Raw genomic sequence first — 113,284 nt, forward strand, 5'->3', positions numbered from 1 at the left:
GGTTTCCCTATCCCCGTCCGCCTGCTCACGGCGGCTTACCCGTCTACGGGCAGAGGGCTACGTAACGGGAACCATGGCATTGCTGGACAGGAAAAAGGTCAACCTTCCAACAACGGTTTTCCTGTTGGTCAGAACCGGGTTGCATGGGGAAGACTGGCTCGAGCGATTCCATGCTGCCGTCAGCACCATCCCCGAGATCGTGGAGGTGCACAGGCTGACCGGGAATTTCGATTACATTCTCAAACTGGTTTTGCCGAACGTCGAATATTACGACACGATCTACAAGCAGATCATCCGTCGCGTCGAACTTTACGACATGTCCGCCTATATCTCGATGGAGACGGTCAAGCTATCGACGGCTTTGCCGACAATTCATATCTGACCGCAAGATTTTCTCGCGGTCATCTCATCGATGCCCGGCCTCGAAGCGAAAACCGAACTTGAAACTGCGTGTCTGGCCCGGCTGCAGGGTGATCGCTTCGGTGAGTTCCGGCAGGTTGAATGCATTGGTGGGGACTTCCACCGGCTCCAGGGCGATGGATTTTCTGCGGTCGCGTGCAAGCGTGTCGCCCGTGAAGACGTGCATCAGTCCACGCTCCTGCCATACCGTGAGGCTGGATCCGCTCTGCCGATCATCGAGCCTCGTTTCATAACGGCCATTCGCCGAGGCCCGCAGGTCGGTAAAGCACTGGTCCAGTACATGGTTTTCCAACATGGCTGCGGTCAGAAACGACGGGTCGTCGCGTTTGACGATATGCCCGTCGGAGTTCTGCAAAGGAATAAGCCGTTCATCGGTCGCCACAACCGTTCGCGACGGGATCGTCAGTTCGAGCGTATCGATTGAGGTCACACCCGGCAGGCAGAAATATGGATGCCAGCCTGCCGCGAAGGGCAGCGGGGCCGGGCCGTTGTTGATGCCCCGGACGTCGATATCGACATGGTACCGATGCAAGCGATACTCGACCTCGATTGTGAGGGCGTAGGGGTATCCGGCGAAATCGGTCGGCGAGATATCTGCCCGCAGCATCAGCACACTGGCCTTGTCTTCGGTAGATGACCGGATCAGCGTGAAAGGTAAAGCTCGGGCAAAGCCGTGAAACACGAGCGCCTCATGGTCGAGTACGGGCCTGATCGAATGATGCCGATGCGTGAACTCAAAACGGCCTTCCGGGATGCGGTTGGTGAAGGGTGCGAGGATGCCATTTCTGACGCCGTTTTGCGATTGCAGTTCTTCCGGCGTCGCATAACCATCGACAATACTTTGCAGCGCCGTGCCATCCGGCATTACGGGCTGCCAGTTCAGCAGCGTTGCTCCCTGCAAGGCGATTTCCGCCCGAAAACCGTCTCCCGAAACATGCAGGCCGGGGATCTTCGCGTTTTCTGTAGCGGCATTCATTCGGGTGTCTTCCTTCGACTGCAGGCGATCCGATGACAGACATTTCCGGCAACGGAATCGCTGGAAGCCGCTGACACATCGGAACGTGAGTTTTGCTTTAGTCAGCCGCCAACGGCAAGCCTTTCCGCAGCGGGTGATCCTAGCTTTGTGACGGCCCAGACTGAAGCTCTGCGACATCTGCACTATCTTGCGCGGGTCGTGGTAGCGGCGTTAAGCAGGAGAGGCCAGATGGAGGAGAAGGCATGACAATCAATCCGTTCGAATTTCGGACTGTACCGGCGATGGAACTCGCGTGGGGTGGAGCGCAACGGCTCGGCGAACTGATGTCCAGCCATTTCCGGCAGCGGAAGGTGTTGCTCGTCACGGATGCCGGACTGGTGAAAGCTGGGTTGATCGCTCCCATCGTCGAAAACCTGAAAAGAACCGGCTTCGAGGTTGCGATATTCGACAAGGTGGTTGCCGATCCACCTGAGCATATCGTCTACGGCTGTGTGGAGGAGGCGCGGCAGGCCGGTGTCGATATCGTCATCGGGCTTGGCGGCGGATCGTCGCTCGATATCGCGAAACTGGTGGCCGTGCTTCTGGTCGCCAGCCAGCCGCTCACGGAGATGTACGGTATCGGCAAGGTTCAGGGCGAGCGTCTGCCGTTGGTTCTTGTGCCGACAACAGCCGGAACGGGCTCCGAGGTCACGAACATCTCGATCATCACCACCGGTGAAACCACCAAAATGGGCGTCGTGTCGCGCCAGCTCTACGCCGATTTCGTTCTTCTGGATGCGGAGCTGACAGTCGGGCTGCCGGCGGTACATACTGCCGCCACGGGAATTGATGCGATGGTTCACGCCATCGAAGCCTACACCAGCAGGCACCGGAAAAATCCTCTTTCCGATGCGTTGGCGCGTGAGGCTCTCCGGCTTCTGGGCGCTCATCTCGTCACGGCCTGCAAGGACGGGCAGAACCGTGCCGCCCGTGAAAACATGCTGCTTGGTGCGACATTGGCAGGCCAGGCATTTTCCAACGCTCCTGTCGCCGCCGTGCATGCGCTCGCTTATCCGCTTGGCGGTCACTACCATGTTCCGCACGGCCTCTCCAACGCGCTGATGCTCGGGCCGGTGCTGCGTTTCAACGCGAAGACGGCAGCCCCGCTTTATGCCGAGCTTGCCGAAGTCCTTGGTGTCGCGGGCGACGGGGATGCGACGACGCGCGCGGATCGTTTCGTTGCGCACATGCAGTGGTTGATGGACGAGAGCGGTGCACCGCGTCGCCTGCGCGACGTCGGCGTGACGGACAATAGCCTTGCCATGCTTGCTGCCGAGGCGATGAAACAGACCCGCCTGCTGGTGAACAACCCGGTCGATGTCAGTGAGGAGGATGCGTTGGCTCTTTACCGGGAAGCGTTCTGAGCCGAGCGATGACCTGAATGGATTACTGCGGAAACTGCCGTTTTGCGCCGCTGAAAAATTCCATCAGTGCTGCCTGATCCTCGCCGCCCAGACCGGCTGCCGTCAGCATGCGGTGCACTTCCGCGCAAACCGCCGTTAGCGGCATGGCCGTGTTCGTGCGTCTTGCAAGATCCTGTGCGCCGTTCAGGTCCTTGACCATGTTGTCGATCCGTCCGGTGCGGCGATAATCCTTCGTGACGAAGCGCGTCATGTATTCCTGAAGAATGGCACTATCGGCGCGGCCGCCTTTCAGTGCCTTTGGGATTTTGCCTGCATCGACACCAGCGTCGAGCGCGAGTTGTGTCGCCTCCGCCACGGCAAGGAAGTTCAGTCCGCACAGGACTTGATTGATAAGCTTTGTCGTCTGGCCTGCACCGCTCGGACCCATGTGGGTGTAGTTGCTTGCGACGTGCTGCAAGACGCGATGGGCATCGGCAACGTCGGTTTCAGTGCCGCCAGCCATCAAGGTGAGCTGGCCGGTCAGCGCTTTCGGTGCGCCGCCGGAAAGTGGGCTGTCCACCCATCGAAGCCCTCTGGTCGCGGCCTCGGCAGCCAGCTCCTTCGTTGCTTCCGGGTCTATGGAAGACATGTCGATGATAAGCGTACCGGGCTTTGCACCTGCTGCGACACCGTTCTCGCCAAACACCGCGATGCGAACGATTTTTGGCGAATTGAGGCTGAGAATGACGCAATCCGCGGCGGCGGCTGCATCTGCTGCCGTTCGTGCCGCGTGCGCGCCAAGCGCCGTTAGGGCTGCAACCTTTTCAATATCAAGATCGAAGACCGTCAGGTGATTGCCGGTTTCCACCAGTCGTGTACCGATGGCTCCGCCCATGGCACCCGCGCCGATCAGGGCAACCTTGCTGGTTTCTGTCGTCATCGCGATGGCCTCCTCCCAAAAGCATCATGATTGATGTGTTGCCGCACGGTGCTGGATCAGCGTGCGCGATGGAGATATCCGGTTTCAGAGCGAAATGCTGATGCCACCGTCCACGAACAGGATATGTCCGTTGACGAATGTCGATGCATCCGAGGACAGGAAGATGCAGGCGCCGACAAGTTCGTCGACCTTGCCCCAGCGTCCTGCTGGTGTGCGCTTTTCAAGCCAGCCGGTGAAGGCCGGGTCTGCCACCAGCGCGGCATTGAGCGGCGTGTCGAAGTAACCCGGCGCGATGGCATTACACTGCAGGCCGTATTTCGCCCAATCGGTTGCCATGCCCTTTGTCAGGTTGCCGACTGCACCCTTTGTCGCGGTGTAAGGGGCGATGCCGGGACGCGCCAGGGCAGTCTGAACGCTGGCGATATTGATGATCTTGCCATGTCCGCGGCTGATCATATGGCGTGCGGCGGCCTGACCCGCGTGGAAAACCGATGCGATGTTGGTTTGCAGCAGGCGTTCGAAGGCATCTGCGGGAAAGTCTTCAAGCGGCGTACGGTGCTGCATGCCGGCATTGTTGACGAGAATGTCGATCGGGCCGACTTCGGCTTCGAAGCGGTCGATCGCTTCCCTAACAGCCACGTGGTCAGTGGCGTCGAAGGCCAACGTCTTTGCGCCTTTGATGGTATCGGCAGCAGCTTGGAGCTTTGTTTCGTCACGGCCGTTGAGAACCACTTCGGCACCTGCGTCCGCCAGTCCCTTCGCCAAGGCAAGGCCGATACCCTGCGACGAGCCCGTAATCAGGGCGCGACGGCCCGACAGGTCGAACAATTTAAGGCTCACGATTTCCTCCGCATATTCCACTACTTGTTATCGGTAACATTCATCTGCATGCGAGGTATTTGTCAAGGTCAAAGCCCAGATTTTTCGTCGTTAAATGTCCATGTGGGTAGGTTTGCGGACATTTCAGCAATGCTATCGTCGGTCTACGGGTTTGGACAATGTGTTGCTGCATGGGCTCGGCCGACAGCGCTCATTGGGTGAGAAAACCAATAATGATATCGGTATCATTATTGGTTTCTCAGAGTTTGCGTGCAAGTGTTTTGCGCAATTGTTGGCGCGCCGAGGGCTGTGCCAATCTTCTTTTATCGGGCTGGCACCTTTTGACGCAGTTCAAAAAGGTGATTTGATGCGAGTTGATTTTTGTAATACCGAAATTTCAGAAATTACTGAAAGTTCGGGAATTGCCGCGTGTCCGTAAACCTCTCACCTATCGTCCAGTCATTTGTCCTGCATTTCGGCGAAATGGGCAGTCGCTGGGGCATAAACCGAACTGTCGGTCAGGTTTATGCGCTCCTTTACCTTTCGCCGGAGCCGCTTTGTGCAGATGATATCGTCGAAGCGCTCGGTATTTCCCGATCGAATGTCTCGATGAGCCTCAAAGAGTTGCAGGGATGGAACCTGGCAATTCTCAAGCATCTGCCGGGCGACCGGCGCGATTTCTTCACAACGCCCGAAGACGTCTGGCACATCCTTCGTATACTTGCCGAAGAGCGCAAGAAGCGTGAAATTGATCCCACGCTTAGCGTCTTGCGCGAAATTCTCATGACGACGCCGGAAAGCGAGAACGAACGGCACGTGCAAAAGCGTATCGACGACATGAAGGTTCTGATCGAGCAGCTTACAGGCTGGTACGACGATGTGAAGAAGCTGGAGACGGAGAGGCTGGCATCCCTGCTGGCATTGGGGGCGAAGGTCACCAAACTGCTGGAGACCAAGGACAGGATCGTTTCGCTGGCGAAACCGCGCGGCAAGAAGGACAAAGGAACGAAATGACGATTTCCACGCCTGTGTCGCCGTCAGCCATTATGGGTGATGCCAAGCCTCTTGGACGGGATGCCGCAAGCGCCTCGCACGAGTTTCAGGAAACGTTGGCAGCAGCCAGTGCCGGTGTACCGGCCGACACCGGGCGGAAAAGGAAACCCGCGCGCGGCGCGGACAGGTCAATTGCCCTTCTGCACGCTGGGGCTGCCCTGATCTGGTTGCCGCAGGCAGGCCTGCTGGCATTTTCCGTTGGCATGATTGCCGATGGCGCGTCGATGAGAGCGATATTGCCAGCTGCCCTCACCGTTCTGTTTCTCGGGGTGCTCAGGGCATGGTTGGAAAAGGTCGCCTCGCGCCTGTCGTTTCGCGCCGCTCGCCGTGAGCTGTCCAGACAGCGGGCGGAAGCGCTGGAAGCAATGGCGCAGGTATCGCCCCTCGACGCATCCCGTACCGCCTCCGGTGAGGCGGCGAGTGTGATTGCCGAAAGTGCCGAGGCGTTGGTGCCTTATCTGTCGCGATATCTTCCGGCGCGGATGAAGGCAACGGTGGTGCCGCTCGTCTTCTTTGTTGCGATCCTGCCATTCTCGTGGATTGCCGCACTGGTTCTGCTGCTTGCGATGCCAACGATCCCGCTTTTCATGGCGCTGATCGGCTGGCAGGCCAAGGCGGCAAGCGAAAAGCAGCTGGCGGAAACCGGCAACATGAATGCCTTTCTGCTGGACCGCCTGCGCGGATTGCAGACGATCCGCGCGCTTGGCGCCGTCGACCTGACTGCACGGCGGCTGCGTGACGATGCGGAAAACCTCAAGAAGCGGACGATGGCCGTACTGAGGATCGCGTTTCTCTCCTCGGCGGTGCTTGAGCTCTTCGCTGCGCTTGGCGTTGCTATGACGGCGGTCTATGTGGGTTTCCACCTGCTCGGATTTCTGGAGTTCGGAGCGTGGGGGCAGCGCCTGACGCTTTCGGAAGGTCTTTTCATCCTGCTTCTTGCGCCTGCTTTCTTCGAACCGATGCGTGAGCTTTCCGGCGTGTGGCACGACCGCGCCGCGGGTGAGGCAGCAATGGATGCGCTGCGCCAACTCAAGGGCGATGCGGTTGTCATCGTCGGTAGCGGCACGGACGTTCCCTCAAGATCCGTGCCTTCTGGTTTTATGCTGGAGATTGATGGGCTCTCTTTCGCCTATCCGGACGCGTCGCAGGTTATTCGAAGTTTCAGCCTGTCCGTTCGTGAAGGTGAAACAATAGCGTTGCTGGGGCCATCCGGCTGTGGGAAATCGACCTTGCTTTCCCTGATTGCCGGTTTCGCCGCTGCTGATGCGGGCAGCATAAAAATCGGCGGCGTCGCGCTGGATGCCGAAACAGCCAGTACGTTGCGTAGCACGATTGGCTGGATCAGCCAGAAGCCGTTTTTCCTTGCAGGTTCCTTGAAAGCCAATGTCCGTTTCGGCCGCTCCGACATCGGCCAAAGCGAAGTCGAGGGTGCCTTGTTCGAAACCGGGCTGGCTGATCTGGCGGATGCGCGACAGCACTGTTCCGTCGGGGACGGTGGATATGGCATTTCAGGCGGCGAAGCTGTCAGGCTCGCCATAGCGCGGGCCGTCGCAAACCCGGCGACGAAGGTACTGTTGGCGGATGAGCCTACTGCGCATCTGGATCGGCGGACGGCCGAAAGCATCACGGAAAATCTTCTCAGACTTGCAAAAGGCAGGACGGTGATCGTTGCGACGCATGATCCGGTTCTGGCCGCTCGCATGGACCGGGTAGTCGATCTGGCCGCCATAACGCAAGGGGAGAAACCCTGATGATCTCGCGTCTTGGCGTATTGAAACCTGTATCCGCGTTGTTCTGGTCGTCGCGCCGGACGATGCTGTGTGCGGGTGCAGCTCTCGCCGCAACGACTGTTATGGCGGGCATCGGGCTGCTCGGTGTATCCGGCTGGTTTATCACTGCCACGGCGATTGCCGGTCTCGCGCCTGTCACGGCCTATGCCTTCGATGTGTTCGCGCCATCCGCCGCGATCCGCCTGCTCGCACTTTCCCGCACCGCTGCGCGATACGGCGAGCGCATGACGACACATGATGCGACGCTCTCGGTTCTGGCGGCGCTCAGGGAAAAACTGTTTCGCGGCTGGGCCATGCCGCTGGCGGCAAGAAGCCTTGAGGCACGGCCGGTTCGTCTGTTGAACCGCCTGACGGCCGACATCGATGCACTGGATTCTCTGTATCTGCGTGTTCTGGTTCCCGGCGTCGTGGCAATTCTGGCTGCCTTGGCGACGGGGTTAGGAATGAGCCTGCTGCATCCGCTCGCCGGGCTGGGCGCGGGGGTATTTCTGCTGCTCGTGGGGTTGGGTATACCGCTTGGAGCCGCGTTGAAGGCGGAAAAAACCGCGCGTCGCCGGGCGCATGGTCTTGAGGCTCTGCGGGCGCGAACCGCCGATCTCGTCAATGGGCAGGCGGAGTTTCTCACCACGGGACGTCTGCCGGCGCAGATCGTCGCCGCGCGTAAGGCAGACGATTATCTGAACACCTGTGATGACCGGTTGAACCGCATTGAAACCGCTGCCGGTTTTTCATTCGGGATCAGCTCTGCCTTTCTGCTGGCGGCAACGCTTCTGGGCATGGCCTGGCTTGCTGAACATGGCGTCATCGATGCCCCTGCCGCCGCCCTGGGACTGCTGGTCTGTTTCGCGGCGCTTGAGCCTTTTGCCGCGCTGCGGCGCGGCGCGATGGAGTTGGGCAGGACGCTGTTTGCCGCCCGGCGCGTTGCGCCACGCCTGTCTGACGCCGATGCTGCATCCCGTCCCGCGAAACCGGCACCCGGAATGGCGGTTGAGCTTCATGATGTGCGGCTGACACGCGGCGGAAATCAGCGCCCTGTGCTGGATGGCATCGATCTGAGAGTCCGGGTCGGTGAAAAGATCGCTATTGTCGGACCGAGTGGCGCCGGAAAAACCAGCCTTCTCAACCTACTTGCCGGGGAACTGGCGCCAGAGACTGGCAGCGTCGGCGCGCTTCCCTCCTGCCTTCTGACGCAGCGGAACGAACTGTTCCGCGATAGCCTTCGCGACAATCTACGCCTTGCCAAACCGGATGCAACCGACGCGGAACTGTGGAGCGTGCTCGAAGCCGCGGGCCTCGCAACGCATGTCAGGAGTTTGCCCGAGGGACTGGACACCCGGCTGGGTGAGGGGGGGCAGGGATTGTCCGGCGGTCAGTCCCGCAGGGTGGTGCTTGCCCGGTTTCTGCTCCGGGAAAAGCCCCTCTGGCTTCTGGACGAGGTGACGGAAGGGCTGGATGGCGAGATGGCGCGTGATGTGCTGGATCGGCTGTTTGCGCAGGCGGTTGGGAAAACCGTCGTCATGGTAACGCACAATCGCCGCGAGGCCGAATTTGCCGATCGTATCCTGATGCTGAAAGAGGGGAGGTCATTTGATGAATGTCAAAGCGGCACCCCGCAGTACGACGTAACATTGCAGACGTTGCGGCCGGACTGAGCGATTTTTTCAGGGTCGGTGCTGTTTTCTGAAACAGGAGGCTGACCTTTTTTGAAGAAAAAGGTGGGGTAAAAATATGGAACTCGACATCGTGGCGCTGTCGCGCCTGCAATTCGCAGTTACTGCCTTATATCATTTCTTGTTCGTTCCCCTGACGCTTGGTCTGTCGGTGGTGATTGCCATCATGGAGACGGTCTATGTCATGACCGGCCGGGTGATCTGGCGGCAGATGACCAAGTTCTGGGGAACGCTGTTCGGCATCAATTTCGTGCTTGGCGTTTCCACGGGTATCGTGATGGAATTCCAGTTCGGCATGAACTGGAGTTACTATAGCCACTACGTGGGTGACATTTTCGGCGCGCCGCTAGCCATCGAAGGCATGATGGCGTTCTTTCTGGAAGCCACGTTCGTCGGCCTCTTCTTTTTCGGCTGGGACAAGCTTTCCAAGGTCGGTCATCTGGTCGCGACATGGTGTGTGGCGCTCGGGTCCAATTTCTCCGCGCTCTGGATCCTGATTGCCAATGGCTGGATGCAGAACCCGGTCGGGTCGGCCTTCAATCCACAGACCATGCGGATGCAAGTGACGGACTTCTTCGAGGTTCTGTTCAATCCGGTCGCACAGGCAAAGTTCGTTCATACCGTTTCGGCGGGCTACGTCACCGCTGCGATCTTCGTTCTCGGCGTTTCCGCCTGGTATGTGCTGAAGGGCCGCCATGTCGATCTCGCCAAGCGTTCGATGACTGTTGCGGCTTCTTTCGGTCTTGCTTCCGCGTTATCTGTCGTCGTGCTGGGTGACGAAAGCGGTTATCTTTCCACCGAGCACCAGAAGATGAAGCTCGCGTCAATCGAAGCGATGTGGGAAACCGAACCGGCACCTGCTCCCTTCACCGCTATCGGCTTTCCCGATCAGGAAGCACGCGAAACCCATTATGCCGTTCACATTCCCTGGGTCATGGGGCTTATCGGCACACGCTCGCTTGATACGGAAATTCCCGGTATCAACGATCTCGTCAAGCAGGCCGAAACCCGCATTCGCGATGGTATCAAGGCTTACGATGCATTGATGCAGATCCGCACCGCCGGTAATGGGGCGCAGTTGCCGGATGAAGTGCGTGGCACCTTCTCGGAACTGGGGCATGAGCTTGGTTACGCGCTGCTCCTGAAGCGTTATGTCGACGATCCACGGCAGGCGACCGAAGAGCAGATTGCCAAGGCGGCAGCCGACACCATCCCGCACGTCCCGACGTTGTTCTGGTCGTTTCGCATCATGGTCGGCCTCGGCATCTTCTTCATTCTCCTGACGGCAACGTTCTTCTATCTCTCTGCGCGTCGTAGGCTGGATCACTATCCTATCCTGCTCAAGGTCGCCGTATTCGCCATTCCCCTGCCATGGGTGGCGGCGGAAATGGGCTGGATCGTCGCGGAATTCGGCCGCCAGCCGTGGATCATCGAAGGTGTGCTGCCCACGGCTGCGGCTGTTTCCAGCCTCAGCGCCACGACGGTTCTGATTACGCTTCTGTGTTTCATCGCCATCTACACGGTTCTGTTCATCGTGGAGATGGGACTGATGCTGAAGGCGATCCGCAAGGGCCCCGATCCGGACAGGGAGCCGGAAGCGCCGCTCGTTCCCGAAAAACTCGCCGCTGCGGAGTAAACGACCATGATCCTGCACGAACTCATCGATTATGAAATTCTTCGTCTCATCTGGTGGTTGCTGCTTGGCGTGTTGCTGATCGGCTTCGCCGTTACCGGTGGTTTCGATCTCGGGGCGGGAGCGCTGCTGCCCTTCGTCGCGAAAACCGATATCGAACGTCGCGTCGTCATCAACTCCATAGGCCCGACCTGGGAGGGCAATCAGGTGTGGCTGATCCTCGGCGGTGGGGCGATCTTTGCCGCATGGCCACCGCTCTATGCCGTTTCCTTCTCGGGCTTTTATCTGGCGATGTTTGCAATTCTGTTTGCGCTCATCCTGCGGCCGGTGGGTTTCAAATATCGCTCCAAGCGCGAGAGCACGACTTGGCGGGCCAGCTGGGATTGGGCGCTGTTTGTCGGCGGTTTCGTTCCGGCGCTGATCTTCGGTGTTGCAGTCGGCAACGTGCTTCAGGGCGTGCCATTCCACTTCAACGATGATCTACGGATCTTCTACGATGGCACGACCCTGTTCGAGCTTCTGAACCCTTACGCCATTCTGTGCGGCCTTGTTTCCGTTGCCATGCTTCTTATGCACGGCGCGGCGTGGCTGATGCTCAAGACGGAAGGCGTCATTGCCGAGCGCGCCCGTGGCATCGGTAGTGTTGCGGCACTTGCAACGACGGTGCTTTTCGCGCTGGGCGGTGTCTTCCTCTGGTTCGGTGTCGACGGTTATCGCTTCACGTCTGAAATCGTCACCAGCGGTCCTTCCAATCCGCTTGGCAAGACGGTCGAAGTGGCAAGCGGCGTGTGGTTCCAGAACTATGCCAACTATCCCTGGATGATGATCGCACCGGCGCTTGGCCTTGTCCTGCCTCTGATTGCTTTTGTCTTCATTCGCCTGCAGAAGTCGGTTCTGGCCCTCCTTGGTAGTTCGCTCGCGATATTCGGCATCATTTCCACCGTCGGTCTGTCGATGTTTCCCTTCATCCTGCCGTCGTCGGTTGATCCGAAGTCGAGCCTCACTGTCTGGGACGCGTCGTCCAGCCATATGACGCTGTTCATCATGCTGGTGGTCGCGGTGATCTTCGTTCCGATGATCGTTGCCTACACCACCTGGGTCTACCGCGTTCTGTGGGGCAAGGTGGATGAAAAGGCGATCCGCGACGAAAGCGGCCACGCGTACTGAGCGATTCTGGAAATGTGTGCAGCGCTTTTTTCGTCCGGAATAGCGCCAGCCAATAATGATCAAACAAGGAGATCGAACATGTGGTATTTCGCCTGGCTGCTCGGCCTGCCTCTCGCCGCCATCTTCGCCGTCATGAACGCCATGTGGTATGAACTGATGGAGGAAAATGCCGCAAAGGCTAAGGATGGCCTGCAAAAATAACGGTGTTTTCGAAAGTAAAACAGAGGCGGCTTCCGATATCGGAGCCGCCTTTTTTACGTCGGTTATCCGGAGATGGAATTGCCGAACGCGTGGTTCATGGTGCCGGCATCGGCGCCCGTGGCCAGAAGTGCGGCGAGCAGAATGCGCGCCTGGCCGGGCCGCAGAGTGCGGGAATGAATGGCACCCGCTACGGCCAGATCGTGTCCGCCGCCGCCGCCCCCATAACTCGGGGAAAGCGCGCCATCGGGTACGCGGCTGGAAATGATGACCGGCAGGTCTTTGGCCGTGCATTCCCGAACTGCGGCGACGATCGTGCTGTTCGCGTTGCCCGATCCCAGCGCCTGAAGCACAATGCCGCGTGCGCCCGCTTTTACGCTTGCCTCGATCTGCATCGCATCACAGCCCGGATAGAGCGCGATCATATCAACTCTCACAGCGTCGATCCGGCCGGGCAGGTTGAGGCTTGCTCCGGTTGTTTCCGTCCTTGAATTGCGGAATGCATCGGCCTTGTCGCTGCTGAACTTGTATGCGCCCCACACCGGTACGGTCCTGCCGCCAAACGCGATCAAAACCCCGATCGTCGCATTGCTCGCATCCGCTGCAAGGGTAATCGCGTGGTGGAGGTTAGCCGGGCCATCCGTTTCCGCGTGATCGGCGGCGAACTGCGCGCCGGTGAAAATCACCGGCTTGCCGATATGGTTCTGTAACTGAACGAGAAGTGCGCTCTCTTCCATCGTGTCTGTGCCGTGCATCACCACGATGCCCGCTACATCGGCATTGCCGAGCTCCGTCTTCACCGCATCACTGATCGCCTGCATGTCGGTAAAGGTCAGGCTGGAAGAGTCTTTTGACATGAGATTGATGGTGCGGAGACGCGCATTGACGTCAGGCAGAACGGAAAGAAGATCGTCACCCGTCAACGCGGGTTTGAATGCTCCATCTTCGCCGCGTTTGCTTGCAATGGTGCCGCCGGTGGCAATCACGCTCACGAGCGGTCTTGAATGCGTCTCGGTCACTAAAAACCTCATCTTGTTGAACTATGGCGCTTATAGCACGTTCACAAGATGGTCCACTACCCGGGGTAGTGTTATCCTCAGTGGATGGAGATACCGCGCCTGTCGGCTTCTTCTTTGATGATGTCTTCGACGACTGCCCGTTTCAGATGAGGATTTCCCAAGAGGTAGTCGTCGGCTATCTCAAAGATCGATTTCGGATTTTCGGTCTTGTGAAGGGTGTCGAGATCGCTGCCGATCTGTTCGCGCAGTCTTGAATAGTCGTCCATCTGTGTTCTCCTTGAGGGACATGGCCGCGCCTGCAGGCCATGTGAAAAGGCCAGGGTTTTACTCCTGGCCTCCGATATCTCAATCAAGCAAGTCGGCAGGAAGCTTGCCGCCGTTTTCAGACAGTTTTTTGATGACGGCCTTGTGCAGCCAGATGTTCATCGCGGCGGAATCCGAGGTGTCACCCGTGTAACCGAGTTCGGCCGCCAGCTCCTTGCGGGCGGTGAGGCTGCTATCGAGGTCGAGCGCCTTCAGGAGGTCGACGATGGAGTGCTTCCAGTCGAGCTTCTGACCGTTTTCCTTCACGGCTGCGTCCAGAATGGCACCGACGTCGACGGTACCCGCCGGGGCAGCAGGCGCTGCGGGTGTAGCAGGAGCCGCAGGCGCGGGAGCGGCAGACGTAGAGGCAGAAGGTGCTGGTGAGGACACCGGAGCAGCCGTTTCCGTGGCGGCTTCGGCCTTTCCAAATATCGCATTTTTGATTTTGTCGAAAAAGCTCATTTCAATCTCCCCATTAGCGGCGAACTGCGCGCCCGACAGCAATCAGTATGCATGCCCCGATGAAACCGGCGACAAGGTATCCGAGCCACCCGCCAAGCGAGACGCCCACCAGTCCGAGCAGAAAATTCGCGACAATCGCACCGACGATGCCGAGAATGATGTTCATGAATACACCCATGTTGCTTTTCATGAACTGTTCGGCAAGCCATCCCGCGACGCCGCCGATGATGATGGCTGCAATCCAGCCAACCTGTGCATCTTCCATAAAAGCCTCTCCTGTTTTGACGCGATCCGTTGAGCTGGACAGGTTTTTTGTACGCAAGCCTTCCCCCGCCTTGAAGAACGGACCCCATGGCAAAGCGATAACGGACGTGTGAGCAGTTTGTTCCGAGTGTCTGGCGGTTAAGTTTCACTAACGAAATCCAGACCGATATCGAGCACCGGAGCGCTGTGTGTCAGCCAGCCGACCGATATAAGATCGACCCCCGTTGCAGCGATGTCGGCTGCCGTCTGCGGATTGATGCGGCCGGATGCTTCGGTAATGGCGCGGCTATCGACAATGGCGACGGCCTGACGCAGCATATCCAGCGTCATGTTGTCCAGCAGCACCGCGTCCACGCCCTCACGCATCGCTTCGTTTAGCTGCTCCAGCGTATCGACCTCAACCTCGATCTTGACCAGATGGCCGACGCCTGCTTTGGCGCGGCGAATGGCCTCTGAAACGCTGCCTGCGACAGCGATGTGATTGTCCTTGATGAGAACCGCATCATAAAGCGCGAAACGGTGGTTCATGCCACCACCGGCGCGCACCGCGTATTTTTCGAGCGCACGCAGGCCGGGCGTGGTTTTGCGCGTGCAGGCGACCGAGGTTTTCGTTCCGGCGATGGCTGTTACGATGCCAGCCGTGACAGAGGCGATACCGGAAAGGTGCCCAAGAAAATTCAGCGCGGTGCGCTCGCCCGTCAGCAGACCGCGCGATGGGCCTTGAATGGTCGCGATCACATCGCCAGGGCGTACTGCAGAACCGTCTTCCACATTGCGTTTCATGCTGATGGATGGATCGACGAGCTGAAAGGCGAGTTCGGCGGCGTCAAGTCCGGCAATGACACCGGGTTCGCGGGCTGCCATGACAACGGTGGAACGATGCCCTGCGGGAATAACTGCTGCGGAGGTGATGTCACCCGCAAGCCCCAGATCTTCCATCAATGCAGTGCGGACGGGTGCCTCGATGACGAGGCGCGGCAAAGGTGCGAGCTGGCGGGTAACGGGCATGTCAGGCGCTCCGGGCAAGGCTGCTGGATGAAAACTCGTGGGCAAGGGCGGTGATTTCGTCCAGGCGAAGCCTGCGCCTTTCCGCTGTCGCTTCCTTCAGGGGGAAGTCGTCGCGGAAATGTGCGCCGCGGGATTCCTGACGCATCGCAGCGAAAACGGCGATTGCCAGGCCGACGATGGCGGGATCGGAGGCCGTACCGTTCTGCTCGACAAGCTGGAGCAGACCCGCGATGGCGGTTTTCAACCCACCGGCGCTACGGGTGATGCCCAGATGACGCGAGACAAGCGGACGAACGATGCGCGGATCGGCGGTGACGGGGATCGCTGTCGGTTTTGCAGGGAAGCGTGTTGGGGCCGGGATATCGGATGCGTCCCGCGCTGCCCGCATGCCCATAACGGCAGCTTCCAGCAGGGAGTTGCTGGCAAGCCTGTTGGCGCCATGCAGGCCCGTACATGCGGTTTCACCGGCAACCCAAAGACCGGATATGGAGCTGCGGCCATGCTGATCCGTGGCAACGCCGCCCATATGGTAGTGCACGGCAGGCCGAACCGGAATAAGGTCGCGGGACGGATCGATGCCCGCCTCCATGCATAGCTGATTGATCGAAGGGAAACGTTTGCCGAAACTGGAGCCGAGCACCGTGCGGGCATCCAGAAAAACCCGACCGCCACGGGCGATCTCCCGTTCGATGGCGCGGGCGACGATATCACGCGCGGCGAGTTCCTGGCCCGGCATATGGGCCATGAAGCGTTCGCCCTTTTCATTCAGCAGAATGGCGCCTTCGCCGCGCACGGCCTCGCTGACCAGCGCCAGGGGGTGTCGAGGCGAGGCAAGCGCCGTCGGGTGAAACTGCACGAACTCCATATCGGCAAGGGCTGCACCCGCGCGGGCCGCCAGCATAATGCCCTGGCCGAAGTTGCCTGTCGGATTGGTCGTGGCTTCGTAAAGCCCGCCAAGCCCGCCGGTGGCGAGAATGACCTTGCCTGTCGGGAGCAGGAAAGTGTCCTTCTCTGTGGCGCACAGCACGCCACGCACAACGCCATCTTCAGTAATTAGACGACGTACGTCCACACCGGACAGAACCGTGATTGACGGCGTGTTAAGAACAGCCGTCGCCAACGCTTTGACGATCGCGGCACCCGAACCGTCGCCTTGCGCATGAATGATCCGTCTGCGGCAATGGGCGGCTTCCAGCCCGAAAAGCAGTCCGCCGTCTGCATCGCGGTCGAAACGCGCACCGGCAAGCTCGAGTGCAGCGATGACCGATGGCGCTGCGGCCAGAATGTCTGCGGCAACTTCCCGGTCGCAGAGCCCGTCACCCGCCGCCAATGTGTCGGCAAGGTGAAGTGCGGCATCGTCATCCGGGCCGAGGCTGGCGGCGATGCCGCCCTGCGCCCAGGCGCTGGAAGTTTCAGCGCCAAGTGTGCTGCGTGTCAGCAGTACGACTGGTTCGGGTGCCAGCGTCAGAGCCGCCATCAGTCCCGCAATGCCGCTGCCGACGATGACGGTTTTGCCTGCATGTTGCAGGAGCGTGTCCGTCATACCGCCAGCATCCTCTCGACAGCACGTCTTGCCGCGACGGCGATGTCTGGATCGACGGTGACTTCATGTCTGTTTTCCTCAAGGGCCGTACGGATGTTCTTGAGGGTAATGCGCTTCATGTGCGGGCAGAGATTGCAGGGGCGGATGAACTCCACATCGGGGTGGTGTACGGCCACGTTGTCGCTCATCGAGCATTCGGTCAGAAGCACGACGCGGGCGGGGTTTTCGTTCCCGACATAATCCGACATGACGGCGGTAGAACCTGAAAAATCGGCGGCCTCGACGACATCCGGAGGACATTCCGGATGTGCCAGTACCGTGACGCCAGGATAGCTTTCGCGCAGTTCGCGGATGTCGTCTGCGGTGAAAAGTTCATGCACTTCGCAGTGGCCGCGCCATGCGATGAGCTCGACATTCGTCTCCCGCGCGACATTCTTCGCGAGATATTCGTCCGGCAGCATCAAAACGCGGGGAACGCCGAGCGATTCCACGACCTGCTTTGCATTGCCGGAGGTGCAGCAGATATCCGAGGCCGCTTTCACCGCTGCCGATGTATTGACGTAGGTCACGACAGGAACACCGGGATACGCCTGGCGCAAGAGGGCGATGTCCTCCGGCGTGATGGAATCCGCCAGAGAACAGCCAGCTGCCATATCGGGGATCAGCACGGTTTTGCCGGGGTTCAGCAGTTTTGCCGTTTCAGCCATGAAGTGCACACCGGCCAGCACGATCACGTCAGCCTCGACCTCCATCGCCTTGCGGGCCAGCGCTAGGCTGTCTCCGACGATATCGGCAACACCATGGAAGATTTCCAGGGTCTGGTAGTTGTGCGCCAAAATGACGGCATTGCGTCTGCGTTTCAGTTCGAGGATTGCCTCCACGTCATCCTGAAACCCCATCCATTCCGCTTTCGGGATGACGCGACTGACGCGATCATAGAGGGCGGCGGTGGAAATCCGTTCATTCATGGCTCTCTCCCACTATATACTCATTTTGAGTATATAGTGGGTAAAGACATATTCTCAATTAGAGCATATGTCAATTCCGGGAGAGAGGCAGCTTTGTTCCCGAGAGGGCGCGTTCATCGAGTACGGTCTGGCGGAAGCGGAACAGCTTTGCCGGCCGACCGCCTGTCTCGCTCGTCATGTCGCCGGTTTCCTCGACCAGTTGCTGCTGTTCGATCAGGCGGCGAAAATTCTGCTTGTGCAGGGTCAGTCCTGCCAGTGCCTCTATCGTCCGCTGAAGCTGCAGCAGCGTGAAGGCGTCCGGCATCAGTTCAAAAACGACCGGGCGATATTTTATCTTGGCGCGCAGCCGCGCGATGCCGGTCGCCAGGATGCGACGATGGTCGGCAAACATGGCCTTGCCGAAATTGACCGGCGGCTCTGCCTGGGCTTCCGTGACCAGCCCTGCTTCGTAAAGCAGTTCATAACGTTGCAAGGTCAGATCCTCGTTCCAGCCTCCGCCATCCAGTCCGAAGGTGAAGTCGGCGCGCAGATGGCGCTGACCTTGGCGGGTGGGGTCGGAGTCTGCCCATGCGCGCAGCCTGTCGATGATATCATCGAGTATGGCGGGGCGCCCCAGCCGGTGATCTTCCCATGGAAAATAATCGTACCACCCGCGCCATGAGGGCCGTTTTGCATCGCCTGTTTCCTGCTCCCGTACCAGTCCGAGGTAACCGATGGAAATCGTCCGGCCTCCAGGGATATCGTTGTTCCGGTCGCGGTCGGCGAAGGTATAGAGTTGCTCGAGATAGCCGACAGGGTAGTGGGTCTGCTCGTGGATCCACTCACGCAGTCCACTTTGCAGCGTCCTGTGCCCGAATTCGAAGGGACCGGATGGCAGCGCTTCGCCCGTTTTGACGGTCATGACACGCGGTTCTTCTCCCGTAACCGCGGTGACGACGGCGATGAGTTCGGCATGGGCGAGCCCGATGGTCACGGCTATTCCTTACATGAATTCACGAGTTTGCTGGTGAATCATCTTTTGGCACAGGAATGCTCCATCGCCAACTCCGGCGGAATGTCGCGCAAGGGCGGCCGCTGCAATTTCCGGTTTCGCGTCATCTCCAGCCGCAGCTTTTCGTTCAAGAGGTGGGATATCCGGGCGATGCTCTGATCAGGAGTTCTTCATACAAAAAGCCCGCCGGATGGCGGGCTATTCGTTTAATGTCGGATTGTCGGGATCAGACGCCGCTCTGGCCGTCGGAGCCGATATAGGCGATGCGGACCATGTTGGTCGCGCCCGGCGTGCCGAGCGGTACGCCTGCCGAGATGATGATGCGTTCGCCTGGTTTGCCGAACCCTTCGGAAACGACAATGCGACATGCACGGTTCACCATGTCGTCCAGATCGCTTGCGTCGCCTGTAACCACGCAGTGCAGACCCCATACGACGGAAAGACGGCGGGCGGTCTGGATGATCGGCGAAAGTGCGATGATCGGAACTTGCGGACGCTCGCGCGAGGCGCGCAGGCCGGTCGTGCCGGACGAGGTGTAGGTAACGATTGCCGCGAGCTTCAGCGTTTCGGCAATCTGGCGGGCAGCGAGTGAAATCGCATCAGCACCGGTCGCTTCCGGCTGGGCGCGCTGCGCATAGATGATGTTGGAATAGTGCGGATCCTGTTCCACGGTGCTGGCGATGGACGCCATGGTGGAAACGGCCTCGACCGGATAGTCGCCCGATGCGGATTCTGCCGAAAGCATGATGGCATCGGCGCCTTCGAACACGGCGGTTGCCACGTCGGAAACCTCGGCGCGGGTCGGAACCGGAGCGGAGATCATCGATTCCAGCATCTGCGTTGCAACGACCACCGGCTTGCCGGCGCGGCGGCAGGCGCGGGTCAGCTGCTTCTGGATGCCCGGAACGGCTTCCAGCGGCATTTCCACGCCAAGGTCGCCACGTGCAACCATCAGGGCGTCGGAAAGCTCGATGATTTCCTCGATGCGTTCGATGGCCTGTGGCTTTTCGATCTTCGACATCAGGCCGACGCGGCCACGGGCGATCTTGCGAACTTCCGCCAGATCTTCCGGGCGCTGCACGAAGGAAAGGGCGACCCAGTCGACTTCACCGGTCGCGAGAACTGCATCGAGGTCGACGCGGTCCTTGTCGGTCAGAACGCCGACACCAAGCAGCGTATCGGGCAGGCTGATGCCTTTGCGGTCGGAAATCTTCGTGCCGGAAACGACGGTGGTCACGATGCTCTTGCCGTCGCTCTTTTCAGCGCGCAGGTGCAGCTTGCCGTCGTCGATCAGCAGACGGTGGCCCGGCTTGACGGCCTCGAGAATTTCAGGGTGCGGCAGGAACACGCGGGTGTTGTCGCCGGGGGTGTCATTGTTGTCCAGCGTAAAGGTCTGGCCAGGTACGAGGTCGACCTTGCCTTCCGCGAATTTTCCGACGCGCAGCTTGGGACCCTGCAGGTCGGCCAGAATGCCGATAGGACGACCGTTGCGGCTTTCAACCGAGCGGATGCGCTGGATCAGTGTCCGCATCACGTCGTGGCTCGCATGGCTCATGTTGATACGAAAGAGATCAGCGCCGGCAAGATGCAGCTTCTCGATCATCGCCTCCTCCGAGGAGGCGGGACCAAGGGTAGCAAGAATTTTGACTTTGCGATTACGCTTCATCAGTTTTGACTTTCCTGTGTGCCTGGCGTGTCGGAAAGCTGGACCATCCAGCTTCCCTGTCTGCCCGTGTCGTATTCCTTGAAACCCATTCTCTGGAAGCTGCGTGCATAGCAGTCATCGACACCGTTGATCTTGAACTCGTTTTCCGCCACGCACATGTTGACGTCACCGGTCCAGCGGCCGCCGCGGGCGGCATCCTCGGCGTAGAGATAATAATATCGGGACTGCAATTCGCCCTCGATCAGTGTCGCGCAGGTGGAGGCGGGAACCTGCCACCAGCCTTCGCTGACCCATCCTTCCTGCGCCCGGTAACCGATTGCAACACCGACGAGGTTCTGCGTGCTGTTGCACACACGGAAGTCCGCGAGGGCGGGTTGGGCAACGAAGAACGGGGCTGCAAACAGCGCGGTTGCGGAAAAAAGACGAGCAAGATTCCGATACTTGCGGGGAAGGGCGAATAATGACTGAGTCACGGCTTCCATCCGGATTCCATGGTTATAATGAACACACTTCTTGGCGTGGTCGCCCAAGAAAGTCAACGCGATTTTAATCGATTATATTGGTTGTCGGATCGTGAGTGCGATAAGGTAAACGGCGCTTCTTTCGCCTAAACTTGCGCGCGGCCTCAAGCCATGCCATCAAGTTTCTCTCCTCAATCCAGTCCCAGAAATCATCGATGAACGACTTCATACCCTATGAAATCATAGAAGGCGAATATGACAAAGGCATGGTTCTTTTGGCGGACCATGCAATGAACCTTCTGCCGCCACAGTACGGTAAACTTGGTCTTCCGCAAGCTGCTTTTGAGCGACATATCGCATTTGACATCGGGATAGAAGGCCTGACGCGATCGCTGGCGGCCCGGCTTGGCGTTCCCGCAGTCATGGGACGCTTCTCCCGTTTGCTGATCGATCCGAATCGTGGCGAGGACGATCCGACGCTCATCATGAAGATTTCCGATGGTGCGATCGTTCCCGGCAATCATCCCATCTCGGATGAGGAGTGGCAGGGTCGTATCAAGACGTATCATCGCCCCTATCATAATGCCGTGGGTCGCGTGATCGACAGAACGGCTGAGGCTGCAGGGAAGGCGCCACTGGTGCTTTCGCTGCATTCCTACACGCCCTTCTGGAAGGAAACGCCACGCCCCTGGCACGCCGCCGTGCTCTGGGACACGGATCATCGCGCCGTACATCCGCTTCTGGATGGCCTGCGGGCCGGTGGCGACATCCTCGTTGGCGACAACGAGCCTTATGATGGTGCGCTGAAAGGCGATACCATGTACCGCCACTGCATGATGAAGGGTATTCCCCATGCGCTTCTGGAGGTGCGTCAGGATCTGATCGGCAATGAGGCGGGTATCGCCGCCTGGGCGGATCGGCTTGCTCCCATTTTTGCCGCATTGAACGACGATCCCGCTTTGCACGAATATCAGCTCTTCGCTTCGCGGACTGGTCCTTACTGACGATTTCGGAGTTTCGCCATGACGACAGAAAACGACAATCAACAGATGGAGTTCGAGGCTGCGGCTTTCCGTCGTCTCGTCCAGCATCTTCGTGATCGTCACGATGTCCAGAACATCGATCTGATGAACCTCGCAGGCTTCTGCCGCAACTGCCTTTCCAACTGGTACAGGGAAGCGGCGGAAGAAGCGGGCGTCGAGATGACCAAGGATCAATCCCGCGAGATCGTCTACGGAATGTCGTACGATGAGTGGAAGGATCGGTATCAAGGGGACGCGAGTGCTGTCCAGAAAGCAGCATTCGAACAGAACAAGCCAAAGGAATAGGGCTGTTTTCCCAAAACGACTTGACGCGAAGCCCGTCAGTGGGCAGTTCACAAGCCGGAAATTTTTGCTGCCTGAACGGGCGGCGGGCGATGATGTCGCCGTGATACGAACAAGGCTCAGACATTGAGAGCCACACCATGAAGGAACGAATGATGGACGAAACAGCGACCACCGAAACCGTAGCTGCAGCCGAACTGCGCCAGTTCATCGAGCGCGTCGAGCGTCTCGAAGAGGAAAAGGCAGCCATCCAGGGCGACATCAAGGACGTGATGGGTGAAGCCAAGGGCCGTGGTTACGATACCAAGGCCATCCGCACCATCATCCGTCTGCGCAAGAAGGACGCCAACGAGCGGATCGAGGAAGAAACGATCCTGCAGACCTACATGGCTGCGCTCGGAATGGAATGATCCGCTTGCATTGCAGGTCAGTGAAAATCAAATCGCCGCGTAAGCGGCGATTTTTTGTTTTCAGCTCCGCGTCCCCGCCAGTTTCTCCGTCAGATCGCTGGCTTCCTTCCGGGCTTCCTTGTCAGCCGGGTAGACGGCCAGATAACGTTCCCACGCCTTCAGGGCGAGTTCGTCGCGACCGGATGCTTCAAGAATGTTGGCCAGGCTTGCCATGGCAGGAAAGTGCCTGGGCTCCTGTTCCAGCGTCAGGTTGATATCGGCCATGGCTTTACGGGTGTCGCCATCGCCGAAGTGCACCATTGCACGGCGGTAGGGCGCCTGTGCGTAATCCGGATCGAGAAGGATGATCTGGTCGAGGAAGTCGTAAGCCGCGGCACTACGCTTCTCGTCGGACGCTTCGGAGGCCCACTGCATCAGCAGATTGATCGTGGCGCTGCCGGAATCGTTCCACTCGGAGACGATCTGGTTCGCTAGATTGCGTGCCTTTACGGCGTCGCGTTCTTTTCTGAGGGATTCGAACAGGCTGTCTATCGTCTGGATCGGCGGGTGTGCCGATTCGGTGATGGCAGGCGGAGGAGGCGAAGGAGCCTCTTGCGCCAGCGCATGGCCGCTGAACGGCCCTCCCGCTGGCAGGAAACTCTGAACGAAAACGACAGTCGTGCAAAAACGATTTGGGCGCATTCGGATAGATTAATCCGCTCGCGCCCAATATCAAATGCAAACTTTATGTCTGTCAACAATGTGATCCGTGAACATGCCGCGGATCGCAGAGACGTCAATCAGCCCTGACGAGCCTTGAAGCGCGGGTTCTGCTTGTTGATGATGTAGACGCGGCCCTTGCGGCGAACCAGACGGTTATCGCGATGACGGGCCTTAAGCGCTTTAAGCGAATTCTTGATCTTCATTTTACTGGTCCGCAGTTTGGCACGGCTTCCACCGCACTTATTCAAAACAATCAAAAGCGCGCAACGGGGCGCGCTCTTTTCGGTTGGCAGGCAGATACCAGTGCGGCCCCTGCCTGTCAACTCATCAGAGCGGTTTTGCCTGAAAAGACTCAGGATTTCCCGCATTCCTGAGTTGCGTGACGTGGCCCATTTTGCGGCCGGGCCGTGCTTCGGTCTTGCCGTATAGATGCACGAGGCAATCCTTGTCCGACAGCCAGCGAGGCACGTCGTTCATATCGTCGCCGATCAAATTGGTCATCACGCAGTCGGAATGGCGGGCTGTGCTGCCGGGCGCAAGGCCCGCCACGGCGCGAATATGTTGCTCAAACTGTGAAATAACGCAGGCGGCTTCCGTCCAGTGGCCGGTATTGTGGACGCGAGGCGCGATTTCGTTCGCGACCAGCGAGCCATCGCCCAGGACAAAGAACTCGATGCCGATGACGCCAACATAGTCGAGGGCTGCCAGAAGCTTTTCGGCAGACCGTACCGCGACCGCTTTCGCAGAATCGGCAAGATTTGCCGGTATCGTCGACGTATGAAGAATACCGTTCAGATGAACGTTTTCGGCCGGATCGTAGCAGGTCACGGTGCCGTCCTTGAAGCGCGCTGCGATGATCGATACTTCACGCTCGAAAACGACGAAGCTTTCGAGAATCAGCGGCACGCCGCCCAGTGCATCGAATGCACCGGTCAGATCCTCGCCGCCCTTGAAAACGCGCTGGCCCTTGCCGTCATATCCCATCCGGCGGGTTTTCAGCACGCCTTTGCCGCTGAATTCCGCCAAGGCTGCTTCCAGCTCCTGCTCGCTATCGACCGGCCGGAAACCGGCGGTTGGTATGCCGCATCCATTGAGGAAGGTTTTTTCCGTGAGACGATCCTGTGACGCGCTGAGCGCCTGCGGTGGCGGATAGACCGGTACAGATGCCGCCAGTTTTTCAGCCGCGGCAACGGGAACATTCTCGAATTCGTAGGTCACGACGTCGCAGAGGCTGGCAAGCTCGGCCAGCGCCGTTTGGTCGTCGTAGGCGGCAACGATCTGACTGTTGCAGACCTGAGCGGCAGGGCAATCGGCCTGTGGCTCCAGAACGACGGTGCGGAAATTGAGGCGTGCGGCTGCCATCGCCAGCATCCGGCCAAGCTGGCCGCCGCCGATGATGCCGATGGTAAGGTTGTTCATGTTGCCCGTCACTGCGGATTGTCCATGGGATATTCTGCGACCGCGGCGGACTGCCGTGCGCGCCATGCGTCCAGCCGGTCGGCCAGATCCTCGTCGCCAAGCGCCAGAACGGCGGCAGCGAGAAGAGCGGCATTGATGGCGCCTGCCTTGCCTATGGCAAGCGTTCCGACGGGGATGCCTGCGGGCATCTGAACGATGGAATAGAGGCTGTCCTGACCCGACATGGTTTTGGACTGGACGGGAACGCCGAAGACCGGCAGTGGTGTCATCGCGGCAGTCATGCCTGGCAGATGGGCTGCGCCACCGGCGCCGGCGATAACGACCTTGAATCCTTCATCCTTCGCGCCTGTTGCGAAATCGTACAGACGATCCGGGGTGCGGTGGGCGGAAATGATGCGCGCCTCGTATTCGATGTCGAGCGCATCCAGCGTATCGGCGGCGTTCTTCATGGTTTCCCAGTCGGACTGGCTGCCCATGATGATGGCGACGGGCGGTGTTTCTGCTGTCACTTGGCTTCTCCGGGCTCAGGCGATGATATCGGGTACGACCTGGTCTTCGAGCTGGGACATCTTGTCCTTCACGGCCAGTTTCTTCTTCTTCATGCGCTGTACGCGCAATGCATCGCAGTTGGTCTGGATCATTGCGTTTATCGCTGCATCATAGTCCTCATGCTCCTGGCGCAACCGCGCCAGCGCGAGCCTGATGTCCGCCTGGTCCTGATCGGGCATCCTGTCATCCCCATTTATGCCGGCCGGATTGTCTCCGGCGCGTATGTGATCGGTTCTGGAGCCTCTATCACCAAAACGCGATAACGGGAAGTTTCCCGAGCGACCAAATTGCCCAGATATTGTCACGATTTCGCCTTCGACAAGATTGTTAATCCGTGTCACAGTGCTGTCGCAAACCTGAAACTCCAGTGATGGAGAGCTGGAGGTAGGTTCAACAAGGAAGGACGTGCCGCATGACCATTCAGGCTCATATAGCATCGCTCGAAAAGAAACACGGCGCTCTGGAGGAAGAGCTCGAAAGTATTCTTGCTTCCCCGTCTTCGGATGACACGGAGATCGCCGATATCAAACGTCGAAAACTGCGCCTGAAGGATGAATTGCAAAGGCTCAAGGCCTCAACGAGGCACTAATTGACGCTCTTCCGCAGCCTTCGATGACTGGAGGGCTGGCGTGTAGAAATTTCCGGCTCCGGCTGCACCGAAGTGCGGTCGGAGCTTTTTGATTTTCTCAATTATTTCAAGTCTTTTGGCGTGTCAGACCGGCAAGCCGTCCCACAAAAGCTTCAAGGCTGCAAGCAGCGCCATCGTATACATCAGCGGATAAAACACGGCCGGTTTCAGGTATTTTACCACTTTCGCCCCGGCAATCGTTGCCAGCATCGCGACCGGCAGCAGGGTTGCGGAGATTTTCATGTTGCTTGCGTCCAGTGCCCCGAGTGCAAAATACGGGATCAGCTTGATCGCGTTCATGATCGCGAAAAAGCGCACGCTCATGCCGGTGTAGGTCTTGGGATCGAGTTTCAGTGGCAGGACATAGATCTGGAAAGGTGGCCCGCCCGCATGCGCCACGAAGCTGGCATAGCCCGAAAGGCTCGACCAGCCCGTCGCAGCCACAGGGCGTTGAGGTTTGGCGGGTATTTCATTGCCGTTCCTGCTCCGAAAGCGTTCATAAAAATAACGCAACACGAAGAGGATCGTCACCGTCGCCACGACGAGCCGCATGGCATCGGCTGAGATCAGGCTGGATGTTGCCCAGCCGATGGCGATACCCGCGATTGCGCCCGGCAGCATGATGAGCAGGGTTTCGCGGTGATTGTGGTGGCGCCACGCCCAGAGCGCCACGAGGTCCATGACGATAAGGATCGGCAGGAAGATTGCTGCCGCCTGCACCGGTGGAACGGCGAGCGCCATCAGAGGAACGCCCATCAGGGCGAGCGCCCCGCCAAGACCGCCCTTTGACAGGCCGACAAGCACGACTGCGGGAATGGCGACGAGAAAAAAATGAAAATCGGTCAGCATGGATGGACAGTTGATCCTTTCGCCTGTCCGGTTTATCGGATTTATCACATCAAAACGAGTGCAGATGGTGCCGAAAGCGTCGTCTGCCTGAAATGGACGAACCGATGACCACAACTGAAGACCGTTGCCGCCTTGTCCTGATCGTGCCGCAGGCGGACGATGCGCAGAAGCAGGCCACATCCGTCGAGGAAGCACTGCGTGGTGGCGATGTGGCCTCGGTCATCATCCCGCAATACGGGCTGGATGATGGCGCTTTCCAGAAGATGGCGGAAATGATTGTTCCCATCGTTCAGAAATCGGGTGCAGCCGCAATCGTCGCCGGTGACAGCCGCGTGGCGGGTCGCGTCAAGGCCGATGGCTTGCACGTGACCGGTGGCGTCGAGCCGCTGGCCGAAGCCGTCGAGAAATTCACGCCGAAGCTGATCGTCGGTGGCGGTAACGCCGATGACCGGCACAAGGCGCTGGAACAGGGTGAGACCAATCCGGATTATATGTTCTTCGGCAAGCTCGAAGGCGATATCAAGCCGGAAGCGCACCCGAAAAATCTGGCGCTCGGTGAATGGTGGGCCTCCATGATCGAAATTCCCGCCATCGTCATGGGTGGCTCGGATGTTGCTTCCGTGGTCGCCGTTGCGGAGACGGGTGTGGAGTTCGTGGCGGTGCGCGGTGCGGTGTTCGACCACGCATCCGGGCCAGCTCAGGCCGTTTCTGAAATCAACGCGCTGCTTGACGAAAAAGCGCCACGGTTTGGCGGTTGATACAGGCGATGTTCATACGCGCTGCTCGTCCTAACCTTGCCGTTTCGCTTCTGGCTCTCTCCTTGAGTGCCGCGGCGTTGCCGGTCTTTGCGCAGTCTGGTCCCGCGACGGAGAGAAACCCACTCGCCCGCCAGCTGGAGGATGAAGCGCAACCCTCCCGTCAGGGTAGGGTGCAATCCGAAGAGCAGAAGGATTTGCAGCCGTCCCAGGGCGTGAATGTCTACCAGCGAATGGGGGCGGAGCTTCCAGCCCTGCCGCCGGAGAAGGAATTCACAGGCAAGGTTGACGAGGCGTACGGGCATTATCAGCGCGGGGAGTACGTTCAGGCGCTGGACAAGGCGCTGAGCCGCGCGCAGACCGGTGATGCGTCTGCCCAGACACTCGTGGCGGAAATGATGTCCCGCGGCTTCGGTATCGCGCGCGATGAAAAGACAGCAGCCTTCTGGTACCAGCAGGCTGCCGAAGGCGGCGATGCCGTTGCCATGTTCAAGTTTGCGCTGATCCTCATGGAAGGCAAGTTCGTCACGCGCGACAAGGCGAAGGCGGACGACTTCATGCGCAGGGCAGCGGAAGCGGGCAATGCATCCGCGCAGTTCAACTGGGGGCAGATCCTCGTTTCTGAGAATCCTGGCCCTAAGGGGCTGATGCTGGCTCTGCCCTTCTATGAAAAATCCGCTGAACAGGGCATTGCCGATGCGCAATATGCCGTTTCGCAGATCTACTGGTCGATGAAGGATGTCCCTGCCGAAAAGAAGGCCAAGGCGCGTGACTGGCTCATGCGTGCGGCCAAGGCGGGTTATGACACGGCGCAGGTCGATCTTGGCATCTGGCTGGTCAACGGTTTTGGTGGCGAACGCAATCTGGACGAGGGGTTTCGCTGGCTTTACGGGGCAGCGCAACGCGGCAATGTGGTTGCGCAGAACAAGGTCGCGCACCTTTACATTCAGGCGTTGGGCACCCGGCCGGACCCGATCGAGGCGGCCAAATGGTATGTCCTGTCGCGCCGTGCCGGTCTGAAAGATCCTTCGCTGGAGGATTTTTATCTCGGCATCACCGACGAACAACAGAAAAAGGCAATCGAGGCCGCAAACCGTTTCAGACCGATGTAGTCCTTAACGGACAAAGCCTGCCTACGCGCTTTCGGGCTTTTGGCCTTGAATTTCGGCGCGTTTTGTGGTCTTGAACCGCAAACTCTCAATTCAAGAATAATAATAGCCTTTCCTGCCCGTACAGCTTTCGGGTGGTCCGGCAGCTTTCCAGGAAACGAACTCGATGGCCCGTTCAGCCCTTCTCAATGTCATGGTTCAGGCCGCCCTCAAGGCGGGTAAGTCTTTGGCGCGTGACTTCGGTGAAGTGCAGAATCTTCAGGTTTCGGTGAAGGGTCCAAGCGACTTCGTATCGCAGGCCGATCTCAAGGCTGAGAAGATCGTTCGCGACGAGCTGATGAAGGCTCGCCCGACCTATGATTTCGTTGGTGAAGAGGGTGGCGAGGAAAAAGGTACGGACGGCGCACATCGCTGGATCGTCGACCCGCTCGATGGCACCACGAACTTCCTGCACGGCATTCCGCATTTTGCCGTTTCGATCGCGCTGGAGCGCAATGGCGAAATCGTTGCTGGCGTTATCTTCAACCCGGCGACCGATGAACTTTACACCGCCGAGCGCGGTGGCGGCGCGTTTCTCAACGACCGGCGTATCCGCGTTGCGGCCCGCAAGGTTTTGTCAGATTGCGTCATCGGTTGCGGTGTTCCGCATCTGGGGCGTGGCAATCACGGCAAGTTTCTTGTTGAGCTTCGTCACGTCATGGGTGAAGCGGCCGGTATCCGTCGCATGGGTGCCGCTTCGCTCGATCTCGCTTATGTCGCGGCCGGTCGCCTCGATGGCTTTTGGGAAGCGGACCTCTCGCCGTGGGATATGGCGGCAGGTCTCGTCCTGATTCGTGAGGCTGGCGGTTTTGCCAGCGATGCGAAGGGTGGCGCGGCCATCTTTGATACCGGCAGTGTCGCGGCCGGTAACGAATATATCCACAAGGCGCTCGTAGACGTTGCCAACCGCCCGGTTCCGGGCCGTTAACCGGTATTCTCCGGAAATCCTACGGTTTCTGGAAGGTTTTAGGGCGCCCGGCGGTTCTTCGCCGGGCGCTTTTCGTTCGTGTTGCTGGTATGCAGGCCCGGAGACTGAAAAAGCATATGATTTAACTCCTGCTTTTCACTTCAATTCGTCGCATTTTTCAAATAGCTTCCGCTGAACAAGTGACCATAGGGAACGCGAACGTCATGGCGGATTCGGAGTTGCTCGATCTTGGTGTCGAGAAGCCGGTGACAACTCGGCAATACAGCCACAAGCTGTCCAGCCCCACACCATTTCTCTGGACGATGGTCCTGTTTCTGATCCTTGTGGGCTTCCTGGCGTCGATTCTGTACCGGCAGGCGCATACCGCCTTCATGACCAATCCGGGTTTGAACGGCTTCATTCTCGGCGTCCTCGTCATCGGCATCATTCTGATCTTCACGCAGACCATGAGCCTGCGTTCGGAAGTCCGCTGGTTCAACGCTTTCCGGGCTGCAGGCAGCGCCGACAAGGCCGGTCGTGCGCCGAAGCTTCTCGCGCCCATGAGCGCGCTGATCGGCAAGCGCGGAGAGGTGCGTCTCTCAACCGTCACACAGCGCACGATCCTCGATTCGATTGCGACCCGTCTTGACGAAGCGCGCGACACCTCGCGTTATCTCGTTGGGCTTCTGGTGTTCCTCGGCCTTCTCGGGACATTCTGGGGGCTGATCGGCACCATCGGCGCAATAAGCGAAGTCATTCAGTCGCTTGATCCGAGCGCCGGCGACAGCACCGATATTCTGGGGTCGCTGAAAACGGGCCTTACTGCGCCGCTTTCCGGAATGGGCACGGCGTTTTCCTCGTCGCTGCTTGGTCTTTCCGGTTCGCTCATTCTCGGTTTTCTCGACCTTCAGGCGGGTAGAGCGCAGAACCGCTTCTACACCCAGCTTGAAAACTGGCTGTCTTCCGTGACGGATACGGCAACGGATTTGGTTCGTGCGGACGGCAAGGTGGAGCCTGGCACGGTCGTCAGCACCGAACGCTCACTGGCAGCCATGACCAGCCTTGCGGAAGGCATTCAGGGGCTTGTGAAGAACATGCGCAGCGAGCAGCAGATGCTGCGCGACTGGATCGAGGCGCAGCAGGAAGAATCGAAATCGCTCCGCCGAACGCTCGAACGTCTGTCGGCGCGGGTGGAGGAGGATGCGAAGCCGTCTTCCGGCCGCACCCGCCACGATAACGGGAGCGAGTAACCATGGCGCTTGCGCGCAACCGTCGTCGCGACAAGGGGGTCGACTACTGGCCGGGGTTCGTCGATGCGCTCGCGACGCTGCTGATGGCCATCATGTTCCTGCTCACGGTTTTCGTTCTGGCGCAGTTCGTGCTGTCTCGGGAGATCACCGGCAAGGATGAGGTGCTGACGCGTCTCAACAGCCAGATTGCCGAATTGACCGAGCTGCTTGCAATGGAGAAAGGCAGCAAACAGGATATCGAGGACACGCTGGCGAACCTGCAATCAACGCTTGCTGCATCCGAAAACGAGCGGTCTCGGCTGCAGACGCTTCTTGATGCGGGCAGCGGGGCGGGTGCGGCCGCTAACGCCCGTATAGGCAGCCTCACCAACGAACTTGATGACGAGAAGCAGGCAAATTCCCGCGCCTCGGCACAGATTGAACTGCTGAACCAGCAGATCGCCGCCCTGCGTGCGCAGATCGCTTCGGTCGAGGCAGCATTGCAGGCATCGGAGGCAAAGGATGCCAATTCGCAGGTCCGGATCGCCGATCTTGGCCGCAGGCTGAATGTCGCGCTGGCGCAGCGCGTGCAGGAGTTGAACCGCTACCGTTCCGATTTCTTTGGTCGGTTGCGCGAGATTTTGTCAGACCGCGAAAATATCCGCATCGTCGGCGACCGTTTTGTGTTCCAGTCCGAAGTGCTGTTTCCCTCTGGTGGCAGCGATCTGAACCCTGAAGGGCAGGTGGAGATGGAGAAGCTTGCCGCTGCACTTCTCGATCTTGCCAAGGAAATTCCCGCCGAGATCAACTGGGTTCTGCGTGTGGATGGGCATACGGACAACGTGCAGCTCTCCGGCTCCGGTCGCTATCGTGACAACTGGGAGCTTTCTTCGGCGCGCGCCACCTCGGTTGTCAAATTCCTGATTTCGAAGGGCGTGCCAGCAAACCGTCTGGTTGCAGCGGGGTTTGGTGAATACCAGCCGATTGCCGAGGGCGACAGCCCGGAGACGCGCCAGCAGAACCGGCGCATCGAACTCAAGCTTACCGAGCGCTGACAACCACGACGGCACTTCCGCGATTGCGGTGTCGGCTCGTTGAAGCTAACGTCTTTTCAAACGACCGTTCCGGAACGTGGGTCTGTTTTTATACCGCGTTACCGTGCCGAAGTTCCTGACCTGTACGTTTACGCTTATGCGCGTAGTTCGTAAGGGCTGGTCTGGAACTGCAACTGGGCGAGCCGCGCATAAAGGCCGTTCTGGCGGATGAGGCTCTGGTGCGTGCCTTCTTCGATGACGCGGCCCTCATCCATCACCAGAATGCGGTCGGCCTTGAGCACCGTGGCAAGACGGTGGGCGATGACGATGGTGGTGCGGGTTTTCATCAGCTCGTCCAGCGCTTTCTGCACGAGCGTTTCGCTTTCGGCATCGAGTGCGGAGGTCGCTTCGTCGAGCAGCAGGATCGGTGCATTGCGGAGGATGGCACGGGCGATGGCGATGCGCTGGCGCTGGCCTCCTGAAAGGGTCACGCCTCGCTCACCGACTTGCGTGTCATATCCTCTTTCCAGCTTTTCAATGAAGCCGTCCGCCTGTGCCGCAATGGCGGCGGCCCGGACCTGATCGCGTGTTGCGTCAGGACAGCCAAAGGCGATGTTGTCGTGGATCGAGGATGCAAAGATCGCCACGTCCTGCGGCACGATCGAGAGACGGGAGCGAAGGTCGGCGATGCTGGCGCTGCGGATATCGGTGCCATCGACGGTGATGTTGCCCTTCTGCGGATCATAGAATCGCATCAGCAGGGAAAAGACAGTGCTTTTACCGGCGCCTGACGGGCCGACGATGGCGACGGTTTCTCCCGCCGCAACCTTGAATGACAGACCGGAAATGATCGGTCGGCCCGTCGCCTGCGGATAGACGAAATCGACATCGCTGAATTCAGCCTCGCCGCGCGGCGGCTGTGGCATCGCAACGGGTGCGGGAGGCTCTGCAACGGCGGAGCGTTCATTCAGCAGCTCGGAAAGCCGCTCGGCCGCGCCACCTGCCTGCGCCAGTTCACCCCAGACTTCCGAAAGCTGGCCAAGGCCACTGGCGGCGATGACCGAATAAAGCACGAACTGGCCAAGCGTACCGGCCGACATGCCGCCGCTCAGGACGTTCTGGGCGCCATACCAGAGAATGCCGACAACGCTTCCGAATACAAGGGTGATTGCCACCGCGGTCAGGATCGCACGCGCACCGATGGCCGCCCTCGCGCCCTGATAGGCGGCTTCGACGGAATCAGCGTAGCGGGCATTGGCCAGGGATTCGGCGTTGAACGACTGGATCGTCCGGCTGGCGGAGATCGTCTCGGACGCATAGGAGGCCGACTCGGCCAGGGTGTCCTGCGTCGTGCGCGAACGGGCGCGCACGGATCGGCCGAAGGCGATCAGCGGAAAGACGATGAAGGGGATGGCCAGCAGTGCCAGGCCCGAAAGGCCGGGGCTGGTATAGATCATCATCACCACGGCACCGAAGCACATGATGATGTTGCGCAGCGCCACGGAGGCCGACGAGCCGAAGGCGGAGCGAATCTGCACCGTATCGGCCGTCAGGCGCGAAGTCAGTTCGCCGGATCGGTTGGCATCGAAGAACTGCTGCGAAAGGGAGGTGAGATGTGCAAACACATCGCGCCGGATATCCGCAACAACGCGTTCACCGATGCTCATCACGTAATAATAGCGCATGGCGCTGGCCAGCGCGAGAACGACAGCGATGGCCAGAAGCATCGCGAAATAGCTGTTGATCATGCCGCCGTCGGACACCTGAAATCCGTGATCGATGATACGGCGCACGGCAAGGGGCAGGGCAAGCGTGGTGGCCGAGGAAAGTACGAGTGCAAACAGAGCCGTCGCCATCAGGCCGCGATATCGCGTAAGGTACGGAAAGAGGCTGAGAAGCGGCCTGATGCTTTTTCGGTTCGCCGCTTTCTGCTCCTGTATGTCTGCCACTTGCTCTCTTCTCCCTAATCGGCGCCGGTCTGCCATGCCCGGCTGCGCCGGAAGTCCATCTTGCCAAAGCGACTATCTCCGTTCACAAGGAAACAGCAGGCTCTTGTTATCTCGGCGACCTTCATGTATAGGCTCCGCATCAAATTGGGAAGCCATAGCCCATCTGGACTATGGCTTCATTTATTGAATTGGCTCAGTTGACGCGATTGCGGCAAATGGACCGCAAGTCACTTAACCAGGAAGATTGTCATGAAGGCTGATATCCATCCCGATTATCACACGATCAAGGTGGTCATGACCGATGGCACCGAATACGAAACCCGCTCGACCTGGGGTTCGGAAGGCGCAGTCATGAACCTCGAAATCGACCCCAAGTCCCATCCGGCATGGACGGGCGGCAACCAGCAGCTGATGGACCGTGGTGGTCGCGTTTCCAAGTTCAACAAGCGTTTCGGTGGCCTCGGCCTCTGATCCCTTGTGGACGGATCATTTTAAAAAAGCCCGGTTTTGCCGGGCTTTTTTATTGCCTTCACGAACCTGATGAACAGGCTTGCGCGAATAAAAAAAGCAGGCTCGAAGCCTGCTTTTTGAATTTTCAATTGGCCGTTTTTTCTCAGTTGATCGAAAAAGCCGTGCGAAGAAGGTTGAGCTGGGCCTGAACGCTGTTTTCGTTGTCCGGCACCTTTGCCGCTTCTGCGGGACGGTAGATTTCGCGGTCGAGCAGGGCAACGCGGTTCTGAAGGCGCAGCGAGCGCTCGATGAGATCGCGGAAGGATTCCGGCAGGTCGTTCCAGCCTGGGGCATTACGGTCGACATTGAAGCTGTCGAGGCGGACCTTGTTCTTCTCGCTAAGAACCTGATCTCTGCTCATCTCGCCATTGTTGACGGCGCGCTGCAAAAGCAGCCACGATGCCATCTGCATCAGGCGGGTGGTGAGGCGCATCGATTCTGCTGCGTAAAGCACCGAGGCCATGCGCGGAAGAACCTTGGAGGCAACGCGGCCTGCACCATCGAGATAGCTGGCCGTTTCCTCTACCAGGGTCATTCCCTCGGTATAGAGGGTCTTGAACTGGTTGGAAGCTGCTGCGCGCCCAGCAAAGCTAATCGTATTCAAAACCTGTTCGGACATTTCTTTAATCCCTGCTCACGCACCACACTGTCAGGCAACGATGGTCCGGATAATTTGTTCCGGCCTTTAGTGTTTTCAGGATGGTATCTTTACCTGAAATGCGCAAGGCAATTATTAAAGAAGGGTTAATACCCACAGTTTTGCAAAAATGCGGAGCATTGAAAAAAAGAGCCGCAAAAGCGGCTCTCAAGGTAAAACAGGGAGAAAAATCAGACCAATTCGCCGAATGGAGAAGATGCCTGAAATCCAGAAGAACTGGATAGGTATAGTAATCTCTCAGAAAGCTTAATTTTGCGTTAATGGTAAACGAAAGACTGCCCCGGAATTTTAATCAACGTCGGTCTGGAGCGGATCACCTTCTCGGTTTTTACCCCGCAGCTTCCTTGGTGTACAATTCCTTCGCCGGTCCATGCGGCTCAGGATCGGAACAGATTTTCCGCGGCCTGCCTGCCGGCGGATTTTGTCGTGCGTGCCTCGTCGAGTCGCTGGATCTCGGCGCGGAGCAGCTCGATACGTGCGGTGAGTTCATCCACGGAAAGAAGGCTGAGGTCGCTGCCGATCTCGTGCGCCTGCGGCTTTTTCGGCCTGTCGTCTTCAAAGAGGCTCATATGCCCGCTCCTTTTTCAACATGCTCGTCGTCCTGAGGATATTGCGGCGCGCGCGGGTCGAGCGCAATACTTTCCGGCGTGACGAGGGGAGACGGCGTCGTTGGCATCATGGTCGAGAAGTTGTCCTTCTCGTCCGTCGTGAGCGTGGCGCGCTGACGGCTTCTCATGATCGCATAGGCGGTTATCAGGATGTGGGCGATGGCGGTTACGAAAAACAGGGCATACGGCCCCCAGTAGGTCATCACGGCGCCGCCGAGTGTCGGGCCGATGATCGTTCCGATGCCATAGAGAAGCAGCAACCCGCCGGACACCTTGACGAAATCTTCCGAAGCCGCGAAGTCGTTGGCGTGTGCAACGGCGATGGGGTATAGTGCGTTGGCCGCAGCACCATAGACAGCCACCATCGAAATCAGCAGATAGACGTCCTGCGGCCGAATGGCGGCGACGGCGAGGCCCGCCACAGCGCCAAGACCTGCAAGCCCCGCCAGCACATAGCGGCGGTCGATGCGGTCGGACAGACGCCCTGCCGGGAACTGCGCCAGAGCGCCGACGAAGATGGTCACGGAAACCATGATGGCGATCATCGTCGGATCAAGCCCGGCGCGTGAGCCGAAGACGGCACCGAGCGTACCATAGGCACCGTTGGCGATGCCGATCATCAATATGCCGACAAAGGACACCGGTGAATTGCGATAGAGCGCCGGTAAGTCCAGCTTCACCTTTTGCAAGGGTTGCGGACTTGCGGCTTTCGAGAGCGTGGCCGGCAGAATTGCGATGCAATAGATGATGCCGCAGATCATGAACAACGACGTGTTGCTGATATCGCCCATCGGTACGATCATCTGGCCCGCCACGACGCCAAGCAGCGTAATGGCGATATAAAGCGAGAAGATCATGCCGCGGCTTTCATTCGTGGCGCGCTCGTTCAGCCAGCTTTCGATGATCATCGAGGTTCCAGCGGTGCAGAAGCCCGTGAGGGCACGCAGGCCGATCCACCAGCCGTCATCGATGATGAGACCCGTCATCAGCACGGTCAGGCAGACGAGTGCCACGAAGGAACCGAAGGCGCGCACGTGGCCCGCGCGGCGAACGATGGCAGGCGCAACGAAGCAGCCGATGACGAAACCCGCCGCCCACGATGTGCCGAGAAAACCGAGAACTTCGTTTGAGTACCCTTCGGCGGAACCTCGTACAGGGAGGACAAGTCCCTGCAGGCCGTTACCCAGAAAAAGAAACAGAGTGCTGGATAAAAGAGCGAATACAGGTAGAAGGTTTCTGCTCATGAAGACACTCTCATGCGTTCGGACGTGCGGATCGGGCGTTCTCACGGATGCCACCCCAATGGGTTGCACTCTTCTGGTGAACGTTAAAAATGTCCAGCCTGTGACGATGTGGAAATAAAGAAAAGGCTGAACAAATGGCAAAGGCGATCGGGCTTTTTCTATTGCTGGCGATGATCGTCCAGATCATCCGGCCCATTGGCGTGCCTGGACTGCGAAAACGCGGCGATTGCTGGAAGATTGCCGTCGCGGCATTTGTCATATGGTCGGCGACGCTGCTTCTTCGCCCCTGATGCCTGCGTTATCAGAACATGAAAAAAGCCGCCTCGAAAGGCGGCTTTGATCTTTGTCCGGAGCTTGAGCGTGGCTCACGCCGCCTTTTCGAGTTCCTGCTTCCAGGTGCCCTTGGCTGCGAGCGTGTTCATCGCAGCGCGGTGCGTGAAGGCACGCTGGCCAGCAGCGACGTTCTCCTGCTTGCCGCCCCATACCTTGAGGGCCGTATCCTGCAGCGCACGGCCGTAGGAATAGGTCAGCGCCCAAGGAAGGTCGAAACCGGAGTTCATGGCGGAAAGGTGGGCGGTTGCCTCCTCGGAGGACTGGCCGCCGGAGAGGAATGCGATGCCCGGAACAGCCGACGGTACAGTCGCCTTCAGAACCTTGACGGTCTTTTCAGCCACCTCATCGACCGAAGCCTTGCGGGCCTTCTTGCCGTCGATGACCATGTTCGGCTTGAGGATCATGCCTTCGAGATTGACGCGGGCGTCGAACAGATCAGCAAATACCGTCTGGAGAACCCACTGCGTGACTTCCGCGCAACGATCGATGTCGTGCGTACCCGGCTCGCCGTCCATCAGGACTTCAGGCTCGACGATCGGCACGATATCAGCCTGCTGGCAGAGAGCGGCGTAACGGGCAAGAGACTGGGAGTTGGCCTTGATGGAGCCCCAGCTCGGACGCTGTTCGCCAATGGTGATGACGCCGCGCCATTTGGCGAAGCGTGCGCCCGCCTCGTGGTACTTGCGCAGACGCTCGTACAGGCCATCGAGACCTTCGGTGATGAATTCATGCGGGTGGAAAGCCATCGGCTTGGCACCGATATCCACCTTGATGCCGGGAAGGCTGCCTGCTGCCTTGATGATGTCGACGAAGGGGGTGCCGTCGGCGGCCTTCTGGAAAAGAGTTTCCTCATAGAGGATGACGCCGGAGATACACTTCTTCATGGCGTCGTCGGAACGGAACAACATCTCGCGATAGTCGCGGCGGGTGGTTTCGGTGGACTCCAGATTGATGCTGTCGAAACGCTTTTTGATCGTTCCTGTGGACTCGTCGGCCGCAAGGAGACCCTTGCCGTCGGCGACCATTTTGATTGCGATGTCTTCGAGACGTTCGGTCATTTGCTATACTCCCAAGGCACAATACAATTCCGGATAACAGAAGATCCATGGCAGGGAAATGGCATGCTAACTCATTGAAACGATTGAAATGATTTCAATCGTTTGAAACTTTTCCTCCCATCTGTACCTGCCAAAAAACAAGCCGGGCAAGCAGTGCTTGTCCGGCTTTCTCGTCAGGCAAGGTGTCGAAGTTTACTTGGCGCCGGAAAGGATGGCAACGCCCGGCAATTCCTTGCCTTCCATCCATTCGAGGAACGCGCCGCCAGCCGTCGAGACATAGCTGAAATCGTCTGCGACGCCGGCATGGTTGAGGGCCGCCACCGTATCGCCGCCGCCTGCGACCGACACGAGCTTGCCTGCCTTGGTGCACTCTGCGGCATGCTTTGCAGCGGCAACGGTCGCTGCGTCGAAGGGTTCGATTTCGAAGGCGCCGAGCGGACCGTTCCAGACCAGGGTTTCGGCGCGGGAAATCCATGCCTTGATGCTTTCGACCGATTTCGCGCCGACATCGAGAACCATGGCATCGGCGGGAATGGCGCTGATTTCGACGGTTTCGTTGGCCGCACCGGCCTTGAATTCGCGGGCCACCACGCCGTCTTCCGGAAGAACGATGGCGCAGCCGGAGGAAGCTGCCTCGATCATGATCTGCTTGGCCGTATCGGCCAGATCGTGCTCGCAGAGCGACTTGCCGACATTCGTGCCACGTGCGGCAAGGAAGGTGTTGGCCATACCACCGCCGATGACGAGCGCGTCAACCTTCTTCACGAGGTTCATCAGAAGATCGATTTTAGACGAAACCTTCGCGCCACCGACGATGGCGACGACCGGACGGACCGGTTCGCCAAGTCCCTTTTCGAGCGCTTCAAGTTCGGCCTGCATGGTGCGGCCCGCGTAAGCCGGCAGATGACGTGCGAGACCTTCCGTCGAGGCGTGGGCGCGGTGAGCCGCCGAAAAGGCGTCGTTTACGTAGATGTCGCCATTGGCGGCCAGCGCTTCAACGAAGGCCGGGTCGTTCTTTTCCTCGCCCTTGTGGAAACGGGTGTTTTCCAGAAGCAGGATATCGCCGTCATTCAGCTTCGCGATGGCGTCGGCTGCGGGCGCGCCGATGCAATCGGAGGCGAAGGAAACGGCATGGTCGAGAACTTCTTCCACAGCGGGTACGATCAGACCCAGCGACATGTCGGCTACAGGTTCACCCTTCGGGCGGCCGAAATGCGCAAGCAGGATAACCTTTGCGCCCTTTTCGGAAAGTTCCAGAATGGTCGGTGCAACGCGTTCGATGCGTGTCGTGTCCGTTACTTTCCCATCTGCGACCGGTACGTTGAGATCGACGCGTACGAGCACGCGCTTTCCGGCAATGTCTTTAAGATCGTCGAGGGTTTTGAAGGCGGGCATGTATCGATCCTGATTTTGTTAAGACGGGTTAAGGTTGGCTGGAACATACAATGCCTGAAAGCCGACGCAAGCCGCTTATGCTTCATTTTCTCGCACATCGGTTGAAGGTGTCGATGCCGGCAGGCTGTTGGCTTCCGCACTTCCGGCGCGCGGGTCACGCCGTTGCGCCAGATATGCGCGGACGCGATGGATGATTTCATTGAGGCTGATGAATATCGGCAGGCTGGTTGCCGGTTCGACAGGTTCGAGCGAGATGCCGACGCCCGAGATTGCGCCATGTTCATCCAGCGCGCGGACGATCAGCACGATGGAGCCGAGGCGTACGCGATCGGCATAATCTGCCTTTCCGCTGAGGCGCGCTTCGATCAGTTCCGCGATGGTCATCGCCTGTTCTGCCGTTGAAAGGAGGCCAGGACCGTAGGCCGCCTCCAGCTCCTTCCCGGGACGGGAGGGGGAAATCGCGAAGGTGCCGAAGAAGTCCGCATCGTCTTCCGTAACAGGCAGGGCGCTGGCGAACAGCCGGTCGATCAGGCGCGAATATCCGGGGGCGATGAAAAGGTAGACAAGATCGTCCTCCCGCAGCCGTCCGGCATATTGGTAACGTATCGACTTGCCGTCACGCACGACGAGAGAGGGCATGGCCCAGCGCGGGATGCGCTCACCCTGCAGAACGGCGCTGCCGCTGGCGACACGGTAGGAGATCAGTTCGTGATTGGCCGTGCCGGGAAGGTCTACTTCCAGCTTGTCGACCTCGCCCATGCGCGGCGGCACGATCAGGCCAAGCCGCGTGGCGACGGGCTTGATCGTCCAGCCCTGCACCAAAAGCGATACCAGCACGATGATGAAGGCGGCGTTGAAGTAAACCTGCGCGTCATCCAGTCCACCGAGAATGGGCATGATGGCAAGCAGGATCGACACGGCTCCACGCAGGCCCACCCACGCGACGAAGGAAGTTTCCTGCTGTGTATAGTTGAAGGGCATCAGGCTCAGCCACACCGCCAGCGGGCGTGCCACGAAGATGAGGAACAGGGCGAGCAGCACGGCGGGAATGGCAATCGCTGGAAATTGCGATGGCGTGGCAAGCAGCCCCAGCATCAGGAACATGATGATCTGCGACAGCCATGTCAGACCCTCGTGGAACCGGCGGATGGTGTCCTTGGCAAAGATCTTCCGGTTACCCGCGACGATGCCAGCGACGTAGACGGCGAGGAAGCCGCTGCCGCCGATGGTGCCGGTGAAGGAGAAGACGAGGAGCGCAAGCGCCAGAACGAAGATCGGCGCAAGCCCTCTGTCGGCAGCAAAACGGTTGACGACGGTGACGATCATAAGCCCGCCGAGGAGGCCGAAGATCAGCCCCAGCCCCATCTGCTCCAGGAAGAGAATGAGGAAGCTGCGGTCGAAACCGGCAAGCCCCTGTCCTTTCGCGATGACCTCTACAAGCGCGATGGTCAGGAAGATAGCCATCGGGTCATTGGTGCCGGATTCGACTTCGAGCGTGGAGCGCACCTGATCGCGGATATGGATGCCGCCGATGCGAAGCAGGAAGAATACGGCGGCTGCATCGGTCGAGGCGACGATGGCGCCGAGGAGCAGTCCCTGAAGCCAGGAAAGACCGAGCAGCAGGGCGGCCGCGCCGGCAAAAAAGATGGAGGTCAGGATCACACCGCCGGTCGCAAGCGCGATGGCGGGTGCTGCGGAAATCCTGAAGGATTGTATCGACGTACCGAAACCGGAATCGAACAGGATGACCGCAAGTAGGAGCGATCCCAGCATGTAGGCGAGCGGATTGTTGGTGAACTCTATGCCGAGGCCGTCAACCCCTGCCGCAAGACCGATCATCAGGAACAAGAGCAGCAGCGGTGCACCGAAGCGAAATGCGATCAAACTGGAAAACGCTGCGACCAAAACAAGTATCGTTGCTACCAGCAGCAAAAAATAAAATGATTCCATGTCGGTCGCCTCGCTCGAAACGGCTCCGGTCCGTGGCCTGCGCACTCTGGACGTTTGCAGTCAATGCGCCACGGTTGCGGGCCTTCAGCGCTATTGCGGAGTGGCGTTGAATGGCAAGGCAAGGCGGGGTGTATCGAACGACACGGCAGGGAGGCAGTGCATTGCGCACGACCGAATCTCTGCCTCGATTTTTCTGTGCCAAAATAGACAGCAGCAAGGCGGGAAATGGGAAAGTTGGCGGCAATCCGCCAAAAAACAAAACCCGGCAGGATTGCTCCGGCCGGGTTCTTTTTGGGCAAATCCGTTTTGGATCAGATGGTCTTTGCGAAAGCCACGGCTGTGTCGGACATACGGTTGGAGAAGCCCCACTCGTTGTCGTACCAGGACAGGACACGGACGAAATTGCCTTCCATGACTTTCGTCTGGTCGTTTGCGAAGATCGAGGAGTGGCTGTCGTGGTTGAAGTCACGCGAAACCAGCGGCTCGTCGGTGTAGCCGAGGATGCCTTTCAGCTTGCCATCGGCAGCGGCCTTGATCGCTTCGTTGATTTCCGCAACGGTCGTGTCGCGCTTGGCAATGAACTTGAAGTCCACGACCGAAACGTTCGGGGTCGGAACGCGGATCGACGTGCCGTCCAGCTTACCCTTGAGATGCGGCAGAACGAGGCCGACGGCCTTCGCGGCACCTGTCGAGGTCGGGATCATGGAAAGCGCTGCGGCGCGGGCGCGGTACAGATCCTTGTGCATGGTGTCCAGCGTCGGCTGGTCGCCCGTGTAGGAGTGGATCGTGGTCATGAAGCCATGATCGATGCCAACAACGTCATCGAGAACCTTCACAACCGGCACGAGGCAGTTGGTGGTGCAGGACGCGTTGGAGATGACGAGGTGATCCTTCGTCAGCTGGTCGTGGTTGACGCCGAAGACGACCGTCAGGTCGGCATTGTCGGCAGGAGCCGAAACGATAACGCGCTTTGCGCCAGCCGTGAGGTGCGCTGCAGCCTTGTCACGCGAGGTGAAGATGCCGGTGCACTCGAGCGCGATATCGACGCCGAGTTCCTTGTGCGGCAGGGTTGCCGGGTCGCGGACGGCCGTTACCTTGATCGGCTTGCCGCCGCCAACGGTGATGGTGTCGCCTTCGACCTTGACCTCTGCCGGGAACTTGCCGTGGATCGAGTCGTAGCGCAGCAGATGCGCGTTGGTTTCAACCGGGCCGAGGTCGTTGATGGCAACGACTTCAATGTCGGTGCGGCCGGATTCCACGATGGCGCGAAGGACGTTGCGGCCGATACGGCCAAAGCCGTTGATGGCAACTTTTACAGTCATTTACAGTCTCCCGATGAAGAATTGTACGTGTCTTGCGAAATGGTGAGGGCTTGGGGCCCTCACGAAAGCTTTTCCTCTACGGCGGCAACGACGGCTTCTGCGTTGATGCCGAAGTGCTTGAAGAGATCCTTTGCCGGAGCGGAAGCGCCGAAGGAGTTCATGCCGACGAAAGCACCGTCATTGCCGATGAAGTAGTCCCAGCCCTGACGAACAGCGGCTTCGACAGCAACCTTGACTGGCGAGTTGCCGATGATTGCCTTGCGGTAGGTTTCCGGCTGCTCCTTGAAGAGTTCGAAGCAGGGAACAGAAACCACGCGGGCGGAAACGCCCTTGTCCTTCAGCGTAGCAGCCGCCTTCAGGGCGACTTCGACTTCGGAGCCGGATGCGAAGATCGAAACCTTGGCGTCGCTTGCCGAAACCAGTTCGTAAGCGCCGTAAGCGGAAAGGTTCTTCTCTTCATAGTCCTTGCGCGAAGGCGTCAGGTTCTGGCGGGTAAGCGCCAGAGCGGACGGGCGATGCTTCTGCTCGAGAGCAATCTGCCAGCACTCAGCCGTTTCGGTTTCGTCTGCCGGGCGGAAGACCAGAAGGTTCGGAATGGCGCGCAGCGAGGAAACCTGCTCGACCGGCTGGTGGGTCGGGCCGTCTTCGCCAACGCCGATGCTGTCGTGCGTGAGGACGTGGACGACGCGGATGCCCATCAGGGCGGCAAGGCGGATCGACGGACGGCAATAATCCGAGAAGATCATGAAGCCGCCAGCGTAAGGAATAAGACCGCCGTGCAGCGCGATACCGTTCATGGCCGCAGCCATCCCGTGTTCGCGGATGCCATAGTGGAGGTAGCGGCCGGAGAAGTCCGAAGGCGTGATGGACTTCATCTGGCTGGTCTTGGTGTTGTTCGAAGGCGTCAGGTCAGCCGAGCCGCCAATCGTTTCCGGCAGGATGCCGTTGATGACTTCGAGCGCGTCTTCGGAAGCCTTGCGGGTCGCGACGGTCGGGTTGTTCTCGATGATCTTCTTCTTGAAGGCATCGATGCTGCTATCGAAGTTGCCGGGCAGCTCGCCTGCGAAACGGCGCTTGAACTCCGCCTTCTTGCCAGCTTCAGACGCTTCGAGACGGGCTTCCCAGTCCTGACGCGTCTTGGTGGAGCGCAGACCTGCGAGGCGCCATGCATCGAGCACATCTTCCGGAACGGTGAAAGCTTCCGCTTCCCAGTTCAGGTGCTTGCGCGCAGCGGCAATTTCTTCCGCGCCCAGCGGGTTGCCGTGAACCTTGTGGGTACCCTGCTTGTTGGGAGCGCCGAAACCGATCACGGTCTTGCAGGCGATGAAGGTCGGACGGTCCGACTTCTGCGCGGCTTCGATGGCAGCGGCGATCGCGTCCGGATCGTGGCCATCGACGCGGATGGTGTTCCAGTGAACGGCCTGGAAGCGGGCGATCTGGTCTGTGCTGTCGGAGAGGCCAACTTCACCATCGATGGTGATGTTGTTGTCATCCCAGAACAGAACGAGCTTGTTCAGCTTCAGGTGACCAGCAAGCGCGATGGCTTCGTGGCTGATACCTTCCATGAGGCAGCCGTCGCCGCACAGAACATAGGTAAAGTGGCTCTGAAGGTCGGAGCCGAATTCTTCTTCCAGCTTGCGCTCGGCAATCGCCATGCCGACAGCGTTGGCAATGCCCTGTCCGAGCGGACCCGTGGTCGTCTCGATGCCGGTTGCATGGCCGTATTCCGGGTGGCCGGCCGTCTTCGAGCCGAACTGACGGAAGCGCTTGATCTCATCGATCGTCATGTCCTCGTAGCCGGTCAGATAGAGCAGCGAATAGAGGAGCATCGAACCGTGGCCCGCAGACAGCACGAAGCGATCACGGTCGGCCCAGAGCGGGCTCTTCGGATCGAACTTCAGGTAGCGGGTGAAGAGAACGGTGGCGACATCTGCTGCGCCCATAGGCAGGCCAGGGTGGCCGGAATTGGCCTTCTCAACTGCGTCCATGGCAAGAAAGCGGATCGCGTTGGCCATCCGGTTGTGTTTGTCGCGAGAAATCATGGCTTTTCCGTCTGTTTCCGGGTGAAAGGAGATAGTTTTATGCAACTATCCAAAAAGCGGGTTGATCCATAGCAGGTGAAGCAGGCAAGTCAACAAATCCGCAGCCATTTGCGGTTCGGTCGCCGATAAAAATCGTTTTGAAAACCGGGTATCTTTTCATGGACCGCGAGTGCTGAATGAGCGCCTGACTTTATTCATCCACAGAGCAAAACGCTCCAATGCACTGGTTTGATTGACGGGATGGTAAATCGGGTAATAACCTCGTGATTACTAGAAAGAGCCCAAAGGCCGAATGATTCGGCCAGTTGCGTGCGAGTTGGAAAAAACGATGTCGGCTGACAAGACCGTACAATCTGCGCTGATGGAGCTGAGTACTGCCATCACGAGCCTCGAAAACGCCATCGATATGCGTATCGAGCGTGAGCGGGAGGCTGGCGACATCGACAACGAGGTCAAGCGGGTCCATATCGACAGGGCAAGGCTCGCCAACGAACTGGATCAGGCCGAGTTTCGCGCCAACCGTCTGGAAGAAGTCAATCGCGAGGTTTCCCGCCGTCTTGTGACGGCGATGGAGACGATACGCGCAGTGCTGGATCGATAGGAGCGGCCAATGGCTCAGGTTACCGTTATGATCGACGGCAAGGCTTATCGTATGGCCTGCGAAGCGGGGCAGGAACAGCATCTGACCGATCTTGCCACCCGTTTCGACCAATATGTCGGGCATCTCAAGGGACAGTTCGGCGAGATTGGCGATCTTCGCCTGACCGTCATGGCTGGCATCATGGTTATGGACGAGCTTTCTGAACTCAACCGCAAGCTGGAAAAGCTGGAGAGCCAGGTCGCCTCATTGACGCAGAACCGGGATGGTATGGCCGAGCAGAAAGCCAGGTCGGACGAAATGGTCGCGATCGCCATCAGCGATCTTGCTGCGCGTCTCAACGGCGTTACCGAAAAGCTGCTGGCGCGGCCCAAGCCCGCAGCGCATTGATCGACGTGTATCGACTTGAAAGCGCGCCGCCTTTCAAAAACGAGCGATGTTTGGGGTGATGACGCTTCAAAACGTAAAATTCCCTTCGTCCCCCTCTGGCGGATTTCACGGATCCGTCCTATATCTTGGTAGCGTTCTGCGCTTCCCGACAGGAACCACAATCCCTGGGGCCATACTCGATCCAAAGGGAGCTGTCCCTGGCCAGTCCCGTGGGGCTGGACACACGGTGCCCACCTACTTTTGTAGGCACCCAGGATCGTAAATCTCCATCGGTCGCCGCGGATCGCACTTCAGATTTTCATCTGAAGTTTCCTTCATGACGCCGACAGTCGGTTTCATTGCTGCCTCGCCCAGATTTTTCACCCGCTATCATTGCATTGGCGGAACAATTCCTTATTATCCGGATTGGTATGTCTGTTATGCCCTGTAAAAGAGGGCGCTGCGGTCAAAACCGCGACGTGCCGTTCAACAGCCCAAAGAGCTAAACTTGTTTACTGAAATCTTGATCGTGGTCCTGCTCACCGTCGTGAACGGTGTGCTTGCCATGTCCGAGCTTGCCGTGGTTTCCTCGAGACCGGCAAGGCTCAAAGTGCTGGCCGCACAAGGCAGCAGGGGCGCGACCATCGCGCTTAATCTTTCCGAAAATCCGGGACGTTTTCTGTCCACCGTGCAGATCGGCATTACGCTGGTCGGCATTCTCTCCGGTGCCTTTTCTGGTGCCACGCTCGGCACGCGGTTTACCGCGTGGCTTATGGAACAGGGTGTTCCCGACCGCGCAGCCGACGCCCTCGGTGTCGGTATCGTCGTTGTCGCGATTACCTATCTTTCGCTTATTGTCGGTGAACTGGTTCCCAAACAGATCGCACTTCGCGACCCTGAAAAGGTTGCGGCCCGTGTCGCCCCGGCAATGGCAATGCTTTCCAAGATCGGCGCACCGCTGGTGTGGTTGCTCGACAAGTCCGGCAGGACCGTTCTTGCGCTTCTGGGGCATAGCGGTGAATCGAGCGCGTCTGTCACGGATGACGAAATCCGCACTGTTCTTGCTGAGGCTCACAGCGCAGGTGTGATCGAAACCGAGGAATCGGCGATGATCACGAGCGTCATGCGCCTTGCCGACCGCAACGCCCGTGGCCTTATGACGCCGCGCCGCGATGTGGAGGTCGTTGATATCGAAGACAGCGCCGAAGAAATCCGCGAGCAGCTTCGCGCGACGCAGCGTTCGCGCCTGCCGGTCCGCAACGGTGCATCCGACGAAATCCTCGGTGTGCTTTTCGCCAAGGACGCCTTCGATGCGCTGGCGTCAGGCAAGGAGTTGAACATACGCGAGCTTCTGCGCGAGGTTCCGGTCGTATCCGACCTGACGAGTGCGGTGGACGTCATTCAGTCGCTTCGCCGTTCGACCGTGCATATGGTTCTCGTCTATGACGAGTACGGCCATTTCGAAGGTATCATCAGCTCAGGTGACATTCTGGAGGCCATTACCGGCGCTTTCCAGGAGGATAACGATGAGGAGCCGGCAATCGTCGAGCGCGATGACGGCTCGTTCCTCGTGGCGGGCTGGATGCCGGCGGACGAATTCGCCGATCGCATGGGCTTCCAGATCGATGAGGATGCGGAGTTTGAAACGGTTGCGGGCCTGGTCCTGGATGAGTTCCGTCGCCTACCGGAACTCGGTGAACACGTCACCCGGAATGGCTGGCGTTTCGAAGTCATCGATCTCGACGGTCATCGGATCGACAAGGTGCTCGTGAGCCGGGCTGCCTGATGCCGTCTGGCTTAGGGGAAAAGGCAAGACTGCGCGGCGAAAGGCTCGCCGCGCGGGATGCCCTCACACAGGGTGAGCGGTATACGAAGAGCCTGGCAATGTCCGTTTGCGGGGCCGCCAGAATAGATTTCAAGCCGGGCGCGGTTATCTCCGGATTCATGCCGATCCGATCCGAGGCTGATGTCCGGCCTCTTATGGAAGCGCTGCGCCGCAAGGGTGCCGGGCTTGCGTTGCCTGTCGTTCTCAGTCGCGAAACCATTGTCTTCAGAGCCTTCGAGGCGGATGCACCGTTGGTGAATACCGGGTTCGGAACAACCGGACCGGGCGACGATGCGCAGGTTCTTGATCCGGATATCCTTCTCGTTCCACTCGCTGCCTTCGACAGGCAGGGGCATCGCATCGGTTATGGAGCGGGGCATTATGACCGCGCCGTCGCACGGCTGCGCGAGAAGGGCCGCGACCCCGTTCTCATCGGCGTTGCGTTTGACTGCCAGGAAGTCGTATCGGTTCCGGCGGAGCCGCATGATGTGCCGCTGCACGCCATACTGACAGAGAGCGGTCTGAGACGCGTTTCTCCACCGCCCGTGACGTCCGATGGTGGGCAAACGGCGATTTAGCCTTTTTAAACGGCGCGTTTCCCGCTAGACGGAACGAAATCTAACAAACATGTGCCAGCGGGGCGGGTGAATGAGGCTTCTTTTTCTCGGAGATATGGTCGGTAAGACCGGACGGACGGCGGTTTGGGAAAAACTGCCGGGACTGATCTCCGATCTGAAACTGGATTTCGTTATCGTCAACGGTGAAAACGCCGCAGGTGGCTTCGGCATCACCGAGGACATCTACCTCGAAACGATCAATGCCGGCGCGGACGTCGTGACGACCGGAAACCACGTATGGGACCAGAAGGAAGCCGTATCGTTCTGCGAGCGGCACGATCAGTTTCTGCGACCTGCCAACTATCCCAAGGGGACGCCCGGAAAAGGCTCCGGCCTCTTCTATGCGCGAAACGGTGCGCGGATCCTCGTCGCCAACATCATGGGCCGCGTTTTCATGCATCCGGAACTCGACGATCCGTTCAGTTCGGCTGAATCCATTCTCGCAGCCTGCCCGCTGAAAGAGCAGGCCGACGCGATCATTTTCGATTTCCACGCTGAAGCAACCAGCGAAAAGCAGTGTTTCGGCCACTTCGTCGACGGTCGCGCCAGCTTCGTGGTGGGAACGCACACCCATGTGCCGACCGCAGATGCGCAGATCCTCAATGGCGGCACCGCCTACATGTCGGACGCTGGCATGTGCGGCGACTATGATTCCTCGCTCGGCATGGACAAAGAAGAGCCGATCAACCGCTTCATCTCCAAGATGCCGAAGGGCCGTTTTGAGGCCGCGAGCGGTCCGGCGACGCTTTGTGGCGTTGGTGTGGAGATTTCCGACAGTACCGGACTTGCCGAAAAAATCGAGCCGTTACGTATCGGACCGAGACTGGCGGAAACCGTGCCGTCCTTCTGGGCCTGACGCCGCCGATCTTGATGCAATGACGATATTGTGAGCGTCCTGCCTTTCGTGGCAACTGGACGCTTGCCCATGCTTGGCCCATTCTCCGGTATCGCAAGTTCAGGGGAATGGCGTCATGATGCGCATGCTATTGCTTGCAATATCCGGACTGGTTGCCTTGTCGACAGCCGCGCATGCTCAAGCACCTGCCCGTCCACCTGTCAGCCAATGTCAGGCAATCGCTCAAACCATTCCGGACGTCACCTTCGCCTCCTTCAAGCCGCCGGGCATACAGCTTGCCCAGGCCAGCACGAAGGAAGAGGTGAAAATACAATATATCGGCCACTCGACCTACATGATCGTGTCGCCCGGCGGGGTGGTGATCGCCACCGATTATAATGGCGTCTATCGCCCGCCCGTCACCCCGACCATCGTGACGATGAACAAGGCGCATGCGACGCATTACACTCTCAGCCCCGATCCGGCGATCCAGCACGTTCTGCATGGATGGAGTGACGTGCCCGACGAGAAAGCGGACCATAAACTGCTGGTGGATGACGTTTATATCCGAAATGTCACATCGGATATCCGCAATCGCTGGGGCGGCGGCGGACTTCTCGAAAAGGATGGAAACTCCATCTTCATCTTCGAGATTGCGGGCCTCTGCATAGGGCATCTTGGCCACCTGCATTATGAACTTACCGAAACGCAATACGCGGAAATCGGCCGTCTCGATGTTCTGATGGTGCCCGTGGATGGTGGACTGACGATGGGGGCAGACAGCATGAGCCGGATTGTGAAGCGACTGAGGTCAGCTCTCATCCTGCCCATGCATCAGCCGAGCGGTCTGAGCCAGTTTCTCACCATGTTCGAAGGGCAGTTCCAGATCGCCTACGCCAGCGACCAGGTTATCAGCATATCCATGAGGAACCTTCCCCGCCAGCCGCAGATACTCGTGCCCCAGGGCATGTAGTAAAGCAACCGTCGGGGAAGGCGGGGGAGCCTGACTGCTTAGGCAAATGCCAGATGCTGGCGAACACCGACATCCGGTGTCTTGTCGTCGGACAGGTTTGCCTTGGCGATTTCCCAGCCGAATTTCAGTGTGCTGTCCGTCGAAGCCCAGATATCCGCATCATCGACGTGGAGCGCCAGCAACGTCAGCTGCGGGTCGTTCTTGCCATGTTCGTACCAGGCTGCAGTCACCGAGTTCCAGTATTCGTCTACCTTGGCCCGGTCGTCACGTACTTCCAGCTTGCCTGAAAGGCAGGCGTGATAGTCGTGATCCTTGCCAACAACGCAGAAATGCGCGCGCGAGCCGGACTTCACCGACTGGACCAGATCGGTATCCTTCTTCGTGAAAAACCAGATGGTGTTGGTCTTGGGATCGGCGTGGGGCGCCATTGGCTGCATGTGGCTATGCAGGCCTTCAAGGCCGAGCATGCCGGCATGAACTGAATTGATCTCGTCCCAAAGCTGGCGGGCAGGGGCTTCTTTTGCTTCCGTCAGACTGACCATTGATGTCTCCTTCCAGTTGGTTGCCTGGGCGACGACGGGGCAGGGCGCTCCGCTCACCGCGCTCATGGCAAAAACGGCGTGTGGATCGATCGGTTCCTTATCTTCTTCAGAATGCAAAACGCTTGCGGGCTTGAACGGCGGGCGTATCGCACTTATAAGGCCCGCAATCTGCAAGTTAAGACAATCGGGTTTCCTATGGCTGGTCATTCACAGTTCAAGAACATCATGCATCGCAAGGGTAAACAGGACGGTATCCGTTCCAAGATGTTTTCCAAGCTTGCACGCGAAATCACCGTTGCCGCCAAGGCGGGCTTGCCTGACCCGAGCATGAATGCCGCTCTGCGTCTGGCAGTCCAGAACGCCAAGGCGCAGTCGATGCCGAAAGACAACATCGATCGCGCGATCAAGAAGGCATCCGGCGCCGATGCTGAAAACTATGATTATGTACGTTACGAAGGTTACGGTCCGGGCGGCACAGCGGTCATCGTCGAAGCGCTGACCGATAACCGCAACCGCACCGCCTCGAACGTCCGTTCCATCTTCACCAAAGCCGGTGGCGCGCTTGGCGAAACCGGCTCGGTTTCCTTCTCCTTCGACCGCGTTGGCGAAATCACTTACAAGGCTTCCGTTGGCGATGCCGACAAGGTGATGGAAGCGGCAATTGAAGCCGGTGCCGATGACGTGGAAACCAACGAGGAAGGCCACACGATCATCTGCGGTTTCGAAGCGATGGGTGAAGTCTCCAAGGCGCTGGAAGGCGTGCTCGGCGAAGCCGAAAGCGTAAAGGCAATCTGGAAGCCCCAGAACACCGTTCCGGTCGATGAGGAAAAGGCGCAGTCGCTGATGAAGCTTATCAACAACCTCGAAGACGACGACGACGTACAGAACGTCTATTCGAACTTCGAAGTCTCCGAAGAAATCCTCGCGAAGCTTTCCGCCTGATTTTCCGGTCATTGAATAAAAAAGCCCCGGCAGCGATTGCTCCGGGGCTTTTTGTTTGTGCTTTATGCCGCCTCGCGGATGGATGTCCGGACATCCGCGAATATCTCTACGGAACGAAGCCGTTTTTCGATATCGTGGATCGGCATGGAGACGATCAGTTCGTCCGCCTGTGTTTCCGCAAGGAAACCATCCAGATGGCTCTTGATTGTTGCAGGTGAACCGACCGCGGCAAAGCGCAGGGTGTGCTCCACCGAGAAACGCTCCATATCATTCCAGTAACCGTCCATGCTTTCGACCGGTCTTGGGAACGGGGTGCGAACGTTGCGGCGCAGATTGACGAACTGCTGCTGCGAGGAGGTGAAGAGATATTGCGCCTCCTCATCCGTATCCGCACCCACGCCCATGACGCCCACCATGACATATGGTTTGTCCAGCACGGCAGAGGGTTGGAAACGCTCGCGATAGATATGGATCGCTTCCATCAGCATGTCTGGAGCGAAATGCGATGCGAAGGAGTATGGCAAACCGAGCGCAGCCGCTAGGTGAGCGCTGTAGGTGCTGGAGCCGAGCAACCAGATCGGCACGTTGGAATTCATGCCGGGAACGGCAAGGATCGTCTGATCCTCTTCCGGCGGGCCAAAATAGCGTTGAAGCTCGATGATGTCGTGGGGGAAGTTTTCCGCACCGGCATCGAGATTGCGGCGCAACGCCCGGGCCGTGCGCATGTCTGTACCCGGTGCGCGGCCAAGGCCCAGATCGACGCGACCGGGCAGAAGGGCCGCCAGCGTGCCGAATTGCTCGGCGATGACCAGCGGCGAGTGGTTGGGCAGCATAATGCCACCCGAACCGACCCGGATGTGTTTGGTGGCCGCACCCACATGGGCGATGACGAGGGATGTGGCAGCGCTTGCGATGCCAGGCATACCATGATGTTCGGCCAGCCAGATGCGGTTATAACCGTGCTCTTCCGCCTTGATGGCCATGCGGCGAGAGTTTTCAAGCGCGTTGCCGACGGTCTCGCCTTCGCCGATCGGTGAGAGGTCGAGAATGGAAAAAGGGATCATCCGTCGCTCCTGGAAAAAAAGTCCTGTTTCCGACCCGATGTAAGTTGCTCGCCAGCCTTTACCATAGCTATCGCGCAGAATTGATGAAGCGTTCAAAAAAATTGGGGCTCACGAGGAGCCCCATCTGCCTTTCAGCTTGCCTGACGGTATCGTGTCGGATCGGGATAAGCGGCACGACCGTTGCCGTCCGCAAGAACGAACTGCCCCAGCCTGCCGTCCATCTCGCCCGCTTCCGTTGCAAGATTGTGGATGGCCGCGGTTGTTTCCTCGACCATGGCGGCATTCTGCTGCGTCATGGCGTCAAGGCCGCTCACCGTGCTGTTGATTTCCGCCAGTGTGTGCGCCTCTTCTCGGGTTGATTCCATGATTTCCTCGATGCGGGCGCTGATTGTCTGGACGTGCTGGCCAATGCCCGCCAGCGATACTCCGGCCTTTTCGACCAGTGCCACACCGGTTGAAACCTCGTCGGTGGAGCGTTTCAGCAGGGTGGTGATCTCCTTTGCCGCCGCTGCCGAACGCTGCGCCAGTTCGCGCACCTCCTGGGCGACGACCGCAAAACCTTTGCCTGCTTCCCCGGCGCGGGCCGCTTCAACGCCTGCGTTCAGGGCAAGAAGATTGGTCTGGAAGGCGATCTCGTCGATCACGCCGATGATCTGGTTGATCTGCCGCGAGGAGGTCTGGATCGCTTCCATGGCAGAAATGGTCTGCTCCATCACGTTGCTGGAGACGGTCGCCTCCTTGCTCGCGTCGCGGGCAATCCGGGTTGCCTGTTCGGCACGGTCGATCTGATCGCGAACCGCTTCGGTGATGGCCTTGATGGCGCTTGCGGTTTCCGTGATGGAGGCCGCCTGTCGCTCGGTGCGTTCGGCAAGCTGGTCGGCGCCAACGCGCATTTCTTCCGAACCTCCGCGCACAGCCGCGGAATTGCCGCCGATCGCCTGCATGGTGTCGCTGAGGCGCGCCAGCGCCGTATTGAAATTGTGGCGCAGGCTTTCGAGATCCGCGGGAAACACGGTTTCGATGCGATAGGCGAGATTGCCGTTCGCCAGCCGGTCCAGTCCTTCATCCAGCGAATGGACGACCATCTGCAAGGTGTTGGCCTCCGCTTCGCGCTCGGCCATATGTGCCTGACGCGCCGTTTCCGCTTCCTTGCGGGTGCGTGAGGACGTCGCTTCAAGTTCCCGCTGCTGGATGAGCTTTTCGCGGAAGCTGCCAAGCGCGCGCGCCATCAGGCCGATTTCGTCTTTCCTGTCCTGATTGCCGATTTCGGCATTAAGGTTACCGGCTGCGACATCACCGGTGAGAGTGGCGAGCTTCTGCAACGGCGCGAAAAGTCGACGGGCAAAGAATGCGGTCGCGGCCCCGATAACTGCCAGAACGCAAAGGCCGATCGTCGCCAGTGTGCCAGCGATGGATATGGAGCCTGCATTGAGTTCACTCTGGAGAATGCTTTCAACGGCAAGATATCTCTCACCAGCAAATGAAAACGGGCGAGCATAGGCGTTGGCCTCGCCATCGGCACGGACGATTTTTGCTTCCGTCATGCCCGCTGCATTAAGGGCGGTCGTGTAGAAGCCGTAAGGTGCGGCATCAACACCGGCGAGCCTGTTGCCATCCAGTCCAATCACCTTGCCGTCCGCTGAGATGATGGCGGGTTGTTCGGAGCTTTCCTTGGCGATGCCCTTTGCAAGGATCTGGGCAAAGACCTCTTCTTTGACCTTGAAGAGAACGATCCCCTTGAAGGATTCGAATTTGACGACCGGAATGCCGAAATAGATGCCGGCTTCCTTCGTCGCAGGATCTATCCGCAGCCCGGAAAAGCTTGTCTGCGCCGCATCGTTCACAGCTTTTTTGGCGTTGTCCGCGCCGCGGGAAAAGGCCGCGCCAAGGCCGCTATCCGCCCATGCGCCGCCACTGACTGTTTCACCGAATGCAGGTCCTTTGAGGTAGGAGTAATAGACCGTCCCGGCAGGGTCGACAAACAGGACGTCGCTGAACGGCGTGCCTTGCAGGAAACCGGCGATATCTGTCTGGGTTTTTTCGTGTGTCGAATAATAAAAGCCGCTCGGGTTCTCCGGTTTGATGAGCTTTTCTCGCTGGCTGAAGGGGTTGTCCTTGACGAAAACACGCTGGAGTTCGGCTTTTGCGTCGCCGGAGTTTTTCTGCACGGTGCCCCAGCCGCTGCGCATCGAAACCACCGCCATCTGCAGGGATTCGATTTTCGCGATGGAATCCGCCTGCGTTTCAAGCTGTTCCAGACGTTCCTGAAGCATGTCGCCGCGGAAGACGAGAATGCTTTCCATGGATTTCGAGGCCTGTTCCTGAAGAACGCTGCTGCTGCTCTGATAACCGAGAAGGGTCAGCGCGGCGGTCGAGGTGGCCATCAATGCAAGGAAAATGACCAGAACTTTGGTCGATATGGAATGAAAACGGTTGAGCATGGCTGCTGCAGCCCCCATACCAGTTCGGCAGCCCCGCCCTTGTTCGTGGCGGCACCGGCTGATCGATTGGCGTATTGTTTTGCCGCGGCGCATCATGTCCGCAGCTCCCCTTTTGTCATTTTGACCGAAACAATGCGGTACGGGGTTTAAACAGAGGTAAATGCTGCACCGCAAATTTAGCGGATGTTGTCGTTTTGTTCACATATCGCTGGCAGGTTCGCGGCTGGAAAGATAGGGTGGCTTATGCAGAACACGATTCGAATCATCGGGATCGATCCCGGTTTGCGGCGTACCGGCTGGGGCATCATCGAAAGCCTCGGCAACAGCCTGCGTTTTGTCGCCTCCGGGACGGTCACGTCGGATGGCAATATGGATCTGGCGTCGCGTCTCTGCCAGCTCCATGACGGGCTCGCAGAAATCGTGCACAGCTATCAGCCGGATGAGGCGGCTGTGGAGCAGACCTTCGTGAACAAGGATGCCGTGGCGACGCTGAAATTGGGGCAGGCACGCGGCATCGCCATGCTGGTCCCGGCGCGGGCTGGATTGCCGGTTTCCGAATACGCACCGAACGCCGTCAAGAAGGCGGTCATCGGTGTTGGTCACGGTGAAAAGCAGCAGATTCACATGATGCTGAAAATCCTGATGCCCAAGGCGGAGTTCAAGGGCAACGATGCGGCGGATGCGCTGGCGATTGCGATCTGCCATGCACACAATCGCGGCGGCGACAGGATGCGGCGCGTTCTGGCGGCGGGCTAAATTTTTGATGGTTTTATTTCTGCGGGCGGCGTCATGATTGGAAAACTCAAAGGGACTATCGACGAAATCGGTGCTGATTACGTGCTGGTCGATGTGCATGGCGTCTGTTACGTCGCCCATTGTTCGGCGCGGACCCTATCCAAGATCGGCTCTGTCGGGGAAGCGGTCGTGCTTTTCATAGAGACTTATGTGCGCGAAGATCAGCTGAAGCTGTTCGGTTTTCTTTCTGCTCTTGAACGCGAATGGTTCAATCTGCTGCAAAGCGTGCAAGGCGTCGGATCCAAAGTCGCTCTGGCGGTGCTGTCCACGCTTACGCCCTCGGAGCTGGCAAACGCCATTGCGCTTCAGGACAAGACGGTCGTTTCGCGTGCGCCGGGTGTTGGCCCGAAGGTGGCGGTGCGCATCGTCACCGAACTCCGCAACAAGGCACCTGCCTTTGCCGGTGAGGCATCCGCCTCCATCGGCCTCAAGCAGGAACTGGGCGAGGGGGCCGCGCCTGCGCCGGTGGCGGATGCCGTTTCGGCGCTGACCAACCTCGGTTATTCCCGCGATCAGGCGGCGAACGCCGTTGCGTCCGCGCTCAAGAATGGCGGCGAAGGCGGCGACAGCGCCAAGCTCATCCGGCTTGGGCTGAAGGAGCTGTCGCGATAAGGCGATGCCAGTGTTATGGCGGCATGGTATAGGGGGTGGTGCGTGCTACCCCATGAATTGGCGATAAAGACGGAATACCCCTGATGAGCGATGCGGCAAGACTGATCTCGGCGGACAAGCGTGGTGAAGATATCGACACCACCATGCGTCCGCAGTCGCTGGACGATTTTACCGGACAGGCGGAAGCGCGCGCCAACCTCAAGGTCTTTATCGAGGCTGCCAAGAACCGTGGCGAAGCGCTGGATCACGTCCTGTTCGTCGGCCCGCCCGGCCTCGGCAAGACGACGCTGGCGCAGATCATGGCCAAGGAGCTTGGCGTCAACTTCAAGTCCACCTCCGGGCCTGTCATCGCCAAGGCCGGTGATCTCGCTGCACTCCTGACCAATCTCGAAGAGCGGGATGTGTTGTTCATTGACGAAATTCACCGTCTTAATCCGGCGGTTGAGGAAATTCTCTACCCGGCGATGGAAGATTTCCAGCTCGATCTGATTATCGGTGAGGGACCGGCGGCGCGCTCGGTGAAGATCGATCTGTCGAAGTTCACGCTGGTGGCGGCGACGACACGTCTCGGCTTGCTGACGACGCCTCTGCGGGACCGTTTCGGTATTCCGGTGAGACTTTCCTTCTATACGGTCGATGAACTGGAATCGATCGTGCGCCGTGGTGCCCGCCTGATGGGGCTCAACATGACCGACGAGGGTGCGCGCGAGGTTGCCAGACGTGCGCGCGGAACGCCGCGTATTGCCGGACGTCTCCTGCGTCGCGTTCGCGACTTTGCCGAAGTGGCGCGGGCGGAAGCCGTGACGAAGGAGATTGCCGACGAAGCGCTGACCCGTCTTCTCGTCGACAATATGGGCCTCGACCAGCTCGACATGCGTTATCTCAGCATGATCGCCGTCAATTTCGGTGGTGGCCCGGTGGGGATCGAAACCATCGCTGCCGGTCTTTCCGAACCGCGTGACGCCATCGAGGACATCATCGAGCCTTACATGATCCAGCAGGGGTTCATCCAGCGTACGCCGCGTGGACGCGTGCTCACGGCAACCGCATGGAAACATCTCGGCATGCAGCCGCCGAAAGATCTTGAGGCCGCGCAGTTCCGGCTGACACTCGACGAGGACTGACAAACGAAGGAGGCGATTGATGCCGGAATACGATGCCGCCCGCGTGTTTCGCAAACTGGCGCGCAACAATCGCCTCGCCAATGTCCGTCTCCACAATGCCTGTCTGCAGCTGTCGCACGACGAGCTTGTCGCGCCTCGAACGAGCTTTTTTCCGACAATCCGGGCGACGCTCAACCACATTTACATTATCGACCGTTTTTACATCGATGCGCTGAAGGGCGGGTCACTTGGTCCTGCCGCCTGGGAAAACGAGGAGCCTTGCTCCACGATGGCAGAGCTGCGGGATGCGCAGGCCTTGCTTGATGATGATCTGATCGAGCTTGTCGACAGGCTCGACGAACGCGGCCTGTCAACGACGGTCAATGTGCATCGCGGGGCGCGCATTCAGCACGATCGCTGCGACGATGTCCTCAGTCATCTTTTCCAGCATCAGACACATCATCGCGGGCAAGTGCATGCCATGCTGGCGGGTACTCCGGTCAAGCCGCCGCAACTCGACGAATTCATTGTCGGCGATGATGCTATGGCGAGAAAAATCGAGATGGATGCGTTAGAATGGCGGGAAGATGATTTGATGTTTCCGGTTCGCAGGCCTGCACGATGACACACGACACACGCATCCGAATGAAGTTCAAGCCGAAGCGCATTTTCCAGATGCGTATTGCCGGCCTCGCGTTCAGAGACGGACATGTGCTTGTCCACCGGGCGACACACGAGAAATTCTGGACCTTCCCAGGCGGTCGGGCCGAAATGGGAGAGCGCTCGGAAGAAACGCTCGAGCGCGAGATGATGGAAGAGCTTGGCGTAGAAGCAAAGGTCGGGCGGCTTCTGTGGGTGGTCGAAAACTTCTTCCACTACGAGGGCAAGGACTGGCACGAGCTCGGCTTCTATTATCTCATGGACCTGCCCGAGAGTTTTCCGTTTCACCCACCCGGTGTCATCCATCGCGTTCAGGATGGCGACAACGAATTGGAATTCCGCTGGGTCGCGGCGACCCGTCAGGCATTGACGGAGCTGGATATTCCACCCTATTTCATCGCCGACGAAATAGAGCACCTGCCGCAAACAACCAGACACCTCGTCTGGTATGATGGCGATCTGGACGATAAATGACCTTTGCCACTGAACGCCATATGATCCGGCTGGACCGCAAGCCGCAGCTTTTCAGCATGCGCGTGGCGGCTCTGATATTCCAGAACGGGCATATACTCGTCCAGCGCGGTGTGAAGGACGACTACTGGGCGTTGCCGGGCGGGCGGGCCGAAATCGGTGAAAGTTCAGAAGAAACGATTGTCCGGGAAATTCGTGAGGAACTTGACCGCGGTGCCGTGGTCGAACGTCTTGTCTGGTCGGCCGAGAATTTCTTTTCATACGAGGACTATGCCGCCCATGAGCTGGCATTCTATTATCTGATTTCACTCGATCAGCCGATGCCCTTCCACGACCGCGAGATCGTTCATCGGGTGCAGGATGGTGTCGAGGTCGAGTTTCGCTGGCTGCCCGCCAGCTCTTCCGCACTGATTGCACACGATCTGAAGCCTGCCTTCATAGCGGAGCGTATAGAAGCCCTGCCGCGGCGGCATGACCATCTGATCGTTCGCGAAAGCCTTCATGGTGGGGCGGGACTTATCAAGGAGATACAATGACTTTATCCGTCCCCCTGTCCGGCGAACTCATCGAACACGGTCACCGTTTGATGCAGCGTGTCTATTACGAAGACACCGATTTCTCCGGTCTGGTCTATCACGCCCGCTATCTCCATTTTTTGGAGCGTGGCCGCACCGATTATCTGCGCTGCCTTGGCTGCGAGCAGAGTGCCTTGTTGACGGCGGACGAGGAGGGGCTGGTCTTCGTTGTTCATCGCATGGAGATCGACTTCAAGAGTCCTGCGCGCATGGATGACGTGCTGACGATCACCACTGTCACCGAAAAAGCAGGCGGCGCGAAAATGGTCCTCAATCAGGAAATCCGGCGCGGCGAAACATTACTTGTTGCCGCAAAAGTCATCATCGCTGTCATCAATGCGAACGGCAGACCGAGGCGTCTGCCGGAAACCGTCGCGGAAAAATTCCTCAAGTAAGACAGCCGCCACCACAGTAAATCCTGCAATGGTGCCCTTAAAGTAACACTCTCTTAACCATAATGGTGTCTTACTTTAGCATCTGGTATTTGTGCGGTGCACGCCTTCCTTTCACCAAATTTATTGGCAAGGAAGGCATATTGGCAAGTACCGGGGCATGGCGACAGGGGTAAGCGACGTTGGTCGCGTAACTTCGAGTGCTTATGCGCGTTTGAATCGCCCGGTCCAGTGCCGGGCGTTTGGATTCGGGGATTGGATATTTATGGAACAGGCAGGTTTGGCAGCGGCGACGCACGACGTAAGTCTCTGGGCTCTGTTTATGCAGGCGGGCTTTATCGTAAAGCTCGTCATGATCGGACTTCTGGCCGCCTCGGTCTGGACGTGGGCGATCGTCATCGACAAATATATGAGCTTCAACAAGGCGAAACGCCAGTTCGACCAGTTCGAACAGGTCTTCTGGTCCGGTCAGTCGCTTGAAGAGCTGTACCGCACGCTGGCGGATCGCCAGAACGGCGGTCTGGCGGCGATTTTCGTTTCGGCGATGCGGGAATGGAAAAAATCCTTCGAGCGCGGTGCCCGTTCGCCCATCGGTCTGCAGATGCGCATCGACCGGGCAATGGACGTGACCATGGCGCGTGAAGGCGAACAGTATGAGGCGCGCCTCGGTTCGCTGGCGACCATCGGTTCCGCCGGTCCGTTCATCGGCCTGTTCGGTACGGTCGTAGGTATCATGACCTCGTTCCAGGCGATTGCCGGCTCGAAGTCCACCAACCTTGCGGTTGTGGCACCCGGTATTGCCGAAGCGCTTCTTGCAACGGCCATCGGTCTGGTCGCTGCTATTCCGGCGGTTATCGCCTACAACAAGTTCACGGCTGACGCGCACAAGCTTTCCGCTCGCATGGAAGGTTTTGCCGATGAGTTCTCCGCGATCCTTTCGCGTCAGATCGATGAAAAGCTTCAGACGCGCCAGGCGGCGCAGTAAGCCAACCGCGCGGTAAGTTGCCGGAAGGCAAAATGGAGTAGACGTTATGGGTATGTCAGCAGGTGGCAACGGCGGCGGTTCCGGCGGACGCCGCGGACGCGGTGGCCGTCGCAGAGGCGGCGCGATCAGCGAAATCAACGTGACGCCGCTGGTCGACGTCATGCTGGTGCTGCTTATCATTTTCATGGTGGCGGCGCCGATGATGACGGTGGGCGTTCCGATCGACCTGCCGCAGACATCCGCCAATGCGTTGAATTCCGACACGCAGCCGATCACGATTTCCGTGAACGCCAGCGGTCAGATCCATCTTCAGGAAACGGAGATCCAGGCCGAAGAAGTTGCTGCCAAGCTGCAGGCGATTGCGACGACCGGTTACAATGAGCGCATCTTCGTTCGTGCGGACTCTGTTGCGGCTTACGGCATGGTCGCGGACGTGATGGCGCGCATTCAGGCCGCAGGCTTCAAGAACATCGGCCTCGTTACCCAGCAGAAACAGGACAATTGACGTAAGAGCGATGAAGGGCAGCATCACCACATCCGCGATTGTGCATGCGTCGCTTCTGGCTTTCGCCCTCGTATCCCTGGGCTCGCCGGAGCCTCTCGATGTGTCGCAAGCAGAGGCGCTGCCGGTGGAGCTGGTGCCTGTCGAAGAACTGAGCCAGATCCAGCAGGGTGACAAGAACGCGCCCAAGGCGGAAAAGTCTGCTCCTGTTCCGACAACCCGCCCGGATATCGTCGAGAACGCCCAGAACGCCGGCAACAACACCACGGATATTCAGGCTCCGCCTACCCCCACGGAAAAGCCGAACAACAATGAAAGTGCGGCAGCACCGCCCAAGGCGGAAAATCCTCTGCCGGTTGTCGATACCAAGCCGAACGAGGTGAAGGATATCGTCAAGGAGGAGACCTCCGCGCCGAAGCCGCAGGAAATGGCGGCCCTCCCGCAGACAAAACCTGAAGTCGCACCGCAGCCGAAGCCGGAACCCACCCCGCCGCAGGAAACGAAGGCAGAGGAACCGCCGCCGCAAAATCAGGAACCGGCGGAAATTCCGGTTCCGCAGAACGTGCCGCGCCCTAATTCACGTCCAGAACCGCCGAAGCCTGAAGAGCCGAAGCAGGCCGAGACAAAACCCGCTGAACAGAAGCCGACTGAAAAGCCTGCCGAGAAGAAGCCGGATCAGGCCAAATCGAACGATAAACCGTCTGACAAGAAGCCTGCCGATAAAAAGCAGGAAACTGCCAAGTCCGCTGCTTCGCAGGCCAGCGAGTTCAATGCCGACGAAATCTCGGCCCTCCTGAACAAGCAGGCGCCTTCGGGCGGCGGTGCAAAGCGTTCGACCGAAACGGCCTCTCTGGGTGGCAAGAAGACGCTCGGCACGGGCCTCAGCGCCAGCGAGATCGATAACGTCAAGGGCCAGATCCAGAACAACTGGTCGATGGTTTCAGGCCTGACTGGCGTTGCCGAGGTGCGCGTGGTCATCAAGATCGAGCTGGATCAGTCCGGCAACATCGTCGGGCAGCCGGAGGTCAGTGCATCTGGTGGTCCGGAAGGCACGCGCCGGGCAGTCGAAAGCAGCGCGCGCCGTGCGATCCTTCGCTCCGCGCCGCTCAAGAACATGCCTATCGAGAAATATGAGGGCGAAAGGGGCTGGAACACGATGGTTCTGAACTTCGATCCGTCCGAATTTGCATTGTGAGCCGACAGGTTTTGGAACCGATGACGACAGAGATCCCAAAATTCTTGTCCAATTTTCGTAAGAAGCTGAAAGGCTTGTCTAAATGACCAAGTGTTCTGTCCTCCGCGCCCTCATGGTTGCCACGGGCATGTTGTTCTCGCTGGTTGCTGTCGCTCCGGCGAATGCCGAGGTTCAAATCAACATCAACAAGGGTAACGTTCAGCCGCTACCCATCGCCATCACCGACTTCATGTCCGGTGACGGTATCGGTGCACAGGTTTCCGCCGTCATCGCGGCTGATCTGCAGCGCTCCGGCCTGTTTGCGCCTGTCAACAAGAGCGCCTTTATCGAAAAGATCAGCAATCCGGATCAGCAGCCGCGTTTCGAGGACTGGAAGGTCATCAATGCGCAGGCTCTGGTGACGGGTCGCGTGACGCGCGAGAGCGATGGTCGCCTGCGCGCCGAATTCCGTCTGTGGGATACCTTCGCAGGCCAACAGATGACGGGTCAGCAGTTCTTCACCCAGCCGGAAAACTGGCGCCGTGTGGCTCACATCATTGCCGATGCGATCTATGAGCGCATCACCGGTGAAAAGGGTTACTTCGACACCCGCGTCGTTTTCGTTTCGGAAAGTGGACCAAAGACTGCCCGTAAGCGCCAGCTTTCCATCATGGACCAGGACGGCTTCAATATCCGCAATCTGACCAATTCGAACGACATCGTTCTGACGCCGCGCTTCTCGCCGAACCGTCAAGAAGTCACCTACATGTCCTTTGAAGGCCAACAGCCGCGCGTTTACCTGTTGCAGCTTGAAACCGGACAGCGCGAAGTCGTCGGCAACTTCCCTGGCATGACCTTCTCGCCGCGCTTTTCTCCCGATGGCCAGAAGGTCATCATGAGCCTGCAGCAGGACGGCAACGCCAATATCTACACGATGGACCTTCGTTCCCGTACGACGACCCGGCTGACGAATACGCCGGCGATCGATACCGCGCCGTCCTATTCGCCGGATGGTCAGCGCGTTGCGTTTGAAAGCGACCGCGGCGGACGCCAGCAGATCTACGTCATGAACTCCGACGGCTCCGGTCAGAACCGTATCTCTTTCGGTGATGGCTCGTATTCGACGCCGGTCTGGTCGCCGCGTGGAGATCTGATCGCCTTCACCAAGCAGTCCGGCGGCAAATTCTCCATCGGCGTGATGAAGCCGGATGGTTCGGGTGAACGCATCCTGACCAGCGGCTTCCACAATGAAGGCCCGACATGGGCACCGAACGGCCGCGTTCTGATGTTCTTCCGCCAGAACGCCGGTGCCGGTGGCCCGCAGCTCTATTCCATCGATCTGACCGGCTACAACGAGCAGCTCATCAAGACACCGACCTTCGCTTCAGACCCGGCATGGTCGCCGCTTCTGGACTGATTTGATTGCCATGGCGGCGCTGGATGATCCATCGCCGCCATATTTTTAGCAATGTGATACCGGGGGATGCCTCTTTCTTGCCGCAAAGTGCTGTGAGGGAGCAGGAAAGTGGGACATTTCCTTTCTGTTAACCATAAGTGTTTGCCGCTCATTAACCGCAATCGGATAGTGTCTGGCAACGTTACTGAATTTCTAAGGAGAGACCGGCGATGAGCCGTACACACACTTCGGCACTCAGCCCCATGCAGAAACTGGCCCGTAACCCGGCTGTCATCGCCATGACTCTTGCGCTTGCCCTTGCAGGCTGTGCAAACAAGAAGAACATGCCGAACAGCGCCGGTGAACTGGGCCTCGGTGGCGCGGGTTCCGCAACGCCGGGCTCCCAGCAGGACTTCACGGTCAACGTCGGCGACCGCATCTTCTTCGACACCGATAGCACCTCCATTCGTGCCGATGCGCAGCAGACGCTGCAGCGTCAGGCTCAGTGGCTGGCTCGTTACCCGAACTACGCCATCACCGTCGAAGGCCATGCCGACGAGCGCGGAACACGCGAGTACAACCTTGCTCTGGGCGCACGTCGCGCCGCGGCAACCAAGGAATTCCTCGCTTCGCAGGGTGTACCGGCAAACCGCATCAAGACCATTTCCTACGGCAAGGAACGTCCGGTCGCAGTCTGCGACGACATTTCGTGCTGGTCGCAGAACCGTCGCGCCGTGACGGTTCTCGGCGGCGCTGGCATGTAATTGCCTGACGCATTTGTGATCTGCAATGGAAGGCGGTCTATGGGCCGCCTTTCGTTTTTTTCATAGTTTGGCCGAAGTTAAGTTGCTTTTTCGGGTGATATGGAAAAAATCCGGCTTTGCACCATTCCGGCGCAAATCAGTTAAGGCAGGACGAATGAGATGAAGAAACTTGTCGTGGCGGGAATGCTGGGGCTTGCAGCCTGCACCGGCCTGAGCGGCGTGGCCGTTTCAGGTCCGTTGTTCGGTGCGGGGGGTAGCTTCGGCACGGTCAATTCTCAACAGGCCCCGGTCGTCCGGGTTCAGGCCAATGAATCATACAGGGTTCAGCAGCTTGAAGAGCAGATCCGGCAGCTCAATGGCCGTATCGAAGAAATGAGCTTCCAGCTTCTGCAGATGCAGGAAACGATCCGCAAGGCGCAGGAAGACAATGAATTCCGCTTCCAGGAACTGGAAAGCGGTAAGAGTGCGGCGCCTGCAACGCCCAAGAAGAAAGCGGAGGCCGAACCCGCAAGTCCTCCGACCGACGACGTTGCAACGATCATCGAAACGCCACCCGAGGGTGGCGCTTCTGTTTCACCGTCCCAGCCGAACGCTGCGCCCGGCGAGACGACGCTTGGCTCTATTCAGCTCGATTCCAGTGGCATGCCGGTTGGGGGTACGCTCAATCAGGGCGCCAACAATTCTTCCGGCAACCTGCCGGGTGTGGCGACGGGTAATGGCACGCAAAAGACGGATCCCGTCAATACCGCTGCGCTGACCAGCGAAAACGACATTTATCAGGCCGCCTACAGCCATGTGCTCGGCGGTGACTACAAGCTGGCGGAGCAGGGCTTCGAACAGTATCTCAAGGGCTACCCGAAGGGTGCGAAGGCCGCCGACGCCAGCTTCTGGCTTGGTGAGGCGCAATATTCGCAGGGCAAGTTCAACGAATCTGCCAAGACATTCCTGAACGGCCACCAGACCTACGGCAAGTCGCCGAAGGCACCGGAAATGCTGATGAAGCTCGGCATGTCCCTTGCGGCGCTGGACAATACCGAAACCGCCTGCGCGACGCTGCGTGAAGTGCCAAAGCGTTACCCCAGCGCCTCCAAAACGGTGCTGAACAAGGTTGCCAGCGAACAGAAGCGACTGAGCTGCTGATTTCCCTCTCCCCGTGATGTGGCGGTCTTTCCATGCTGGCGAAGAGCTGCATACCAGACGAAACCGGCATGGACCCGCTTGAGGCGGCGAAGTTTTTTATCGAAAGACTCCGCGAGCCAGCTCATGTTCTCGTTGCAATTTCCGGGGGCAGCGATTCTACCGGACTGTTACTCGCACTCCATGAAGCATTGACAGGTCTGTCCCGTAAGCGTGTGCGGCTGTCAGCCGTGACGGTTGACCACGCGCTTCGGCCGGAATCGGCGGATGAGGCGAGAAGGGTCGCTGCGCTGTGTGATGAACTCGGTGTTTATCATGCGGTGCGCCGCTGGGATGAGCCAAAACCAGCCTCCGGTCTGTCCGACGCCTCCCGGTTGGCGCGCTATCGTCTGATTGCCGATGTCGCAGATACCGTCGGCGCAGACGCGATCGTAACGGGCCATACCTCTGGCGACCAGCGCGAGACGGTTGCGATGCGCGCCGCACGCAGTGACCGTAACGACAGTATAGGCTTGTCCGGCATGGCCGAGGCGATGCTGTACGAAGGTCGCCACTGGATCATGCGGCCATTTCTGCGGTGTGAACGCCAGGCCATCCGCGACTATCTTCGGTCCCGCGAAACCCGCTGGACCGACGATCCGAGCAATGAAAACTCCAGATACGAGCGGGTAAGGGTTCGACAGGCGCTGGACGCCGCACCTTGCGTTCTGCCATCCGGAATTTCGGAGAGAAGAGCGCAGCTTTCCGAGGAGGCTGCGGAATGGTTGCGCGCTCACGTATCCGTCTCCCACTCCGTTCTGGCGCGAATCGATGTTGATGCGGCCGATCCCGCATTGCCGACGTGCCGCCATGCGCTTTCGGCGTTGCTGGCAGTGCTTGGTGGACGCGCCTATTTGCCCTCCGCGACCGGTATGGACCGGGCTATGGCGTTTATCGCTAGCGGCACATCGGGACGCATGACGCTCGGTCGCGTGCTTATCGACCGGCGGCGTGATGCTTTATATCTGTTCCGCGAGCGACGAAACCTTCCGGTGACCGTCGTTGCACCGGGCGCAAGTGGCATCTGGGATGATCGTTTCATCATCCGAAACTGCTCCCCCAGGCAGGTTCAGGTGATACCCTCGATCTGGGGTGAGGGCAGTTCGCTGATCTTTCCGGCCGTGCCTTCCGCAGTCGTTCGGCAGGTCGTTTCAGCTGTGCCGGATATCGTCGCGTCGAACGGCGATGCGGTGATCGGTGCTGAGGAAGTCGCGGTCACGCCGAGGCTGGCTCCCTTCGATCTGTTCCTGCCGCAGTTCGACCTTGAGTTGGCGAACGGGATCGCCGGTTTGTTCGGCCGGCCGGGATATTCACAGCCCCCGGTTTAAATCGAGCTTCTTTTTCGTGAGTTGCCTTGGAATACTTTTTACACCAAAACGCATCAGATAACGCCCTTCGCCTTGGCAACGGCATATGTCGACCTTATGTTAAGGGCACGTAAGAGCGGGCAGCAGCTATGCTCGTGTGAGTTCGGGGAGTTCGATGAACCCAAATTTCAGAAATTTCGCCTTGTGGGCAGTCATTGCCCTGTTGCTGATCGCGTTGTTCAGCATGTTCCAGACGTCGCCTACGCAAACGGGTTCGCGTGAAATTCCGTATTCTCAGTTCCTTCGCGATGTGGACGCCGGGCGAGTTCGCGACGTGACCGTGACAGGAAACCGGGTTCTTGGAACCTACACCGAAAACGGTTCTGCGTTTCAGACCTATTCGCCCGTCATCGACGACAGCCTGATGGAACGCTTGCAGGCCAAGAACGTCACCATCGTGGCGCGTCCTGAGAGCGACGGCTCGTCGGGCTTCTTGAGCTACCTCGGCACGTTGCTGCCGATGTTCCTCATTCTCGGCGTCTGGCTGTTCTTCATGCGGCAGATGCAGGGCGGTTCTCGCGGTGCGATGGGCTTCGGCAAGTCCAAGGCCAAGCTTCTGACAGAAGCGCATGGCCGCGTGACGTTCGATGACGTTGCCGGTGTTGACGAGGCCAAGCAGGATCTTGAGGAAATCGTTGAATTCCTTCGCGACCCGCAGAAGTTTCAGCGTCTCGGCGGCAAAATTCCGCGCGGCGTGCTGCTCGTCGGTCCTCCTGGAACGGGTAAGACGCTTCTGGCGCGCTCGGTCGCCGGTGAGGCGAATGTTCCGTTTTTCACCATTTCTGGTTCTGACTTCGTTGAAATGTTCGTCGGTGTCGGTGCAAGCCGAGTTCGCGATATGTTCGAGCAGGCCAAGAAGAACGCACCCTGCATCATCTTCATCGACGAAATCGACGCCGTCGGCCGCCATCGCGGCGCTGGTCTTGGCGGCGGTAACGACGAACGCGAACAGACCCTCAACCAGCTGCTGGTCGAGATGGATGGCTTCGAGGCCAATGAAGGCATCATCCTGATCGCTGCGACCAACCGTCCCGATGTTCTGGACCCCGCGCTTCTGCGTCCCGGCCGTTTCGACCGTCAGGTCGTTGTGCCGAACCCAGATATCGTCGGTCGCGAGAGAATCCTCAAGGTGCACGTTCGCAACGTGCCGCTGGCTCCGAATGTCGACCTCAAGGTTCTGGCACGCGGTACGCCTGGCTTCTCCGGTGCGGATCTCATGAACCTCGTCAACGAAGCTGCCCTCATGGCTGCACGTCGCAACAAGCGCGTCGTGACCATGCAGGAGTTCGAAGACGCCAAGGATAAGATCATGATGGGTGCGGAGCGCCGCACGACTGCCATGACCGAGGCCGAAAAGAAGCTGACCGCATATCACGAAGCCGGTCATGCCATCACGGCGCTGCATGTGCCGGTCGCTGACCCGTTGCACAAGGCGACGATCATTCCGCGTGGCCGCGCTCTCGGCATGGTGATGCAGCTTCCGGAAGGCGACCGCTATTCCATGAGCTACAAGTGGATGGTGTCCCGTCTGGTCATCATGATGGGCGGACGCGTTGCGGAAGAGCTCACCTTCGGCAAGGAAAACATCACGTCCGGGGCATCTTCGGATATCGAGCAGGCCACCAAGCTTGCCCGTGCGATGGTGACGCAGTGGGGCTTCTCCGATGCGCTGGGTCAGGTCGCTTACGGTGAAAACCAGCAGGAAGTGTTCCTCGGTCACTCCGTATCGCAGTCCAAGAACGTTTCGGAAGCGACGGCGCAGACCATCGATACCGAAGTTCGCCGCCTGATCGATGAGGCTTACACGGAAGCGCGCCGTATCCTGACGGATCATCACGACGGTTTCGTCGCGATCGCGGAAGGTCTTCTGGAATATGAGACGCTGACCGGCGAAGAGATCAAGGCGCTGATTCGTGGTGAAAAGCCTGCCCGTGATCTGGGTGACGATTCTCCAGGCAGCCGTGGTTCGGCGGTTCCGAAGGCTGGTACCAAGAAGGATGGCCCGAACGAAGCCAAGGGCGACGGCGAGGCCGAAGGTGGCCTGGAACCCCAGCCGCATTGACGGATGAAAATCAGATACCTGACTGAAAATGAGGCCACCCGGAACCGGGTGGCCTTTTCACGTTGGTAACAAGATATAAGCCATTTTCGTGCTAATTTACGTGCTGTTTGCCATTGTTTGTGGCATCTAGCCAGAAAACGTGTCCGGCTACTTCAACTGCCGCCGGAGCGCATGAAGGATTTGGAGTTCAAATGGCACGCCGTTATTTCGGAACAGATGGTATCCGCGGACAATCGAATGTCTTTCCCATGACCCCGGATCTGGCGATGCGGGTCGGTATTGCTGTCGGCACCATCTTTCGTCGCGGGCATCACCGCCATCGCGTCGTGATCGGTAAGGACACCCGTCTTTCCGGTTACATGCTGGAAAATGCCCTGGTGGCGGGCTTTACCGCGGCCGGCCTGGACGTCTTTCTGCTTGGGCCTATTCCGACGCCCGCCGTCGCCATGCTGACGCGCTCGCTGCGTGCCGATATCGGCGTGATGATCTCGGCTTCGCACAACCCGTTTGCCGATAACGGCATCAAGCTGTTCGGCCCGGATGGATATAAGCTTTCGGATGAACTGGAGCTGGAAATCGAGGATCTCCTCGACAAGGACATCTATGCGCAGCTTGCCAAGCCGAGCGAGATCGGCCGCGCCAAGCGCGTGGATGGCGACATCTATCGCTACATCGAGTTCGTCAAGCGCACCCTGCCGCGGGACGTGACGCTGAACGGCCTCAGGATCGCCATCGATTGCGCCAATGGTGCAGCCTACAAGGTGGCGCCTGCCGCATTGTGGGAATTGGGCGCTGAAGTCGTCACCATCGGTAACGAGCCGAACGGCACCAACATCAATCTGGAATGCGGATCGACGCATCCGGAAGCCCTTCAGAAAAAGGTGCATGAAGTTCGCGCCGATATCGGCATTGCGTTGGACGGCGATGCGGATCGCGTCATCATTGTGGACGAGCGTGGCGAGATCGTCGATGGCGATCAGCTGATGGCGACCATCGCCGACAGCTGGGCGACAGACAAGATCCTGCGCGGCGGCGGCATTGTGGCGACCGTGATGTCCAACCTGGGGCTGGAGCGTTACCTTGGAGACAAAGGCCTAACGCTCGCCCGTACCAAGGTTGGCGACCGTTATGTCGTCGAGCACATGCGCAACCATGATTTCAACGTCGGCGGCGAACAGTCAGGCCATATCGTTCTGTCTGATTACGGCACTACGGGTGACGGTCTTGTCGCGGCACTTCAGGTTCTGGCCCGCGTCAAGCGTTCCGGCCGCACCGTCAGCGAGGTCTGCCGCAAGTTCGAGCCTGTGCCGCAACTGTTGAAGAATGTGCGAATCTCTGGCGGAAAGCCGCTGGAAAACCCTGTCGTCCAGCAGGCAATCGCCGATGCTGAAAGCGCACTGGCAAAGAATGGCCGTCTGGTCATTCGTCCGTCCGGCACGGAACCGCTGATCCGCGTCATGGCGGAAGGCGACGACAGCGCCCAGGTGGAGCAGATCGTCAACGATCTCGTTGGCGTCATCTCGAGCGCACGCACGGCTGCATAAGCGCCTGCTACAGGAATGATTGCGAAAAGCCGGCGTACGTGCCGGCTTTTTGCTTGAGTATTTGCTAATAAACATGGTGAATGATCGTGGTTAATCGTGACTTAACCAATTTGCTTCACTGTCATGACTGAAAAGTTCACTGGCGCCTGCTGCCATCGCGCATGTGCCGTTTCTGGAGTGGAAGTCATGAAAAATGCCCTGGCCGGACTTCTGGCCGTCCTGATGACCGGCACGAGCGCCTTCGCTGCCGATCTCTATCAAGCGGAGCCGGCCCCGGCCTATATCGAGGCTCCGGAAGTGCAGGTTTCGCAGGCAAGCGGCTGGTATCTGCGCGGTGATGTCGGCTACTCCTTCAACAAGCTGCGCGGCGCGCACTATTATCAGGGTGGCCCTACCGGTTCGCTGCGTGATTTCGATACGGCAAGCATCAAGGACAGCTACGTCGTCGGCGCCGGTGTCGGTTATCAGTTCAACAACCATTTCCGCAGCGATCTGACCTTCGATTATATGGGCAAGTCCGATTTCCGCGGCTCCACGAGTGGTGGTTGCGGCTCTGTCCCAGGCCCATGTGTCTCCGCGGACCTGAGCTCCCTGCGGGCATATACGCTGATGGCGAACGCTTATGTGGATCTGGGCACCTACGGCCGCGTCACGCCCTATGTCGGTGGCGGTATCGGTGGCTCCTACGTGAAATGGGACAAGCTTCGTAACACGTCCTGCAGCACCAGCGGCCTTGGCTGCGACCCGACCACCGAGCATGGCGGCAAGGGCAAGTGGCGTTTCGCCTATGCGCTGATGGCCGGTGCATCCATCGACATCACCTGCAATCTGAAGGCAGACGTGGGCTATCGTTTCCGCCATATCAACAAGGGTGACATGTTCGGTTACGAGAACAATGGCGGACCGGGCCGCGACAAGGGCCTGTATTCGCATGAAGTGCGCGTCGGCGGCCGTTACGTCTTCAATGGTTGCGATACGGCTCAGTACATGCCGCCCGCCGATATTCCGCTGCAGCCTGCCGTTTACAAGTAATCGTCTTGCACGACTGATAAAAATCAAAGCCGTTCTCATCCTCGGGATGCGGGCGGCTTTTCTTTGGCCCCATGCTGCGTGTCGCGTGACGCATGCGAGCAAAGATTCTTCCGTTCTGCGACATATTCCGCTTGACTGGACATGAGGAGAAGAATAGCAACGGCGTCAGGACACTCCACCCTAACGTGGAGCGCCTATCTGGAAGGATAGTCCAATGACAGATATCGTGAAGCCGGACGTTCGTCCGGGCAATGCGCATTTTTCCTCTGGTCCCTGCTCGAAGCGTCCCGGCTGGTCGCTTGAAGCTCTTGCCGATGCACCGCTCGGTCGCTCGCATCGCGCCAAGGTTGGCAAAGCCAAGCTGAAGCAGGCCATCGATCTCACCCGCGAAGTTCTGAACGTTCCTGCTGATTATCGTATCGGCATCGTCCCCGCATCCGATACCGGCGCCGTTGAAATGGCCCTGTGGTCGCTGCTCGGTGAACGTGGCGTCGATATGCTCGCCTGGGAAAGCTTTGGCGCCGGTTGGGTAACCGATGTCGTCAAGCAGCTCAAGCTGAAGGACGTCCGCAAGTTCGAGGCCGACTACGGCCTGCTGCCGAACCTGGCTGAAGTCGATTTCGACCGCGATGTCGTTTTCACCTGGAATGGCACCACCTCGGGTGTTCGCGTTCCGAACGCTGATTTCATTCCGGCTGACCGCAAGGGTCTGACGATCTGCGATGCGACCTCTGCTGCTTTTGCGCAGAATCTCGATTTTGCCAAGCTCGATGTCGTCACCTTCTCCTGGCAGAAGGTTCTCGGCGGTGAGGGCGGTCATGGCGTCATCATCCTGTCGCCGCGCGCTGTCGAACGTCTGCTGAGCTACGCGCCGGCCTGGCCGCTGCCGAAGATTTTCCGCATGGTTTCCGGCGGCAAGCTGATCGAAGGTATCTTCACCGGCGAAACCATCAACACGCCTTCGATGCTCTGCGTTGAAGACTACATCGATGCTCTGCTGTGGGCGAAGAACCTTGGCGGTCTTGAGGCGCTCGTCGGCCGTGCTGACGCAAATGCCAAGGTCATTTACGACTTCGTTGCCGCAAACGACTGGATCGCCAATCTGGCCGTTGTCGACGAGACACGCTCCAACACATCCGTCTGCCTGAAGATCGTCGACAAGGATGTTGTCGCTCTCGATGCAGATGCACAGGCTGCTTTCGCCAAGGGCGTCGTTGCTCTTCTCGAAAAGGAAAATGTCGCGCTGGATATCGGCGCTTACCGCGATGCGCCTTCGGGTCTTCGCATATGGGCTGGCGCCACCATCGAAACGGCTGACATGGAAGCCGTCATGCCCTGGCTGGCGTGGGCGTTCGCCACGCAGAAGGCAACGCTTTCCAAGGCTGCGGCCTGATTGAATACCGGCCCTGCCAATGGCGGGGCCGCACATTCCCCATTTTCACATTTCCATCGTCTCATCCAAGGAGCCCATGCCATGGCACCTCGCGTACTCGTATCCGATGAACTGTCGGAAACCGCCGTTCAGATTTTTCGTGATCGCGGCGTTGAAGTCGATTTCCAGCCGAAGCTCGGCAAGGATAAGGACAAGCTTGCTGAAATCATCGGCAATTACGATGGTCTGGCCATCCGTTCCGCCACCAAGGCTACCGAAAAGCTGATCGAAGCCGCGACCAACCTCAAGGTCATCGGCCGCGCCGGTATCGGTGTCGACAACGTTGATATTCCGGCCGCTTCGCGCCGCGGTATCATCGTGATGAACACGCCTTTCGGCAACTCCATCACCACGGCGGAACATGCCATCGCGCTGATGTTTGCCGTTGCCCGCCAGCTGCCTGCCGCTGACGCCTCCACGCAGGCCGGCAAGTGGGAAAAGTCGAAGTTCATGGGTGTTGAGATCACCGGCAAGACGCTCGGCGTCATCGGTGCTGGCAACATTGGCTCCATCGTCTGCTCCCGCGCCCTTGGCCTCAAGATGCACGTTCTCGCCTTCGATCCGTTCCTGTCGCCCGAACGCGCTCAGGAAATGGGCGTCACCAAGGTTGAGCTGGACGAACTGCTGGCACAGGCAGACTTCATTACCCTGCACGTCCCTATGACGGACAAGACCCGTGGTATTCTTGGCGCTGAAAACCTTGCCAAGACCAAGAAGGGCGTTCGCATCATCAACTGCGCCCGTGGCGGTCTTGTGGATGAGGCAGCCCTTGCCGAAGCCATCAAGTCCGGTCAGGTCGCCGGTGCGGCTTTCGACGTGTTCGAAGTCGAGCCTGCAACCGAAAGCCCGCTTTTCGGCCTGCCGAACGTCGTCTGCACGCCGCATCTCGGCGCGTCGACCACGGAAGCACAGGAAAACGTTGCCCTTCAGGTCGCCGAGCAGATGTCGGACTACCTGGTCAAGGGTGCCGTTTCCAACGCCATCAACATGCCGTCGATCACCGCTGAAGAAGCACCGCGTCTGAAGCCCTTCATCCGTCTGGCGGATGTTCTCGGCTCCTTCGTCGGTCAGGTGCAGGAAAGCGCGACCAAGGAAATCGAGATCGTTTATGACGGCGCAACCGCCAACATGAACACCAAGGCTCTGACGAGTGCGTTGCTCGCCGGCCTTATCCGCAGCCAGGTTGCGGATGTGAACATGGTTTCCGCGCCGATCATGATCAAGGAAAAGGGTATCATCCTTTCCGAAGTCAAGCGTGACAAGACGGGCGTCTATGACGGCTATATCAAGCTGACGGTCAAAACCGAGAACCAGGTTCGTTCCGTAGCCGGCACGGTCTTCTCGGATGGCAAGCCACGCTTCATCCAGATCAAGAACATCAACATGGACGCCGATGTCGGATCGCACATGATCTACATCACCAACACCGACGTTCCGGGCATGATCGGCTTCATCGGCACAACGCTCGGTCAGGCCGGTGTCAACATCGCAAACTTCCAGCTCGGTCGCGAGAAGGAAGCCGGTGACGCGATTGCTCTTCTCTACGTAGACGGTCCGGTATCCGAAGATGTTCTGGACAAGCTGCGCGCCAACCCGGCCATCCGCCAGGCTAAGCCGCTGAGCTTCAACGTCGACTGATACCTTTATCGTTCCTCCCAAGGGGACAATAAGGCCCGGTGCAGGGGAAACCCTGTGCCGGGTTTTGCCGTTTGGGCGGTGAGTAGAAAGCGGCGTTCATCCATGGGTTGCATATCACGAAAAATTTTATCGGCATCGACTAAAAATGATGATCCTGAGTTGCTATATGGCTTCCATAACATGCCGCTCATGGGAGGGCGGCCAACAGGAGAAGACGATGTTTGCTGCCTTTCGGCGCTTTAAGGGTTTGTTTGCGGTCGCCGCGCTGGGGATTGCGGTTTCTTTCGTAGCGGTCGACATGGCCGAGGCGCGGCGCGCCAGCGGTGGTCTCGGCAGCCGCGGTACGCGTACCTATTCTGCGCCGCCTTCCACGAGCACAGCCCCCGGACAGGCAGCGCCTATCAACCGCAGCATGACGCCGAACACCAACCCGAGCACACAGCCGGGCGCAGCCCAGTCCACGCGTCCTAACGCCGCTCAGCAGCCGCAGCAGAATCGTGGTCTGTTCGGTGGGATGATGGGTGGCCTCATGGGTGGTCTTCTGATGGGCGGCCTTTTCGGCATGCTCATGGGTGGCGGCTTTGGTGGTATGGCCGGTTTCTTCGGCATGTTGCTGCAGGGTCTTCTCATCGGTGGTCTGATCATGCTCGCCATGCGCTTCTTCGCGTCGCGCCGTCAGGGCCAGCCGGCCTTCGGCGGTGCAGGCAATAACTCCGCGCGCAACGATTATTCGGCTGGCAACAACGGCCAGCAGGGTGGTTCTTCCTTCAAGATTCCGCAGATCGGCGCGAAGGCGGGCGGTTTCGCTGGTGCCGGAGCGGCGGCAGCTGCTTCTGCTCCCGTTGCGCCAAAGCCGGTGCCGCATGAAAACGCCATGTCGGAAGGCGACGAAATCGGCGTGACCCAAGGCGATCTCGAAACCTTTCAGAAAATGCTGGAAGACGTACAGGCTGCTTATGCGGCCGAGGATTACGGCACGCTGCGCAAGCTGACGACGCCGGAAGCCATGTCCTACCTTGCAGAGGAACTGAGCGACAACGCCACCAGCGGCGTCAAGAACGATGTTCGCGACGTTACGCTCCTTCAGGGCGACGTTGCCGAAGCCTGGCATGAAGAGGGACAGGACTTTGCAACGGTTGCGATGCGTTACTCCGCCATCGACGTGATGCGTGATCGCTCCACGGGCAAGGTGATCGAGGGCGACGAACACAACCCGTCGGAAGCTGTCGAAATGTGGACGTTCGTACGTCGCCCAGGCAACGAAAACTGGCAGGTTGCCGCCATTCAGGCTGCTGCCTGACGGAATCAGCACGCGTGCCGGAAAGTACGTCCGGCAACGTTTGATCGCGAAAATTGAAAAAAGGCCCGGAGGCTGAGAAAAGCCTCCGGGCCTTTTTGTTTCGCAAAAAGCCCCGCACGAATTTCGCGTAAAAATGTGATTGCGATGAGCGACGTGGAAGAGTGGAACCCGGGCGGGCGACTTCGCCGGGTGTATAAGGGTTTTGAGACGTTTCTGCCGCAGAGGTGTCGCCGCCACGCGCACGGGAACCACGAAATCGTCATTTTTCATTCATCCGGCATTCAGTCCCCCGGTCCTAATCAGGAAAAACACACGTCAATGTGAGCGTCTGCTCCGGCTTCAAACCGCTTTTAAATGGGAACCCCAGCCGGGAATCCGCGTTGACAATCCAGCCCCGGTTCCGGGGAAGAAGGAGTGGCCGGGCAATGCACGGCCCGCGAGAATGGAGAGCTATCGACATGAAACGCTTTGACCTGATCGACGGGATGCGCGGTTATTTTCTCGTCTTCATGCTTATCAACCACCTCGTCTTCGCGGGTGGTTTCTGGCTGGTGGAAATCAATCACCGGCAATTTGCCTTCGTGGAAGATGCGCAGGGCTTCGTGTTCCTGTCCGGTCTGCTGATCGGCATGGTCTACGCCCGCAAGATGATGAAATACGGTTATGATGCCGGAAAGCAGGCCATCTGGAACCGGGCATTGGAACTCTATCGTTATGCGATGGGCCTCGTCATTGCCGTTCTCTTCTTCCGCATGGTCATTCCGCACGCGCCTTATATCTGGTACAACTGGCTTGGTATGACGTCGTTCGACGACCCGTTGCGCCTCGCAGCCATCGCGACCTTCCTGTTCCAGCCAACCTTCATGGATATCCTGCCGCAATATATCGTCTACATGATGTTTGCGCCGGTTCTGGTGAAGCTGTGCCTTGATGGCAAGTGGGCCTATGTCATGGCTGGTTCGCTGCTGGTGTGGATGGCAGGACAGCTTGGCCTTCAACAGATTGTCACCGCACCGCTCAACGAACTGGTGAAGGGTGCCGATGAGCAGGGCATCCGTGTCAGCTTCAATATGCTCGGCTGGCAGCTGGTGTTCTTCTCGGCGCTGGTGATGGGTGCGATGACCGCGCAGAACCGCATTCCGTGGAAAAAGATCTTTTCGCCCGAGAACTCCTGGATTCCGAAGGCGGCGCTTCTTGTGTGCCTGTTTTTCATGCCGCTTCGCATCGCGACGGCGTGGAGCCTGATGCCGGAGTTCATGCTCGGCAAGTTTTCCTCCATGGAAATCCGCGCTGACTTTGGTCCGGTTTACCTGATCAACTTCCTCGCGGTCGGCGTGGGTCTGACCTGGGCGATCATTGCCGGTCCGCATCATCATCATCCGCTGGTGCGCTCCATTGCCAATGGCGTGATATGGGTGCTGTCGCTGAAATTCCTGCAGCTGCTTGGCCGCCATTCCCTGCAGGTCTATGTGTGGCATGTGGCAATCGTTTACGGCATCTACTACGTCGATGGCCGTACGGCGGAACTGGACCAGCTCGAAAAGACGCTGATAGCACTTGCCGGTATTGCCCTGCTTGCCTTGCCGGCGCTGTGGCGCGAGCGGGACAAGTGGATCGGCGACGGCCAAAAAACCGCGGGCGCTTAAAGCCTGAATGTCCTGATATTCTTTTGGCGCAGGGCGGCTTTGCCGCCCTGTACTTGCGCGTGAAAGCAATTCTTTCTATATGCAGCGCTGAAAATCCGGCTGAATGGGGATGGTTGCATCCCTCGTAAAACCATATCGTGCCGGATGAACGACAGGCGGCGGGGCCTTGACCCCCGGTATGACTGACGATTGGAAAAAACTTGAATACGCTCGATTTTGACAAGAAGCCGGAAGAAACCCGGATTGTCGTCGCCATGTCCGGTGGCGTGGATTCCTCCGTGGTTGCCGGTATCCTCAAGCGCGAGGGCTATGACGTCCTCGGCATCACGCTTCAGCTTTACGATCACGGGGCTGCCGTGCATCGCGCCGGCTCCTGTTGCGCGGGGCAGGATATAGACGATGCGCGTCGCGTCTGCGAAACGCTGGGCATTCCGCATTACGTGCTGGATTACGAAGCGCGTTTCCGCGAGACGGTCATCAATCCTTTTGCCGAAGCCTATGCGATGGGTGAGACACCGATACCCTGCGTCGCGTGCAACCAGACGGTCAAGTTCGCCGACTTGCTGGCCACCGCGCGGGAATTGGGCGCGGATGCGCTTGCCACGGGTCACTATATCCGCTCACGCCGCAATCCTGTCGACGGCCACCCGAACCGACGCGCGCTTTATCGCCCCATCGACAGCGATCGCGACCAGAGTTGGTTCCTCTTTGCAACCACGCAGGAGCAGATCGATTATCTGCGCTTTCCGCTGGGAGGCCTTTCCAAGGCCGAAACGCGTGAGTTGGCCGAAGATATGGGGCTGGTGGTTGCCAAGAAGGCCGACAGCCAGGATATCTGTTTTGTGCCGCAGGGCAAATATACGGATATCATCAACAAGCTGAAGCCGAATGCGGCACTGGCTGGCGATATCGTTCATCTGGACGGGCGTGTTCTCGGTCGTCACGAGGGTATCGTGCATTATACGATCGGCCAGCGCCGCGGTATAGGCGTGGCCACGGGCGAGCCGCTTTACGTCGTGCATCTCGATGCGCGGGGGAAACGGGTCATCGTGGGCCCGCGTGAGGCGCTGGAAACGCATCGTGTTTATCTGCGTGATATGAACTGGCTGGGCGATAGCGCGCTCGATATCGACGCACGCGAAGGGTTCTCCTGTTTCGCCAAGGTCCGCTCCACGCGTCCGCCGACCGAAGCCGTGCTGTACGCCGATGAGAAGGGCATCTATGTGGATCTCATGACGGGTGAGGCGGGTGTCGCGCCTGGTCAGGCCTGTGTGCTGTATTCGGCGCCGGGTGCCGATGCGCGCGTCTACGGTGGCGGTTTCATCGAACGTTCCGAGCGCTCCGCGGATGCGGAGGCTTCTCTCAAGGCGCTTCTTGAAAATCAGGTTGCGGCCTGAAACCGTTCGCTTTTTTGCTCCTGTGCAGAAAGCGAACTTTTTGCGTATCTTGTGCTTGACACTTTGGGGAGCGGCACCTTATAAGCCGCTCATCCTGATGAAACGCCAGTCACTTGACTGTCATTTCACTCCGTGGCGGGGTAGCTCAGGTGGTTAGAGCAGCGGAATCATAATCCGCGTGTCGGGGGTTCAAGTCCCTCTCCCGCTACCATTTTCTTCCTAAGTATCGATGATTTTAACGCCCTTTCAAGGGTGATATTCGCATGAGTTTTTACAGTGCCCCTAAAAAAGGGAAACCCGCCTGCCGCTTTTCGCAGCCGACGGGTCTCAACCTCTGCCCCTCCCACAAGGGCGCGGGCAAGTAAGCACACGAAAGTAATTATGGCAAGATCATGGCGAGCACGATGCTGCTAGTGATGGGGTGAGGGCTGCGGTTTTATCGCCCTTTCAGGCGTTCGATACTTCGCAGCAACAACAAATGGCTACAGCCACGCAAAGCGGTACTGATTGGCACAATGAAAACTGTTATTTTTGTCTTGTTGGAAATTTGGAGCGGGCGAAGGGATTTGAACCCTCGACCCCAACCTTGGCAAGGTTGTGCTCTACCCCTGAGCTACACCCGCTCATAAGCCATCGGTCCGGGGTAGTGAGCTGAACCGTGGGTCGCTGTCTTGCGGCGACGGGCGCTATATCGCTCAATCGATTTTGGAATGCAACAGGGAAATGACAAAAATACGAACAAAACCGCTAGAAATACGACAAGTAGCGGAAATGGTTGGATTTTTTCGTTGTTGCGAAGTTTCTGCCGTTGCCAACCTCTGTGGGCGTGCTTATTCAGGAAGGTAACGTCAAGCGAAACGAGGATGGCAGGAGCAGGATATGGCGGAAAATTCCAGCAAGACGGCGGATGATCTTTTCGGGCTTCTGGACAAGTTGGGCATCGCGCACAGCACCAAACAGCACGAGCCGGTTTTTACCGTCGCGGAATCCCAGTCCCTGCGCGATCTCATCCCCGGCGGTCATACGAAGAACCTCTTCGTCAAGGACAAGAAGGACAGGTACTTCGTTCTGACGGTTGAGGAAAATGCTACCGTCGATCTGAAGAGCGTCCATAAGGTCATAGGTGCGGCGAGCCGCGTTTCATTCGGTAAACCTGAGAAGATGCTGGAATATCTGGGCGTCGTACCGGGTTCCGTCACTGTGTTCGGGGCGATCAACGATCTCAACAATGACGTGACTTTTGTCCTGGACAGCGCTCTTATGGAGCATGAGCTTATCAATGGTCACCCGCTGTCCAACGACGCGACGACAACCATCGGCAGGCAGGATTTAATTCGTTTTCTGGAAGCGACCGGACACGCGCCGCTTGTCTTGAAAGTGAGCGAGTGAGATACGATCTTTGCGTCAATAGCGACGTAAACGACAGGTACCATTGGAGACCGGCATGAGCGGCACGAACAACCCTTACGGCAGTTCCTACGGCGGGCAGATGTCTGCGACCGCGCAGTACGGGGGAGAGCTTAACGGCGCCGCTTCCGGCAACATCAAGGATACGACGACTGTCGCCTTTTCTAAGGATGTGCTTGAGGAATCGCGTCATCAACCGGTGCTCGTGGATTTCTGGGCGCCGTGGTGCGGCCCTTGCAAGCAGCTCACTCCGGTTCTCGAAAAGGTCATCAATGATGCGAATGGTCGTGTGAAGCTGGTGAAGCTGAACATCGACGACCATCCCGCCATTCCCGGCCAGCTTGGCATTCAGTCCATTCCCGCCATCGTCGCGTTTGCAGACGGTCGCCCGGTCGATGGCTTCATGGGCGCGGTGCCAGAGAGCCAGATCAGGCAGTTCATCGACAAGATTGCCGGTCCTGACGCTGGCGACCCGAAGGTGCAGATCGAGGCGGCCCTGACCGAAGCAAAGCAGCTTCTGGCGGATGGCGACCATGAAGGCGCGGCGCAGATTTTTGGCGCTGTCATGCAGGCTGATCCGGAAAATGCGGCGGCGATTGCCGGTATTGCGGAATGCATGATTGCCGTTGGCGAGTATCAGCGGGCGGGCGAGCTCGTGTCGTCCCTGCCTCCGGAACTTTCCGAGGATGCAGGCATCCAGCTCGTCGCGAAGAAGATCGCGCAATACGAAGAAGCTCGCAAGCTGGGCGACACCGCCGCACTGGAAAAGGATCTGGCAATCAATCCGGATGATTACGAATCAAGAATGAAACTTGCGAAGGTTCTGAACGTTCAAGGCAAGCGTGACGAGGCAGCCGACCATCTGCTCTACATCATGCGCAAAGACCGCGAATTTGATGAGGATGGCGCGCGTCGCCAGCTTCTCGAGTTTTTCGAAGCCTGGGGTTTCAAGGATCCGGCGACTGTTGCCGGACGCAGGAAGCTTTCGGCGATCCTGTTTTCGTAATGCGGGAACCTACGGGCCGGCATCGCATGGAGAAACGGCCCGTTTTCCGAAGACTAGAGGGATCAGTCCCATGCATGTCGGAAATGCAAGATACGTGAAGAGCGCTGACCTGCCGGGAACGGTTCCGGTCTTTCCCTTGCCGGGTGCGCTGCTTTTGCCGGAAGGGCATCTGCCCCTGAACATCTTCGAGCCGCGATATCTCGCGATGATCGACAGGGCACTGGCGAGTGATCGCCTGATCGGCATGGTTCAGCCAGCGCTCCATGCCATCGACACCGGAACCGAGGGAGGCGCTCTCAGCCCTGTAGGTTGTCTCGGTCGCATAACATCCTTCTCTGAAACCGGCGACGGCCGTTATCTTATTTCGCTGACAGGCGTTTGCCGTTTTCGCTTGCTGAAGGAAGTGGACGCGGCGGGAAAACCCTACCGCAGCTTTCAGCACGCACCTTTTATCGCCGATCTCACGGGCGATTATGATGAAGACGCGGTGGACCGGGGAAATCTGTTGCGCGTCTTCCGCGCTTTCCTCGATGCCAACCAGCTTGAGGCGGACTGGGAGAGTGTGGAGCGGGCAGGCAACCGTGTTCTGGTCAATTCCCTGTCCATGATGTCTCCCTTCGGCCCTGCCGAAAAACAGGCGCTTCTTGAAGCACCCGACCTGAAGACGCGCGCCGAAACGCTGATCGCGATCACTGAAATCCTTCTCGCCCAAGGCTTGGGCGAGAGCGGCAATATTCTGCAATAGGCACGGGGTCAAAACTCAATGGACGACAGGATGAGCAATGTCGATCCCAAGCTGCTGGAGCTTCTGGTCTGCCCTTTGACCAAGGGCAGCCTGTCCTATGACCGTTCCCGCAATGAACTCGTTTCGGAAAGCGCTCGGCTTGCCTATCCTATCCGTGATGGTGTGCCGATCATGCTGATTTCGGAAGCGCGCAAGATAGAAGACTGATCTCCCGTTTACTGCTTTATGCACCCTGGTGTCGCAAATCAGCGATGATGCGTTGACAACTGTGCGTGGATTTGGCCAGAGTCCGCCAGCATCTGTTACGGGGAGAAAACTGATGTCGCTGCGCGCTTTCGTCCGGGCTTCCGTTGTTGTTCTGGCAACCGTTTCCACCTTTCTTCCGGCCGCGGCGGCGGAGCCATCGCGGAAAATCGTGACAACCAAAAATGGCGATTACTTTGGTTTCGATCTGCGGACCGAGCAGAACGTTTCCCTTGAACAATGCGGCGAGATCTGCGTCGGTGACGCCTCCTGCAAGGCTTTCACCTACAATCCCAAGGTGAAATGGTGCTTCCTGAAGTCGGATTTCAATCAGCTGAACGCCTTCCCCGGCGCCGTTGCAGGCAAGATTGTCGAAACCGTTGCCGAACCGGATATCGGAGCGCCGCAGCGGCTGTCTTTTGTGTCCGACAGTCTGCAGCAGGAAGCACGCAAGCTGAAATCCGGGCTTGAAGCGAGTGATGGGCAGGGGCTTGAAATCCTGCTTGCAACCGCGAGACAGCAGGTGGCGTCCGGTAGCATTCCAGATGCGGTCGAAACCTACAAGGCGGCTCTCGCCATCTCGCCCGATGACGGCGCGCTGTGGGCGGAATTGTCGGGTGCCGCCGCGCAAGCCACGGACAATTACGCTATAACCGGACAGGCCGCTTCAGCGGCAATCAACGCCTATCAGTTAAGCCGCACGGTCAGCGCCCGCACTGAGGCTCTCAATCGGCTGGCGCAAGCCTTCGACAAGACCCAGAATTATCGCGCTGCGCTGAATGCCTACAAGGCGAGCCTTGCGCTTGTCGATGCGCCCGAAACGAAGGCTGCCTATGCGGAGCTGCGCAGCCGTCAGGGTTTTCGCGTTATCGGCAATACTGTGGATACCGACAGTGCGAGCCCGCGTGCCTGCGTCCAGTTTTCCGAGCCGCTCGTCAAGAACGGCATCGACTATTCGTCTTTCGTCACGCTGGATGGCGCGGCCCCCAAGGCAATCGAGGCCAAGGGAAGCGAAATCTGCGTGGAAGGTCTGACGCACGGCCAGCGCTACAAGATCGCATTTCGTGCAGGTCTTCCGTCTTCCGTCGAGGAGCCGCTCGAAAAACAGGTCGATCTGGACATCTATGTGCGTGACCGTGCTGCAAGCGTGCGTTTCACCGGCGAAAATTTCGTGCTGCCGGGTACGGCGCGTCGCGGCATTCCCATCGTCTCAGTCAACGCCGACAAGGCAGACCTGAAGCTTTATCGAATCGGTGATCGCAACATCACAGCACTGCTCGCGAATTCACAGTTCCTGACACAGATGGACGGCTACAACGCCGGTCGCATCGAAAACGAGATCGGTGAACTTGTCTGGCAGGGCTCGATCGACATACAGTCTGATCTAAACAAGGAAGTCATCACAAGTTTCCCCGTGGACGAGGCGCTTCCCGAACGCAAGGCCGGGATTTATGTGCTGACCGCGGTGCCTCCCGGCACGCAACCGGAAGACTGGGATTCGCGCGCCACGCAATGGTTTCTCGTTTCCGATACCGGCATCACGACCTATGCCGGTACGGATGGCCTGAACGTATTCGTGCGTTCGCTCGGCACCGCAAAACCTCTGGCGGATGTCGACCTGCAATTGCTGGCCAAGAATAATGAAGTGCTCGGCACGGCGAAAACCGATGCCGAGGGCAGGGCGACGTTTTCTGCTGGTTTGATGCGCGGTTCGGCGGCGCAGGCGCCGGCGATCCTGACAGCGCGCAACGGCGACGAGGATTACGTCTTCCTCGACATGACACGCGCTGGTTTCGACCTCTCAGATAGAGGTGTGACCGGACGCGCTGCTCCCGGCGCGATTGATGTCTTCTCGTGGACGGAGCGGGGCATCTACCGTGCCGGGGAAACTGTACATTCCGCAGCCCTGGCGCGGGACGTCGACGGCAAGGCAATCGAGGATCTGCCGCTCACCTTCATCTTTTCGCGTCCTGATGGCGTGGAGGACCGGCGTTTTGTCAGCGACGGAAAGACGCTCGGCGGTTATGCTGTCGATCTGCCGTTACAGGAGAACGCCATGCGCGGCACCTGGACGCTGCGCATCCATACCGACCCGAAGACCGCTGCTATCAGCGAAAAGAGTTTCCTTGTCGATGATTTCGTACCAGACCGCACGGAGTTCGATCTTTCCAGCAAGGCCAAGGAAATCGCACCCGCCGAAGATGCCGTTATCGATGTGGACGGCCGTTATCTTTACGGTGCGCCCGCCGCCGGTCTGACACTGGATGGCGAGGTCGGCATCAAGCCGACGCGTAGCAACGCGGCGTTCGAAGGCTATTTCTTCGGGCTTGCTGATGAGGAAACCGAAGAGGAAAACCGCGTTTCGCTCTCCGATCTGCCGGTGCTGGATGAAGAGGGCAAGGCGAGCTTCAACGTCAATCTGACCGACCTGCCATCGACCACGCAGATGTTGTCCGCCAACATCACCGTGCGTATGCGGGAGGCCGGTGGTCGTGCGGTTGAGCGTTCGCAGACGCTGCCGATCAAGGCGGAAGGCCCGATGATCGGCATCAAGCCGCAGTTCTCCGGCGATCTAGCCCAGAATTCCATCGGCCGTTTCCATGTGATCGGTGTTTCCGCTGATGGAGCGAAACAGGCGATGAACGGACTGAACTGGAAGCTCATCAAGGTCGAGAGGAACTATCAGTGGTATCGGCAGGGCAATTCCTGGCGCTATGAGCCCGTGGAGTTCACCAGACAGATGGAAGCCGGAACGGTTTCCATCGATGCCAATGGCGGTGAAATCTCGGTGCCGGTGACCTGGGGGCGCTACAGGCTGGAAGTGGAAGGTGCTGGCAATGCCGCACCTGTTTCCAGCGTGGAATTCGATGCCGGTTTCTACGTCGAGGCCAGCTCTACAGAAACGCCGGACGCACTGGAAATCGCGCTCGACAAGGAACACTACAAGATCGGCGATACGGCAAAACTCCGCGTCTCACCCCGTTTCGCGGGCGAGGTGATGGTGACGGCCGGTTCCGAAAAACTCATAGCCGTGCAGAACGTGTCGATTGGTGAAAATGGCGGCGAGATCGAACTACCCGTAACCGAGGAATGGGGCGCGGGCGCTTACGTGACGGCGACCTTGTTCCGTCCGGGCGATGCGCAGGAAAGCCGCATGCCGATGCGCGCCATCGGCATCAAGTGGCTTGGCGTCGATCCCGCGGAGCGCAAGTTGAACGTGTCTCTGGGGGCGGCCAAACAGACGCTGCCGCGGCAGCCGCTTGAGATTCCGGTTACGGTTTCAGGCGCGGGCGTCGGGGAAAAGGCATACATCACCGTCGCCGCTGTCGATGTCGGCATATTGAACCTCACTCGCTACGAACCGCCGAAGCCGGATGACTGGTATTTCGGTCAGCGCCGTCTGGGGCTGGAAATCCGCGATCTATATGGGCGCCTGATCGACGGTTCGCTGGGAACCACCGGGCGCTTGCGCACCGGTGGCGATGCCGGGCAGGTTGCGTTGCAGGGCAGCCCGCCCACAGAAAAGCTGGTGGCATTCTTCGCCGGTCCGGTCGAAGTTGATGCGGATGGCAAGGCGTCGGTCAGCTTCGATATTCCGCAGTTCAATGGCACGGCCCGCATCATGGCCGTGGCATGGACGAAGCAAGGTGTGGGGCATGCGACGTCCGATGTCGTCATTCGCGATCCTGTGGTTGTCACGGCCAGCGCGCCTAAGTTTCTGGCTCCCGGCGACCAGTCGCAGCTGAGGCTCGATATCGCCAATACCGATGGCGAGGCGGGCGATTACCGGCTGGATATCAACAGCAACACGGCGCTCACCGTCGATCAAGGGGAGGTTTCGCAGGTTCTGGCACTCGATAAAGGTGGAAGGACGTCGCTCACCGTCCCGCTGACGGGCGAATTGCCGGGTAACGGCGCCATCACCATAAAGGTGTCGAACAGCAGTGGCGTCTCGCTGGAGCAGGCGCTGAATATTCCCGTGCGGCCTGCGGTGCTGCCGGTTACCACGCGGCGTGAAATCAGGATTGCTCCCAACAGCAGCCTGACGATCAACGGTGATCTCCTGGCAGACAGCATGCTGCTTGGCGCATCCGTTGCGGTCAATGTCACGCGCTCGCCAGCCTTCGATATTCCGGCGCTGGTGATGATGCTGGACAAATATCCCTATGGCTGCGCCGAACAGACGACCAGCCGTGCGCTTCCACTGCTTTATCTTTCCGAACTCAGCAAAGAGAGTGGCATTGCCGAAGACCCCGATACGCGCAATCGCGTGCAGGAGGCGATCTACCGGGTGCTGTCCTTCCAGTCCAGTTCCGGCAGTTTCGGCCTGTGGTCGCCAGGTTATGGCGATCTGTGGCTGGACGCTTACGTGAGCGACTTTCTGACGCGTGCCCGGGAGCAGGGTTACGATGTGCCGGAGCAGGCCATGGTCCAGGCATTGAGCAACCTGCAGAACGGCCTCTCCTATGACAGCAACGTCAAGGATCGCGGCAACGAGATCGCCTACTCGCTTTACGTGCTGGCGCGCAACCGCAAGGCGGCGATCAACGATCTGCGCTATTATGCCGATACGGCGCTCGCGGATTTCCCGACGCCGCTTGCCAAGGCGCAGATTGCGGCGGCGCTTTCGCTTTACGGCGATGCGGCCCGATCCAAGAGCATTTTCGGCGCGTCGCTCGACATGGCAAGCCGCGCCACCAATGTCAGCTTCGCGCGGGCGGATTATGGCTCTCCTCTACGCGATGGCGCAGCTTCGCTGGCGCTTGCCGCCGAAAGCCGCCCCGTTCCAGCCGTTGTGCCGCAGCTTGCCGGTGCCGTGTCGAAGGAGTGGGAAAAGAAGCCCTATACCAGCACGCAGGAGCAGGCATGGATGCTGCTTGCCGCCCGCGCCGTGAAGGGTGAGGACAAGGAAATCCGCATTGACGTGAACGGCGAGTTGCAGACCGGCGGTTACGGCAAGCGGATGACCGGCGACGAGTTGCTCGGCACGCCGCTGAAAATCGCCAATGCGTCCGCCGATCCGGTGACGGCCGTCGTGACCACGGTTGCGCCGCCTGCCCAGCCTCTGGCGGCCGGCGGAGATGGTTTTGCCATCACCCGCACTTATTATTCGATGGATGGCGAGGAGGTAAACCCGAGCGACGTGGCGCAGAACGAACGTTATGTCGTGGTGCTGAACGTCGTTCCGCAGAACGACTGGCAGGCTCGCCTGCTGGTCACGGATCTTCTGCCCTCGGGTTTCGAGATCGACAATCCCAGCCTCGTCAATTCGGCGGCGCTTGCCAATTTCGACTGGCTGCCGGAAACTGAGGCTGCGCATACGGAATTCCGTTACGACCGTTTCGTGGCGGCCTTTGATCGCACGGCGGGTGATAGCTCCGAGATTACGCTGGCCTATGTGGTGCGGGCAGTCACCCCCGGTGTCTACGATCACCCGGCGGCAACGGTTGAGGACATGTACCGCCCGCAATTCGCCGCCCGTACGGCAACGGGCCGCATGGAGGTGCGTTCGGCAACACCATGAGGCGGACAAAGGCGATTATCGGCGGCATCGCAACTGTCGCGTTGCTTTTGGGCGGCGCGGCTGTCGGCCTCGATGCGCTGGACCAAGCCTATCCGCCGCCGCTTGAGGCGGCTGGACAACGCTCTTTCGAGGTTCTGGATCGTGAAGGCAGGCTGTTGCGCGCCTTCGCAACACCGGAAGGCCGCTGGCGGCTGAGGACGACGGCCTCCGAGGTCGATCCGCAGTTCATCCGCATGCTGGTCGCTTATGAAGACCGCCGTTTTTACGATCACCACGGCGTCGATCCATGGGCGCTGCTGCGTGCGGCGGCGCAGCTTGTCACCAATGGCCGGATCGTTTCCGGCGCATCGACGCTTTCGATGCAGGTGGCGCGGCTGATCGAACCGCGTGCCGACCGGTCCTTCTCGGCAAAGTTTCTGCAGCTTGCGCGGGCGCTCCAGATCGAAAGGCGTCTGACCAAGGCGGAAATTCTCGATCTTTATCTGAACATCGCACCTTACGGCGGCAATCTCGAAGGTATTCGTGCCGCAAGCCTTGCCTGGTTCGGCAAGGAGCCGAAGCGGCTGGATACGGCGGAGGCGGCCCTTCTGGTCGCGCTGCCGCAATTGCCGGAAAAACGCAGGCCGGACCGTTTTCCAGCAGCGGCGAAACAGGCGCGGGAACGGGTTTTGCTGCGCCTTGCGGTTGCCCGCGTGGTGGGTGACGGAGAGGCGGAGCGTGCTGCCCTTTCCCCTGTGCCTTCTGCACGACAGGAACTCCCGACATACGCGCCGCATATGGCCGCAGTTGCGCGGGTGAAGTTCGCCAGCAGCGGCGAGGTGCGCTCCACGCTGCAATTGCCGGTGCAAAGGGAACTGGAAAACATTGCACGTCATGCGGCGGAAAAACTCGGCAGCAACGTCTCCGTTGCCATCGTGATGGCGGATAGCTTGACCGGCGAGATTGTCGGAGAGGTCGGAGCGTCCGATTATCTCGATACGGCGCGGCGCGGATTTGTGGAAATGAGCCGTGCCGTCCGTTCTCCCGGCTCGACGTTGAAACCCTTCATTTATGGTCTTGCCTTCGAAAACGGGCTGGTCGCGCAGGAAACCATCATCGAGGATCGTCCGGCGGATTTTTCCGGTTATCGCCCACGCAATTTCGACATGCATTATCAAGGCGATGTCAGCATCCGGCAGGCGTTGCAGCTTTCGCTCAATGTTCCCGCTGTAAAGCTGCTGGAGGCCGTCAGCCCGTCTGCACTGATGGTGCGGCTGCGCCGTGCGGATGTGAAGCTGGTTCTGCCGCCCAATGAAGCGCCGGGGCTGGCCATCGCGCTTGGCGGTGCTGGCATTTCGCTAGTTGATCTCACCCAGCTTTACGCCGCTCTCGCCAATCGCGGCAATCCGGTACGGCTGGGCGATGGGGTACGCGTTGGACCGGAAGTCATGGAAAGCGATCCGCTGTTTTCAAATGCAGCCCTCTGGAATGTGTCCGATATTCTCTCGGGCGTGTTGCCGCCGCTTGGCATGAAGCAGCGCAGCATCGCTTACAAGACAGGCACAAGCTACGGTTACCGCGATGCGTGGTCGGTGGGCTACGATGGCCGGCATGTCATCGGCGTATGGGTAGGGCGAGCGGACAATGGCGCGGTTCCCGGCATTGCCGGTTATGCAACAGCTGCGCCGATCCTGTTCGATGCATTCGAAAAATCCGGTGTGGCGATCACACCGATGCCCGCTGCCCCTTCCGGCGTTGCGCGCATTGCGCAGAGCGATCTTCCCGCCAGCCAGCGTCGTTTCGCCATGATGGCAAGTGGCCTCCTGTCTGCCTCCCGACGCGAGACGGCTCCGCGCATCGTCTATCCGCCGGAAGGCGCACGCGTGGAGCTATCCAGCCAGTCGGGTATTTCACCGCTCGTGCTCAAATTGCAGGGCGGGCGTGCCCCGTTCCGCTGGCTTGCGAATGGCAGGCCGCTACCGGAAGCCTCGCATCGCCGCAGCAGCGAATGGCACCCGGAAGGTCAGGGGTTCTCAACGCTGACGGTGATCGACGCGGACGGCCGCGCCTCGAGCGTGCAGGTCTTTGTCGAGTGAATGGTCCATGCGGCATGTATGGAGCGCAGCTCAGAAGCATTTCAGCCGGTGAGCCGTGGCGAGGTGATGACGCGTTGGAATAGCGCCGACATCGCCTCGCTGATGCCTTCGGTGGGGCTGACCTCGAAAAACAGGCCCGGCGATGCACATTCCTGCATGCGGGTGCTGATTTCGCCCTGAAACGGCTTGATCCACGTATTGTACCAGCTGTTTGTCGGCAACGGCAGATAGGTGGTGTAAAGCACTGCGATGCGGAAGCCTTTTTGCTTCAACGTCGTGCAGAGCTTCACGTCAATCGGCTCCTGACAGCGACCGCCGGTCGTCTTTTTCGTGCAGGTTGATGGCTTGTAGCTGTCACCGACGCCATCTGAAACAAAGAAGATCACCTTGTCCGGATTTGCTGAGCTCGCCCCGTTGCCGGACTTGCCGATCTTGTCGGAAATCTGGGTCAGGGCGCGGTCGAAATCAGTTTGCTGGTCGTTATTGTATCCCTGCTCGGGGATCGACATGAGATCGATTTCGGCGGCTCTCTTTTTCGCCGAGTTGAGGTCAGATGTCAGGGACACGACCTCGAGCAGTTTGGTGTCTTCGGCTTTCTGGCCAAAGGTGTAAACCGCCATGCGGTACTGGTTGCTGGTTTTCCGCGTCGAGGTCGCGGTGTCCATCAAGGAGGCAGTTGCTTTCGCCACAACGTTGATGCGCGTCGTGACACCAAGCGCTTTTGCCTTGTTGTAGTAGCTGTTCTTTTCCTCGACACCGTTCTTGACGATGTGGCACGCGAAGGCGCACTTGTCGCTGGTATTGGCGACGAGTTTCGCAACATCGGCCGGCGTCGCGCCGACACCCATGGACGGCGTGTTGTCGAGCAGCAGATAGAAATCGCTGAATGTCTCGGTTTCGTATCTGGCGGAGGCTTTTCCGCCCACCGTCAGAATATCCTTGCCGAGAACTTTCGAGAGTGTCGTGTTGACCGTCGCGGTGAAGCTAAGCGTCGATTCCACGACATTACCTTTCTTCACGACGGAGATGTCGACTGACTTCAGCTGGTACGTTGGAGATTGGGCGATATTGGCCTCAAAGAAGGTGCGGGCTTCCGCCTCCCCAATGCTGATCGTGCCATCCCCTCCCATCTTCTTGGCGGCCTGAACGCTCGCGGAAAGATCGGCCACTGCCGCCAGCACCGCTGAATCGGCTGCCTGCTGGATTTCCGACCTCACCGACATTCCGTCAGCAATATCGAGAGCCACGCCTGCCGCACCAAAAACCGGCACGATCAGGATGGCAGAAAGAATTCCGAAATTACCGGATCTATCGCGCCAGATGCTCCGCACATTTTCCCCCAAATCTTTACCCGGGCTGGAAAATAGGGGTAAAAATTTGATTTTTTGTTTTTTTGCATAATTAAATTTGGATGAAAAAGCGTTCGCCAGGTGGGGCAAGCCACGCGCCGACGTCATGGATGTTCGGGCGTTGGAGGCCGGTCACCGGGAAATATCTCGTGAATGTCAGGAGGCGAGCCGTCTGCCCGCCGGTTTTCTCGCAGCCACGAGGGCGTCTACGATTTTAACTGCCAGTGCCTCGGCCTGCGCACGTTGCTCCGTCAACGAGCTGGATTCCCAGGCAACGCCACGCAGCGGATGACCGATGGCGAAAAGATCGCCGTGGGCAACGTCATCCCGGCCGATCACGACGCCGTCTGGCGTGGCATTGATGCCGAAACCGGTGTCGTGGCGGAGGACAAGGCCGTTTTCGAGAAGGTTTTTCACGAGAGGCGAGGTTATCCGGCCCCAGTTGTGTTCCTGATGCCCGCGGGCATCGACAATGCCGTCGACCAGAACCATCTCCGAGTGCTTTTGACAGCGGGGTCGCAAAACCACCTCTATCTGCTCACCTGCCGGTACCGCGGACAGCAGGCGGGCTGCGCGGGCCGTAAACCGCCCGGCGTTTCTGGCCGCTTCCACCGCGGTATAGGATGGAGGTGCCGCACGATGGGCCGTGACATCCCACAAAGAGCGCAGGTGTCGCACGAAACGCAGCCGCTCGGCCGTGGTTGCCTGTAACCACATGGGCAGGATGAACGGTCGCAGACTGAGGGGGATGACCTGCCAGTCGCGCCCTTCGGCAAGAAGCGCGCGGCGTGCCTTGATGACAAGGGCAAGAAGCTCGCGCGCCGTCGCCGGCAAAGCATCCGCATCGATGATATCGATCGGCTCGCCTGCGACCCGCACGGGTTCGATGAGATGCCCACGGCGCGAGATGACGTGATAACGCCCACGACAACCGCGTGCTTCAAGGCTGGCAATTGTATCGACCATACTGAGGCTCGCGCCTACGATCAGAATATCCTTCGCCTTGCTCAGGCGGTCGAGTTTTTCCGATTCCCAGGGCGTTGTCAGCCGCCCGTCGCCCGACAGTGCGCTTAGTGCGGGATCGGCAGCAAGCGGAAAGACGCCAGTTGCCAGAACGGCAAAATCGGCGCTTAAAACTCGCCCATCTGCCAATTGAGCTTTCAGGCCGCCGGAGGGAAGGCGATCAAGCCGGACGACCTCCGAGTGGCAGTGCTCGACACCGGCTGTCGGCGCGGATTGCCGGATTGACTGCTGCAGTTCCTGCTCAACGTAACACCCGAACAGGTGGCGGGGGATGAAGCGCTTTTCGGCGTTTTCGTCAGTCAAGGGTACACCGTGATCTGCAGATTGTTTCGCTACCCATCGCGCCAGATGCGCAAGATCATGCGGATGGATTGAGAAATTCCCAGCCGGGCCGTTCATCAGTTGCGCCGTTTCTACGGTGCTATAGGCCTGCCCTCGGCCAACGGATGGTCGTGGTTCGGCGATCACGATACGAAGGGGGCTTTTCCATTGCTCAAGCAGCCGGATTGTCAGAGCCGCACCGGCATAGCCGCCACCGATGATCAGGATCACTGGTGGCAGGCCGTGCTCGACGTCTTCGGCCGTTGTGCCTTGCTGCGTGATGGAATGTCGTGTTGTCGCCGTCATGCGGGTTCGCGCAGCAACGGCAGAAGCTGATCGCCCTGACGCGAAATTTCCCGAAGATAGGGCGTGTCAGAAAGCACGAAATGGGTGATACCCAGATCGCGGTAGCGCTTCAGCGACCGCGCCACATCTGTGGGCGAACCGACAAGCCATGTCGTCCCCGCGCCGCCGCCGCCGAATTTTCCCGGCGCGGTGTAGAGATTTTCGTCCAGTACATCGCCCTTGTTCTGCAAGTCATAGAGACGCTGCTGGCCGACGGCCTGCGGGCGGCGATCGTCCACCCAGTCATTTTTGCCGACCCTTGCCATTTCCGCGACCTTTGCTTCAGCTTCGGCCCAGGCCTGTTCGGTGGTGTCGCGCACGAAGGTTGTGATGCGCAGCCCGAATTCGAGTGGGGGCAGGTCACGATCCTGCGTCTTGCTGAGTTGCTTCAGACGGTCGATGCGCGCCGCGATCCCTTCAAGAGGCTCGCCCCAGAAAAGCTGAACGTCCGCCTCGCTTGCCGAAACGCGTTCGGCTGCCGCCGAGGCGCCACCGAAATACAGCTTCGGCGTTGCGCGTTCCGGTGTCGACCCGATGCGCGGCGTCACCGTGGAGTTTTCGACCCAATAGTGCTTGCCCTTGAACGTGACGTTGTCTTCCGTCCAGAGCCGCCGCACAAGCCGCATGAACTCCTGCGTCCTGTCATAACGTTCCGCCTGTTCGCCTTCCTGATCGCCATAGGCGGAAATGCTGTCCTGCCCTGACACGATGTTGATCCGCACACGGCCACGGGTGAGGTGATCGAGCGTGGCTATGGAGGAGGCTAGATTTGCCGGCCGCCAGTATCCGGGACGAACGGCGATGAGCGGCTCGAAGGTCGTCGTTCTGGCTGCAAGTGCCGTCGCCACCGTAAATGTGTCCGGACGGCCCCAGCCAGCGCCGAGCAGGGCGCCTTTCCAGCCATGGTCCTCGAGCGCCTTGGCATGACTTGTCAGGGTGTCGAGGCTGTTGTGGTCGTTTGTGACTGGTTCGCCACGATGACCGGCAACGACTTGGTTGGGGATGTACCAGAGGAATTCGGACTGTTGTGTCATCTGTTGTCTATCTGCTGAATGAAGGGAAAGGGCGGGCAAAACCAGCCCGTTCAAATGACGTGGGCAGCCTGCAGCGCCGTCAGCACATCGCTCTTGAGTTCCGCCAGCCGTGCGGCACGCCGGTCGCGTGGGCGGGTAACGTCCACGGAAAGATCGTGCTGAATTCCGCCGTCGCTGGCGCCCATCATGTAGATGCGGTCTCCGAGATAGAGCGCCTCATCGATATCATGCGTCACCAGCAGAAATGAAATGCCACGTTGTTCCACCAGCTTGAGCACCAGATCCTGCAGTTTCATCCGGGTGAAGGCATCAACGGCGCTGAAGGGTTCATCCAGCAGGAGAATACGGGGCTCGGTGTAAAGAGCGCGGGCAATGGCGACACGCTGCGCCATGCCTCCCGAAAGTGCCTTCGGCAGGGTTCCGGCGTGACCATTCAATCCGACATCTGCGATCAGCCGCTCAACACGGGGGCGGTCATAGCGAGATCCGTCCGCATAACCGATATTCTGGGCCACGGTGAGCCAGGGCATCAGGCGCGGCTCCTGAAAGACGAAGGCGACGGGCGGCGTCGATCTGCTCCCGATCTGGTCCGCCTTCACCGAAACGCTACCGGAAAACCGTTTGTCAAGACCGGCCGCAATGCGCAGTAAGGTGCTTTTGCCGCATCCGCTGGGGCCGAGCAGCACGGCAGCCTCGCCGTTGTTCAGGCTCAACCGGATATCGTGCAGGACGACGGTTTCGCCGAAGGCTTTTTCGCGGACATCAATATCGAGAAGGCTCATGCCGGTCGTCCTCCAATCGAGGTCGAATAGCTATCGCGCCATGAAAGGCACCGGTCCTCAATCAGCTTGAACAGGCTGTCCGAAATCTTGCCGAGCACAGCCAGACAGATGATTGCTATGAGAACGAGATCGGGCCGCGAAAGCTCACGCCCGTCCGACAGCATATAACCGATGCCCTCTGAGGCAGCGAGCAGTTCGGCTGCGACGACGCTCAGCCATGCCAGCGACAGGCCGTAACGCAGGCCGGTGAACAGATGCGGCAGCGATGCCGGAATAAGGATACGCCAGACCAGAACCGGCAAGGGCTGACGATACATTTCGCCGACCTCGACCAGCTTTCTGTCGACATTGCGAATGCCGGAGAACAGGCTGAGATAAACCGGGAAGAAGGCGCTTTTGGCGATCAGCACGATCTTGGACGTTTCACCGATGCCGAACCAGATCATGAGAAGCGGCACCCAGGCCAGACTGGGGACGGCGCGCAGCGCCTGGAAACTCGGTTCAAGATACCGTTCCGCCGAGTACCACAGCCCCACGATCGAGCCGATGGCGATGGCGAGAAGCGAGCCGAAGGTAAAGCCGATCAGAACACGCAGGGCGCTGGCGCCGATGTTGGTCCAGAGCGGACCTTCCGCAAGATAGAGGAAGGTCGTGTAGAGATCGGATGGAGGCGGAAGCACATAGGGACTCACCCACCCCATGCGCACGAACAATTCGAGCAGAACGAGCGCGCCAACCGGCACGATCGCTCCACGCAGGTCGAGGGACAGCAGCTTGCCGCCTAATCGGGACATTGGCCCCGCCGATTGCGTCTTCGCCGGTTCGCTTCGAGCTTCGCCCCTGAATTCCTGGGTTGAAAAGGTCATGCCCCAAGAACTTTCCGGGCCGGTGCTGGATCGAGAAGCTGTCCAAGCACGTCTTCGACATTGGTGCCGGGTCGCAGCACTTCAGAACCGAGCAGTGGCGTAGCCGTCCTGATCGAAGCGAGCAGTTCGTCGCCGGGAACCGGATCGGTCCAGTCGCGGCGGGCGATGCTGCGTTTCGTCACTTCCGGGTCGCCGCCGGCCTGCTGGGTGACGAAGGCAACAAATTCCTCATTGTTTTCGCGAATCCATTTCTGTGTCTCAGCCCACACGCCAAGGACGCGTTCGACTGCCTTCGGATATTTGCCGAGAAATTCTTCCGATGTGCTGAAGACGCTGCCTTCACGCCAACTGCGGTCGTTGAAGATCGCCCGGTCCCCGGCGATTTCCGCCTGCGCCGTCTGTGGGTCGATTCCCACCCATGCGTCGACCTGACCCTGCCGCAGTGCGGCAAAACCTTCGGGATGCTGAAGGTTGACGACCTTGAGATCGTTGATGGTCAGATTGGATTTGGCGAGGGCGCGAACGAGCGTGAAATAGGGGGCCGTTCCCTTGGTGACGGCAATTGTCTTACCCTTCAGGTCAGCGACCGATTGCAGCGGAGAATCGTTTTTCACCTGAATGATCGACGAACCACCCCAGCTTGCCACATAGATGACCTTGAGCGGGACGCCATTGGCACGCGAAAGGAAGGCGGAAAGTGCTGCCGAACCTGTGAAGTCGGTCGAGCCGACCTTGAGGAATTCCAGGGAGTTGTTGCTGCCGCGCGACTGCACCCAGGTGATCTTGGTGCCGACGTCCTTGAACGCCTCCTCCAGCCAGCCCTTGTTCTTGATGAGAAGCGTGTGAGAAGAATAGAATCCCCAATCCAGCCGTAGCTCTGCAGGGAATTCCGACGAGGTCTGTGCCGAAGCGAAGTCGATCCCGAGCGGCGATGCGAGGGCAGCGCCAGCGCCGAGCTTGAGGGCGCTGCGGCGGGAGAGTTTGAAAACCATGGTGCCTATCCAATCTATTAAATCTATAGACTAATAGGTATCGTGCATGTCTGGCAAAGGTCGCGGTAACGCATTCCATAAATGCATTGTTTCGAGGAAAATCCGTCCCGTCTGGCCCGGTACGGTGTCATGCCGGTTCCCGCAGATGAAGTGGGATGCAGAGGCGGGGCATGCGTCGTAATCGCACCGGCTTGGTGCGATCAGTATAGTGGGGTTTGTCACGGCAGCGCGTCGTCAGCCAGCAGCCAGTCGACGCGACTGCTCTCCCGGTCAGATCGACTTGAGCGAAATCCGTTTCTCCAGCGCGACCGCTTCTTCCTTCCGCTCGCTGTAGCGATCGGTGAGGTAGGACGAGGCGTCACGCGTGAGGATGGTGAATTTGACCAGTTCCTCGCAGACATCGACGACCCGGTCGTAATAGGGCGATGGTTTCATTCGGCCATTTTCACCGAATTCCTGATAGGCTTTTGCGACCGACGACTGGTTGGGAATGGTGATCATCCGCATCCATCGTCCGAGGATGCGCATCTGGTTCACGGCGTTGAACGACTGGCTGCCGCCGGACACTTCCATCACGGCGAGCGTTTTGCCCTGTGTCGGACGTATGGAGCCGACCGACAACGGAATCCAGTCGATCTGCGATTTCATGATGCCGGTCATCGCCCCATGCCGCTCGGGGCTGATCCAGACCTGTCCTTCTGACCACTGCGTAAGCTCGCGCAGTTCCTGAACCTTGGGATGGCTGACCGGTGCTTCGTCCGGAAGCGGCAAGCCCTTCGGATCGAATATCCGCACTTCGCAATCCAGTCGTTCGAGGAGGCGGCGAACTTCGAAAGCGAGAAAGCGGCTATACGAAACCTCACGAAGCGATCCATACAGAATCAGGATACGTGGCTTGTGGGTCGAGAATGCAGGCCGCAGCGATCCTGCCTCAATGGGCTGAAGATGTTCGTCCTGCAAAGCGGGAAATGTATCAGACAATACGCTTTCCTTCCGCGTCGAGTACCTGTTCGCCGTCTTCCTTGGTGAACGGCCCTTTGAAGGCGTCCGCGGGCAGGATATCGAGAACGGCCTCGGAAGGACGCGACAGCCGGGTTCCCATCGGGGTGATGACGAATGGACGATTGATCAGGATCGGAGCCTCAAGCATCGCATCCAGCAATTGGTCATCGCTGAGGTCCGGATTGTCGAGGCCGAGTTCGGCGTAAGGCGTCCCCTTTTCGCGGATAGCTTGACGCACTGTAAGGCCTGCATCGGCAATCATCCGAACCAGTTGCTCACGGCTCGGAGGATGCTTCAGATATTCGATGACGATGGGCTCTATCCCAGCATGCTGGATGAGCTCGAGCGTGTTCCGCGATGTGCCGCAGGCCGGGTTGTGATAGATGGTAACGTCCATAGTCAGATCCTTTCGGTGATGGTCTTGCGAGCGACAGCGGGCGATGCTTCGTACCAACCCTTCGAGCGGTTCACGATCCAGACGACGGACAGCATCACCGGAACCTCGATCAGAACTCCGACGACAGTGGCCAGTGCCGCGCCAGACTGAAATCCGAACAGGCTTATGGCGGCGGCGACCGCCAATTCGAAGAAGTTGCTGGCGCCGATGAGTGCGGAGGGTCCGGCGACGCAATGGCGCTCTCCCGACATCCGGTTCAGAAGATAGGCAAGCCCGGAATTCAGATAGACCTGTATGAGGATCGGAACCGCGAGAAGAGCGATGATGGTCGGCTGAGCGATGATCTGTTCGCCCTGAAAAGCAAAGAGCAGCACCAACGTCGCCAGCAGGGCCGCCAGCGACATCGGCTGGAGTTTGGCAAGCAGGCCGTCGAGTACGCTGTTCGTTCCATCTGCCGTCAGGCGGCTCCGTATGATCTGCGCGATGATCACGGGCACCACGATGTAAAGCGCCACCGACAGGGCAAGCGTCGCCCACGGCACCGTGATCGCGGAAAGACCAAGCAGCAGGCCGACGATCGGTGCGAAGGCAACGACCATGATCGCGTCGTTCAGGGCAACCTGCGAGAGGGTGAACAGCGGTTCGCCTCGTGTCAGGTTGCTCCAGACGAAGACCATGGCGGTGCAGGGCGCTGCCGCAAGAATGATGAGCCCTGCGATGTAGGAATCGATCTGGTCTGCCGGAAGATAGGGTCGAAACAGCCAGCCTATGAAGAGCCAGCCCAGCAGCGCCATGGAGAACGGCTTCACGGCCCAGTTGATGAAAAGGGTGACACCAATACCGCGCCAGTACGACCCGACCTGCCCCAACGACCGAAAGTCGATCTTGAGCAGCATCGGGATGATCATCAGCCAGATCAGTATGGCGACAGGGATGTTCACCCTGGCGATCTCGGCAGCTCCGACAACTTGGAAGAAGCCGGGCATCAGATGACCGAGCACAACGCCTACGACGATGCAGAGAAAGACCCAGACGGTCAGGTATCGCTCGAATGTTGACATGTTACTCAGCCTTCGCAGATTTGACCGAAGCGCCCTCGAGCGAACCGATCTGGCGAACGTGCTGTTCAAGGGCCAGGCGGTCGATTGAGGCTATCGGCAGGTTTATGAAGGCGGTGATCCGGTTCTTCAAGAAACGTGCAGCTTGGGCGAAGGCACGCTGGATCTCGATTTCCGTGCCAATCACCGCGGCCGGGTCCTCGACACCCCAGTGGGCAGTCATCGGATGGCCGATCCATACCGGACAGGCCTCGCCCGCTGCGCTGTCGCAAACGGTGAAGATGAAATCCATCTCCGGGGCGCCTGGCTCAGCAAATATATCCCAGCTCTTCGACGTGAAACCCGTGGACGGATAGCCGAGCGCATCCAGTTCCTTAAGCGCGTGCGGATTGACCTCACCCTTCGGCTGGCTACCGGCGGAATAGGCTTTGAACCGGCCGCCGCCCTCCTTGTTGAGGATGGCTTCGGCGAGAATGGAACGAGCGGAATTGCCCGTGCAGAGGAACAGGACGTTATAAATCTTGTCAGTCATGGTCTTGGTCCGTCGTTAGGTTGGAGGCCTGTCGAGCATCATGATGGTCGCCGACGAGGGGAAGATGGTGGACCGCTGAGGTTGCGAGCTCCGCGGCCGGCACTTCGGCGCGAGGCACCTCTGAAAACCCGATGCACGAAAAAAACGGCGCGGCGCTCGTCGTGGCGAGGAAGATATTGCCGCCAATTCCTCGTCGCGTTGTCACAACGATCGCCTGTCCTAGGCGATAGGCCATGGCCGCGATGCGCCAGAAGCACGCGACAACAGACCGCAGCAGGTAATCGTCGCCGCCCCGAACCGCTTCAAAGAAGGTACGGCGCGCATCTTCGATGTCATCGTGGGCAGGTCCGCGGCGCGTATTATGGAAACAGGGATTGCTGCCTGGTACTTCGTTTAAGGTGATCGCGCTCAACATGGCTTCGCCTCCGGGGCGCAGCAGGGTGTCAGTTCAGCGATGAGTGGCGCGCAAAGCTCCGTAGAGCCGCCGCAGCAGTCCTTGAGCAGGAACAGCGTCAGGTCACGCAAACCGTTGAGATCTGCCCGATATATGATCGATCGGCTCTGGCGTTCGCTCCTCACCAATCCTGCGCGGGACAGCGTGGCGAGATGCGCTGACATGGTGTTCTGCGGCACGTCGATCAGTCGCGCGAGTTCTCCCGCCGGAACGCCGTCCGGTTCATGTTTTACGAGGAGCCGGAATGTCTCGAGCCGGGTAGTCTGGGCCAGGGCCGCAAGGGCCGCGATTGCATAGTTGCTTTCCATATATCCAGAATAATGGATATATTTGCGAGGTCAAGTCATATATCGCCACATCTGCGGTTAAGTGATCTGCGGGGGGGGGGGCTTTGTTGTGGCATTCGCCTCGAGGGTCCATGTTCCAGAACGGTTCAGGGAATGTGGCGATTGTGCCGGAGCAATACGTGCGGTTAAGCACGGTCGCAGTTTTGCAGGGCCATTCCCGTATTGGAACAGGACATCTCATTTTCGCCCTAAATCAGAAAAGCCGGCCTGTTACCTTTTCATCAGGGGGAGAGTTGCGGAGGACCACCACGAACAGGAGGCATGGCGATGGCCCAGACAGTTTTGAATGCGCTTGGCGAGACACTCTACTACAGCGGAAGCTCCACAGGTTTCTTCTCTGCCACCAATTCCGGCCCTCAGCTTTACGGCAGGACAGGAAACGATTCCATGTGGGGTGACAGTTCCGTGGACGTCACGATGATCGGCGGTACGGGCGATGACATCTACTACCTCTATTCGGGAATCAATCGGGCGGTCGAAAATGCCGGGGAGGGTATCGACACCATTGACACATGGATGAGTTACGCGCTGCCTGACAATTTCGAGAACCTGCGCGTAACCGGAAACGGCCGTTACGCCTTTGGCAACGACCTCGACAACATCATCACCGGCGGTTCGGGCTCGCAGACCATCGACGGAGGCGCAGGCAACGACGTGCTGATCGGTGGAGGTGGCGCAGACACGTTCATCGTCACGAAAGGCAACGGCACCGATCTCGTCACGGATTTCGGTGCCGATGACACCATCCGCCTCAACGACTACGGCGTCACGTCATTCGATCAGCTGATAAGCAATGCCACGCAGCAGGGAAGCGATCTGTGGCTCAATCTTGGAAACGGCGAAAGTGTCGTTCTGGCCAACACGACCGCTGACGAATTGCAGGCTGACCAGTTCGAACTCAGTCTGGACCGCTCGGTACTCACGGCAACCTTTTCGGATGACTTCAATTTTCTGTCGCTGCGTGACGGCGAAAGCGGTGTCTGGGACGCCAAATACTGGTGGGCGCCGGAAAAGGGCAGCACGCTTACCAATAATGGTGAAAAGCAGTGGTACATCAACCCGTCCTATGAGCCGACATCCTCCGTCAATCCATTTTCGGTCGAAAACGGTGTTCTGACGATTACCGCTGCCGCCACTCCCTCATCGATCGAGAGCGAGGTGAATGGTTACGACTACACGTCCGGCATGCTGAACACCTATTCGTCATTCAGCCAGACCTACGGATACTTTGAAATCCGTGCGGACATGCCCGAAGACTATGGCGCCTGGCCAGCTTTCTGGCTGCTTCCGGCCGATGGCTCATGGCCGCCGGAGCTTGATGTGGTAGAAATGCGCGGGCAGAATCCCAACACAGTCATCATGTCGGCCCACTCCAACGAAACCGGCTCGCAGTCGTCGATCATCAACAATGTCAGCGTTGCGAGCACGGAAGGGTTCCACACCTACGGCGTCCTGTGGGAAGAAGATCATATCACCTGGTACATTGACGATGTGGCGGTGGCGCAGATCGACACGCCATCGGATATGCACGATCCGATGTACATGCTCGTCAACCTTGCTGTTGGCGGCATGGCCGGCACACCGTCAGCCGAGGACTTCAGCGATGGCTCGCAGATGAAGATCGATTACATCAAGGCTTATTCGATCGATGACTGGTACGTCTGAGATCAGGCAACGTGTCCATGCTGCGATTTTTTTCGCCGCATGGCTTTCAGTTTTCCCGAAATGCGTGGCCGATCTGATCGGACATCGGCTTGGCCAGATAGGCAAGCACGCTGCGCTCTCCCGTCTGCACAAATCCCTCGACCGGCATGCCCTGAACCGCCTGTCTTTCACCCAGTCGTTTCCACTCGTCGACTTCGATTGTTGCCCTGGCGCGGTAATATTTTTCTCCCGTCTGCCTGTCTTCCAGAAGATCGGCAGAAACATTGGAAATGCGGGCGTCGAGTTCGGGCGTGTCGCGGTGATTGAAGGCTGACAGGTTGAGAATGACAGGCTGACCGGCGGAAATCTGGTCGATATCGCGTGGCGCAATCCGAAGCTCGGCCGTCAGATGGTCTTCGCTCGGAACGATCCGCAGCATCGTTTCACCCGCACTCACAACGGCTCCAGCGGAATGGATTGCCAGCTGGTCGACCACACCCGCCTGTGGCGCGCGGATATCGATACGTTTGAGGTCGTCTTCGGCGGCGATCAGCCGTTCGGAAAACTGGCCAATATCCCCTTGTGTCTGCCGAAGCTGTTCGGACACCTCGCTGCCATGGTCGTCTTCGATCTGGATGATCTGCAGCTCCGTTTCCGTGATGCGTCCCTTCACCTGCGCAACGGAAGCGATGAAGTTGCCGAGTTCGCCCGACAATCGCGCGCTTTCCCGTTGCAGGGAGTAGACGCGGGCGGCGGAAACGATGCCCTGATCCAGGAGGTTGCGAAGGCTGGCAAGTTCCTTTTCCACCAAATCGATTTCCAGCCGCTTGCCTTTTTCCTGCGCGGCGAGCCCTTCGGCTTCCTGCCGTAATTGCCGGATGCGTTCGCGAAGTTGCGACTTCCGGCCTTCTCTGGAGGAAAGCCGATCTTTGAACAGGCGCTCTTCGCCGACCAGCAGGCGGAAGCTTTCCGGATCGGAGGTTTTCAGCTTCTCGCTGACAGGCAACATCGTCGCCGCATCACGTTCGGCCTGCAACCGGGTGGCGATGGCGGAGAGTTCCTTCAGCCGCTTGCGGATGATGGCGAGGTTGGCGCGCGCCTGTGTCCCGTCGAAACGCAACAGAACCTGTCCGGCTTCGACCTTCTCACCATCGCGCACGAGGATTTCCTGCACGATACCGCCCTTGAGATGCTGCACCGGCTTTACCTGGGTATCGACGACCAGCGTACCGGACGCGATGATCGCACCGGATATGTTGATCGTTGCGGCAAGTCCGCCTGCCACGCCGACGAGGACGAACATCGTGGCGAACACGATGCGCGAGAGGCTGCGGATGCTTCTATCCATATCGAGTTCGACCATGCCGCTCATGATGCCAGGTCCCTGCCGTAGGTGACGCGGAACGCTGGCGGCGCCGGTATCGGCGCTTTCGCTGACTGGGCCAGCACGGTTTCCTTCGGGCCGAAGGACTGAACCCTGCCGTGGGCAAGCGTGAGAATATGGTCGGCAACGGAGAGCACGTTTGGCCGATGAGCAATGACAACGGCAATACCGCCGCGTTCGCGCACCGTTCCGAGCGCCCGTACCAGCGCTGCCTCGCCTTCCGCATCGAGGTTGGAATTGGGTTCGTCGAGAATCACGAGGAAAGGATCACCGTAGAGGGCTCGCGCCAGCGCGACACGCTGCCGCTGCCCGGCAGACAACATGACGCCGCCTTCTCCGATTCGTGTTTCAAAGCCATTCGGCTGTCCGGCGATCATCTCGCGAATGCCGGCGGCATCGGCCGCCGCGATGATGGCCTCCGATGGTGCGTCGGCGTCAAAGCGGGAAATGTTGTCCGCTATCGATCCGTCCAGCAACTGCACATCCTGCGGCAGATAACCGATATGCCGACCGCGGTCGGCGGGCTCCCATTGCGCCAACGATGCATTGTCGAGTTTTATTGCGTCGCCGACCGATGGCCAGAGCCCGATCAAGGCCCGCGCCAGTGATGTCTTGCCCGAAGCACTAGGGCCAATCACACCGAGGATGGCACCGGCGCTCAGTTTGAAAGACACGTTTCGAAGCAACAATTCGCGTCTGCCCTTAGCGGCAAGCGACAGGTTCTCTACTGTCAGCGTGGCGGTCGGCGCAGGCAGTTTCACCGTGCGGTCTGTTGTCTGCATTCCGGCGAGAAGCGAGGAAAGGCGCGACCAGCTTTGCCGGGCGGCGGCAAAGCTGCGCCACTGTCCTATCGAAAGCTCGACCGGCGCCAGTGCGCGGCTGACGAGGATGGAACTTGCGATGATGATGCCGCCCGTTGCCTCTTCGCGGATAACGAGAAACGCGCCGACAGCAAGCACACCCGATTGCAGCATCATCCGGGCAATACGCGACGAGGTGGTCAACAGAGAGACGATATTGCCGGTCTTGATCTGGCTCGCGAAATAGCTGTTGCTCGTGCTGGCCCACAGCTTTGCCAGCCGCGAGGAAAATCCCATCGCCATGACGGCCTCCCGTTTTTGCCGGACATCGGCAGCAAAAGCCTGTCGCTGCGCCGAAAATTGTGCGGCTGCCTTCGCCGGGCGCTGGGAGAGGATTTCCGCAAGCACCGCGAAGATCACGAGGATGGCCGCGCCGCACAGCGCAGCTAACCCGATCCACGCATGAAACAGGAAACAGACGGCGATGTAGACCGGTATCCACGGAAGGTCGAACAAAGCTGCCGGTCCGGGACCGGAAAGAAAGTTTCTGACCTGATCTAGATCGCGGACCGGCTGAAGCCCATCAGCGGCGCACGATCCAGTAAGCGGCGTCGAAACCAGCGCCTCAAGGACGCCCTGGTTGAGCCGTTGATCGATCGATATACCTATCCGGCCGACCAGAAGGGATCGCAACAGCTCAAGCACGCCCTGAAACATGAAGAGAGCTGCGGCAATGATCGCCAGACCGATAAGACTGGGAACGCTGCGACCCGGCAGAATCCGGTCATACACCTGAAGCATGAAGATCGGGCCGGTGAATGCCAGGACATTGATGATGGCGCTTGTCGTGCCCATGCAGAACAGCGCTCTTCTGAGCGGTTGAAGAACGGTGCTTCTGAATGTCTCTGATGTCAGCGGAGATTGCACGTCGCCTTTGTCCTTCGGGCTATAGTCTCATGGGAGCCCGATCAGACGCCGTGAGGAGAGTTGGCCGGGTACCCTATTGTCGAGGAAGGTGACGGCTTTCCGAAGCGCAAATGTTCCGCATGTGTACCGGTGGTAAAGCTGCGCCTAAAGCCACACGGATGACTGTGCCGTATTGACGTACGTGAGAGACATCGCTGTTTTATGAGGTCCCTGCCAGAGCATTCGATGAGAACAGCCGCACATCATGCGGGTAACGTCAAACAACGCCGCTTGAAACGCACCGAAAAAGCAGCTTAAATCGATACACAAACCGAGCCGGAAATCGCATTCCTCCAACGCCCCAAAGTCTCGCATTCTTCAAAGACAGACACTCGGGAAGGTTTGGCATCATCTTTCTATCATCGCCTGGAATAACCAACCTTGAGGTAAAGATGTCTTTCTTGCTTGCACTTCTGATTGGCGTGATTGCCGGACTTCGTGCCATGACGGCACCGGCTGCCATTGCATGGGCCGCATGGTTCGGCTGGCTCGATCTCTCCGGTTCCTGGCTGGCCTTTATGGGCTCCATCTGGGCCGTGGGTATTTTCACCATCCTTGCCGCCGTCGAACTGGTGACTGACCAGTTGCCTTCGACACCGAGCCGCAAGGTGCCGCAGCAGTTCGGCGCACGTATCATCATGGGCGCGTTGACGGGGGCCGCAATCGGTGTCCCATCCGGCAACTGGATCGTCGGACTGATCGCCGGTATCATCGGCGCGGTGATCGGTACCTATGGCGGCGCTGCCGCTCGCGGCAAACTGGCCGCCAGCTTCGGCAAGGATCCGCCGGCTGCCTTTACCGAGGACGCCGTCGCGATCATCGGTGCCTATCTGATCGTTTCGTCACTATGAAGGCTTTTGACGCCATCATCATCGGAGCGGGGCAGGCCGGTCCTTCCCTTGCCGGACGTTTCAACGATGCCGGCAAGACGGTTGCGATCATCGAGCGCAAACATGTGGGTGGCACCTGCGTTAATACCGGTTGCAAGCCGACCAAGACCCTGGTTGCCAGTGCCTATGCCGCTCACATTGCGCGTCGCGGCGGGGAGTATGGGGTGGTGCTGGACGGCAAGATAGGAATCGACATGCCATCGGTGATGCGCCGCTCGCATCAGGTCACGCTGGACAGCCGCCACGGCAACGAAAACTGGCTTGGCAGCATGCCGAACTGCACGCTGATCCGCGGCCATGCACGTTTCGAAAACAATAACACCGTGCGCGTGGGCGACGAGCTTCTCACCGCGCCGCAGATTTTCCTGAATGTAGGCGGTCGCGCCGCGATCCCGGATTTTCCGGGTATCGATGACGTGTCCTACATGACCAACAGCGACATCGTCATGCTGGATCGCGTGCCGGAACATCTGGTGATTATCGGCGGCAGTTATATCGGCCTGGAGTTTGCACAGATGTATCGCCGCTTCGGCGCGGAGGTTACGGTCATCGAAAAGGGGCCTCGCCTCGTTGCGCGGGAGGACGCGGAAATTTCCGAGGCCATCCGGGATATTCTCGAGGCGGAAGGCATTACCATCCATACGAATGCGGAGGGCATTCGTTTCCGTAGGCATCGAGACGGCGTTGCCGTCCATGTCCGTGCCGATGCGGAGGAGATCATCGGTTCCGATGTTCTGATCGCCGTTGGCCGTCGTCCGAACACGGACGACCTCGGTCTCGACAAGACGGGTATCGAGCTGGACACCCGTGGTTACATCAAGGTGGACGATCATCTCGCCACCAATGTCGCAGGCGTGTGGGCGCTGGGCGATTGCAACGGCCGCGGCGCCTTCACGCACACGGCTTACAATGATTTCGAGATTGTCGCGGCCAACCTCTTTGATGGCGAAAATCGGAAGGTGTCCGACCGTCGGGTCGGATATGCCCTTTACATCGACCCGCCACTCGGTCGTATCGGCATGAGCGAGACGGAAGCCAAGAAGACCGGCAGGAAAATCCTCGTCGGCCGGCAATCGATGTCGCGCGTCGGGCGCGCCGTCGAAAAGGGTGAAACCCGAGGTCTGATGAAATTCATCGCCGATGCGGAAACCAAGGAAATCCTTGGTGCTGCCATTCTCGGTACCGGTGGAGATGAATCGATCCACGGCATTCTCGACATGATGAACGCCGGTGCCACCTACGAACAGTTGCGTTGGGCGGTGCCGATCCACCCGACTGTCTCGGAATTCTGGCCGACAGTCGTGCTCAGCATGAAAGAATAGGCTTCAGACTGGTACCAAACGCCCCTCGATACCGTGGCTTTTTCCAAAAAAGAGCTGTGTTTGCAGCAGGCTAACGCACAACATCGAGTGAGTGGCGATCGATACGCTCTTGAAGCGCGGCTACCAAGGCTTGCAGAAACTCCCGACTCCGCGGATCGACTGTGGCTGCGAGCGTCGTTGTCAGGCGCCCGTGAATCTTGTTCATGAAGCCTACGTGATCGAACCTGTCGGCAGCGATGTTCACCTCGACCTCATCCATGTAGTGCGAAAGGTGGGGTTTAAGTTCGAGGTTTGCGTCTTTCTGGTACCGACTGGCCATCTGCTCCGCGAGCATGCCCATCTGCACATGCGGACCATATTCGTCGATCATTTAATCTCCTTCCCCTTGTCTCGATACTTTAGATAGGCACCCAATCCTGCAGGCACGAGATGTATTTGACGTTAATCGCGACATCGTGAGCCGATTTTAATGCTATGATGCAACCTAGGCTATATGCATCATGCCTGCAATCGATGGTGCCAAAGGTGGAGAAAGCCGCGCGTATCCACGCCGAAATTTTGTTTTGAATTATGTTGTCAGGAAAATGGTGTCCACGAGAGGATTCGAACCTCCGACCCCAGGATTCGTACCACTTCGGCTTTCGCCGCCGTCCCGTCTTCATCAGGCGGGCTCGTTCGTGGTCTGGACTGTCCCTTCACCTTGGGCTTGAAGCCGTTAGGTGCTGCCCATCCAGTCTCTACACCTTCAACGGATTTCTCCGAAGCTTGGCTCGGGATTGGCATGTTGCGAGTGCAACGAAGCGTTCCCCGACTTTGAGCAGATCGATTGCGCCGTTTCCAAACGCAACCCCCAATTATCATAGGAATCCTGTGCTCTATCCTGCTGAGCTACGTGGACACTTGAGATGCTCTTTAACCCGGCTACCCCCGCGGATCAACCGCGTTCTTCACCGCGGTTGATCTTGTCCTCGCGTTTCTTTCCCCGGTTCAGTCGTTGAGGCGCTGCTCAGCCAGTTTCACCCAGTAGGAAACGCCGTAAGCGATGGCTTCGTCATTGAAATCATAGCTCGGGTTGTGCAGTCCGGCCGAATCGCCGTTGCCGATGAAGATGAATGCGCCGGGCCGCTCTTTCAGCATGAAGGAAAAGTCTTCGCCCGCCATCGATGGATCGACATCGGGGTCGACATTCTGCTCGCCCGCCACATCGCGGGCAACGCGGATCGCGTGCTCGGTTTCGGCAGCGTGATTGAACGTCACCGGGCAATAACGCTCGTAAACGACTTCGGCTTCCGCACCGTTGGCGAGTGCAATGCCCTCCGCCATCTGCTTGATACGGTCCTGCGCAAGATCGCGCACGGTTTCGTCCAGACTGCGCACCGTGCCGGCAATCAGTGCTTCGTTCGGGATGATGTTGTGGCTGGAACCGGCGTGAAAGCGGGTGACGGATACGACGAGCGAGCGGATGGGGTCGGCGTTGCGCGAGGCGATCATCTGCAAATTGCCGACGATCTGCGCGCCGATGGTGATCGGGTCGATGGTGCGGTGCGGTTGGGCGGCGTGACCGCCTCTGCCCTTGACGGTAATCTGGAATTTGTCGGGTGCGGCCATGATGCCGCCTTTACGGATCGCGAAGGCACCGAGCGGAATTCCCGGCATGTTGTGCATGCCATAGACCTCATCGATTCCGAAGCGCTCCATCATCCCGTCTTCGACCATGGCCAGAGCGCCCGCGCCGCCTTCTTCGGCGGGCTGGAAGATAACAGCCACCGACCCTGCGAAATTCCTTGTTTCGGCCAGATATTTTGCAGCACCAAGCAGCATGGCGGTGTGCCCGTCATGGCCACAGGCATGCATTGCGCCTTCGGTTTTTGATGCCCAGGACCTGCCGGTTTCCTCGATGATTGGAAGCGCGTCCATGTCTGCACGGAAGCCGATGGTGCGCTGGCCCGGTGCCTTTCCGCGAATGATGCCGACGACGCCAGTGCGGCCAAGGCCGGTCACGATTTCGTCAACGCCGAAGGACTCCAGCTTTTCGGCAACGAAAGCTGCGGTGTTGTGGACGTCATAGAGGATTTCGGGATTTTCATGCAGATAGTGCCGCCATTCGCTGACTTCCGGTTGAAGTTCGGCGGCTCTGTTCAAAATCGGCATTCGCTCATTCCTGGTTTATCGGTACGGCTGGTCGCAAAACGTGTTCCTCCACGGTGGATAGTGCGCCGCATAATTGACGTAATCAATGTACTTTGCCATTGCTAGGACATATATGGTGAATATTGCCAGTCCCCGACCGAACACGGGAATTCGAGGATACGCCTTGCCACAGACTATAAGAATGCCAAACGCCGTCCGACGGCTTTCAAAAATCGTTGCCATCATGACGGCGGGCCTCATTGCCGCGGTACCCGTGGCGAACGCCAATCCCAAGATGGTGATCGACGTCAAGACAGGCAAGGTGATTTCCCATCAGGAAGCGTTCCGCAAGTGGTATCCGGCCTCGCTGACCAAGCTGATGACCGCTTATATCGCTTTTTCAGCGATGAAGGCTGGCAAGCTCAGCCCCCAGACGGAGGTTGTTTTCAGCAAGAGAGCTGCCGACCAGCCCGCTTCGAAGATGTACTTCAAACCCGGCCAGAAGCTGACGCTGGATAGCGCGCTGAAGCTGCTGCTCATCAAGTCGGCCAATGACGTCGCGGTGGCGATTGCCGAAACGATCGGCGGCACGAACGAGAATTTCGTGGCGCAGATGAACGCACAGGCGCAGCGGCTCGGCATGAGTTCCACGCACTACATCAATCCCAACGGTCTGCCCGGTAAGGGGCAATACACCACGGCGCGCGACCTGGCGCTGCTTGCGCTCATCATCAAGCGCGAATTCCCCGAATATGCGGGTTATTTTTCGCTGGAAGGTGTCACCACCGGCAAGAAAAATTATGCCAACTTCAATATGCTGGTCGGCCGCTTCGATGGTGCTGACGGTATGAAGACCGGCTTCATCTGCGCCTCCGGCTTCAACCAGGTCTCGTCCGCCACCCGTAACGGCCGTTCGGTCATCACCGTCGTTCTCGGTTCGGACAGCCTTGCAGGCCGTACGGACGAATCCGCCGATCTCTTGCAGATGGGACTGACATCGCCGTCCGGTCAGGGCGTTTCTCTGGCGTCTCTGGCGCCTTATGGCGACACCGACACGGTAAACGACATCAGCGCCGATATCTGCAATCCCAAGGCAGCCAAGGTGCGAAGCGAAAGCCGTGACGAAGCAGGCCGCATGGTCATCCGTTCGCCCTATGTGAAGGAAATGACGCGTCCGCCGGAATATTCCTTTGCGGGTCTTATTCCCGGCAGCGAAACGGTTGCGGTCAATACCGCAAAGGGTGAGCTGGCCAACGTTCCGATCCCGATCCCGCGCCCGACTTTCTGATTGCGCGATGTGAAGCCGCCATCGGATTTCCCGGTTCGCAACGGCAATATGTTATGATATTACGATGTCGCTTGTGGCGTACCGCTTCGGGCGACATTCTTTTTCCCGCGCGGTTCCGGTTTGAATATTTTGCTCACTCTGGAACGGCCTCAGATATACAGGCACGACATGTCTCGCGATCGTATCCCGGTTTCCATCATCACCGGATTTCTCGGCGCTGGAAAATCGACGCTGCTCAACCGGCTGCTAAAAGACCCGGCCATGAGCGATGCGGCGATCATCATCAACGAATTCGGCGACGTCAGTATCGATCACATGCTGGTGGAAAGCTCCGGTGACGGCATCATAGAGCTTGCCGAAGGCTGCCTGTGCTGCACCGTGCGCGGCGAGTTGGTGGATACGCTGGCGGAATTGATGGATGGCATGCAGACCGGCAGGCTGAAGCGGGTGAACCGCGTTGTCATCGAAACGACGGGCCTTGCAGATCCGGCGCCCGTCATGCAATCGGTCATGGGCAACCCGGTCATCGCGCATGGCTTTGCGCTGAACGGCGTTGTCACTGTCGTGGATGCCGTAAATGGTCTCTCGACGCTCGACAATCATGTGGAAGCGGTCAAGCAGGTGGCCGTCGCCGACCGGCTGGTCGTGACGAAACGGGCGTTGGCGGAGGAGACTGCCCTTTCCGAACTGATGGCGTGTCTTCGGTCACTCAATCCCCGTGCCGTTATCGAAGATGGTGACCGGAAGGACTGGAGTGCTGCGGGACTGCTGGACAACGGCCTTTACAACCTTGAAGGCAAGAGCGCGGATGTCGGCCGGTGGTTGGGCGAGGAAGATGCGCACACGCATGGCCACGACCACCACGGCCATGGGCATCACCATGACCACCACCACGACCACGGGCATCATCATGACGTTAATCGCCACGATGACTCGATCCGCTCCTTCTCAATCGTCCATGACGCGCCGATTGACCCGATGGCAATCGACATGTTTGTCGATCTCTTGCGTTCGGCACACGGTGAAAAGCTGTTGCGCATGAAGGCCATCGTGAAGGTTTCGGACAACCCCGAGCGGCCGTTGGTGTTGCATGGTGTGCAGAACATCTTCCACGCCCCGGAACGCCTTGCTGCATGGCCGGATCCTGCTGATCAGCGCACGCGCATGGTGCTGATTACCAAGGATCTGCCGGAGGCTTTTGTGCAGGATCTTTTCGCGGCTTTTACCGGCGCCCCGCGTATCGACCGTCCGGATCGTCAGGCGATGACCGATAATCCGCTGGCCGTCTCCGGGTTGAAGTTTTAGAAACGCTCTAGCCCTTCATGATCCTGAAGCGATGGCCTTTGGCCGTCGCCACTGTTTCCAGCAATGTGTGGCCGTCTTCGTTGCACATGTGTGGAATGTCGATGATCGCGAGCGGATCCGTTGTCTCGACTGTCAGCGTGTCACCGCTTTGCAGGGCGGCGAGCTTCTTGCGGCTTCTCAAAACCGGAAGGGGGCATTTAAGCCCCCTCAAGTCGAAAACGATATCGGTCGTGCCGGTCATTCCTTGGCCCAGAACTTCCAGAACGGCTTCTTTTCCGGCGCTTCTGCCGGTGGGGCTGCGGAATAGGCAAGCGGGTTTATGGTGGGAACGGGAACGCTCTGTGCGGTTGCACCGTTCTGTCCGGGCGCGGGGGCCGCGGAGGCGACCATCGTGGGTGCTGCCGGGGCAGGGTTGGACTGCGGTGCTACGGGCTGCGTGGCCGTTGCCGTTGGATGAGGCGTGCGCAGCGCTGATGCCGTTGCCGTCGTCGCTGGTGATGTGGTGGTCACCTGCTGCGCCTTCTTTTCCATCAGCGCGGCGTATTCGGTTTCCTTCATCAGCTTGCCGGCCTTCAGCGCCGATCCGGTTGGGGCATAAGCAGGTTCGCGGCCCTTGCGTTTCTCGGCAACGAGCGCCTTGCGCTCGGCTTCGCTCGGATCGTACCAGGCCATGCCGTCGAACTTTTTCATCGCCTTGTCGTAGGCGAGATCATAGGTTTTGTCATAGCTCAACAGTGCGCTCGCAAGCGCCGGTGGGGTGCTCATCGCCGGGCACTGGCCGGAGGCGTTGAATGCGCCACCTTCGACCTGCTGGTTGAAGACGTATTTCTTCTCGCAGACATTCACTTCCGGCGGGCGCTTGGTAACTTCGAAATTGTCGTAGCCCACCTTCAGCATTTTCCAGAATTCGAGATGCTCGCTCTTGCGGTGACGGGCCATGTTCTCAGCCGTCATGCGGAAGGGGAAGGCCTGCAACTGTACGGTTTTTTGGCCGCCCTTGAAGGCGTCGCGCGCAAAACCGTAGATTTCAAGAATCTGCGCGTCCGTCATCGAATAGCAGCCGGAAG

The 113,284-nt window shown here is 58.9% G+C and carries 110 protein-coding genes, 2 tRNA genes and 1 other RNA gene (2 of these 113 cut by a window edge); 63 read left to right on the forward strand and 50 right to left on the reverse strand.

Annotated elements, in window-relative coordinates; all coding sequences use genetic code 11:
• Positions 1-382, forward strand: the 3' portion of a protein-coding gene (locus tag N7578_RS06225) for an Lrp/AsnC family transcriptional regulator (protein ID WP_311109416.1). 80 nt of this gene lie to the left of the window's left edge; only the last 382 of its 462 coding nucleotides appear in the window; its start codon lies off the left edge, out of view; the stop codon is at positions 380-382.
• A gap of 24 nt (positions 383-406) precedes the next feature.
• Here the strand turns inward: N7578_RS06225 and N7578_RS06230 are convergent, their stop codons facing one another.
• Positions 407-1,396 (reverse strand): aldose 1-epimerase, encoded by a 990-nt coding sequence (locus N7578_RS06230; RefSeq protein WP_311109417.1) that lies wholly within the window; start codon positions 1,394-1,396, stop codon positions 407-409.
• Between the two features lie 242 nt (positions 1,397-1,638).
• Between N7578_RS06230 and N7578_RS06235 the strand changes: the two genes are divergently transcribed.
• Complete coding sequence (locus N7578_RS06235; RefSeq protein WP_311109418.1) at positions 1,639-2,799, forward strand: iron-containing alcohol dehydrogenase; 1,161 nt, start codon at positions 1,639-1,641, stop codon at positions 2,797-2,799.
• A 22-nt stretch (positions 2,800-2,821) separates the two neighbouring features.
• Here the strand turns inward: N7578_RS06235 and N7578_RS06240 are convergent, their stop codons facing one another.
• Both N7578_RS06240 and N7578_RS06245 read right to left on the reverse strand, forming a co-directional pair.
• Positions 2,822-3,718, reverse strand: a complete 897-nt coding sequence (locus tag N7578_RS06240; RefSeq protein WP_311109419.1) for an NAD(P)-dependent oxidoreductase — start codon at positions 3,716-3,718, stop codon at positions 2,822-2,824.
• An 84-nt stretch (positions 3,719-3,802) separates the two neighbouring features.
• Positions 3,803-4,558 (reverse strand): SDR family oxidoreductase, encoded by a 756-nt coding sequence (locus N7578_RS06245; protein WP_311109420.1) that lies wholly within the window; start codon positions 4,556-4,558, stop codon positions 3,803-3,805.
• Between the two features lie 163 nt (positions 4,559-4,721).
• Between N7578_RS06245 and N7578_RS06250 the strand changes: the two genes are divergently transcribed.
• The 7 genes from N7578_RS06250 (at position 4,722) to cydX (ending at position 12,051) form a co-directional block, all read left to right on the forward strand.
• The gene (locus N7578_RS06250; protein WP_311109421.1) at positions 4,722-4,976 is read left to right on the forward strand and encodes a hypothetical protein; all 255 of its coding nucleotides are present in this window, start codon (positions 4,722-4,724) and stop codon (positions 4,974-4,976) included.
• Between the two features lie 44 nt (positions 4,977-5,020).
• A complete protein-coding gene (locus tag N7578_RS06255; protein WP_311110071.1) occupies positions 5,021-5,551 on the forward strand; it encodes a GbsR/MarR family transcriptional regulator in 531 nt (176 codons plus the stop codon).
• The gene (gene cydD, locus N7578_RS06260; protein WP_311109422.1) at positions 5,548-7,341 is read left to right on the forward strand and encodes a thiol reductant ABC exporter subunit CydD; all 1,794 of its coding nucleotides are present in this window, start codon (positions 5,548-5,550) and stop codon (positions 7,339-7,341) included. Before N7578_RS06255 ends, cydD begins: the two co-directional genes overlap by 4 nt.
• A complete protein-coding gene (cydC, locus tag N7578_RS06265) occupies positions 7,341-9,032 on the forward strand; it encodes a thiol reductant ABC exporter subunit CydC (protein WP_311109423.1) in 1,692 nt (563 codons plus the stop codon). The genes cydD and cydC overlap by 1 nt, the downstream gene beginning before the upstream one ends.
• 76 nt (positions 9,033-9,108) lie before the next feature.
• Positions 9,109-10,686, forward strand: coding sequence for a cytochrome ubiquinol oxidase subunit I (locus N7578_RS06270; RefSeq protein WP_311109424.1), 1,578 nt, complete (start codon positions 9,109-9,111; stop codon positions 10,684-10,686).
• A gap of 6 nt (positions 10,687-10,692) precedes the next feature.
• Positions 10,693-11,850: a cytochrome d ubiquinol oxidase subunit II gene (gene cydB, locus N7578_RS06275; protein WP_311109425.1), complete on the forward strand. Its 1,158-nt coding sequence runs from the start codon at positions 10,693-10,695 to the stop codon at positions 11,848-11,850.
• Between the two features lie 78 nt (positions 11,851-11,928).
• The gene (gene cydX, locus N7578_RS06280; RefSeq protein WP_311109426.1) at positions 11,929-12,051 is read left to right on the forward strand and encodes a cytochrome bd-I oxidase subunit CydX; all 123 of its coding nucleotides are present in this window, start codon (positions 11,929-11,931) and stop codon (positions 12,049-12,051) included.
• A gap of 62 nt (positions 12,052-12,113) precedes the next feature.
• Here the strand turns inward: cydX and N7578_RS06285 are convergent, their stop codons facing one another.
• From N7578_RS06285 to N7578_RS06320, 8 genes are all read right to left on the reverse strand, one after another.
• Positions 12,114-13,067, reverse strand: a complete 954-nt coding sequence (locus N7578_RS06285) for an asparaginase (protein ID WP_311109427.1) — start codon at positions 13,065-13,067, stop codon at positions 12,114-12,116.
• 77 nt (positions 13,068-13,144) lie between these two features.
• Positions 13,145-13,333, reverse strand: a complete 189-nt coding sequence (locus N7578_RS06290) for a hypothetical protein (protein WP_311109428.1) — start codon at positions 13,331-13,333, stop codon at positions 13,145-13,147.
• Positions 13,334-13,412: 79 nt separating this feature from the next.
• The gene (locus N7578_RS06295; RefSeq protein ID WP_311109429.1) at positions 13,413-13,832 is read right to left on the reverse strand and encodes a DUF3597 domain-containing protein; all 420 of its coding nucleotides are present in this window, start codon (positions 13,830-13,832) and stop codon (positions 13,413-13,415) included.
• Between the two features lie 13 nt (positions 13,833-13,845).
• Entirely contained in the window at positions 13,846-14,097 is a 252-nt protein-coding gene (locus tag N7578_RS06300) for a GlsB/YeaQ/YmgE family stress response membrane protein (RefSeq protein ID WP_311109430.1), read from the reverse strand.
• Positions 14,098-14,234: 137 nt separating this feature from the next.
• Positions 14,235-15,104 carry a carboxylating nicotinate-nucleotide diphosphorylase gene (gene nadC, locus N7578_RS06305; RefSeq protein WP_311109431.1) on the reverse strand — a complete coding sequence of 290 codons (870 nt, stop codon included), beginning with the start codon at positions 15,102-15,104 and terminating at the stop codon, positions 14,235-14,237.
• Position 15,105: 1 nt separating this feature from the next.
• Positions 15,106-16,647 carry an L-aspartate oxidase gene (locus tag N7578_RS06310; RefSeq protein ID WP_311109432.1) on the reverse strand — a complete coding sequence of 514 codons (1,542 nt, stop codon included), beginning with the start codon at positions 16,645-16,647 and terminating at the stop codon, positions 15,106-15,108.
• Positions 16,644-17,615, reverse strand: a complete 972-nt coding sequence (gene nadA / locus N7578_RS06315) for a quinolinate synthase NadA (protein WP_311109433.1) — start codon at positions 17,613-17,615, stop codon at positions 16,644-16,646. The genes N7578_RS06310 and nadA overlap by 4 nt, the downstream gene beginning before the upstream one ends.
• Before the next feature lie 70 nt (positions 17,616-17,685).
• Positions 17,686-18,588, reverse strand: coding sequence for an NrtR DNA-binding winged helix domain-containing protein (locus N7578_RS06320; RefSeq protein WP_311109434.1), 903 nt, complete (start codon positions 18,586-18,588; stop codon positions 17,686-17,688).
• Between N7578_RS06320 and N7578_RS06325 the strand changes: the two genes are divergently transcribed.
• Positions 18,568-18,765: a hypothetical protein gene (locus N7578_RS06325; protein WP_311109435.1), complete on the forward strand. Its 198-nt coding sequence runs from the start codon at positions 18,568-18,570 to the stop codon at positions 18,763-18,765. The genes N7578_RS06320 and N7578_RS06325 overlap by 21 nt on opposite strands.
• Before the next feature lie 67 nt (positions 18,766-18,832).
• Here N7578_RS06325 and pyk read toward each other — a convergent pair whose 3' ends face one another.
• Positions 18,833-20,272 carry a pyruvate kinase gene (gene pyk, locus N7578_RS06330; protein WP_311109436.1) on the reverse strand — a complete coding sequence of 480 codons (1,440 nt, stop codon included), beginning with the start codon at positions 20,270-20,272 and terminating at the stop codon, positions 18,833-18,835.
• On the reverse strand, positions 20,272-20,754 hold the full coding sequence (locus N7578_RS06335; protein WP_311109437.1) for a DUF1036 domain-containing protein: 483 nt from the start codon (positions 20,752-20,754) through the stop codon (positions 20,272-20,274). The genes pyk and N7578_RS06335 overlap by 1 nt, the downstream gene beginning before the upstream one ends.
• Positions 20,755-20,948: 194 nt before the next feature.
• Here N7578_RS06335 and N7578_RS06340 point away from each other — a divergent pair, with 194 nt between their 5' ends.
• The 3 genes from N7578_RS06340 to N7578_RS06350 all read left to right on the forward strand — a co-directional run bounded on the left by N7578_RS06340 (position 20,949) and on the right by N7578_RS06350 (position 22,468).
• Positions 20,949-21,737, forward strand: coding sequence for an N-formylglutamate amidohydrolase (locus N7578_RS06340; RefSeq protein ID WP_311109438.1), 789 nt, complete (start codon positions 20,949-20,951; stop codon positions 21,735-21,737).
• A gap of 18 nt (positions 21,738-21,755) precedes the next feature.
• Positions 21,756-22,061, forward strand: a complete 306-nt coding sequence (locus N7578_RS06345) for a DUF1244 domain-containing protein (protein ID WP_311109439.1) — start codon at positions 21,756-21,758, stop codon at positions 22,059-22,061.
• 149 nt (positions 22,062-22,210) lie between these two features.
• Positions 22,211-22,468 carry a DUF2312 domain-containing protein gene (locus N7578_RS06350; RefSeq protein ID WP_138792045.1) on the forward strand — a complete coding sequence of 86 codons (258 nt, stop codon included), beginning with the start codon at positions 22,211-22,213 and terminating at the stop codon, positions 22,466-22,468.
• Between the two features lie 60 nt (positions 22,469-22,528).
• Here N7578_RS06350 and N7578_RS06355 read toward each other — a convergent pair whose 3' ends face one another.
• The 5 genes from N7578_RS06355 to N7578_RS06375 form a co-directional block, all read right to left on the reverse strand.
• Positions 22,529-23,149 carry a hypothetical protein gene (locus tag N7578_RS06355; protein ID WP_311109440.1) on the reverse strand — a complete coding sequence of 207 codons (621 nt, stop codon included), beginning with the start codon at positions 23,147-23,149 and terminating at the stop codon, positions 22,529-22,531.
• 98 nt (positions 23,150-23,247) lie between these two features.
• Positions 23,248-23,373 (reverse strand): type B 50S ribosomal protein L36, encoded by a 126-nt coding sequence (gene ykgO, locus N7578_RS06360; RefSeq protein ID WP_003497670.1) that lies wholly within the window; start codon positions 23,371-23,373, stop codon positions 23,248-23,250.
• 124 nt (positions 23,374-23,497) lie between these two features.
• Positions 23,498-24,589, reverse strand: coding sequence for a 5-(carboxyamino)imidazole ribonucleotide synthase (locus tag N7578_RS06365; RefSeq protein ID WP_311109441.1), 1,092 nt, complete (start codon positions 24,587-24,589; stop codon positions 23,498-23,500).
• Positions 24,590-24,597: 8 nt separating this feature from the next.
• Positions 24,598-25,065 (reverse strand): 5-(carboxyamino)imidazole ribonucleotide mutase, encoded by a 468-nt coding sequence (gene purE, locus N7578_RS06370; RefSeq protein ID WP_311110072.1) that lies wholly within the window; start codon positions 25,063-25,065, stop codon positions 24,598-24,600.
• A 48-nt stretch (positions 25,066-25,113) separates the two neighbouring features.
• Entirely contained in the window at positions 25,114-25,317 is a 204-nt protein-coding gene (locus N7578_RS06375; RefSeq protein WP_311109442.1) for a DUF465 domain-containing protein, read from the reverse strand.
• Positions 25,318-25,550: 233 nt separating this feature from the next.
• Between N7578_RS06375 and N7578_RS06380 the strand changes: the two genes are divergently transcribed.
• The gene (locus tag N7578_RS06380; protein WP_138792050.1) at positions 25,551-25,727 is read left to right on the forward strand and encodes a YdcH family protein; all 177 of its coding nucleotides are present in this window, start codon (positions 25,551-25,553) and stop codon (positions 25,725-25,727) included.
• A gap of 123 nt (positions 25,728-25,850) precedes the next feature.
• Here the strand turns inward: N7578_RS06380 and N7578_RS06385 are convergent, their stop codons facing one another.
• Positions 25,851-26,615 carry a sulfite exporter TauE/SafE family protein gene (locus N7578_RS06385; protein WP_311109443.1) on the reverse strand — a complete coding sequence of 255 codons (765 nt, stop codon included), beginning with the start codon at positions 26,613-26,615 and terminating at the stop codon, positions 25,851-25,853.
• A 104-nt stretch (positions 26,616-26,719) separates the two neighbouring features.
• Here N7578_RS06385 and N7578_RS06390 point away from each other — a divergent pair, with 104 nt between their 5' ends.
• The 5 genes from N7578_RS06390 (at position 26,720) to N7578_RS06410 (ending at position 31,709) form a co-directional block, all read left to right on the forward strand.
• Positions 26,720-27,373, forward strand: coding sequence for a thiamine phosphate synthase (locus N7578_RS06390; RefSeq protein ID WP_311109444.1), 654 nt, complete (start codon positions 26,720-26,722; stop codon positions 27,371-27,373).
• An 8-nt stretch (positions 27,374-27,381) separates the two neighbouring features.
• Complete coding sequence (locus N7578_RS06395) at positions 27,382-28,482, forward strand: tetratricopeptide repeat protein (RefSeq protein ID WP_311109445.1); 1,101 nt, start codon at positions 27,382-27,384, stop codon at positions 28,480-28,482.
• Between the two features lie 163 nt (positions 28,483-28,645).
• Positions 28,646-29,446: an inositol monophosphatase family protein gene (locus N7578_RS06400; RefSeq protein WP_311109446.1), complete on the forward strand. Its 801-nt coding sequence runs from the start codon at positions 28,646-28,648 to the stop codon at positions 29,444-29,446.
• A gap of 203 nt (positions 29,447-29,649) precedes the next feature.
• The gene (locus tag N7578_RS06405) at positions 29,650-30,675 is read left to right on the forward strand and encodes a flagellar motor protein MotA (RefSeq protein ID WP_311109447.1); all 1,026 of its coding nucleotides are present in this window, start codon (positions 29,650-29,652) and stop codon (positions 30,673-30,675) included.
• Positions 30,676-30,677: 2 nt separating this feature from the next.
• A complete protein-coding gene (locus tag N7578_RS06410) occupies positions 30,678-31,709 on the forward strand; it encodes a peptidoglycan -binding protein (protein ID WP_311109448.1) in 1,032 nt (343 codons plus the stop codon).
• A gap of 134 nt (positions 31,710-31,843) precedes the next feature.
• On the opposite strand, the gene N7578_RS06415 is transcribed toward N7578_RS06410, so the two are convergent.
• The gene (locus N7578_RS06415) at positions 31,844-33,637 is read right to left on the reverse strand and encodes an ABC transporter transmembrane domain-containing protein (RefSeq protein WP_311109449.1); all 1,794 of its coding nucleotides are present in this window, start codon (positions 33,635-33,637) and stop codon (positions 31,844-31,846) included.
• A 249-nt stretch (positions 33,638-33,886) separates the two neighbouring features.
• Between N7578_RS06415 and rpmE the strand changes: the two genes are divergently transcribed.
• Positions 33,887-34,108: a 50S ribosomal protein L31 gene (gene rpmE / locus N7578_RS06420; RefSeq protein WP_003497640.1), complete on the forward strand. Its 222-nt coding sequence runs from the start codon at positions 33,887-33,889 to the stop codon at positions 34,106-34,108.
• A 142-nt stretch (positions 34,109-34,250) separates the two neighbouring features.
• Here the strand turns inward: rpmE and N7578_RS06425 are convergent, their stop codons facing one another.
• The 3 genes from N7578_RS06425 to N7578_RS06435 all read right to left on the reverse strand — a co-directional run bounded on the left by N7578_RS06425 (position 34,251) and on the right by N7578_RS06435 (position 36,657).
• Positions 34,251-34,766, reverse strand: coding sequence for a DUF1465 family protein (locus N7578_RS06425; protein WP_311109450.1), 516 nt, complete (start codon positions 34,764-34,766; stop codon positions 34,251-34,253).
• 416 nt (positions 34,767-35,182) lie between these two features.
• On the reverse strand, positions 35,183-35,374 hold the full coding sequence (locus tag N7578_RS06430) for a DUF1192 domain-containing protein (protein ID WP_311109451.1): 192 nt from the start codon (positions 35,372-35,374) through the stop codon (positions 35,183-35,185).
• Entirely contained in the window at positions 35,371-36,657 is a 1,287-nt protein-coding gene (locus tag N7578_RS06435; protein ID WP_311109452.1) for an MFS transporter, read from the reverse strand. The genes N7578_RS06430 and N7578_RS06435 overlap by 4 nt, the downstream gene beginning before the upstream one ends.
• A 134-nt stretch (positions 36,658-36,791) precedes the next feature.
• On the opposite strand from N7578_RS06435, the gene N7578_RS06440 reads away from it, so the two are divergent.
• Entirely contained in the window at positions 36,792-36,947 is a 156-nt protein-coding gene (locus N7578_RS06440) for a hypothetical protein (RefSeq protein WP_311109453.1), read from the forward strand.
• Positions 36,948-37,022: 75 nt separating this feature from the next.
• Here N7578_RS06440 and N7578_RS06445 read toward each other — a convergent pair whose 3' ends face one another.
• The 5 genes from N7578_RS06445 to tkt all read right to left on the reverse strand — a co-directional run bounded on the left by N7578_RS06445 (position 37,023) and on the right by tkt (position 44,757).
• A complete protein-coding gene (locus tag N7578_RS06445; RefSeq protein ID WP_311109454.1) occupies positions 37,023-38,048 on the reverse strand; it encodes a class I fructose-bisphosphate aldolase in 1,026 nt (341 codons plus the stop codon).
• 192 nt (positions 38,049-38,240) lie between these two features.
• Positions 38,241-39,443, reverse strand: coding sequence for a phosphoglycerate kinase (locus N7578_RS06450; RefSeq protein ID WP_311109455.1), 1,203 nt, complete (start codon positions 39,441-39,443; stop codon positions 38,241-38,243).
• Positions 39,444-39,518: 75 nt separating this feature from the next.
• Entirely contained in the window at positions 39,519-41,393 is a 1,875-nt protein-coding gene (locus tag N7578_RS06455; RefSeq protein WP_311109456.1) for a potassium/proton antiporter, read from the reverse strand.
• Between the two features lie 311 nt (positions 41,394-41,704).
• Positions 41,705-42,715 (reverse strand): type I glyceraldehyde-3-phosphate dehydrogenase, encoded by a 1,011-nt coding sequence (gap, locus tag N7578_RS06460; protein ID WP_311109457.1) that lies wholly within the window; start codon positions 42,713-42,715, stop codon positions 41,705-41,707.
• Between the two features lie 59 nt (positions 42,716-42,774).
• Complete coding sequence (gene tkt, locus N7578_RS06465; protein WP_311109458.1) at positions 42,775-44,757, reverse strand: transketolase; 1,983 nt, start codon at positions 44,755-44,757, stop codon at positions 42,775-42,777.
• Between the two features lie 328 nt (positions 44,758-45,085).
• On the opposite strand from tkt, the gene N7578_RS06470 reads away from it, so the two are divergent.
• The 7 genes from N7578_RS06470 (at position 45,086) to N7578_RS06500 (ending at position 49,974) form a co-directional block, all read left to right on the forward strand.
• On the forward strand, positions 45,086-45,358 hold the full coding sequence (locus tag N7578_RS06470) for a DUF4164 domain-containing protein (RefSeq protein WP_311109459.1): 273 nt from the start codon (positions 45,086-45,088) through the stop codon (positions 45,356-45,358).
• 9 nt (positions 45,359-45,367) lie between these two features.
• Positions 45,368-45,745, forward strand: coding sequence for a cell division protein ZapA (locus tag N7578_RS06475; protein ID WP_311109460.1), 378 nt, complete (start codon positions 45,368-45,370; stop codon positions 45,743-45,745).
• 130 nt (positions 45,746-45,875) lie between these two features.
• Positions 45,876-46,034, forward strand: a non-coding RNA gene (gene ssrS / locus N7578_RS06480) — 6S RNA.
• Between the two features lie 213 nt (positions 46,035-46,247).
• Entirely contained in the window at positions 46,248-47,510 is a 1,263-nt protein-coding gene (locus N7578_RS06485) for a hemolysin family protein (protein ID WP_311110073.1), read from the forward strand.
• Positions 47,510-48,127: a 5-formyltetrahydrofolate cyclo-ligase gene (locus N7578_RS06490; protein WP_311109461.1), complete on the forward strand. Its 618-nt coding sequence runs from the start codon at positions 47,510-47,512 to the stop codon at positions 48,125-48,127. Before N7578_RS06485 ends, N7578_RS06490 begins: the two co-directional genes overlap by 1 nt.
• A gap of 70 nt (positions 48,128-48,197) precedes the next feature.
• Positions 48,198-49,022, forward strand: coding sequence for a TIGR00282 family metallophosphoesterase (locus N7578_RS06495; RefSeq protein ID WP_311109462.1), 825 nt, complete (start codon positions 48,198-48,200; stop codon positions 49,020-49,022).
• Between the two features lie 115 nt (positions 49,023-49,137).
• Positions 49,138-49,974: an MBL fold metallo-hydrolase gene (locus N7578_RS06500; protein WP_311109463.1), complete on the forward strand. Its 837-nt coding sequence runs from the start codon at positions 49,138-49,140 to the stop codon at positions 49,972-49,974.
• Between the two features lie 38 nt (positions 49,975-50,012).
• On the opposite strand, the gene N7578_RS06505 is transcribed toward N7578_RS06500, so the two are convergent.
• The gene (locus N7578_RS06505) at positions 50,013-50,516 is read right to left on the reverse strand and encodes a pyridoxamine 5'-phosphate oxidase family protein (protein ID WP_311109464.1); all 504 of its coding nucleotides are present in this window, start codon (positions 50,514-50,516) and stop codon (positions 50,013-50,015) included.
• 195 nt (positions 50,517-50,711) lie between these two features.
• On the opposite strand from N7578_RS06505, the gene N7578_RS06510 reads away from it, so the two are divergent.
• A complete protein-coding gene (locus N7578_RS06510) occupies positions 50,712-51,458 on the forward strand; it encodes a YebC/PmpR family DNA-binding transcriptional regulator (RefSeq protein WP_311109465.1) in 747 nt (248 codons plus the stop codon).
• 62 nt (positions 51,459-51,520) lie between these two features.
• On the opposite strand, the gene N7578_RS06515 is transcribed toward N7578_RS06510, so the two are convergent.
• Together N7578_RS06515 and N7578_RS06520 are read right to left on the reverse strand one after the other, a co-directional pair.
• Positions 51,521-52,522, reverse strand: coding sequence for an LLM class flavin-dependent oxidoreductase (locus tag N7578_RS06515; protein WP_311109466.1), 1,002 nt, complete (start codon positions 52,520-52,522; stop codon positions 51,521-51,523).
• Between the two features lie 131 nt (positions 52,523-52,653).
• Positions 52,654-54,963, reverse strand: a complete 2,310-nt coding sequence (locus N7578_RS06520; protein ID WP_311110074.1) for a methyl-accepting chemotaxis protein — start codon at positions 54,961-54,963, stop codon at positions 52,654-52,656.
• Positions 54,964-55,206: 243 nt separating this feature from the next.
• Between N7578_RS06520 and ruvC the strand changes: the two genes are divergently transcribed.
• The 23 genes from ruvC (at position 55,207) to N7578_RS06635 (ending at position 79,197) form a co-directional block, all read left to right on the forward strand.
• Complete coding sequence (gene ruvC / locus N7578_RS06525; protein WP_311109467.1) at positions 55,207-55,719, forward strand: crossover junction endodeoxyribonuclease RuvC; 513 nt, start codon at positions 55,207-55,209, stop codon at positions 55,717-55,719.
• A 33-nt stretch (positions 55,720-55,752) separates the two neighbouring features.
• Positions 55,753-56,370: a Holliday junction branch migration protein RuvA gene (gene ruvA / locus N7578_RS06530; protein WP_311109468.1), complete on the forward strand. Its 618-nt coding sequence runs from the start codon at positions 55,753-55,755 to the stop codon at positions 56,368-56,370.
• Positions 56,371-56,453: 83 nt separating this feature from the next.
• On the forward strand, positions 56,454-57,494 hold the full coding sequence (gene ruvB, locus N7578_RS06535) for a Holliday junction branch migration DNA helicase RuvB (RefSeq protein ID WP_311109469.1): 1,041 nt from the start codon (positions 56,454-56,456) through the stop codon (positions 57,492-57,494).
• 19 nt (positions 57,495-57,513) lie between these two features.
• The gene (locus N7578_RS06540; protein ID WP_311109470.1) at positions 57,514-58,098 is read left to right on the forward strand and encodes a DinB family protein; all 585 of its coding nucleotides are present in this window, start codon (positions 57,514-57,516) and stop codon (positions 58,096-58,098) included.
• Positions 58,095-58,607 (forward strand): NUDIX hydrolase, encoded by a 513-nt coding sequence (locus N7578_RS06545; RefSeq protein WP_311109471.1) that lies wholly within the window; start codon positions 58,095-58,097, stop codon positions 58,605-58,607. Before N7578_RS06540 ends, N7578_RS06545 begins: the two co-directional genes overlap by 4 nt.
• Positions 58,604-59,140: an NUDIX hydrolase gene (locus N7578_RS06550; RefSeq protein ID WP_311109472.1), complete on the forward strand. Its 537-nt coding sequence runs from the start codon at positions 58,604-58,606 to the stop codon at positions 59,138-59,140. Before N7578_RS06545 ends, N7578_RS06550 begins: the two co-directional genes overlap by 4 nt.
• A complete protein-coding gene (gene ybgC, locus N7578_RS06555) occupies positions 59,137-59,574 on the forward strand; it encodes a tol-pal system-associated acyl-CoA thioesterase (protein WP_311109473.1) in 438 nt (145 codons plus the stop codon). The genes N7578_RS06550 and ybgC overlap by 4 nt, the downstream gene beginning before the upstream one ends.
• Before the next feature lie 262 nt (positions 59,575-59,836).
• A complete protein-coding gene (tolQ, locus tag N7578_RS06560; protein WP_311109474.1) occupies positions 59,837-60,556 on the forward strand; it encodes a protein TolQ in 720 nt (239 codons plus the stop codon).
• A 46-nt stretch (positions 60,557-60,602) separates the two neighbouring features.
• Complete coding sequence (tolR, locus tag N7578_RS06565; protein WP_311109475.1) at positions 60,603-61,061, forward strand: protein TolR; 459 nt, start codon at positions 60,603-60,605, stop codon at positions 61,059-61,061.
• Positions 61,062-61,071: 10 nt separating this feature from the next.
• Positions 61,072-62,253 (forward strand): hypothetical protein, encoded by a 1,182-nt coding sequence (locus N7578_RS06570; RefSeq protein WP_311109476.1) that lies wholly within the window; start codon positions 61,072-61,074, stop codon positions 62,251-62,253.
• An 82-nt stretch (positions 62,254-62,335) separates the two neighbouring features.
• Positions 62,336-63,649, forward strand: coding sequence for a Tol-Pal system beta propeller repeat protein TolB (gene tolB, locus N7578_RS06575; protein ID WP_311109477.1), 1,314 nt, complete (start codon positions 62,336-62,338; stop codon positions 63,647-63,649).
• 209 nt (positions 63,650-63,858) lie between these two features.
• Complete coding sequence (gene pal, locus N7578_RS06580; protein ID WP_311109478.1) at positions 63,859-64,392, forward strand: peptidoglycan-associated lipoprotein Pal; 534 nt, start codon at positions 63,859-63,861, stop codon at positions 64,390-64,392.
• Between the two features lie 159 nt (positions 64,393-64,551).
• Positions 64,552-65,532, forward strand: coding sequence for a tol-pal system protein YbgF (gene ybgF / locus N7578_RS06585; protein ID WP_311109479.1), 981 nt, complete (start codon positions 64,552-64,554; stop codon positions 65,530-65,532).
• Positions 65,533-65,564: 32 nt separating this feature from the next.
• On the forward strand, positions 65,565-66,896 hold the full coding sequence (tilS, locus tag N7578_RS06590) for a tRNA lysidine(34) synthetase TilS (RefSeq protein ID WP_311109480.1): 1,332 nt from the start codon (positions 65,565-65,567) through the stop codon (positions 66,894-66,896).
• Positions 66,897-67,050: 154 nt separating this feature from the next.
• A complete protein-coding gene (gene ftsH / locus N7578_RS06595) occupies positions 67,051-68,997 on the forward strand; it encodes an ATP-dependent zinc metalloprotease FtsH (RefSeq protein ID WP_311109481.1) in 1,947 nt (648 codons plus the stop codon).
• Between the two features lie 191 nt (positions 68,998-69,188).
• Positions 69,189-70,541 (forward strand): phosphoglucosamine mutase, encoded by a 1,353-nt coding sequence (gene glmM, locus N7578_RS06600; RefSeq protein WP_311109482.1) that lies wholly within the window; start codon positions 69,189-69,191, stop codon positions 70,539-70,541.
• A gap of 186 nt (positions 70,542-70,727) precedes the next feature.
• Complete coding sequence (locus N7578_RS06605; RefSeq protein WP_311109483.1) at positions 70,728-71,573, forward strand: porin family protein; 846 nt, start codon at positions 70,728-70,730, stop codon at positions 71,571-71,573.
• 214 nt (positions 71,574-71,787) lie between these two features.
• Positions 71,788-72,966: a phosphoserine transaminase gene (locus N7578_RS06610; protein WP_311109484.1), complete on the forward strand. Its 1,179-nt coding sequence runs from the start codon at positions 71,788-71,790 to the stop codon at positions 72,964-72,966.
• Between the two features lie 81 nt (positions 72,967-73,047).
• Positions 73,048-74,643 (forward strand): phosphoglycerate dehydrogenase, encoded by a 1,596-nt coding sequence (serA, locus tag N7578_RS06615; protein ID WP_311109485.1) that lies wholly within the window; start codon positions 73,048-73,050, stop codon positions 74,641-74,643.
• Positions 74,644-74,860: 217 nt separating this feature from the next.
• A complete protein-coding gene (locus N7578_RS06620) occupies positions 74,861-75,943 on the forward strand; it encodes a Tim44 domain-containing protein (protein ID WP_311109486.1) in 1,083 nt (360 codons plus the stop codon).
• A gap of 458 nt (positions 75,944-76,401) precedes the next feature.
• Entirely contained in the window at positions 76,402-77,589 is a 1,188-nt protein-coding gene (locus N7578_RS06625; protein WP_311109487.1) for an OpgC domain-containing protein, read from the forward strand.
• Between the two features lie 200 nt (positions 77,590-77,789).
• Positions 77,790-78,986, forward strand: coding sequence for a tRNA 2-thiouridine(34) synthase MnmA (gene mnmA / locus N7578_RS06630; RefSeq protein WP_311109488.1), 1,197 nt, complete (start codon positions 77,790-77,792; stop codon positions 78,984-78,986).
• Between the two features lie 134 nt (positions 78,987-79,120).
• Positions 79,121-79,197 (forward strand) — tRNA-Met (locus N7578_RS06635).
• A gap of 337 nt (positions 79,198-79,534) precedes the next feature.
• On the opposite strand, the gene N7578_RS06640 is transcribed toward N7578_RS06635, so the two are convergent.
• Positions 79,535-79,609, reverse strand: a tRNA-Gly gene (locus N7578_RS06640).
• A 256-nt stretch (positions 79,610-79,865) separates the two neighbouring features.
• Here N7578_RS06640 and N7578_RS06645 point away from each other — a divergent pair.
• The 6 genes from N7578_RS06645 to pbpC all read left to right on the forward strand — a co-directional run bounded on the left by N7578_RS06645 (position 79,866) and on the right by pbpC (position 89,986).
• Positions 79,866-80,375, forward strand: coding sequence for a prolyl-tRNA synthetase associated domain-containing protein (locus N7578_RS06645; RefSeq protein WP_311109489.1), 510 nt, complete (start codon positions 79,866-79,868; stop codon positions 80,373-80,375).
• Between the two features lie 55 nt (positions 80,376-80,430).
• On the forward strand, positions 80,431-81,399 hold the full coding sequence (trxA, locus tag N7578_RS06650; protein ID WP_311109490.1) for a thioredoxin: 969 nt from the start codon (positions 80,431-80,433) through the stop codon (positions 81,397-81,399).
• A 70-nt stretch (positions 81,400-81,469) separates the two neighbouring features.
• Positions 81,470-82,144 carry an LON peptidase substrate-binding domain-containing protein gene (locus N7578_RS06655; RefSeq protein WP_311109491.1) on the forward strand — a complete coding sequence of 225 codons (675 nt, stop codon included), beginning with the start codon at positions 81,470-81,472 and terminating at the stop codon, positions 82,142-82,144.
• A gap of 18 nt (positions 82,145-82,162) precedes the next feature.
• Complete coding sequence (locus N7578_RS06660) at positions 82,163-82,351, forward strand: Trm112 family protein (protein ID WP_311109492.1); 189 nt, start codon at positions 82,163-82,165, stop codon at positions 82,349-82,351.
• 112 nt (positions 82,352-82,463) lie between these two features.
• Complete coding sequence (locus N7578_RS06665; protein ID WP_311109493.1) at positions 82,464-87,911, forward strand: alpha-2-macroglobulin family protein; 5,448 nt, start codon at positions 82,464-82,466, stop codon at positions 87,909-87,911.
• Positions 87,908-89,986 carry a penicillin-binding protein 1C gene (gene pbpC, locus N7578_RS06670; RefSeq protein WP_311109494.1) on the forward strand — a complete coding sequence of 693 codons (2,079 nt, stop codon included), beginning with the start codon at positions 87,908-87,910 and terminating at the stop codon, positions 89,984-89,986. Before N7578_RS06665 ends, pbpC begins: the two co-directional genes overlap by 4 nt.
• Positions 89,987-90,027: 41 nt before the next feature.
• Here pbpC and N7578_RS06675 read toward each other — a convergent pair whose 3' ends face one another.
• The 12 genes from N7578_RS06675 to N7578_RS06730 form a co-directional block, all read right to left on the reverse strand.
• Positions 90,028-91,317, reverse strand: a complete 1,290-nt coding sequence (locus tag N7578_RS06675; RefSeq protein ID WP_311109495.1) for a TadE/TadG family type IV pilus assembly protein — start codon at positions 91,315-91,317, stop codon at positions 90,028-90,030.
• A 174-nt stretch (positions 91,318-91,491) separates the two neighbouring features.
• Positions 91,492-92,985 carry an FAD/NAD(P)-binding protein gene (locus N7578_RS06680; RefSeq protein ID WP_311109496.1) on the reverse strand — a complete coding sequence of 498 codons (1,494 nt, stop codon included), beginning with the start codon at positions 92,983-92,985 and terminating at the stop codon, positions 91,492-91,494.
• Positions 92,982-94,058: an LLM class flavin-dependent oxidoreductase gene (locus N7578_RS06685; RefSeq protein WP_311109497.1), complete on the reverse strand. Its 1,077-nt coding sequence runs from the start codon at positions 94,056-94,058 to the stop codon at positions 92,982-92,984. Before N7578_RS06685 ends, N7578_RS06680 begins: the two co-directional genes overlap by 4 nt.
• Positions 94,059-94,108: 50 nt before the next feature.
• Positions 94,109-94,840 (reverse strand): ABC transporter ATP-binding protein, encoded by a 732-nt coding sequence (locus N7578_RS06690; protein WP_311109498.1) that lies wholly within the window; start codon positions 94,838-94,840, stop codon positions 94,109-94,111.
• Complete coding sequence (locus N7578_RS06695; RefSeq protein WP_311109499.1) at positions 94,837-95,634, reverse strand: ABC transporter permease; 798 nt, start codon at positions 95,632-95,634, stop codon at positions 94,837-94,839. The genes N7578_RS06690 and N7578_RS06695 overlap by 4 nt, the downstream gene beginning before the upstream one ends.
• 68 nt (positions 95,635-95,702) lie before the next feature.
• A complete protein-coding gene (locus N7578_RS06700; RefSeq protein ID WP_311109500.1) occupies positions 95,703-96,698 on the reverse strand; it encodes an aliphatic sulfonate ABC transporter substrate-binding protein in 996 nt (331 codons plus the stop codon).
• Between the two features lie 270 nt (positions 96,699-96,968).
• The gene (arsH, locus tag N7578_RS06705) at positions 96,969-97,679 is read right to left on the reverse strand and encodes an arsenical resistance protein ArsH (RefSeq protein WP_311109501.1); all 711 of its coding nucleotides are present in this window, start codon (positions 97,677-97,679) and stop codon (positions 96,969-96,971) included.
• Entirely contained in the window at positions 97,672-98,097 is a 426-nt protein-coding gene (gene arsC / locus N7578_RS06710; protein ID WP_311109502.1) for an arsenate reductase (glutaredoxin), read from the reverse strand. The genes arsH and arsC overlap by 8 nt, the downstream gene beginning before the upstream one ends.
• Before the next feature lie 2 nt (positions 98,098-98,099).
• Entirely contained in the window at positions 98,100-99,158 is a 1,059-nt protein-coding gene (arsB, locus tag N7578_RS06715; RefSeq protein WP_311109503.1) for an ACR3 family arsenite efflux transporter, read from the reverse strand.
• Position 99,159: 1 nt separating this feature from the next.
• Positions 99,160-99,687 carry an arsenate reductase ArsC gene (locus N7578_RS06720; RefSeq protein ID WP_311109504.1) on the reverse strand — a complete coding sequence of 176 codons (528 nt, stop codon included), beginning with the start codon at positions 99,685-99,687 and terminating at the stop codon, positions 99,160-99,162.
• On the reverse strand, positions 99,680-100,102 hold the full coding sequence (locus tag N7578_RS06725; protein ID WP_311109505.1) for a GNAT family N-acetyltransferase: 423 nt from the start codon (positions 100,100-100,102) through the stop codon (positions 99,680-99,682). Before N7578_RS06725 ends, N7578_RS06720 begins: the two co-directional genes overlap by 8 nt.
• Entirely contained in the window at positions 100,096-100,449 is a 354-nt protein-coding gene (locus tag N7578_RS06730; RefSeq protein WP_311109506.1) for a helix-turn-helix transcriptional regulator, read from the reverse strand. The genes N7578_RS06725 and N7578_RS06730 overlap by 7 nt, the downstream gene beginning before the upstream one ends.
• Before the next feature lie 306 nt (positions 100,450-100,755).
• Between N7578_RS06730 and N7578_RS06735 the strand changes: the two genes are divergently transcribed.
• The gene (locus N7578_RS06735; protein ID WP_311109507.1) at positions 100,756-102,153 is read left to right on the forward strand and encodes a family 16 glycosylhydrolase; all 1,398 of its coding nucleotides are present in this window, start codon (positions 100,756-100,758) and stop codon (positions 102,151-102,153) included.
• 46 nt (positions 102,154-102,199) lie between these two features.
• Here the strand turns inward: N7578_RS06735 and N7578_RS06740 are convergent, their stop codons facing one another.
• Positions 102,200-103,504, reverse strand: a complete 1,305-nt coding sequence (locus N7578_RS06740) for an HlyD family type I secretion periplasmic adaptor subunit (RefSeq protein WP_311109508.1) — start codon at positions 103,502-103,504, stop codon at positions 102,200-102,202.
• Positions 103,501-105,243, reverse strand: a complete 1,743-nt coding sequence (locus N7578_RS06745; protein WP_311109509.1) for a type I secretion system permease/ATPase — start codon at positions 105,241-105,243, stop codon at positions 103,501-103,503. The genes N7578_RS06740 and N7578_RS06745 overlap by 4 nt, the downstream gene beginning before the upstream one ends.
• 431 nt (positions 105,244-105,674) lie before the next feature.
• On the opposite strand from N7578_RS06745, the gene N7578_RS06750 reads away from it, so the two are divergent.
• Positions 105,675-106,133, forward strand: coding sequence for a DUF4126 family protein (locus tag N7578_RS06750; protein WP_311109510.1), 459 nt, complete (start codon positions 105,675-105,677; stop codon positions 106,131-106,133).
• Positions 106,130-107,494 (forward strand): FAD-containing oxidoreductase, encoded by a 1,365-nt coding sequence (locus N7578_RS06755; protein WP_311109511.1) that lies wholly within the window; start codon positions 106,130-106,132, stop codon positions 107,492-107,494. Before N7578_RS06750 ends, N7578_RS06755 begins: the two co-directional genes overlap by 4 nt.
• A 70-nt stretch (positions 107,495-107,564) precedes the next feature.
• Here N7578_RS06755 and N7578_RS06760 read toward each other — a convergent pair whose 3' ends face one another.
• Complete coding sequence (locus N7578_RS06760) at positions 107,565-107,864, reverse strand: hypothetical protein (protein WP_311109512.1); 300 nt, start codon at positions 107,862-107,864, stop codon at positions 107,565-107,567.
• Between the two features lie 617 nt (positions 107,865-108,481).
• A complete protein-coding gene (locus N7578_RS06765) occupies positions 108,482-109,645 on the reverse strand; it encodes a M20 aminoacylase family protein (protein WP_311109513.1) in 1,164 nt (387 codons plus the stop codon).
• A gap of 223 nt (positions 109,646-109,868) precedes the next feature.
• Between N7578_RS06765 and N7578_RS06770 the strand changes: the two genes are divergently transcribed.
• Positions 109,869-110,912, forward strand: a complete 1,044-nt coding sequence (locus N7578_RS06770; protein WP_311110075.1) for a D-alanyl-D-alanine carboxypeptidase family protein — start codon at positions 109,869-109,871, stop codon at positions 110,910-110,912.
• A gap of 168 nt (positions 110,913-111,080) precedes the next feature.
• Complete coding sequence (locus N7578_RS06775; RefSeq protein WP_311109514.1) at positions 111,081-112,217, forward strand: GTP-binding protein; 1,137 nt, start codon at positions 111,081-111,083, stop codon at positions 112,215-112,217.
• Positions 112,218-112,224: 7 nt separating this feature from the next.
• On the opposite strand, the gene N7578_RS06780 is transcribed toward N7578_RS06775, so the two are convergent.
• Both N7578_RS06780 and N7578_RS06785 read right to left on the reverse strand, forming a co-directional pair.
• Positions 112,225-112,458, reverse strand: coding sequence for a sulfurtransferase TusA family protein (locus tag N7578_RS06780; RefSeq protein WP_311109515.1), 234 nt, complete (start codon positions 112,456-112,458; stop codon positions 112,225-112,227).
• Positions 112,455-113,284: the 3' portion of a L,D-transpeptidase family protein gene (locus N7578_RS06785; protein ID WP_311109516.1), read on the reverse strand. Its footprint extends 469 nt past the window's final position; the window shows 830 of its 1,299 coding nt (coding positions 470-1,299); the start codon falls outside the window, past its right edge — the gene reads right to left on this strand; it ends in the stop codon at positions 112,455-112,457. The genes N7578_RS06780 and N7578_RS06785 overlap by 4 nt, the downstream gene beginning before the upstream one ends.

The organism is Agrobacterium tumefaciens (assembly GCF_031801495.1).
Taxonomy (GTDB): Bacteria; Pseudomonadota; Alphaproteobacteria; order Rhizobiales; family Rhizobiaceae; genus Agrobacterium; species Agrobacterium tumefaciens_K.

Bases quoted from the DNA above. Each gene is read 5' to 3' on its own strand.
- N7578_RS06780 (WP_311109515.1), bottom strand. From the start codon at position 112,458: ATGACCGGCACGACCGATATCGTTTTCGACTTGAGGGGGCTTAAATGC.
- N7578_RS06385 (WP_311109443.1), bottom strand. From the start codon at position 26,615: ATGCTGACCGATTTTCATTTTTTTCTCGTCGCCATTCCCGCAGTCGTG.
- N7578_RS06730 (WP_311109506.1), bottom strand. From the start codon at position 100,449: ATGGAAAGCAACTATGCAATCGCGGCCCTTGCGGCCCTGGCCCAGACT.
- N7578_RS06685 (WP_311109497.1), bottom strand. From the start codon at position 94,058: ATGACACAACAGTCCGAATTCCTCTGGTACATCCCCAACCAAGTCGTT.
- N7578_RS06365 (WP_311109441.1), bottom strand. From the start codon at position 24,589: ATGAACAACCTTACCATCGGCATCATCGGCGGCGGCCAGCTTGGCCGG.
- N7578_RS06490 (WP_311109461.1), top strand. From the start codon at position 47,510: ATGCCGTCTGGCTTAGGGGAAAAGGCAAGACTGCGCGGCGAAAGGCTC.
- N7578_RS06470 (WP_311109459.1), top strand. From the start codon at position 45,086: ATGTCGGCTGACAAGACCGTACAATCTGCGCTGATGGAGCTGAGTACT.
- ybgF (WP_311109479.1), top strand. From the start codon at position 64,552: ATGAAGAAACTTGTCGTGGCGGGAATGCTGGGGCTTGCAGCCTGCACC.
- N7578_RS06290 (WP_311109428.1), bottom strand. From the start codon at position 13,333: ATGGACGACTATTCAAGACTGCGCGAACAGATCGGCAGCGATCTCGAC.
- gap (WP_311109457.1), bottom strand. From the start codon at position 42,715: ATGACTGTAAAAGTTGCCATCAACGGCTTTGGCCGTATCGGCCGCAAC.
- N7578_RS06440 (WP_311109453.1), top strand. From the start codon at position 36,792: ATGGCAAAGGCGATCGGGCTTTTTCTATTGCTGGCGATGATCGTCCAG.
- N7578_RS06760 (WP_311109512.1), bottom strand. From the start codon at position 107,864: ATGATCGACGAATATGGTCCGCATGTGCAGATGGGCATGCTCGCGGAG.
- cydC (WP_311109423.1), top strand. From the start codon at position 7,341: ATGATCTCGCGTCTTGGCGTATTGAAACCTGTATCCGCGTTGTTCTGG.
- N7578_RS06410 (WP_311109448.1), top strand. From the start codon at position 30,678: ATGGCGCTTGCGCGCAACCGTCGTCGCGACAAGGGGGTCGACTACTGG.
- N7578_RS06345 (WP_311109439.1), top strand. From the start codon at position 21,756: ATGACGACAGAAAACGACAATCAACAGATGGAGTTCGAGGCTGCGGCT.
- N7578_RS06295 (WP_311109429.1), bottom strand. From the start codon at position 13,832: ATGAGCTTTTTCGACAAAATCAAAAATGCGATATTTGGAAAGGCCGAA.
- N7578_RS06380 (WP_138792050.1), top strand. From the start codon at position 25,551: ATGACCATTCAGGCTCATATAGCATCGCTCGAAAAGAAACACGGCGCT.
- N7578_RS06430 (WP_311109451.1), bottom strand. From the start codon at position 35,374: ATGAGCCTCTTTGAAGACGACAGGCCGAAAAAGCCGCAGGCGCACGAG.
- N7578_RS06660 (WP_311109492.1), top strand. From the start codon at position 82,163: ATGGACGACAGGATGAGCAATGTCGATCCCAAGCTGCTGGAGCTTCTG.
- cydD (WP_311109422.1), top strand. From the start codon at position 5,548: ATGACGATTTCCACGCCTGTGTCGCCGTCAGCCATTATGGGTGATGCC.
- arsB (WP_311109503.1), bottom strand. From the start codon at position 99,158: ATGTCAACATTCGAGCGATACCTGACCGTCTGGGTCTTTCTCTGCATC.
- N7578_RS06500 (WP_311109463.1), top strand. From the start codon at position 49,138: ATGATGCGCATGCTATTGCTTGCAATATCCGGACTGGTTGCCTTGTCG.
- arsC (WP_311109502.1), bottom strand. From the start codon at position 98,097: ATGGACGTTACCATCTATCACAACCCGGCCTGCGGCACATCGCGGAAC.
- N7578_RS06270 (WP_311109424.1), top strand. From the start codon at position 9,109: ATGGAACTCGACATCGTGGCGCTGTCGCGCCTGCAATTCGCAGTTACT.
- pbpC (WP_311109494.1), top strand. From the start codon at position 87,908: ATGAGGCGGACAAAGGCGATTATCGGCGGCATCGCAACTGTCGCGTTG.
- serA (WP_311109485.1), top strand. From the start codon at position 73,048: ATGGCACCTCGCGTACTCGTATCCGATGAACTGTCGGAAACCGCCGTT.
- N7578_RS06445 (WP_311109454.1), bottom strand. From the start codon at position 38,048: ATGACCGAACGTCTCGAAGACATCGCAATCAAAATGGTCGCCGACGGC.
- ruvB (WP_311109469.1), top strand. From the start codon at position 56,454: ATGAGCGATGCGGCAAGACTGATCTCGGCGGACAAGCGTGGTGAAGAT.
- N7578_RS06335 (WP_311109437.1), bottom strand. From the start codon at position 20,754: ATGGAAGCCGTGACTCAGTCATTATTCGCCCTTCCCCGCAAGTATCGG.
- rpmE (WP_003497640.1), top strand. From the start codon at position 33,887: ATGAAGGCTGATATCCATCCCGATTATCACACGATCAAGGTGGTCATG.
- N7578_RS06235 (WP_311109418.1), top strand. From the start codon at position 1,639: ATGACAATCAATCCGTTCGAATTTCGGACTGTACCGGCGATGGAACTC.
- N7578_RS06300 (WP_311109430.1), bottom strand. From the start codon at position 14,097: ATGGAAGATGCACAGGTTGGCTGGATTGCAGCCATCATCATCGGCGGC.
- ftsH (WP_311109481.1), top strand. From the start codon at position 67,051: ATGAACCCAAATTTCAGAAATTTCGCCTTGTGGGCAGTCATTGCCCTG.
- N7578_RS06390 (WP_311109444.1), top strand. From the start codon at position 26,720: ATGACCACAACTGAAGACCGTTGCCGCCTTGTCCTGATCGTGCCGCAG.
- N7578_RS06340 (WP_311109438.1), top strand. From the start codon at position 20,949: ATGAACGACTTCATACCCTATGAAATCATAGAAGGCGAATATGACAAA.
- N7578_RS06325 (WP_311109435.1), top strand. From the start codon at position 18,568: ATGGGCGAGCCCGATGGTCACGGCTATTCCTTACATGAATTCACGAGT.
- N7578_RS06775 (WP_311109514.1), top strand. From the start codon at position 111,081: ATGTCTCGCGATCGTATCCCGGTTTCCATCATCACCGGATTTCTCGGC.
- pal (WP_311109478.1), top strand. From the start codon at position 63,859: ATGAGCCGTACACACACTTCGGCACTCAGCCCCATGCAGAAACTGGCC.
- N7578_RS06690 (WP_311109498.1), bottom strand. From the start codon at position 94,840: ATGAGCCTTCTCGATATTGATGTCCGCGAAAAAGCCTTCGGCGAAACC.
- N7578_RS06510 (WP_311109465.1), top strand. From the start codon at position 50,712: ATGGCTGGTCATTCACAGTTCAAGAACATCATGCATCGCAAGGGTAAA.
- N7578_RS06355 (WP_311109440.1), bottom strand. From the start codon at position 23,149: ATGCGCCCAAATCGTTTTTGCACGACTGTCGTTTTCGTTCAGAGTTTC.
- tkt (WP_311109458.1), bottom strand. From the start codon at position 44,757: ATGATTTCTCGCGACAAACACAACCGGATGGCCAACGCGATCCGCTTT.
- tolB (WP_311109477.1), top strand. From the start codon at position 62,336: ATGACCAAGTGTTCTGTCCTCCGCGCCCTCATGGTTGCCACGGGCATG.
- glmM (WP_311109482.1), top strand. From the start codon at position 69,189: ATGGCACGCCGTTATTTCGGAACAGATGGTATCCGCGGACAATCGAAT.
- N7578_RS06405 (WP_311109447.1), top strand. From the start codon at position 29,650: ATGGCGGATTCGGAGTTGCTCGATCTTGGTGTCGAGAAGCCGGTGACA.
- ybgC (WP_311109473.1), top strand. From the start codon at position 59,137: ATGACTTTATCCGTCCCCCTGTCCGGCGAACTCATCGAACACGGTCAC.
- cydB (WP_311109425.1), top strand. From the start codon at position 10,693: ATGATCCTGCACGAACTCATCGATTATGAAATTCTTCGTCTCATCTGG.
- N7578_RS06735 (WP_311109507.1), top strand. From the start codon at position 100,756: ATGGCCCAGACAGTTTTGAATGCGCTTGGCGAGACACTCTACTACAGC.
- N7578_RS06540 (WP_311109470.1), top strand. From the start codon at position 57,514: ATGCCGGAATACGATGCCGCCCGCGTGTTTCGCAAACTGGCGCGCAAC.
- N7578_RS06720 (WP_311109504.1), bottom strand. From the start codon at position 99,687: ATGACTGACAAGATTTATAACGTCCTGTTCCTCTGCACGGGCAATTCC.
- N7578_RS06395 (WP_311109445.1), top strand. From the start codon at position 27,382: ATGTTCATACGCGCTGCTCGTCCTAACCTTGCCGTTTCGCTTCTGGCT.
- N7578_RS06255 (WP_311110071.1), top strand. From the start codon at position 5,021: ATGGGCAGTCGCTGGGGCATAAACCGAACTGTCGGTCAGGTTTATGCG.
- ykgO (WP_003497670.1), bottom strand. From the start codon at position 23,373: ATGAAGATCAAGAATTCGCTTAAAGCGCTTAAGGCCCGTCATCGCGAT.
- N7578_RS06515 (WP_311109466.1), bottom strand. From the start codon at position 52,522: ATGATCCCTTTTTCCATTCTCGACCTCTCACCGATCGGCGAAGGCGAG.
- N7578_RS06350 (WP_138792045.1), top strand. From the start codon at position 22,211: ATGATGGACGAAACAGCGACCACCGAAACCGTAGCTGCAGCCGAACTG.
- N7578_RS06450 (WP_311109455.1), bottom strand. From the start codon at position 39,443: ATGCCCGCCTTCAAAACCCTCGACGATCTTAAAGACATTGCCGGAAAG.
- N7578_RS06520 (WP_311110074.1), bottom strand. From the start codon at position 54,963: ATGCTCAACCGTTTTCATTCCATATCGACCAAAGTTCTGGTCATTTTC.
- N7578_RS06620 (WP_311109486.1), top strand. From the start codon at position 74,861: ATGTTTGCTGCCTTTCGGCGCTTTAAGGGTTTGTTTGCGGTCGCCGCG.
- tilS (WP_311109480.1), top strand. From the start codon at position 65,565: ATGCTGGCGAAGAGCTGCATACCAGACGAAACCGGCATGGACCCGCTT.
- N7578_RS06455 (WP_311109456.1), bottom strand. From the start codon at position 41,393: ATGGAATCATTTTATTTTTTGCTGCTGGTAGCAACGATACTTGTTTTG.
- N7578_RS06665 (WP_311109493.1), top strand. From the start codon at position 82,464: ATGTCGCTGCGCGCTTTCGTCCGGGCTTCCGTTGTTGTTCTGGCAACC.
- N7578_RS06605 (WP_311109483.1), top strand. From the start codon at position 70,728: ATGAAAAATGCCCTGGCCGGACTTCTGGCCGTCCTGATGACCGGCACG.
- N7578_RS06550 (WP_311109472.1), top strand. From the start codon at position 58,604: ATGACCTTTGCCACTGAACGCCATATGATCCGGCTGGACCGCAAGCCG.
- N7578_RS06695 (WP_311109499.1), bottom strand. From the start codon at position 95,634: ATGTCCCGATTAGGCGGCAAGCTGCTGTCCCTCGACCTGCGTGGAGCG.
- N7578_RS06240 (WP_311109419.1), bottom strand. From the start codon at position 3,718: ATGACGACAGAAACCAGCAAGGTTGCCCTGATCGGCGCGGGTGCCATG.
- N7578_RS06750 (WP_311109510.1), top strand. From the start codon at position 105,675: ATGTCTTTCTTGCTTGCACTTCTGATTGGCGTGATTGCCGGACTTCGT.
- N7578_RS06655 (WP_311109491.1), top strand. From the start codon at position 81,470: ATGCATGTCGGAAATGCAAGATACGTGAAGAGCGCTGACCTGCCGGGA.
- N7578_RS06645 (WP_311109489.1), top strand. From the start codon at position 79,866: ATGGCGGAAAATTCCAGCAAGACGGCGGATGATCTTTTCGGGCTTCTG.
- N7578_RS06570 (WP_311109476.1), top strand. From the start codon at position 61,072: ATGAAGGGCAGCATCACCACATCCGCGATTGTGCATGCGTCGCTTCTG.
- N7578_RS06765 (WP_311109513.1), bottom strand. From the start codon at position 109,645: ATGCCGATTTTGAACAGAGCCGCCGAACTTCAACCGGAAGTCAGCGAA.
- N7578_RS06610 (WP_311109484.1), top strand. From the start codon at position 71,788: ATGACAGATATCGTGAAGCCGGACGTTCGTCCGGGCAATGCGCATTTT.
- pyk (WP_311109436.1), bottom strand. From the start codon at position 20,272: ATGAAGCGTAATCGCAAAGTCAAAATTCTTGCTACCCTTGGTCCCGCC.
- N7578_RS06680 (WP_311109496.1), bottom strand. From the start codon at position 92,985: ATGACGGCGACAACACGACATTCCATCACGCAGCAAGGCACAACGGCC.
- N7578_RS06435 (WP_311109452.1), bottom strand. From the start codon at position 36,657: ATGAGCAGAAACCTTCTACCTGTATTCGCTCTTTTATCCAGCACTCTG.
- N7578_RS06700 (WP_311109500.1), bottom strand. From the start codon at position 96,698: ATGGTTTTCAAACTCTCCCGCCGCAGCGCCCTCAAGCTCGGCGCTGGC.
- N7578_RS06625 (WP_311109487.1), top strand. From the start codon at position 76,402: ATGAAACGCTTTGACCTGATCGACGGGATGCGCGGTTATTTTCTCGTC.
- purE (WP_311110072.1), bottom strand. From the start codon at position 25,065: ATGGGCAGCCAGTCCGACTGGGAAACCATGAAGAACGCCGCCGATACG.
- N7578_RS06425 (WP_311109450.1), bottom strand. From the start codon at position 34,766: ATGTCCGAACAGGTTTTGAATACGATTAGCTTTGCTGGGCGCGCAGCA.
- N7578_RS06725 (WP_311109505.1), bottom strand. From the start codon at position 100,102: ATGTTGAGCGCGATCACCTTAAACGAAGTACCAGGCAGCAATCCCTGT.
- N7578_RS06545 (WP_311109471.1), top strand. From the start codon at position 58,095: ATGACACACGACACACGCATCCGAATGAAGTTCAAGCCGAAGCGCATT.
- N7578_RS06230 (WP_311109417.1), bottom strand. From the start codon at position 1,396: ATGAATGCCGCTACAGAAAACGCGAAGATCCCCGGCCTGCATGTTTCG.
- N7578_RS06495 (WP_311109462.1), top strand. From the start codon at position 48,198: ATGAGGCTTCTTTTTCTCGGAGATATGGTCGGTAAGACCGGACGGACG.
- ruvA (WP_311109468.1), top strand. From the start codon at position 55,753: ATGATTGGAAAACTCAAAGGGACTATCGACGAAATCGGTGCTGATTAC.
- N7578_RS06310 (WP_311109432.1), bottom strand. From the start codon at position 16,647: ATGACGGACACGCTCCTGCAACATGCAGGCAAAACCGTCATCGTCGGC.
- N7578_RS06755 (WP_311109511.1), top strand. From the start codon at position 106,130: ATGAAGGCTTTTGACGCCATCATCATCGGAGCGGGGCAGGCCGGTCCT.
- cydX (WP_311109426.1), top strand. From the start codon at position 11,929: ATGTGGTATTTCGCCTGGCTGCTCGGCCTGCCTCTCGCCGCCATCTTC.
- N7578_RS06400 (WP_311109446.1), top strand. From the start codon at position 28,646: ATGGCCCGTTCAGCCCTTCTCAATGTCATGGTTCAGGCCGCCCTCAAG.
- tolQ (WP_311109474.1), top strand. From the start codon at position 59,837: ATGGAACAGGCAGGTTTGGCAGCGGCGACGCACGACGTAAGTCTCTGG.
- N7578_RS06475 (WP_311109460.1), top strand. From the start codon at position 45,368: ATGGCTCAGGTTACCGTTATGATCGACGGCAAGGCTTATCGTATGGCC.
- tolR (WP_311109475.1), top strand. From the start codon at position 60,603: ATGGGTATGTCAGCAGGTGGCAACGGCGGCGGTTCCGGCGGACGCCGC.
- N7578_RS06375 (WP_311109442.1), bottom strand. From the start codon at position 25,317: ATGCCCGATCAGGACCAGGCGGACATCAGGCTCGCGCTGGCGCGGTTG.
- nadA (WP_311109433.1), bottom strand. From the start codon at position 17,615: ATGAATGAACGGATTTCCACCGCCGCCCTCTATGATCGCGTCAGTCGC.
- N7578_RS06740 (WP_311109508.1), bottom strand. From the start codon at position 103,504: ATGAGCGGCATGGTCGAACTCGATATGGATAGAAGCATCCGCAGCCTC.
- N7578_RS06505 (WP_311109464.1), bottom strand. From the start codon at position 50,516: ATGGTCAGTCTGACGGAAGCAAAAGAAGCCCCTGCCCGCCAGCTTTGG.
- N7578_RS06770 (WP_311110075.1), top strand. From the start codon at position 109,869: ATGACGGCGGGCCTCATTGCCGCGGTACCCGTGGCGAACGCCAATCCC.
- trxA (WP_311109490.1), top strand. From the start codon at position 80,431: ATGAGCGGCACGAACAACCCTTACGGCAGTTCCTACGGCGGGCAGATG.
- nadC (WP_311109431.1), bottom strand. From the start codon at position 15,104: ATGCCCGTTACCCGCCAGCTCGCACCTTTGCCGCGCCTCGTCATCGAG.
- ruvC (WP_311109467.1), top strand. From the start codon at position 55,207: ATGCAGAACACGATTCGAATCATCGGGATCGATCCCGGTTTGCGGCGT.